This is a genomic window from Methylobacterium sp. CM6246 (assembly GCF_054818005.1).
Genome location: NZ_JBTXKY010000001.1, coordinates 4687891 through 4800200, shown reverse-complemented (window position 1 = coordinate 4800200; position 112310 = coordinate 4687891). Strand labels below are relative to the sequence as shown.

The 112310-nt window shown below is 69.8% G+C and carries 105 protein-coding genes, 1 other RNA gene, 1 pseudogene and 1 riboswitch (2 of these 108 only partly in view); of the genes and pseudogenes, 64 read left to right on the top strand and 43 right to left on the bottom strand.

What is annotated here, in order from left to right; all coding sequences use genetic code 11:
* The 3 genes in view from ACYQPG_RS23210 to ACYQPG_RS23200 are tightly spaced (at most 4 nt apart) and all read left to right on the top strand, a layout consistent with a single transcriptional unit that may run on beyond the window.
* A protein-coding gene (locus ACYQPG_RS23210) for a hypothetical protein (RefSeq protein ID WP_461231844.1) crosses the window boundary here: on the top strand, positions 1-400 show its 3' portion. The gene continues 1169 nt to the left of window position 1, outside the view; the window shows 400 of its 1569 coding nt (coding positions 1170-1569); its start codon lies beyond the left edge, outside the window; the stop codon is at positions 398-400.
* The gene (locus ACYQPG_RS23205) at positions 397-885 is read left to right on the top strand and encodes a hypothetical protein (RefSeq protein ID WP_419830325.1); all 489 of its coding nucleotides are present in this window, start codon (positions 397-399) and stop codon (positions 883-885) included. The genes ACYQPG_RS23210 and ACYQPG_RS23205 overlap by 4 nt, the downstream gene beginning before the upstream one ends.
* 4 nt (positions 886-889) lie before the next feature.
* The gene (locus tag ACYQPG_RS23200; RefSeq protein ID WP_461231843.1) at positions 890-4453 is read left to right on the top strand and encodes a tubulin-like doman-containing protein; all 3564 of its coding nucleotides are present in this window, start codon (positions 890-892) and stop codon (positions 4451-4453) included.
* Positions 4454-4608: 155 nt separating this feature from the next.
* Here the strand turns inward: ACYQPG_RS23200 and ACYQPG_RS23195 are convergent, their stop codons facing one another.
* Complete coding sequence (locus tag ACYQPG_RS23195) at positions 4609-5514, bottom strand: DUF6925 family protein (RefSeq protein ID WP_419830324.1); 906 nt, start codon at positions 5512-5514, stop codon at positions 4609-4611.
* A 267-nt stretch (positions 5515-5781) separates the two neighbouring features.
* Between ACYQPG_RS23195 and rfbC the strand changes: the two genes are divergently transcribed.
* The 4 genes from rfbC (at position 5782) to rfbA (ending at position 9284) form a co-directional block, all read left to right on the top strand.
* Positions 5782-6333 carry a dTDP-4-dehydrorhamnose 3,5-epimerase gene (gene rfbC / locus ACYQPG_RS23190; protein ID WP_419830323.1) on the top strand — a complete coding sequence of 184 codons (552 nt, stop codon included), beginning with the start codon at positions 5782-5784 and terminating at the stop codon, positions 6331-6333.
* A 109-nt stretch (positions 6334-6442) separates the two neighbouring features.
* Positions 6443-7492 (top strand): dTDP-glucose 4,6-dehydratase, encoded by a 1050-nt coding sequence (gene rfbB / locus ACYQPG_RS23185; protein ID WP_147939373.1) that lies wholly within the window; start codon positions 6443-6445, stop codon positions 7490-7492.
* Positions 7492-8397 carry a dTDP-4-dehydrorhamnose reductase gene (gene rfbD / locus ACYQPG_RS23180; protein ID WP_419830322.1) on the top strand — a complete coding sequence of 302 codons (906 nt, stop codon included), beginning with the start codon at positions 7492-7494 and terminating at the stop codon, positions 8395-8397. The genes rfbB and rfbD overlap by 1 nt, the downstream gene beginning before the upstream one ends.
* A complete protein-coding gene (gene rfbA, locus ACYQPG_RS23175) occupies positions 8394-9284 on the top strand; it encodes a glucose-1-phosphate thymidylyltransferase RfbA (RefSeq protein WP_419830321.1) in 891 nt (296 codons plus the stop codon). Before rfbD ends, rfbA begins: the two co-directional genes overlap by 4 nt.
* A gap of 59 nt (positions 9285-9343) precedes the next feature.
* On the opposite strand, the gene ACYQPG_RS23170 is transcribed toward rfbA, so the two are convergent.
* The gene (locus ACYQPG_RS23170; RefSeq protein WP_147907458.1) at positions 9344-9610 is read right to left on the bottom strand and encodes a hypothetical protein; all 267 of its coding nucleotides are present in this window, start codon (positions 9608-9610) and stop codon (positions 9344-9346) included.
* Positions 9611-9770: 160 nt separating this feature from the next.
* On the opposite strand from ACYQPG_RS23170, the gene ACYQPG_RS23165 reads away from it, so the two are divergent.
* The 4 genes from ACYQPG_RS23165 (at position 9771) to ACYQPG_RS23150 (ending at position 14401) form a co-directional block, all read left to right on the top strand.
* A complete protein-coding gene (locus ACYQPG_RS23165) occupies positions 9771-10868 on the top strand; it encodes an OpgC family protein (RefSeq protein WP_419830320.1) in 1098 nt (365 codons plus the stop codon).
* The gene (locus ACYQPG_RS23160) at positions 10829-11713 is read left to right on the top strand and encodes an SGNH/GDSL hydrolase family protein (RefSeq protein WP_419830319.1); all 885 of its coding nucleotides are present in this window, start codon (positions 10829-10831) and stop codon (positions 11711-11713) included. The genes ACYQPG_RS23165 and ACYQPG_RS23160 overlap by 40 nt, the downstream gene beginning before the upstream one ends.
* Positions 11714-11903: 190 nt before the next feature.
* Entirely contained in the window at positions 11904-13259 is a 1356-nt protein-coding gene (locus ACYQPG_RS23155; protein ID WP_419830318.1) for a lipopolysaccharide biosynthesis protein, read from the top strand.
* Complete coding sequence (locus ACYQPG_RS23150; protein ID WP_461231842.1) at positions 13256-14401, top strand: GNAT family N-acetyltransferase; 1146 nt, start codon at positions 13256-13258, stop codon at positions 14399-14401. Before ACYQPG_RS23155 ends, ACYQPG_RS23150 begins: the two co-directional genes overlap by 4 nt.
* A gap of 56 nt (positions 14402-14457) precedes the next feature.
* On the opposite strand, the gene ACYQPG_RS23145 is transcribed toward ACYQPG_RS23150, so the two are convergent.
* The gene (locus ACYQPG_RS23145; protein ID WP_147939368.1) at positions 14458-14742 is read right to left on the bottom strand and encodes a hypothetical protein; all 285 of its coding nucleotides are present in this window, start codon (positions 14740-14742) and stop codon (positions 14458-14460) included.
* A gap of 173 nt (positions 14743-14915) precedes the next feature.
* Here ACYQPG_RS23145 and ACYQPG_RS23140 point away from each other — a divergent pair, with 173 nt between their 5' ends.
* Positions 14916-15170, top strand: coding sequence for a hypothetical protein (locus ACYQPG_RS23140; RefSeq protein WP_419830316.1), 255 nt, complete (start codon positions 14916-14918; stop codon positions 15168-15170).
* A gap of 13 nt (positions 15171-15183) precedes the next feature.
* Here the strand turns inward: ACYQPG_RS23140 and ACYQPG_RS23135 are convergent, their stop codons facing one another.
* The 6 genes from ACYQPG_RS23135 to ACYQPG_RS23110 form a co-directional block, all read right to left on the bottom strand.
* Entirely contained in the window at positions 15184-17514 is a 2331-nt protein-coding gene (locus ACYQPG_RS23135) for a PAS domain-containing sensor histidine kinase (protein WP_461231841.1), read from the bottom strand.
* Between the two features lie 179 nt (positions 17515-17693).
* Entirely contained in the window at positions 17694-20315 is a 2622-nt protein-coding gene (gene pepN / locus ACYQPG_RS23130; protein WP_461231840.1) for an aminopeptidase N, read from the bottom strand.
* Between the two features lie 93 nt (positions 20316-20408).
* Positions 20409-21614 carry an MFS transporter gene (locus ACYQPG_RS23125; RefSeq protein ID WP_461231839.1) on the bottom strand — a complete coding sequence of 402 codons (1206 nt, stop codon included), beginning with the start codon at positions 21612-21614 and terminating at the stop codon, positions 20409-20411.
* A 4-nt stretch (positions 21615-21618) separates the two neighbouring features.
* Positions 21619-22914, bottom strand: coding sequence for an arsenic transporter (locus tag ACYQPG_RS23120; RefSeq protein ID WP_461231838.1), 1296 nt, complete (start codon positions 22912-22914; stop codon positions 21619-21621).
* A 27-nt stretch (positions 22915-22941) separates the two neighbouring features.
* Positions 22942-23382 carry an arsenate reductase (glutaredoxin) gene (gene arsC / locus ACYQPG_RS23115; protein WP_147907449.1) on the bottom strand — a complete coding sequence of 147 codons (441 nt, stop codon included), beginning with the start codon at positions 23380-23382 and terminating at the stop codon, positions 22942-22944.
* The gene (locus tag ACYQPG_RS23110; protein WP_419830312.1) at positions 23375-23725 is read right to left on the bottom strand and encodes an ArsR/SmtB family transcription factor; all 351 of its coding nucleotides are present in this window, start codon (positions 23723-23725) and stop codon (positions 23375-23377) included. Before ACYQPG_RS23110 ends, arsC begins: the two co-directional genes overlap by 8 nt.
* Before the next feature lie 50 nt (positions 23726-23775).
* Here ACYQPG_RS23110 and arsH point away from each other — a divergent pair, with 50 nt between their 5' ends.
* From arsH to murD, 10 genes are all read left to right on the top strand, one after another.
* A complete protein-coding gene (arsH, locus tag ACYQPG_RS23105) occupies positions 23776-24522 on the top strand; it encodes an arsenical resistance protein ArsH (RefSeq protein WP_461231837.1) in 747 nt (248 codons plus the stop codon).
* A gap of 129 nt (positions 24523-24651) precedes the next feature.
* Complete coding sequence (locus ACYQPG_RS23100) at positions 24652-25092, top strand: VOC family protein (protein WP_147907446.1); 441 nt, start codon at positions 24652-24654, stop codon at positions 25090-25092.
* A gap of 52 nt (positions 25093-25144) precedes the next feature.
* An RNA gene (gene rnpB / locus ACYQPG_RS23095) (RNase P RNA component class A) lies at positions 25145-25543 on the top strand.
* Between the two features lie 404 nt (positions 25544-25947).
* Positions 25948-27015, top strand: a complete 1068-nt coding sequence (gene rsmH, locus ACYQPG_RS23090) for a 16S rRNA (cytosine(1402)-N(4))-methyltransferase RsmH (RefSeq protein ID WP_419830311.1) — start codon at positions 25948-25950, stop codon at positions 27013-27015.
* Positions 27012-27425, top strand: coding sequence for a cell division protein FtsL (gene ftsL / locus ACYQPG_RS23085; RefSeq protein ID WP_147856841.1), 414 nt, complete (start codon positions 27012-27014; stop codon positions 27423-27425). Before rsmH ends, ftsL begins: the two co-directional genes overlap by 4 nt.
* 6 nt (positions 27426-27431) lie before the next feature.
* On the top strand, positions 27432-29342 hold the full coding sequence (locus ACYQPG_RS23080) for a peptidoglycan D,D-transpeptidase FtsI family protein (RefSeq protein WP_147938130.1): 1911 nt from the start codon (positions 27432-27434) through the stop codon (positions 29340-29342).
* 10 nt (positions 29343-29352) lie between these two features.
* Positions 29353-30813 (top strand): UDP-N-acetylmuramoyl-L-alanyl-D-glutamate--2,6-diaminopimelate ligase, encoded by a 1461-nt coding sequence (locus tag ACYQPG_RS23075; RefSeq protein WP_461231836.1) that lies wholly within the window; start codon positions 29353-29355, stop codon positions 30811-30813.
* A 31-nt stretch (positions 30814-30844) separates the two neighbouring features.
* The gene (locus ACYQPG_RS23070; RefSeq protein ID WP_461231835.1) at positions 30845-32296 is read left to right on the top strand and encodes a UDP-N-acetylmuramoylalanyl-D-glutamyl-2,6-diaminopimelate--D-alanyl-D-alanine ligase; all 1452 of its coding nucleotides are present in this window, start codon (positions 30845-30847) and stop codon (positions 32294-32296) included.
* 100 nt (positions 32297-32396) lie between these two features.
* Positions 32397-33482, top strand: a complete 1086-nt coding sequence (gene mraY, locus ACYQPG_RS23065; protein ID WP_147938133.1) for a phospho-N-acetylmuramoyl-pentapeptide-transferase — start codon at positions 32397-32399, stop codon at positions 33480-33482.
* A 207-nt stretch (positions 33483-33689) separates the two neighbouring features.
* Positions 33690-35054, top strand: coding sequence for a UDP-N-acetylmuramoyl-L-alanine--D-glutamate ligase (gene murD / locus ACYQPG_RS23060; protein WP_419830308.1), 1365 nt, complete (start codon positions 33690-33692; stop codon positions 35052-35054).
* 97 nt (positions 35055-35151) lie between these two features.
* Here murD and ACYQPG_RS23055 read toward each other — a convergent pair whose 3' ends face one another.
* A complete protein-coding gene (locus tag ACYQPG_RS23055; RefSeq protein ID WP_461231834.1) occupies positions 35152-36627 on the bottom strand; it encodes a methyl-accepting chemotaxis protein in 1476 nt (491 codons plus the stop codon).
* Positions 36628-36911: 284 nt separating this feature from the next.
* On the opposite strand from ACYQPG_RS23055, the gene ACYQPG_RS23050 reads away from it, so the two are divergent.
* The 3 genes from ACYQPG_RS23050 to murC all read left to right on the top strand — a co-directional run bounded on the left by ACYQPG_RS23050 (position 36912) and on the right by murC (position 40722).
* A complete protein-coding gene (locus ACYQPG_RS23050; RefSeq protein WP_461231833.1) occupies positions 36912-38078 on the top strand; it encodes an FtsW/RodA/SpoVE family cell cycle protein in 1167 nt (388 codons plus the stop codon).
* Positions 38075-39184 carry an undecaprenyldiphospho-muramoylpentapeptide beta-N-acetylglucosaminyltransferase gene (murG, locus tag ACYQPG_RS23045; RefSeq protein WP_461231832.1) on the top strand — a complete coding sequence of 370 codons (1110 nt, stop codon included), beginning with the start codon at positions 38075-38077 and terminating at the stop codon, positions 39182-39184. Before ACYQPG_RS23050 ends, murG begins: the two co-directional genes overlap by 4 nt.
* Before the next feature lie 131 nt (positions 39185-39315).
* Complete coding sequence (gene murC / locus ACYQPG_RS23040) at positions 39316-40722, top strand: UDP-N-acetylmuramate--L-alanine ligase (protein ID WP_147854203.1); 1407 nt, start codon at positions 39316-39318, stop codon at positions 40720-40722.
* A gap of 15 nt (positions 40723-40737) precedes the next feature.
* Here the strand turns inward: murC and ACYQPG_RS23035 are convergent, their stop codons facing one another.
* Entirely contained in the window at positions 40738-41121 is a 384-nt protein-coding gene (locus ACYQPG_RS23035) for a transcriptional regulator (RefSeq protein ID WP_419830307.1), read from the bottom strand.
* A gap of 10 nt (positions 41122-41131) precedes the next feature.
* On the bottom strand, positions 41132-41401 hold the full coding sequence (locus ACYQPG_RS23030) for a type II toxin-antitoxin system RelE family toxin (RefSeq protein ID WP_419830306.1): 270 nt from the start codon (positions 41399-41401) through the stop codon (positions 41132-41134).
* Positions 41402-41451: 50 nt separating this feature from the next.
* Between ACYQPG_RS23030 and murB the strand changes: the two genes are divergently transcribed.
* From murB to ACYQPG_RS22975, 11 genes are all read left to right on the top strand, one after another.
* Entirely contained in the window at positions 41452-42399 is a 948-nt protein-coding gene (murB, locus tag ACYQPG_RS23025) for a UDP-N-acetylmuramate dehydrogenase (protein ID WP_419830305.1), read from the top strand.
* A gap of 29 nt (positions 42400-42428) precedes the next feature.
* Entirely contained in the window at positions 42429-42662 is a 234-nt protein-coding gene (locus ACYQPG_RS23020) for an AbrB/MazE/SpoVT family DNA-binding domain-containing protein (protein ID WP_461231831.1), read from the top strand.
* Entirely contained in the window at positions 42649-43005 is a 357-nt protein-coding gene (locus ACYQPG_RS23015; RefSeq protein ID WP_419830303.1) for a type II toxin-antitoxin system PemK/MazF family toxin, read from the top strand. Before ACYQPG_RS23020 ends, ACYQPG_RS23015 begins: the two co-directional genes overlap by 14 nt.
* Positions 43006-43040: 35 nt before the next feature.
* Positions 43041-43964 (top strand): D-alanine--D-alanine ligase, encoded by a 924-nt coding sequence (locus tag ACYQPG_RS23010; protein ID WP_147938142.1) that lies wholly within the window; start codon positions 43041-43043, stop codon positions 43962-43964.
* Positions 43931-44887 carry a cell division protein FtsQ/DivIB gene (locus tag ACYQPG_RS23005; protein ID WP_147907432.1) on the top strand — a complete coding sequence of 319 codons (957 nt, stop codon included), beginning with the start codon at positions 43931-43933 and terminating at the stop codon, positions 44885-44887. Before ACYQPG_RS23010 ends, ACYQPG_RS23005 begins: the two co-directional genes overlap by 34 nt.
* 52 nt (positions 44888-44939) lie before the next feature.
* Positions 44940-46262, top strand: coding sequence for a cell division protein FtsA (ftsA, locus tag ACYQPG_RS23000; protein WP_147897292.1), 1323 nt, complete (start codon positions 44940-44942; stop codon positions 46260-46262).
* A gap of 92 nt (positions 46263-46354) precedes the next feature.
* Positions 46355-48163, top strand: coding sequence for a cell division protein FtsZ (gene ftsZ, locus ACYQPG_RS22995; RefSeq protein WP_461231830.1), 1809 nt, complete (start codon positions 46355-46357; stop codon positions 48161-48163).
* Positions 48164-48602: 439 nt separating this feature from the next.
* Entirely contained in the window at positions 48603-49550 is a 948-nt protein-coding gene (gene lpxC / locus ACYQPG_RS22990) for a UDP-3-O-acyl-N-acetylglucosamine deacetylase (RefSeq protein ID WP_147854463.1), read from the top strand.
* Between the two features lie 192 nt (positions 49551-49742).
* Positions 49743-50624 (top strand): outer membrane protein assembly factor BamD, encoded by an 882-nt coding sequence (locus tag ACYQPG_RS22985; RefSeq protein ID WP_147910065.1) that lies wholly within the window; start codon positions 49743-49745, stop codon positions 50622-50624.
* 201 nt (positions 50625-50825) lie between these two features.
* On the top strand, positions 50826-52499 hold the full coding sequence (recN, locus tag ACYQPG_RS22980; protein WP_461231829.1) for a DNA repair protein RecN: 1674 nt from the start codon (positions 50826-50828) through the stop codon (positions 52497-52499).
* Between the two features lie 118 nt (positions 52500-52617).
* On the top strand, positions 52618-52818 hold the full coding sequence (locus tag ACYQPG_RS22975; RefSeq protein WP_147910067.1) for a hypothetical protein: 201 nt from the start codon (positions 52618-52620) through the stop codon (positions 52816-52818).
* A 56-nt stretch (positions 52819-52874) separates the two neighbouring features.
* On the opposite strand, the gene ACYQPG_RS22970 is transcribed toward ACYQPG_RS22975, so the two are convergent.
* Entirely contained in the window at positions 52875-53120 is a 246-nt protein-coding gene (locus ACYQPG_RS22970) for a hypothetical protein (RefSeq protein WP_147910068.1), read from the bottom strand.
* Between the two features lie 255 nt (positions 53121-53375).
* Between ACYQPG_RS22970 and pstS the strand changes: the two genes are divergently transcribed.
* The 6 genes from pstS to phoB all read left to right on the top strand — a co-directional run bounded on the left by pstS (position 53376) and on the right by phoB (position 59134).
* On the top strand, positions 53376-54416 hold the full coding sequence (gene pstS / locus ACYQPG_RS22965; RefSeq protein WP_147910069.1) for a phosphate ABC transporter substrate-binding protein PstS: 1041 nt from the start codon (positions 53376-53378) through the stop codon (positions 54414-54416).
* Positions 54417-54501: 85 nt separating this feature from the next.
* Positions 54502-55479, top strand: a complete 978-nt coding sequence (gene pstC / locus ACYQPG_RS22960) for a phosphate ABC transporter permease subunit PstC (RefSeq protein WP_147910070.1) — start codon at positions 54502-54504, stop codon at positions 55477-55479.
* A gap of 12 nt (positions 55480-55491) precedes the next feature.
* Positions 55492-56388 carry a phosphate ABC transporter permease PstA gene (gene pstA, locus ACYQPG_RS22955; RefSeq protein WP_147910071.1) on the top strand — a complete coding sequence of 299 codons (897 nt, stop codon included), beginning with the start codon at positions 55492-55494 and terminating at the stop codon, positions 56386-56388.
* A gap of 22 nt (positions 56389-56410) precedes the next feature.
* The gene (gene pstB / locus ACYQPG_RS22950) at positions 56411-57226 is read left to right on the top strand and encodes a phosphate ABC transporter ATP-binding protein PstB (protein WP_147910072.1); all 816 of its coding nucleotides are present in this window, start codon (positions 56411-56413) and stop codon (positions 57224-57226) included.
* A gap of 315 nt (positions 57227-57541) precedes the next feature.
* Positions 57542-58264 (top strand): phosphate signaling complex protein PhoU, encoded by a 723-nt coding sequence (gene phoU / locus ACYQPG_RS22945; protein ID WP_147910073.1) that lies wholly within the window; start codon positions 57542-57544, stop codon positions 58262-58264.
* Between the two features lie 174 nt (positions 58265-58438).
* Entirely contained in the window at positions 58439-59134 is a 696-nt protein-coding gene (phoB, locus tag ACYQPG_RS22940; RefSeq protein ID WP_147854464.1) for a phosphate regulon transcriptional regulator PhoB, read from the top strand.
* Between the two features lie 45 nt (positions 59135-59179).
* Here phoB and ACYQPG_RS22935 read toward each other — a convergent pair whose 3' ends face one another.
* The 3 genes from ACYQPG_RS22935 to ACYQPG_RS22925 all read right to left on the bottom strand — a co-directional run bounded on the left by ACYQPG_RS22935 (position 59180) and on the right by ACYQPG_RS22925 (position 63598).
* Positions 59180-61333 (bottom strand): protein-disulfide reductase DsbD family protein, encoded by a 2154-nt coding sequence (locus tag ACYQPG_RS22935; RefSeq protein ID WP_461231828.1) that lies wholly within the window; start codon positions 61331-61333, stop codon positions 59180-59182.
* Positions 61334-61593: 260 nt separating this feature from the next.
* Complete coding sequence (locus ACYQPG_RS22930; RefSeq protein ID WP_187193655.1) at positions 61594-61740, bottom strand: hypothetical protein; 147 nt, start codon at positions 61738-61740, stop codon at positions 61594-61596.
* A 25-nt stretch (positions 61741-61765) separates the two neighbouring features.
* Positions 61766-63598, bottom strand: a complete 1833-nt coding sequence (locus ACYQPG_RS22925) for an aminopeptidase P family protein (RefSeq protein WP_461231827.1) — start codon at positions 63596-63598, stop codon at positions 61766-61768.
* A 181-nt stretch (positions 63599-63779) separates the two neighbouring features.
* Between ACYQPG_RS22925 and ACYQPG_RS22920 the strand changes: the two genes are divergently transcribed.
* Positions 63780-64040, top strand: coding sequence for a hypothetical protein (locus tag ACYQPG_RS22920; RefSeq protein ID WP_461231826.1), 261 nt, complete (start codon positions 63780-63782; stop codon positions 64038-64040).
* Between the two features lie 38 nt (positions 64041-64078).
* Here ACYQPG_RS22920 and ACYQPG_RS22915 read toward each other — a convergent pair whose 3' ends face one another.
* The gene (locus ACYQPG_RS22915) at positions 64079-64267 is read right to left on the bottom strand and encodes a ribosome modulation factor (RefSeq protein WP_147910076.1); all 189 of its coding nucleotides are present in this window, start codon (positions 64265-64267) and stop codon (positions 64079-64081) included.
* A 30-nt stretch (positions 64268-64297) separates the two neighbouring features.
* Entirely contained in the window at positions 64298-65218 is a 921-nt protein-coding gene (locus ACYQPG_RS22910; RefSeq protein ID WP_461231825.1) for a 50S ribosomal protein L11 methyltransferase, read from the bottom strand.
* A gap of 278 nt (positions 65219-65496) precedes the next feature.
* Here ACYQPG_RS22910 and ACYQPG_RS22905 point away from each other — a divergent pair, with 278 nt between their 5' ends.
* The 3 genes from ACYQPG_RS22905 to modB all read left to right on the top strand — a co-directional run bounded on the left by ACYQPG_RS22905 (position 65497) and on the right by modB (position 67608).
* Positions 65497-65640, top strand: a complete 144-nt coding sequence (locus ACYQPG_RS22905) for a hypothetical protein (protein ID WP_187193654.1) — start codon at positions 65497-65499, stop codon at positions 65638-65640.
* Positions 65641-66087: 447 nt separating this feature from the next.
* On the top strand, positions 66088-66897 hold the full coding sequence (gene modA / locus ACYQPG_RS22900; protein WP_419830298.1) for a molybdate ABC transporter substrate-binding protein: 810 nt from the start codon (positions 66088-66090) through the stop codon (positions 66895-66897).
* An 18-nt stretch (positions 66898-66915) separates the two neighbouring features.
* Positions 66916-67608 (top strand): molybdate ABC transporter permease subunit, encoded by a 693-nt coding sequence (gene modB / locus ACYQPG_RS22895; protein WP_461231824.1) that lies wholly within the window; start codon positions 66916-66918, stop codon positions 67606-67608.
* Positions 67609-67646: 38 nt separating this feature from the next.
* On the opposite strand, the gene ACYQPG_RS22890 is transcribed toward modB, so the two are convergent.
* On the bottom strand, positions 67647-68303 hold the full coding sequence (locus tag ACYQPG_RS22890) for a glutathione S-transferase (RefSeq protein WP_419830297.1): 657 nt from the start codon (positions 68301-68303) through the stop codon (positions 67647-67649).
* Positions 68304-68368: 65 nt separating this feature from the next.
* On the opposite strand from ACYQPG_RS22890, the gene modC reads away from it, so the two are divergent.
* From modC to ACYQPG_RS22875, 3 genes are all read left to right on the top strand, one after another.
* A complete protein-coding gene (gene modC, locus ACYQPG_RS22885; protein WP_461231823.1) occupies positions 68369-69475 on the top strand; it encodes a molybdenum ABC transporter ATP-binding protein in 1107 nt (368 codons plus the stop codon).
* A 73-nt stretch (positions 69476-69548) separates the two neighbouring features.
* Entirely contained in the window at positions 69549-70043 is a 495-nt protein-coding gene (locus ACYQPG_RS22880; protein WP_246692381.1) for a TadE family protein, read from the top strand.
* Entirely contained in the window at positions 70040-71689 is a 1650-nt protein-coding gene (locus ACYQPG_RS22875; RefSeq protein ID WP_419830295.1) for a TadG family pilus assembly protein, read from the top strand. Before ACYQPG_RS22880 ends, ACYQPG_RS22875 begins: the two co-directional genes overlap by 4 nt.
* Before the next feature lie 3 nt (positions 71690-71692).
* On the opposite strand, the gene ACYQPG_RS22870 is transcribed toward ACYQPG_RS22875, so the two are convergent.
* The 4 genes from ACYQPG_RS22870 to ACYQPG_RS22855 form a co-directional block, all read right to left on the bottom strand.
* A complete protein-coding gene (locus ACYQPG_RS22870; RefSeq protein ID WP_147910085.1) occupies positions 71693-71950 on the bottom strand; it encodes a hypothetical protein in 258 nt (85 codons plus the stop codon).
* Between the two features lie 151 nt (positions 71951-72101).
* Complete coding sequence (locus ACYQPG_RS22865; RefSeq protein ID WP_187278331.1) at positions 72102-72245, bottom strand: hypothetical protein; 144 nt, start codon at positions 72243-72245, stop codon at positions 72102-72104.
* Positions 72246-72307: 62 nt separating this feature from the next.
* Entirely contained in the window at positions 72308-73588 is a 1281-nt protein-coding gene (locus tag ACYQPG_RS22860; RefSeq protein ID WP_147938153.1) for an App1 family protein, read from the bottom strand.
* 23 nt (positions 73589-73611) lie between these two features.
* Positions 73612-74010, bottom strand: a complete 399-nt coding sequence (locus ACYQPG_RS22855) for a DUF3775 domain-containing protein (RefSeq protein WP_147910087.1) — start codon at positions 74008-74010, stop codon at positions 73612-73614.
* A gap of 248 nt (positions 74011-74258) precedes the next feature.
* On the opposite strand from ACYQPG_RS22855, the gene ACYQPG_RS22850 reads away from it, so the two are divergent.
* Positions 74259-75776 (top strand): hypothetical protein, encoded by a 1518-nt coding sequence (locus ACYQPG_RS22850; RefSeq protein ID WP_419830294.1) that lies wholly within the window; start codon positions 74259-74261, stop codon positions 75774-75776.
* 60 nt (positions 75777-75836) lie between these two features.
* The gene (locus ACYQPG_RS22845; protein WP_147910089.1) at positions 75837-77159 is read left to right on the top strand and encodes an HlyC/CorC family transporter; all 1323 of its coding nucleotides are present in this window, start codon (positions 75837-75839) and stop codon (positions 77157-77159) included.
* Positions 77160-77369: 210 nt separating this feature from the next.
* On the opposite strand, the gene ACYQPG_RS22840 is transcribed toward ACYQPG_RS22845, so the two are convergent.
* A complete protein-coding gene (locus ACYQPG_RS22840; protein ID WP_419831069.1) occupies positions 77370-78755 on the bottom strand; it encodes an aminotransferase in 1386 nt (461 codons plus the stop codon).
* 133 nt (positions 78756-78888) lie between these two features.
* Between ACYQPG_RS22840 and ACYQPG_RS22835 the strand changes: the two genes are divergently transcribed.
* Both ACYQPG_RS22835 and ACYQPG_RS22830 read left to right on the top strand, forming a co-directional pair.
* Complete coding sequence (locus ACYQPG_RS22835) at positions 78889-79449, top strand: hypothetical protein (RefSeq protein WP_147910090.1); 561 nt, start codon at positions 78889-78891, stop codon at positions 79447-79449.
* Positions 79450-79489: 40 nt separating this feature from the next.
* On the top strand, positions 79490-79984 hold the full coding sequence (locus ACYQPG_RS22830) for a glutathione peroxidase (protein ID WP_147910091.1): 495 nt from the start codon (positions 79490-79492) through the stop codon (positions 79982-79984).
* A gap of 224 nt (positions 79985-80208) precedes the next feature.
* Here the strand turns inward: ACYQPG_RS22830 and ACYQPG_RS22825 are convergent, their stop codons facing one another.
* The 4 genes from ACYQPG_RS22825 to ACYQPG_RS22810 all read right to left on the bottom strand — a co-directional run bounded on the left by ACYQPG_RS22825 (position 80209) and on the right by ACYQPG_RS22810 (position 82667).
* The gene (locus ACYQPG_RS22825; protein WP_419830293.1) at positions 80209-80562 is read right to left on the bottom strand and encodes a hypothetical protein; all 354 of its coding nucleotides are present in this window, start codon (positions 80560-80562) and stop codon (positions 80209-80211) included.
* Positions 80563-80694: 132 nt separating this feature from the next.
* Positions 80695-81483 carry an ATP12 family chaperone protein gene (locus tag ACYQPG_RS22820; RefSeq protein ID WP_461231822.1) on the bottom strand — a complete coding sequence of 263 codons (789 nt, stop codon included), beginning with the start codon at positions 81481-81483 and terminating at the stop codon, positions 80695-80697.
* Between the two features lie 49 nt (positions 81484-81532).
* Positions 81533-82189 carry an HAD-IA family hydrolase gene (locus ACYQPG_RS22815; protein WP_147910094.1) on the bottom strand — a complete coding sequence of 219 codons (657 nt, stop codon included), beginning with the start codon at positions 82187-82189 and terminating at the stop codon, positions 81533-81535.
* 31 nt (positions 82190-82220) lie between these two features.
* Complete coding sequence (locus ACYQPG_RS22810; protein WP_147910095.1) at positions 82221-82667, bottom strand: hypothetical protein; 447 nt, start codon at positions 82665-82667, stop codon at positions 82221-82223.
* A 218-nt stretch (positions 82668-82885) separates the two neighbouring features.
* Here ACYQPG_RS22810 and ACYQPG_RS22805 point away from each other — a divergent pair, with 218 nt between their 5' ends.
* A complete protein-coding gene (locus ACYQPG_RS22805; RefSeq protein WP_461232500.1) occupies positions 82886-83599 on the top strand; it encodes an alpha/beta fold hydrolase in 714 nt (237 codons plus the stop codon).
* Here ACYQPG_RS22805 and ACYQPG_RS22800 read toward each other — a convergent pair.
* The 5 genes from ACYQPG_RS22800 to ACYQPG_RS22780 all read right to left on the bottom strand — a co-directional run bounded on the left by ACYQPG_RS22800 (position 83566) and on the right by ACYQPG_RS22780 (position 88498).
* The gene (locus ACYQPG_RS22800) at positions 83566-85005 is read right to left on the bottom strand and encodes an RluA family pseudouridine synthase (protein ID WP_461231821.1); all 1440 of its coding nucleotides are present in this window, start codon (positions 85003-85005) and stop codon (positions 83566-83568) included. The genes ACYQPG_RS22805 and ACYQPG_RS22800 overlap by 34 nt on opposite strands.
* A 147-nt stretch (positions 85006-85152) precedes the next feature.
* Positions 85153-86088 (bottom strand): PLP-dependent cysteine synthase family protein, encoded by a 936-nt coding sequence (locus tag ACYQPG_RS22795; protein WP_461231820.1) that lies wholly within the window; start codon positions 86086-86088, stop codon positions 85153-85155.
* Positions 86089-86184: 96 nt separating this feature from the next.
* Complete coding sequence (locus ACYQPG_RS22790) at positions 86185-86613, bottom strand: NUDIX hydrolase (RefSeq protein ID WP_461231818.1); 429 nt, start codon at positions 86611-86613, stop codon at positions 86185-86187.
* A 487-nt stretch (positions 86614-87100) separates the two neighbouring features.
* Complete coding sequence (locus ACYQPG_RS22785) at positions 87101-87595, bottom strand: HigA family addiction module antitoxin (RefSeq protein WP_246692603.1); 495 nt, start codon at positions 87593-87595, stop codon at positions 87101-87103.
* A 543-nt stretch (positions 87596-88138) separates the two neighbouring features.
* Positions 88139-88498 (bottom strand): HigA family addiction module antitoxin, encoded by a 360-nt coding sequence (locus tag ACYQPG_RS22780; protein ID WP_461231817.1) that lies wholly within the window; start codon positions 88496-88498, stop codon positions 88139-88141.
* A 261-nt stretch (positions 88499-88759) separates the two neighbouring features.
* A riboswitch (cobalamin riboswitch) is annotated at positions 88760-88955 on the top strand.
* Positions 88956-89247: 292 nt separating this feature from the next.
* Between ACYQPG_RS22780 and ACYQPG_RS22775 the strand changes: the two genes are divergently transcribed.
* Positions 89248-91431, top strand: a complete 2184-nt coding sequence (locus ACYQPG_RS22775) for a TonB-dependent receptor (protein ID WP_461231815.1) — start codon at positions 89248-89250, stop codon at positions 91429-91431.
* Positions 91428-92888 (top strand): PepSY domain-containing protein, encoded by a 1461-nt coding sequence (locus ACYQPG_RS22770; protein ID WP_461231814.1) that lies wholly within the window; start codon positions 91428-91430, stop codon positions 92886-92888. The genes ACYQPG_RS22775 and ACYQPG_RS22770 overlap by 4 nt, the downstream gene beginning before the upstream one ends.
* A gap of 166 nt (positions 92889-93054) precedes the next feature.
* Here ACYQPG_RS22770 and ACYQPG_RS22765 read toward each other — a convergent pair whose 3' ends face one another.
* Complete coding sequence (locus ACYQPG_RS22765) at positions 93055-94158, bottom strand: oxidoreductase (RefSeq protein WP_419830284.1); 1104 nt, start codon at positions 94156-94158, stop codon at positions 93055-93057.
* Between the two features lie 282 nt (positions 94159-94440).
* Positions 94441-96582 carry a TonB-dependent receptor gene (locus ACYQPG_RS22760; RefSeq protein ID WP_461231813.1) on the bottom strand — a complete coding sequence of 714 codons (2142 nt, stop codon included), beginning with the start codon at positions 96580-96582 and terminating at the stop codon, positions 94441-94443.
* Positions 96583-96766: 184 nt separating this feature from the next.
* Between ACYQPG_RS22760 and zigA the strand changes: the two are divergent.
* A pseudogene (zigA, locus tag ACYQPG_RS22755) lies at positions 96767-97984 on the top strand (zinc metallochaperone GTPase ZigA).
* Between the two features lie 12 nt (positions 97985-97996).
* On the opposite strand, the gene ACYQPG_RS22750 reads toward zigA, so the two are convergent.
* The 3 genes from ACYQPG_RS22750 to ACYQPG_RS22740 form a co-directional block, all read right to left on the bottom strand.
* Positions 97997-98629 carry a MarR family winged helix-turn-helix transcriptional regulator gene (locus tag ACYQPG_RS22750; RefSeq protein WP_419830282.1) on the bottom strand — a complete coding sequence of 211 codons (633 nt, stop codon included), beginning with the start codon at positions 98627-98629 and terminating at the stop codon, positions 97997-97999.
* Positions 98630-98714: 85 nt separating this feature from the next.
* Positions 98715-99104 (bottom strand): response regulator, encoded by a 390-nt coding sequence (locus ACYQPG_RS22745; RefSeq protein ID WP_147853788.1) that lies wholly within the window; start codon positions 99102-99104, stop codon positions 98715-98717.
* 132 nt (positions 99105-99236) lie between these two features.
* The gene (locus ACYQPG_RS22740) at positions 99237-100505 is read right to left on the bottom strand and encodes an adenosylmethionine--8-amino-7-oxononanoate transaminase (protein WP_461231812.1); all 1269 of its coding nucleotides are present in this window, start codon (positions 100503-100505) and stop codon (positions 99237-99239) included.
* A gap of 241 nt (positions 100506-100746) precedes the next feature.
* Between ACYQPG_RS22740 and ACYQPG_RS22735 the strand changes: the two genes are divergently transcribed.
* The 3 genes from ACYQPG_RS22735 (at position 100747) to ACYQPG_RS22725 (ending at position 103405) form a co-directional block, all read left to right on the top strand.
* Positions 100747-101880, top strand: a complete 1134-nt coding sequence (locus ACYQPG_RS22735; protein WP_461231811.1) for an aminotransferase class I/II-fold pyridoxal phosphate-dependent enzyme — start codon at positions 100747-100749, stop codon at positions 101878-101880.
* 79 nt (positions 101881-101959) lie between these two features.
* Positions 101960-102469: an OsmC family protein gene (locus tag ACYQPG_RS22730; RefSeq protein ID WP_147938165.1), complete on the top strand. Its 510-nt coding sequence runs from the start codon at positions 101960-101962 to the stop codon at positions 102467-102469.
* A 12-nt stretch (positions 102470-102481) separates the two neighbouring features.
* A complete protein-coding gene (locus ACYQPG_RS22725; RefSeq protein WP_461231810.1) occupies positions 102482-103405 on the top strand; it encodes a class I SAM-dependent methyltransferase in 924 nt (307 codons plus the stop codon).
* A 165-nt stretch (positions 103406-103570) separates the two neighbouring features.
* Here the strand turns inward: ACYQPG_RS22725 and ACYQPG_RS22720 are convergent, their stop codons facing one another.
* A complete protein-coding gene (locus tag ACYQPG_RS22720; RefSeq protein ID WP_419830278.1) occupies positions 103571-105166 on the bottom strand; it encodes a gamma-glutamyltransferase family protein in 1596 nt (531 codons plus the stop codon).
* 121 nt (positions 105167-105287) lie between these two features.
* Between ACYQPG_RS22720 and ACYQPG_RS22715 the strand changes: the two genes are divergently transcribed.
* Positions 105288-106739: a carbohydrate porin gene (locus ACYQPG_RS22715; protein ID WP_461232499.1), complete on the top strand. Its 1452-nt coding sequence runs from the start codon at positions 105288-105290 to the stop codon at positions 106737-106739.
* Positions 106740-106784: 45 nt separating this feature from the next.
* The gene (locus ACYQPG_RS22710) at positions 106785-108320 is read left to right on the top strand and encodes a cation:proton antiporter (protein ID WP_147907294.1); all 1536 of its coding nucleotides are present in this window, start codon (positions 106785-106787) and stop codon (positions 108318-108320) included.
* 25 nt (positions 108321-108345) lie between these two features.
* Here ACYQPG_RS22710 and gshB read toward each other — a convergent pair whose 3' ends face one another.
* Positions 108346-109302: a glutathione synthase gene (gene gshB, locus ACYQPG_RS22705; RefSeq protein WP_461231809.1), complete on the bottom strand. Its 957-nt coding sequence runs from the start codon at positions 109300-109302 to the stop codon at positions 108346-108348.
* A 46-nt stretch (positions 109303-109348) separates the two neighbouring features.
* On the bottom strand, positions 109349-109642 hold the full coding sequence (locus ACYQPG_RS22700) for a hypothetical protein (protein ID WP_147907296.1): 294 nt from the start codon (positions 109640-109642) through the stop codon (positions 109349-109351).
* 424 nt (positions 109643-110066) lie between these two features.
* Here ACYQPG_RS22700 and ACYQPG_RS22695 point away from each other — a divergent pair, with 424 nt between their 5' ends.
* Positions 110067-110279, top strand: coding sequence for a hypothetical protein (locus ACYQPG_RS22695; protein WP_147907297.1), 213 nt, complete (start codon positions 110067-110069; stop codon positions 110277-110279).
* Positions 110280-110334: 55 nt separating this feature from the next.
* Positions 110335-111180 carry a hypothetical protein gene (locus ACYQPG_RS22690; RefSeq protein WP_419830277.1) on the top strand — a complete coding sequence of 282 codons (846 nt, stop codon included), beginning with the start codon at positions 110335-110337 and terminating at the stop codon, positions 111178-111180.
* Positions 111181-111192: 12 nt separating this feature from the next.
* Here the strand turns inward: ACYQPG_RS22690 and ACYQPG_RS22685 are convergent, their stop codons facing one another.
* Together ACYQPG_RS22685 and ACYQPG_RS22680 are read right to left on the bottom strand one after the other, a co-directional pair.
* Positions 111193-111834 carry a DUF1254 domain-containing protein gene (locus ACYQPG_RS22685; protein WP_147907298.1) on the bottom strand — a complete coding sequence of 214 codons (642 nt, stop codon included), beginning with the start codon at positions 111832-111834 and terminating at the stop codon, positions 111193-111195.
* Positions 111822-112310, bottom strand: partial view of a DUF1214 domain-containing protein gene (locus ACYQPG_RS22680; protein ID WP_147907299.1) — the 3' portion only. The gene runs 216 nt beyond the window's last position; only the last 489 of its 705 coding nucleotides appear in the window; its start codon lies off the right edge, out of view; it ends in the stop codon at positions 111822-111824. Before ACYQPG_RS22680 ends, ACYQPG_RS22685 begins: the two co-directional genes overlap by 13 nt.

The following is a 112310-nucleotide window of genomic DNA, read 5'->3' as shown; positions in this document are numbered from 1 at the left end:
CGGCAGCGGATTGTTGTCCGGAGACCAGATGGGCGGGCCGGTAGGGGATGCGAGCGCCGTGGAGGGCCGGCTGCCCGGCCTGTTCCGCGATTATCGCGGAGTCTCGGAAGCCTCGGTGAGTCTGCCGGTGCGGATCGAGGCGGCGTTCTCGCCCTGGCCGCTCATCGCTGCCGCCGCGGCTGCCCTGGGCCTCGCTGCCGCCGCCGGCCTCGGGGCGGTGGCCGCTACCCGGGCAAGGCAGCACACCGTGACGCTCGGCACCGTCCAGAAGCGGGTGAGCCTCAGGCCGTACCGGGCCCAGACCGTCCGTGCCCCGGACGGCAGCCGCTGGCAGGTGCGGGCGGGCCTGTGGGGGCCGGCCCGAGCAACCCGTCTCCAGGAGCCCGGAACCGGCGCATGATGTTTTTGTATCGCGATGGCGTTGGGCCATCCGGGATCGTCCGCGTCCAGGCCCGGACGGGCCAGGATTTCACCATTCCCGCCCCGCAGAACCCGGCCCCGCAAGCCGATCCGCTCCAGACCGTGCCGCCGCCGGCCCAATCCAGCACCGCGGCGAACCCGTTCAGCGGGCTCGAACGGGGGCCGACCACCACAGAACTCGCGGTCGGCGCCGCCGCGCTGGTGGTGCTGGCGCTGCTGTTCCTGTTCGTCCGCCAGGGCGTGCGCGCCCACCTGATCAACCGCCGCGCGACGCTGGACGCCGCCAACGGCGCGAGCTGGATGCTGTTCTCGGCGCTGATGCTCACCGCGTCGATCCTGGTGAGCGCCACGGTCGGCCGGCTGTGGCAGGCCTGGGCGGGGCTGGCGGCCGGCTTCGCGCTCTGCATCGTGCTGTTCGGCGCCGCCCTGGTGCTGTTCCTGCGCGCACCCGACCGGAGGCGCTGAGACCATGGCTGATGCCCGGCCCGCCGCCGAGACCGAAACGCTTCTGAAGGTCCGCCCGACCGTGTTCGTGGCGCTTGGCGGCACCGGCATGGAGGTGCTGCTGCGCCTGCGTCGCCGGATCCTCCAGGCCGACTGGAACGGGACGCGGATCAGCGCCCTCGACCAGTTTCCGGCGGCGTCCTTCCTGTATTTCGACACCGACACCCTGGAGGCCCGCGAGGCCGGCCGGGCGGCGGCCACCGACGCGCTCTCGGCCAAGGTCGCGTTCCGCGAGGGCGAGACCCTGCAGAAGGCCGTCAACCTCGCTCGCTACCAGGCCGAGCGGCGCAGCTATCCGCACATCGATTCCTGGCTTCCCGCTCGGGACCTGTCGCGCATCGACGCCTCGAAGGGTGCGGGCCAGATCCGCGCCATCGCGCGGCTGCTGTTCTTCGACGAGGTCCGCAATTTCACCGGCCGGCTCACCGCCAAGGCCGGCGCGGTGCTCGCCAACGTCTCGAACGAGGCGCAGTTGCGTGCGCTGGGCCTCGACACATCAACCGACCTGCGCGTCGTCGTGGTGGCGTCGGTTGCCGGCGGCACCGGCTCGGGGGCGGTGATCGATGCCGGCTACGCGATCTCCTCGCTGGAGACGCCCAAGCGCCCGGACGCGGTCGACCTCTTCCTGGTCCTGCCCTCGGGCTATGTCGGGGCCAACAAGGACCGGGTCTTCGCCAACGGCGTGGCCACCCTGTCCGAACTCGAATACGCCATGCGGGGCAATCCGGAGCCGCCCTATGTCGAGAGCTGGGGCGACCACGCTCGGGTCTCCCGGGGGGTCGAGCGGCCGTTCAGCGACGTCTACCTGTTCGACACCCAGAATCTCGCCGATCAGCGCACAGGCGCGATCAGCGACCTCTACGACATGATGGCGGACGTGCTGTTCGAGGATTTCGGCAATTCCGAATTCTCCGGCCGCAAGCGCTCCACCGGGGTCAACCAGACCCAGCACAAGATGCGCAAATGGGCGCCGCCGAGCCCGGACCGCGCCGGCCGTGCCGCCCTGTTCTCGCTGAACTACTCGGCCCTGGGCCAGGCGGTTCTCGCCACCCGCGGCAGCCTCGAGTTCGAGGAGCACGCCGCCAGGGCGGGCCTCGGCATGGTGGAGGCGTTCTTCGGCGTCGCCCGCGGGCAAGGGGAGCGTCTGGCGGAGCGCAACATCCCCACCGTGGAGGAGCGCGACCGCTTCGCCGCCGACCGGCTCGCCCTGCGCTTCTCCGCCTTCGAAGCGTTTCCGAGGGTGCTCCAGCCGGCGCCGCCCGGCATCCCCGAATACGACCTCGTCGGCACGCTGCTGCAGCGGGCGGACGGCTCGTCGATCCAGGAATCGGTGGCGCTCGGCGTCGAGGAGGCGGTGGACGCGATCAAGGCCGAGATCGCCAGCCCCAGGGACTGGGCGCCGAACCTGCGCAAGGCAGCCGAGCGCCTGCGCGACGACATCCTAGGTCGTACCGGTTCGGGCGCCGCCTACGGTCCCCGCGGCGCCGAGGTGCTGGACGTGCGCGCCAAGCTCGAGGCGGCCTGGCTCTCCGACCGGGACGGCGCTCTGCCGGCCGCGTTCTATCGCCTCCTCGACGACCAGGAACGTGGCGGCCTCGACTACGCGCGGGCGTTGATCGAGGGCGTGAAGGACCTGATCGAGGCCGATGGCGGCGCGCTCGCCCGGCTCACCGGCGCCGCAGACACCTACGCCCGCCTCGCCGACGAGATGCTGGCGGAGCACTTCTCCGCCTCGCTGAGCCGGCTCGACCAGGTCCGCCCCGGCCTGATCTTCTCGCACCGGCGTGACGCCGAGCGCTACCTGGAACAGGCCCGGGAGGATCTGCGGGGCTCCTGCGTCCTGCGCATCCGCGCCGTGGCCGCCCGGGAGGGGGCCGAGCTGCTGCGCCGGGTCTCGGCCAGCCTCGGCGCCCGGACCGGGCGCGACCCGGAGACCGGCGCCGCCCGCTACGACGGCCTGCTCGGCGCCCTGAACCAGGGCCACGAGGATGTGGGTCGACTGATGCGCGAGCTGCGCCTCGACATCGCCGAGATCCGCAACGCCATCGAGCGCCCCTCGGGCGGTACCTTCCTGGTCCTGCCCTCCGGCGACCTACCGGACAAGATCGCGGTCGCCCCGGCCGAGCAGCTCGCCTGGGCCCGCGAGGCATTCCGCGCCTATGGCGGGTCACGCGCGATCTTCGCGCTGCTGCGCGAGGAGGAGCCCCGGGCCGACCTGCTCAACGCCGTGCGCGAGATGGCCCGGCGCCGACTCGGGCCGCACCGCGCCCGCATCCCGTCGGCGCTCGACGCCCTGCGCGAATTGCCGCCCGCAAAGCAGCGCGAGACGCTGGAGCTGATGCTGCTGCGCTGCATGCCGTGGATCTACGCGCGGTTCGACGCCTTCAGCCCGGGCGGCGACCAGTTCAAGACGATCCTGGCGGTGGAAGGCTCGCGTGCCTTCCAGGCGGAATTCGGCCCGATCCTGCGGGCGAGCCTGCCGCCGGTGCTGGGCGCCGGAGAGATCGGCTTTCTCGAATCGAGCCAGCGGGGCCGCATCGTCTGCTACTGCGAGCTGTCGGGCGTACCGCTCGACGTGCTCGGTCCCCTACGCCGCGACTGGCGGACCGCCTACGCGCAGGAGCTGGACCGCCTCGACGCGATTCCGCTCCACAATCACAAGGACTATCTTCGCTTCCCGGACCCGGTCGCCCCCTCGGCCGAAGAATCGGATGCCCTGCGCGAGACCCTGTCGCTGTTCCTGCGCGCCGTCTGCCTCGGCCTGCTCCATCGGGCGCCGGAGACGGGGCTGTGGCGCTTCGCGTTCGAGCCCGGCGACTGGCGCAGCGTCGGGTCCGAGCGGACCCTCAGGCGCAAGCTGTTCGACAGGGTCCAGCGCGCAGCGATCGAGGCCCAGCTCGCCGAGGCCGAGGCGGCCCTGTCTCCGGTCCAGAACCTCGCGATGGCGGCCCTGTTCGCCTGGACCGCCAAACGGGCCTACGCACCGCGGCGGGAGACGGTGAACTTCGACGCTGAGGCCAGGGTCGGCGGCGTCGGCAACGCCGTCGCGGCGTCGCTGGCCCTACGCTGGCGACAGGCCGCCGTTAAGGCCGGCGGCCTGCCGGTGGATCCGGACCGGTTGTTCGACACGCTGCTCGCCCGGGTCGAGGACTGGGCCAAACCGATCTCGGGGAGCCTCTCCGACGTGTCGGCCGAAGAGGCCAACCGCGACCCGTCCGATCCGCCGGCCCTGCGGGCCGTGGACAAGCGGGTGATCGAGCCCTCCGCCTTCACGACCGAGGCGCTGCTGCGCCTCGCGAGCCCGGCCGCGCCCGCCCCGCCGCCACCGCCGATCAATCTCTTCTACGTCTACCGGGACACGGTCGAAGGCCCGTTCCCGCTGGCCGAACTCGTCGCGCAGGCGCGCGCAGGCATCCTGAGCGCTACCACCCAGATCCACCCGCAGGGAGGCGCCTGGATCGCCGCCGGCGACCACCCGGCGCTCGCAACCCTCCTGGCTCCACCCCCACCTCCGCCTCCGGTTCGCTGAAAGGGCTTTCGATTTGTGCGGGTGGCTGGCCGAAGGAGTCACATCGGCCACACGGACCTTGCGCGCGCAGCCAAGCAACTCAGTGATGCGCCACGTCTTAAAATCGCGCGCGGCCTTAAGTAGCTTTCCTGCACCCGCAATGAGGGCCGTGGCGCTCAGCTACGCATCGCTAAAACCTGCGCCTGCGCCGCCCGGATCGCCGATCGGGCGAAACGGCTATTCGCCGAAACGGGATCGGGTTCGCCGCCGGCCAGCACCGTCCGCCGAAGCGCGGTGAGCGCCGGGTCGCCCCAGGCGTCGAGCAGGCTTCCGAACGCGGCATGGCGGGCGGCGTCAAAGCCGGCCCGGCGGCCCGTCGCGTCCTTGGCCGGGTGCGCCGGATGCAGCGCCGCGCAGGGCACGAGACCGGACGGGATCGGTGCGGTGGCCGCGTGCGTCCGGCCGAGCCGCAGGAGCTGGGGCAGGATATGCGTGTGCGGCCCCGATGCGCTTGCGCCGCCGGCCGGCGGGATCGGCGTATAGACCTCGACCCGGCCGAAGCGGGCCGAGAAAACCCGATGCGGGCTCGCCTCCATCAGGAGGGCCCCGATCGCAGTGCCGGGCGCGAGGATCGGTCGTCCGCACGCGGCTCTCAGACGGTCGACCAGGCCGGGATCGGCCACCCGCACGCAGGCATCGACCGCCCGGAGCCCGAGGCCGAGATCGAACAGGATCGCCCCGCGATCCTGCGCCCGCGACGCGGCCTCATCCGGTCCGAGCTCCGTCAGCACGACGCGGCGGCCCATGGCACAGGCTTGAGCGGGCAGGCACAGGGCGACCGCTTGGCTCCACCCGCCGGTGAAGCCGGTCTCGTAGGCGAACGGCACCAGATCCGGACTCGCGGTGAGGGCGATCGCCCCCCGCGGCGTCGCGAGCCCGATCCGGCCACCCTCGCAGAACGCGGCGGACTCGGCCGGATCCCGCGCGAAGGCCGCCACCGCCCCGTAGGCACCGAGGCTCCAGGTGCAGGCCGGGTCGGCAAGGTGATCGCGCAGCAGTAACTCGACCGAGACGGGGGGCATCGGCTCTCCTTGAACCGGCTTTTTCTTGCCAGGTCTGTTTTGGCCAAACCCGTTACGGGCAAGACTGACCCTGGAAAACAACGGCGAAGACCGCCGGTCGGCCGGCGGCCCGCAACCGACACGCCTTGACACGGCCGGCGAATGACCGGAAGTCGCGCTTCGATCATCGAGGTTGATCTCGGCGCAGCCGGCGCGATGCCCGGGACGTCCGAAACGGAGAGGTCCGCGGGGCTGCCCGGCAGCATCGGCGGTGAGGGGCGCGCTGGCATGGACGTGGTCGAGACCGAAATCCCGGACGTGAAGCGCATCAAGCCGAAGCGCTTCGGCGATGCGCGCGGCTGGTTCTCCGAGACGTTCCGTGCCGACGCGATGGCCCGGGCCGGGATCACCGCCCCGTTCCTGCAGGACAACCAATCGTTCTCGGCCCCGCAGGGCACGATCCGCGGCCTGCACTTCCAGATCGCCCCGCAGGCCCAGGCCAAGCTGATCCGGGTGCTCCAGGGCGCGATCCTCGACGTCGCGGTGGATATCCGCAGCGAATCGCCAACCTTCGGCAAGTACGTGGCCGTGACGCTGGACGCCGAGAGCGGCGAGCAGCTCTACATCCCGCACGGTTTCGCCCACGGCTTCTGCACCCTCACCCCGGACGTCATGGTCGCCTACAAGGTCGATGCCTATTACAGCCCGGAGCACGACCGGGCGCTGGCCTGGGACGATCCCGAGATCGGGATCCCGTGGCCGGTCGCGGGCGAGGCCGCGATCTTGTCCGACAAGGACCGCCGCGCACCCCGGCTCGCCGATCTCGGCCGGGTTTTCTGAACCCGCGTTTCCGGCCGCCGCGCGGCCGGGCCGTATTTCCGTCACGCCGGGCGGTCTTTAGCTTCCGGCAGTTCATTTCCGCACGCGAACGATTTGAAGGGGACCCACCATGCGCATTCTCGTGACCGGAGGCTGCGGCTTCATCGGCTCGGCGCTGGTGCTGCACCTCGTCAACGATCTCGGCCACGAGGTCTGCACCCTCGACGCGATGACCTACGCGGCCAATCCGATCTCCCTCGCGCCGCTCGCCGACAACCCGCGCCACCGGCTGGTCGAGGCCGACATCTGCGACCGCGCCGCCGTGCAGGCCGCCATGACCGAGTTCAAGCCACAGGGGGTGATGCATCTGGCCGCCGAGAGCCATGTCGACCGCTCGATCACCGATCCGGGCGCGTTCGTGCGTACCAACGTCATCGGCACCCAGACCATGCTGGACGCCGCCCGGGGCTATTACGAAGCCCTGCCGGACGCCGAAAAGAAGACCTTCCGGTTCCTCCACGTCTCCACCGACGAGGTCTACGGCTCACTGCCCCCGGGCGCGTTCTTCACCGAGGACAGCCGCTACGACCCACGCTCGCCCTACTCGGCCTCGAAGGCAGCGTCCGATCACCTGGCCCGCGCCTGGCACGAGACCTACGGGCTGCCGGTGCTGGTGACCAACTGCTCGAACAATTACGGGCCACGGCACTTCCCGGAGAAGCTGATCCCGCTGATGATCCTCAACGCCCTCGAGGGCAAGAAGCTGCCGGTCTACGGCGACGGCCTGAACGAGCGCGACTGGATCCATGTCGAGGACCACGCCAAGGGTCTGGTCGCGGTGCTGGAGCGTGGCCGGATCGGCAACACCTACCTGCTCGGCGGCCGGGCAGTGCGCAACAACCTCGCGGTGGTGAAGGCGCTCTGCGCGGCGTTCGACCGGCTGCGGCCGGAGCAGGGCCCCCATGAGCAGCTGATCAGCTTCGTCGCCGACCGGCCGGGCCATGACCGGCGCTACGCCATCGACTGCACCAAGGCCGAGACCGAACTCGGCTGGAAGCCGCAGAAGACCTTCGAGCAGGCGTTGGAAGAGACCGTGGCCTGGTATCTCGACAACGAGAGCTGGTGGCGCCCGATCCGCGAGGGCCGCTACACGGGCGAGCGCCTCGGGCTGACCGGCTGATGGATATCCTGGTCCTCGGCGGCGCCGGCCAGGTCGGCACCGGGTTGCAGGCCCTGGCTTGGCCGGCCGGCGTTTCGGTGCACGCGCCGACCCGGGCGGAGCTCGACATCACCGATTCGGGCGCAATCGCCGGCGCTCTGGCCGCGCGCGATTACCGGGCGGTGATCAACACCGCCGCCTACACCGCCGTCGACAAGGCCGAGTCCGACGTGGTCGAGGCCTGGCGCCTCAACGCGCTCGCCCCGGCGATCCTGGCGGCCGCGACGGCCGCCAAGACGATCCCGCTCGTACACGTCTCGACCGACTACGTCTTCGCCGGGACGAAACCCGACGGCGCCTACGCGCCGGACGCGCCGATCGACCCGCAGAGCGTCTACGGCGCCAGCAAGGCCGCGGGCGAACTCGCCGTACGCAGTGCCAACCCGCGCCACGCGGTCGTGCGCACCGCCTGGGTGGTGAGTCCGCACCGTGGCAACTTCGTCAAGACGATGCTGCGGCTCGCCGGCGAGCGCGACGCCCTGACGGTGGTCAACGACCAGCACGGCTGCCCCACCTCCGCGGCCGACCTCGCCGCCGCCCTGGCGACGATCGCCCGGCGCCTGGCCGAGGATTCGGACGCGCCCACCGGGACGTTCCATTATGTGAATGCCGGCGCCACCACGTGGCACGGCTTCGCCGAGGCTATCGTGGCAGGATCCGCCCGGCGCGGCGGCCGGTCGATTCCGGTCACCGGCATCCCGACCTCCGCCTATCCGACACCGGCCCGGCGGCCGGCCAATTCGCGCTTGTCCACCGACAGCCTGACGAACGCCTACGCCATCGCGCCGCGGCCCTGGCAGGCGGCGCTCGACGACATCCTGGACCGACTCGTGGGGCCGGTTCGAGAGGGAGCTTCCAAGCCATGAAGGGCATCGTCCTGGCCGGCGGATCCGGCACGCGCCTGCATCCGGCCACGCTGTCGATCAACAAGCAGCTGCTGCCGGTCTACGACAAGCCGATGATCTACTACCCGATCTCGGTTCTGATGCTGGCCGGCATCCGCGAGATCCTGATCATCTCGTCGCCGGAGCACCTCGACAACTACAAGCGCCTGTTCGGCACCGGCGAGCAGTTCGGCCTGCAATTCACCTACGCGGTGCAGCCGCGGCCAGAGGGCCTGGCCCAGGCCTTCGTGATCGGACGCGACTTCGTCGGCACCGACGACGTGGCGCTGATCCTTGGCGACAACCTGTTCTTCGGCGCCGGCATGAGGGAGCTGCTGCACCAAGCGCGGTCACGCAAGGACGGCGCGACGGTGTTCGCCTACCACGTCGACAATCCGCAGGCCTACGGCGTGGTCAATCTCGACAAGACCGGGCGCCCGACCAAGATCGTCGAGAAGCCGCAGAATCCGGAATCCACCTGGGCAGTGACCGGCCTGTACTTCTACGACAACCAAGTGCTCGACATCGCCGCCGCCGTGAAGCCGTCGGCCCGGGGCGAGCTGGAGATCACCAGCGTCAACGAGGCCTATCTCGAGCGCGGTCAGCTCTACGTCGAGCGGATGTCGCGCGGCTATGCCTGGCTCGACACCGGAACGCACGACAGCCTGCTGGAAGCCAGCGAGTTCGTCCGCACCCTGCAGAACCGCCAGGGCCTCCAGGTGGCTTGCCTGGAGGAAATTGCCTTCCTCCAGAAATTTATCACCCGCGAACAGTTGATCGCCCGCGGCGAGATGTTCGCCAAGACCAATTACGGCCAGAACCTGCTCCGCCTCGCCCGCGAGAGCGAGGACGAGTTGGCTCTGCGGTAACGCGCGCCGTAAGATTCCGGGGCCGGATGGCCCCGGAGCGCCGTGAGGCGCGGAAAAACCTACTTCGGCGCACAGCCGATGCAGATGCCCTGCGAGATTTTGTCGTCCTCGATCTGCTGGCGGGTGCGGTCGCGGCGGTCGTTGACCGTTGCGGCGCCCGCGCCGGAGGCGGGCGGCATCGTCTGGCCGACCGACGAGGTGTGCGGCGCCGTGATCGTAGAGGTCGGTCCCCCGCCGGTTCCGGTCTGAGCCTGTGCCGAGGCGGCCGAGGCGGCCAGCACCGGCAGCAGGGCCGATAGGCCGAGGATCGTGATCGTGCGGGTCATCGTGACGGGTCTCCTTGCCCGGACCTAACGCGAGCGTGACCGCCCGGTTCGCATGCACCCGCGAACTCACCCTTTGTTCGCCTTTGCAGAGTCGGTCCGGCGCCGTATCAGGGGCCGCCGACCCCCGATCCCGTGCCGAAACCCCGGAGCCGCCGCGACGATGCGCGACCCCAACGCGATCGACTTCTGGCGCGGCTTCGCCCTGGTGACGATTTTCATCAACCACGTCCCGGGCAATACCTTCGAGCGCTACACCTTCTCGCAATACGGCATCTCGGACGCCGCCGAGCTGTTCGTGTTCCTGGCGGGCTGGTCGATCGGCATCGCCACGCGCGGACGCGACGGCAAGCCGGAGGCCGCGGGCAAGAGCGTGGTGCGGCTGCTCGCCCGCACCGTGGAGGTCTACCGGGCGCAGCTCACCGTCATGCTGCTCGCGCTGGCGCTCATCGCCGGCGCGGCGCTGCTGCTCGACAACCCCCTGATCCTCGAATGGCACAATGCCGGCGGGTTCTTCGCGGACCCGATCCAGTCGGTCTGCGGCATGGCGCTGATGACCTACCAGCTCGGGTTCTTCAACATCCTGCCGCTCTACGTGGTGCTCATCGGCATCGCGCCGATCTTCGTGCTGGTCGGCCGACTCAGCCTGCTGGCGACGCTGGCGCTGTCCGGGGGCGTCTACCTCGCGAGCCTCGTGTTCGAGTGGAACGTGCCGTCCTGGCCCGGGGAGGGCGATTGGTTCTTCGATCCGTTCTGCTGGCAGGTGCTGCTGGTGCTGGGGTTCGTGCTTCAGGGCTGGAGCCTGCGCTCAGACACCCTCCGCCGGTGGTCGCGGCGCCTGATCCCGGCCGGCTTTGCCATCGTCCTCGTGGGCGTCGTGCTCGCCGTGACCGGTCTCCGGCCGGATCCGCTGATGGTGCCCGAGCCGCGGCTGCTGTTCACGTTCGAGAAAACCTACCTGACACCGGCGCGGCTTCTTCATTTCCTGGGGGTATTGCTCGCCTTCGCGCCGCTTTACGCAGTTCTAGCTCCCCGAATCGGGGTCGTCGGGCGCTATCTGAGTCAGCTGGGCCGGAACTCCCTGGCGGTCTTCTCGATGGGGTCGATCCTGAGCCTGTTCGGGCAGCTCGTGCGTTTCCAGACCGGCGGAGGCGTGCTGGTCGATATGATGGTCGCCGGAAGCGGCCTGGTGGGTCTGGGGTTCACCGCATGGTTCGTCGAATGGCGCACCCGCAGCAAGTCGTCCCGGCCCCGGCCGTGAGGCGCACGCGCGTCTCCGGGATTCGCCGGGTGCTGACCGGCCTGATCCTTGGTCTCGCGGCGCCGATGGCGGCAGCGGCGGAGCAACCGGCCGATCCGGGTCCGGGCGATCAGCCCAGCCTGTCGCAGGAATGCCGGGTGCCGGGCGCGCAACTCTACACCATGGCCAAGCTCAGCGCGGTCCGGACCGCGCTGAGCGAGAATCGCGCCCTCAAGATCCTGGCGATCGGCGGCAGCTCAGCACCGGGCGCCTCGGCCTCGTATCCGGCCAAGCTCGAAGCCGCCCTGGAACGGGCCCTGCCCAAGATCGACGTGACCATCGACCACCGCGGCCTACCGGGGGAGATCGCGTCAGGCGCCTCCGAGCGCCTGCGTACCATGGTGGCGGAGGCGGAGCCCGACCTCGTCGTCTGGCAGGTCGGCACCCACGACGCCATCGCCCGGGTCGATGCCGACGCGTTCGCCAGTTCGCTGAGCGAGGCCGTCACCTGGATCCGCTCGCATGGGATCGACGTGGTTCTGGTCGATCCGATCTACACGGCCAGCATGGCGGCGGATGTCGACTACAACCGGATTGTCGACGCGGTCCGTACGGTGGCGAACCAGCAGCAGGTGCCGTTAGTCCGGCGCTACGAGGCCCTGCACTACCTCTCGAGCCGCACCGACAAGGGCGAGAGCCACATGCTCGGCCGGCAGTTCCGGCTGAACGATCTCGGCCTGCGCTGCATGGCCGAGCACGTGGCGTTGACCATCGCCACCTCGCTTGCCCGGACCGAAGCCGCCCCGGAACCGGCAACCGCACCCGGCCCCGCGCCCTTAACCGGGCCGCAACGCGCACCGGGCTAGACACCTCATCCCGAGACCGTTCTTCGGCGGTTACTGGAACAACGTTCTGGATACAGGATCCGAAGATCCCGCATCCGAGGATATCAGGTTCCTGGCGCCGCCTTCACGGGATCGATGGGCATCATCCGGCTTTGAAGGCCGACCCCGCTTTCGGGATGATGCGCGAGAATAGCCCGGTGCGGAGCGCGTAGTGTCAGCCACGGCCGTCCCAGCCCGCCCCCTGCTCGCCGCCGCCGCTCGGCGCCTCGACGCCCTGCGGGCCGGGCCAGGGCGGGCGGCGCTCACGGTCTTCGCAATCCGGGTCGGCGCCGCCGGTTTCGCCTACGCGGCACAGGTGCTCGCCGCCCGGTTGATGGGCTGGGACGCCTACGGGGTCTTCGCGTCGGTGTGGGTCTGGACCGCGATGCTGGGCCACACGCTCACCCTCGGTCTGTCGCAGGGCGCCTGCCGGTTCGTTCCGGGCGACCAGGCTCGGGGCAATCTCGACCTGGCCCGCGGCTATATCCGGGTCGGTGCCCTGGTGACCGGCGGGGCAGCCGTCAGCGTGGCCGGTCTCGGCGCGGCCCTGCTGTGGCTGGAGCCGAGCTTGTTCGCATCGGCATACCGCGCGCCGATCGCGGTGGCTTTGTGCGTGATGCCGCTCTTCGCCCTCCAGGATTACCTCGAAGGGGTGGCGCGAAGCCAGAACTGGGTCGGGCTCGCGATCGCGCCGCCCTACCTGCTGCGCCAGAGCCTGATGATGGCCTGCATGGTCGGCGCCGTCCTGCTCGGAGCCCCGCCCCGGGCCGAAGTCGCGATGGCCTGCATGCTGGTCGCGGCCGCGATCGCCACCGCGCTCCAGGCCGCCCTGCTCGTGGCGCGCCTGCGGGCGGACCTGCCGGCCGGGCCGCATCGCTATCATTGGCGGACCTGGCTCGGTACGAGCCTGCCGATCGCCGGGATCGACCTGGCCAATGCCGGCTTCACCTTCGTCGACGTGATCGTGCTCGGCGCCCTGGTGAGCCCGGCCGAGCTCGGCCTTTACTTCGCGGCGACCCGGATCCAGCAATTCGTAGTGTTCGTGCACTTCGCCGCCAGCGCGGCGACGCTTCAGCGCTACAGTGCCGCCAATGCCCAGGCCGACCGCCCGCTGCTCGCCGACCTCGTCCGCCGCCAGGGCCGGCTGACCGCCGCCGCCACCCTGCTGGTCGGGGCCGGGATCGTGGTCGCAAGCCCCCTCCTGCTAGCGATGTTTGGCCCCGGGCTCGGCTCCAGCGTCCCGATCCTGGCCGTGCTGGTGGCCGGGAGCGTCGCCGCCAGCTTGTTCGGCCCCGGCGAGGACCTGCTGACCATGCTGGGCGGGGAGCGCCTCTGTGCCGGCATCACCGCCGCCATGCTGGTTGCCGCCGCGCTCCTGTGCTTGGCCCTGATTCCGCCCTTTGGAACCCTGGGCGCCGCGCTCGCAGTGGCGCTGGCGACGATCGCCCGCGCCATGCTGCTGGCCGCCGCCGCGGGACGCCTGCACGGGCTGCCGACCCCGATCTGGTCCACAGGAGCGACGCGATGATCGTCCACGCGGCCGCCGCGCGCGTGAGAGCGTCCGACCTGTCGGTCTCGGTCGGCGCGGCACCGGAGCCAGAGGCGTGGGACGCGCTGTTCGCCGCGAGCGCCACGCCCCACCCGCATTACGCACGCCAAACGATCGCCGCGCACCAAGCCGCCGGGATGCTGCCGGCGGCTGTGAGCTTCGTCACGGTTCACCGCGGGGATCGCCTGTCCGCGCTCCTGCCGTTCGCGTTCCGGCGCGACCTCACCGGCCTCGGTGGCCGGGTCGCACGGCCGTTCCTGTCACCGCTGGTGACGGCCACGACGCCCCTGGTCATCGACGGACCCGAGCGCGCCGCGACCGTCGCGGCCCTGGTCACCGGCCTGGAGCAGGCGTCCGGCGGCCGGGCTTGGCGCTGGCCGCTCCTGCCGGTGCAGGACGGAGTGATCCCGGAGATGCTCGCGGCCATGCGCGCGCGCGGTTGGGCCATCGGCACGGTGGCGGCGTTCGAGCGCCCGGTGATGGAGCGCCGGAAGGACCACACCGCCTTCCTGGCCGGGCACCCGAACCGCTCTCGGTTCAAGGATCTGCGTCGCCGCGCTCGTCGGCTCGGCGAGATTAGTAGCCTCGCGCATGTGAGCGCCACGCATGGCCCGGATCTCGCCGCGTTGGTCGCGGCGTTCCTCGCCCTCGAACGCCGGGGCTGGAAGGGCGAGGCCGGGACCGCCATGGCCTGCCGGCCCGAGACCGAAACGCTCGCCCGCGCCCTGTTCACCGATGTGTCCGGCCCGGTCGCGGTCCGGGCGGATGCGTTGACGCTGGATGGTCGGCCGATCGCGGTCAGCCTCGCCCTGATCGCCGGTGGCACCGCGACGCTGCTCAAGACAGCCTACGACGAGGATCTGCGCAACCATGCCCCCGGCCTGCTGCTGGAGGCAGACATCGTGCGCGTCTGCCACGAGACCGGTTTCGCCGACAGGCTCGACTCGGCGACGCTCGATGGCTCGGCCCTGGAAGACCTCTACCGCGAGCGCACGCAGGTGGCCGAACTCATCGCCCTGCCGCCGGGGGATCGGACCCTATCCCTCGAGCGGCGCCTGCGGCTGGCCCGGTTCGAGCACGAGGCGCACGCCGCAGCCAAGAGAGCGTTGCGGCGGCGCTGACGTTCACGCCATATGCGGCGTCATCTATCGGACGCCGGGCGCTTCGGGACGATGCCCTACCGGCTGCGGTATGGACCCTCACCCTGGACCTGGTCGTAGACGCCGTGCCCGGTTCGGGCTCGATAGGCCCGTCCCGCGATCTGGCCGGGCGTCGGCGGCGTGCCGGGCTGGGCGAAGCTGGTCTCGGGCCGGTAGGCCGGCCCCCAACCGATCTCCTCGTCGCCGGCCGGGTCCTTACCCGGAAAGCCGGTGGCGTAGCCGACGCTCTGGGCCAGAGCCGGGGCAGTCGCCAGACCGAGCAGGGCGGAGAGGGTGAGGCGAAGCGTAGTCCTTGAACGCATCGTTGATGTCTCCCGAAGTTCGATCCGGAAAGCGGATCCTTTGCGAGGGAAACGCCGGATCGCGACACGCGTTCTGTGGGGGCGATTCCGTGTCGCGGGCGAGCCCCGGGCCCACCGGCCGGCGACCAACGACGGTTCGCCGCATAGGTTCGGGTCGGCACGGGGAAGTCGCCATGGAGGATTGGAAGGCGGAGTTCCGGGCCGAGCTGCGCGCCATCGAGATCGCCACCGCCGACGCGGCCTCGGCGCTGCTGCCGGACCTGCTGCGGCGCCTGCGCCGTCACGAGGCCGGACTCGGCGGATGGGGATACCTCTCGCCCTATCGCCGCTGGCGGATCCGACGCCTCACACGCGCCGTGGCCGATGCCCGCTGGCAGGTCGAGCAGGGTCGGCTGGCGCGGATGGGCGGCCTCGACACGAGCCGGTGACGCGCCGGCCGGCTCAGGCAGCGGCCGACTTGCGACCGTCATTCCGGGGTGCGGCGACAGCGCGGCCGAGGCGGTCTGTCTGCTCGGGGGCCGGGGCTGGCAGGCGCACCAGGACGACAGTGCCGACCGTCTCCTCGGAGCGGATCCGCAGGGAGCCGCCGTGCAGCTCGACCATGGAGCGGGTGATCGCCAGCCCCAGCCCCGAGCCCTTGTGGCTGCGGGTCATCTGCGCCTCGACCTGGGTGAATGGCCGGCCGAGGCGGGCGAGGTCGGCGCGCGGGATCCCGATGCCGCTATCCTCGACGAACAGGTGAGTGCTGGCCCCCGCGCGGCGGACGCGCACCGCAATGCGGCCCCCGGCCGGTGTGAACTTCACGGCGTTCTGCACGAGGTTGGCCAGGATCTGCTGCATCGCACTCGGATCGGCCAGCAGCTCGATCCCGGGCTGCACGTCGATGCCGACCGCGATCCCCTTTTCCCGGGCGGCCGCCTCGACGAGGCCGAGAACCGATGCGACGGCGGCATCGGCGGGAATCGTCCGCGGGTTCAGCCGCACCCGCCGCGCCTCGAGCCGGGCCATGTTGAGGATGTCGTCGATCATCGAAAGCAGGTGCGAGCCGCTCTCGCGGATGTCGCGGCAATACTCGGTGTAGCGAGGGGTGCCGAGAGGTCCGAGAACCGCGTTCTCCATAACGTCGGCGAAGCCGATGATCGCGTTGAGCGGGGTGCGCAGCTCGTGGCTCATGTTGGCCAGGAACTCGGACTTGGCTTGGCTGGCGGCCTCGGCCGCGGCCTTCTGGTCGAGGTAGCGCTCGGCCAGATCGGCGAGCTGCTGGGTCTGGAGTTCGAGGGTACGGCGGGAGCGTTTGAGGTCCTTGACGGTCTCGATCAGTTCGCGCTCCGAGGCCTGAAGCTGCTCCTGATGGCGCTTCAGGCTGGTGATGTCGGTGCCGACCGAGACATAGCCGCCGTCCTTGGTCCGGCGTTCGCTGATCTGCAGCCAGCGGCCGTCGGTCAGCTCGGCCTCGAAGGTCCGGGCCGCTAGCCCGGTAAGCGCCAGGTTGGCCTCGGGGGATTCGCGTCGGACCTGGGGCAGCACGCCCCGGCCCATCACATCGATGTAGCTCCGGCCCGATTGCGCGTCCTCGGGGCTGAGGGCGTGGAGGTGGCGGAACTTCGAATTGCACAGGACGAGGCGGTTGCCGGTATCCCAGAGCACGAAGGCTTCCGAGATAGCCTCGACGGCGTCACGCAGGCGCATGTCGGAGGCCGCGTTGGTCTCCTCCAACGCCCGCTGCTCGGTGATGTCGGTGGCGATGCCGACGAGGTGGCGGCCACCATCAGTGGCATCCGGCATCACTTCGGCCCGGGCGCGCAGCCAGACATAGGCGCCGTCGGCCCCGCGCATCCGGAAGGCATGATCGACGCAGGTCTGGTTGGCGGCGAGGCCACGGGCCAGGCTGTAGAGGTCGCCGTCGTCGGGATGGACGAGGGCGTTCACGGCCCCGAAGGAGAGATATTCGTGCTGCCGCTGGTAGCCGAGCAGGGCGTACATGGAATCCGACCAGTAGATCCGGCCCCGGGCGATGTCCCAGTCCCACAGCCCGCAGGCGCCGCGGCGCAGGGCGGTCTCCAGGCGGCCGCGGATCTGTTCGCGGGCACGGTCGGCGCGGGTCGCCTGCCGGCTCTGCAACCCATAGGCGAGGCCCACGCCGACGATCACCAGGATCGCGGCGGCGACCAGGACGATCTGGTCCCGGGCCCGCGCGCTCCAGCCGCGCATCAGCGGCTCGATCGGCTGAAGTACGGCGACCTGACCGGCCCCGTCGGGCAGGCTGTGGATGGCCGCCAGCACGCTCTCGCCGCCGGGCAGGTCGAGGGCCATGGCACCGGCGCGCTCGCCCAGGCCCGAGAGCGGCTCGCTCTCACCGAGCACCTCGGCCAGGGTCGTCGAGCTGGCGGGCAGCGGCGGGTGGGCGGCGGCGATGCGGGCATCGGGCCGAAGCAGCAGCAGGCGGCGCCCCGGGTGCCGCTCGCTCTCCGGCAACAGCGCACGCAGATCGCCCGCCCGGCCACCGGCCGACGTGATCGCCCGGGCGGCCAGCCGAGCGAAACCCTCGACCTCGGCCTTGGCGCCGGCCAGGATCTCGGCCTTCTGGCCCTGGATGTGGAGTGCCGCAAGGCCGATCAGGCAAGCGAGGAACACCGCCAGGATGCCCGGCACGGCGTAGCGCAGCCACCGCTCGACCAGACCGAGCCGCGGATCCTGGACGCGCATCGGCCAGGAAACGGCAAGACTCGATTCCGCACGCGCGGAGAAGGAAGCGGAAGCCGCCTCCGGCATGGCCGAACCTCACCCTTGGGAACTGCGATCCGTCCGCGGCGTCTCGCGCGCCCCGAATCTGATTGAATACAACCATCTTCGAGGGGCGCTTGTCCACGGATTTTTTACCATTCGGCCTTGACGCACCCCCTGGGTTCGGACTCGGCCAGAGAATCGTTTTCTACCGCAAGTTCAGTATCTTAGCCGCCTCCGAGGGTGCGCGCGACGATGTCCGCGGAGTCCCGCGAGAGGCCCGGGATGGCCTTGATCCGATTAAGCATTTCGCCGGCTTTGGCAGCCCGCGATTTTTCCAGCCGACGCCAGGATCCGAAGGCCGTCAGGAGCCGCGCAGCAACCTGTGGGTTGGCCGAATCGAGGGCCGCGACCGTATCGGCGACGAGCGAAAAACCGGCGCCATCGGCCCGAGCGAACTGAGTCGGGTTGCCGAAGGCGAAGCTTCCCACCACGGCACGCACCCGATTCGGGTTGGTCATGGTGAAGGCCGGATGGGACTTCAGCCGGGCGATTCGTTCCAAGGTCCCGGATTCGGGGATCTGAGCCTGGATGGCGAACCACTTATCGAGGACGAGCAGCTCGTCGGCGAAGCGCTCCGCGAAGCCCGCCAGCGCGCCCTCCCGGGCCTGACCGGGGATCAGCGCCAGGATCCCGAGCGCTGCCAACCGGTCGGTCATGTTGGTGGCGCGCGCCAGACGGTCCGCGGCGCGCGATGCCCCGGTCTCGGGGTCGCCCGCCGCGATCAGGTCGAGGGCGGCGTTGCGCAGGGACCGGCGCCCGGCCGACGCTGCGTCCGGGCTGTACGCCGCGTCGTCGGCTGCCGCGAGGGCGGCGTCGAGCCGCTCCAGGCGCGGCCGCAGAACTTGGCCAAGATGCGCCCGCAGCGAGAACCGGGCCCCGTGGATCGCATCGGGATCGACGTCCGACAGCAGCGCGTCCGCGGCCTCGCCCTCGCTCGGCAGGGCCAGAACCAGGGCTGCGAAAGCAGGGTCGGACAGCGCCTCGCCGTCCAGGAAGCGCCCGAGCGCCTCCGCGAACGCGTCGGCCCGGGCAGGATCGGGGTTGAGGATGAGTCGGAGGGCGACGTCCTGCGCCGCCTGCCAGCGGTTGAACGGATCGTTGTCCTGCGCGAGCAGGCGCAAGCGCTGAGCGTCGGTCAGCGCGAAATCCAGGCGCACCGGGGCCGAGAAGTCGCGCATCAGCGACGGCACGGGCTCCTCGGTGACCCCGTCGAACACGATCTCGGCCTCTGTCTCGTCGAGGACGAAGATGCCGTCTCGCACATCTGGGCAGGTCGCGCCCGAGAGCGGTCCCGCGGCACCGACCAGCCCGAGCGCCACCGGGATCACCAGCGGCGGCGTGTCCCGGCCGCCCTCGCCGGGCAGGCTCTGGGTGAACCGCAGGGTGCAGCGGGACGCAGCCGGATCGTACGCCATCGTCGCCGTCAGGCGCGGCGTTCCGGGCCGCTCGTACCAGCGGGCGAAGGCCGAGAGGTCGCGGCCCGTCACGGCCGCGAAGGCGGCCAAGAAGTCCTCGACGGTGGCGGCGCGGCCGTCATTGTCGGCGAAGTAGCGGTCCATGCCGGCCCGGAACGCGTCCGGGCCGATCAGCGTGCGCAGCATCCGGACAATCTCGGCGCCCTTGTCGTAGACGGTGGCCGTGTAAAAGTTGTTGATCTCGGCATAGGCCCGCGGCCGCACGGGGTGGCGGAGGGGGCCGGCATCCTCGGGGAACTGCCGCGCCCGCAGGGACCGGACCTCGGCGATCCGGTGGACCGGCCGGGAGCGCATGTCGGAGGAGAATTCCTGGTCGCGGAAGACCGTCAGCCCCTCCTTGAGGCAGAGCTGGAACCAGTCCCGGCACGTGACCCGGTTGCCCGACCAATTGTGGAAATACTCGTGGGCGATGATCGCCTCGATCGCCGCGTAATCCCCGTCGGTGGCGGTCTCCGGACTCGCTAGAACGTACTTGTCGTTGAAGATGTTGAGGCCCTTGTTCTCCATGGCGCCCATGTTGAAGTCGGACACCGCGACGACGTTGAACACGTCGAGGTCGTAGGGACGGCCGAAGGCGGTCTCGTCCCAGCGCATCGAGCGGACCACCGCGTCGAGGGCGTAGCCGGCGCGGTCCTCCTTGCCGGGCTCGACGTAGACCGCGCAGGTGACGGCGCGCCCCTCCATCGTGGTGAAGCGCGTCTCGACCTGGCCGAGCCGGCCGCCGACCAGGGCGAACAGGTAGGCGGGCTTCGGGTGCGGGTCGTGCCAGATCGCAAAATGCCGATCGGTCCCGGCGGAACCGGATTCGACGAGGTTGCCGTTGCCGAGCAGAACCGGAGCCTCGGCCCGGTCCGCCTCGATCCGAGTGGTGTAGACCGCCATGACGTCGGGGCGGTCGAGGAAGTATATGATCCGCCGGAAGCCGTCGGCCTCGCACTGGGTGCAGTAGACCCCGTTCGACCGGTAGAGGCCCATCAGCTTGGTGTTGGCGGTCGGGTCGATCTCGGTGACGAGGCGTAAGGTAAATGGCTGCCCGGGCGGTGCGTGCAGGCCGAAGCCCGATGGCGTGGCCGTGTAGGCATCCGCGGCGAGCGCCGTACCGTCGAGGGTGACCGAGACCAGCCGGAGGTCGTCACCGTCGAGATGAAGCGGCGCGCCCGCGCGGCCGCCGGGGTTCGGACGCAGGGCCAGGGTCGCGTCGATCCGCGTGGCGTGCGGATCGAGACGGATATCGAGGTCGACGCGGTCGATTAGATAGTCGCTCGGCCGGTATTCCTCCAGGCGGATCAGCGGCGGCGTCTCGGTGCGCATTCGGCTCTCTCCGGATCGGGGGCTGGCCCGTTCTGGTCCCTCGCGCGGCCCGGCGCAACGCGGTCGGGGCGTGAGGGCCCATGATCGGAAACCTCAGCGCGTCGTGCCGCACCCGGGACGATTCTGAGCCGCGCCCTTCAGCCGCCACAGCCCGCCGATCAGGCCGAGGTTGATGGCGGCGAGCAGCGCCAGCAGGCCCCACAGGGCGTCGGGCCCGATCCGCTCCAGCAGGAAGGCGCCGAGCGGCGGCGCAATAGCTTGAGCCACCAGCGCGGGCCGGGCCAGCCGGCCGACGAGCCCGGCATACTGGTCGGGCCCGAACAGCACGAGGGGTACGGTACCGCGCGCGATCGAGTAGACGCCGTTGCCGGCCCCATAGATCATCAGGGCGAGGCCGATCACCGACTCGTGCGACGCCAGCAGCAGCAGCCCGCAGGCGACCAGCGCGAAGGCGGCGGTCAGCGTCCAGAGCGGGTGATGCCGGCCCCGGTTGGCGATCTCGATCAGCCGCGCGGCGACCTGCGACGGCCCGATCAGGCCGCCATACGCGACGGCGGTGGCGAGGGTGACGCCCCGGGCCTGCAGCAGGGTCAGCAGGTGCACCGAGACCAGCGCCATGATGGTGCCGCCGAGCACCAGCACGCCGGCCATCAGCAGGAAGGCCCGGACCTGCCAGTCCGTCAGCGGTACGACGGGCGCCCCTTGCCCGGTCGTCACCACCACCGGGGGAGGGGCCGGCGGGATCAGCGCGAGGACCAGCGGCAGCGTCACCGTCATGTGCAGGCCGGCATAGGCGAAGCAGGTCCCCCGCCAGCCGACCTGCGCGACCAGGAACGCCGTGAGCGGCCAGCACACGGTGCTGGCGAAGCCGCCCACCAGCGTCAGAGCCGTGATCGCGGACCGCGCCTCGGCGCGGTACAGGCGTCCCAAGGTGGCGTAGGCAGGATCGTACAGGCCACAGCCCATGCCGACGCCGAGGATCAGCCAACCGGCCAGGAAGACCGGCAGGGTCGGGGACAGGCCCAGCACCGTGAGGCCCGCCGCCAGCAGCAGGGCCGCCAGAGCCAGGACCGGCCGCCCCCCGCGCGCCTGGATGACGCTCCCGACGCGCGGCGACACCACCGCCGCAACCAGCAGGCCGAGGGACAGGCCGCCGACGATCCAGGCCAGCGGCCATCCGGTATCCCGGGCGATCGGCTCGGCCATCACGGCCGGGAGGTAGTAGGTCGAGCCCCAGGCGAGGATCTGCACGACGCCCAGCGCGGAGATCACCGGCCAGCGGCGGGTCCGATCTGCCACCGGATCATCCCGTCCCGAGCAGGGGCAGCCACAGGGCCAGGGCCAGCAGGGCGACGAGCAGCACCGGCACGGTGATGACGAGGCCAATCCGCATGTACTGGCCCCAGCCGATCCGCTGTCCCTTGCTCGCCAGAACGTGCAGCCACAGCAGCGTGGCGAGGCTGCCGATCGGGGTGATTTTCGGGCCGAGGTCGCAGCCGATCACGTTGGCGTAAATCATCAGTTCGCGCATCAGCGGCGACAGGTCGGGCGCCTGCTGGATCGCCAGCGCACCGATGAGCACGCTCGGCATGTTGTTCATGACCGAGGACAGGATCGCGGCACCGAAGCCCGCCCCGAGCGTCGCCGCAAGCGGCCCGTAACCGGCGAGCCAAACCAGGCCGCCGGCCAGCGCATCGGTCAGCCCGGCATTCCGGAGCCCGTAGACCACCAGGTACATGCCGAGGCTGAACAGCACGATCTGCCACGGCGCGCCGGCCAGCACCTTGCGGATCGGGATGCGGCCGCCCGTCCGGGCGAGGAGCAGGAGCATGGCCGCGCCCGCGCAGGTGACCACCGAGACCGGCACCCCGAACGGCGCCGTGACGAAGTAGGCCCCGAGCAGCAGGCCGAGCAGCGGGAACGCCGCCCGGAACAGCAGCGGGTCGCGGATCGCGTCGCGGGGCGATTCCAGCTCGTCGACCGGGTAGGTGACCGGCAGCGCGGACCGAAAATACAGCCCCAAAACCAGCAGCGTGGCGGCGAGCGACACCAGATCGACCGGCACCATCACGGCGGCGTAACGCCCGAAGGTGATGGCGAAGAAGTTCGCCGAGACGATGTTGACCAGGTTGGAGATCACCAGCGGCAGGCTGGTGGAATCCGCCACGAATCCGCAGGCGACGATGAAGGCCAGGGCGGCCTGCGGCTTGAACGCGAGCTTCAACAGGATCGCCAGCACGATCGGCGTCAGCAGCAGCGCCGCCCCGTCATTGGCGAACACGGCCGCGATGGCGGCGCCCAGCACCACCACCAGGGGAAACAGACACCGGCCCCGCCCGCCGCCCCATCGGGCGACGTGCAACGCCGCCCAGTGGAAGAAGCCGGCCTCGTCCAGCAGCAGCGAGATGATGATCAGGGCCACGAAGGTGAAGGTCGCGTCCCAGACGATGTGCCAGACCACCGGCACGTCGGCCGGCTGGATCACCCCCGTGGCGAGGGCCACGCCCGCACCGATCAGGGCACTCCAGCCGATCCCGAATCCCCCCGGCTGCCAGATGACGAAAATCAGGGTGACGACGAAGATGACGAGCGCGAGCATGCGGACGGGGATCTTTCCGGCGCCGGGTCAGGCGAGACCGACGCGGCGGCCGACTTCGTCCACCACCGGCTCGCCGCTTTCCTTGACGACCGCGCCCTGCTGCTGCGGCAGCAGCTCGAGCACCCGCTCGGACGGCCGGCACAGCCGGACACCCTTCGGGCTGACCACGAGCGGCCGGTTGAGCAGGATCGGGTGCGCCTGGATGGCATCCAGCAGCTGCGCGTCGGTCAGGGCCGGGTCGGCGAGGCCGAGTTCGGCATAGGGCGTGCCCTTCTCGCGCAGCGCATCCCGAACCGAGAGGCCGGCGCGGGCAAGGAGTTGCTCGAGCAGTGCCCTGGCTGGCGGTGTCTTGAGGTACTCGACGACGTGCGGCTCGATGCCGGCGTTGCGGATCATCGCCAGGGTGTTGCGCGCGGTGCCGCAATCCGGGTTGTGGTAGATCACCACGTCGAAGGCGCAATCAGGCATGGTCCACCTCGTTGGTTCCGGGGCCGCAGGCGGCGAGCGCGGGCGCGCAGATCTCCGGGTGTCCCTGGCAGCAATCCGTCATGAGGAATGCGACCAAACTGGCGAGAACCGGATAGGCGACACTATAGATGATGGAGCGCCCGGCACGGCGCGATCCGATCAGTCCAGCCTGCTGCAACTCCTTCAGGTGGAAGGAGATAGTCGAGGCGGACACGCCGATGGCGCCGGCCAGCGCCCCGGAGGCCATGCCGTCCGGGCCGGCCTTCACCAGCGCCCGCAGCGCCCGCAACCGGTGCTCCTGACCAAGCGCCATGAAGGCCGCGAGGGCTTGCAGTTCGTCCATTTTCGTTTCTACAATCAAACGATCGTACGAACATACGAGAATGCCTGACCGTGGACAAGCCCGCCCAGCCCTTCGACGACAGCCTCCCGAATCTCAGCCGCCCCCATTTCGCGGTGCCGAGCGCGGCGCAGCTTGCAATCGCGCTTCCCTATGCGCACGCGCCGCGCTTCCTGATCCTGTACGGCTCGCTGCGCGAGCGCTCGTTCAGCCGGTTCCTGGCCCAGGAAGCGGCGCGCCTGCTCGAAGCCATGGGAGGCGAGGTCCGGATCTACGATGCGCACGGCCTGCCGCTGCCCGACGATGCCACGGCCGACCACCCGAAGGTGCAGGAACTGCGCGCGCTGTCGCTGTGGTCGGAGGGGCAGGTCTGGGTCTCGCCGGAGCGCCACGGCAATCTCACCGGCGTGATGAAGAGCCAGATCGACTGGCTACCGCTCAGCGAAGGCTCGGTGCGGCCGACGCAGGGGCGCACCTTGGCGGTGATGCAGGTCTCGGGCGGCTCGCAGAGCTTCAACGCGGTGAACAGCCTGCGCCTGCTCGGGCGGTGGATGCGGATGATCACCATCCCCAACCAATCCTCCGTGCCCATGGCCTACCGGGAGTTCGACGAGGCCGGCCGGATGAAGGCGGGGCCGCTGTACGAGCGCGTGGTCGATGTCTGCGAGGAGTTGATGAAGTTCACGCTGCTGACCCGCGAGCGGGCCGACTATCTCGTCGACCGCTACAGCGAGCGTAAGGAGCGGGAGCCGGAGCGGCTGCGGGCGGTGGCAGACGATATCGGCATCGGCAAGCCATGACCGGCCCGGGTGGCCTACTCGGCCGGGGACGCGCGCTCTAGCTAGGACGGAGGCCGGCCCCGCCGGTCATGTTCGTTTCCGCTGAGGGCGTCGTGACGGCCCTCGCTCCGAAAGAGGGATAGCCGCCAGATGGAATACCTGCACACCATGGTCCGGGTGGCCGATCTCGACCGGGCGCTCGCCTTCTACGTCGGCGCGTTCGGGCTTAAGGAAGTCCGCCGCGTCGAGAACGAGAAGGGCCGCTTCACCCTGGTCTTCCTGGCCGCCCCAGGCGATGTCGAGCGGGCACAGGCGACCAAGTCGCCGCTGGTCGAGCTGACCTACAACTGGGACCCGGAGACCTATTCGGGCGGCCGCAACTTCGGGCACCTCGCCTACCAGGTCGACGACATCTACGCCTTCTGCACCCAGCTCCAGGACAAGGGCGTGACCATCAATCGCCCGCCCCGCGACGGCTACATGGCCTTCGTGAAGTCGCCGGACGGCATCTCGATCGAGATCCTGCAGAAGGGCGCCGCCAAGGAGCCGCAGGAGCCCTGGACGTCGATGGAGAACACCGGCAGCTGGTAATCCATCTGCGACTCTTGACCCGGACGGCGGCGCGGGCGCATCTGCCCGCGGATCAGCCGGCCGGGCGGCCGCTCCGGGTGCATCAGCGTCCGGGGAGGAAAGTCCGGGCTCCATGGAGAGACGGTGCCGGATAACGTCCGGCGGGGGCGACCCCAGGGACAGTGCCACAGAGAGCAGACCGCCCCGGACGCGTCCGGGGTCAGGGTGAAAGGGTGCGGTAAGAGCGCACCGCGGACGCGGCAACGCGGACGGCACGGCAAACCCCACCGGGAGCAAGACCGAATAGGGGCGGCGCGCCCTTCGCGAGAAGAGCAGGCCCGCTCTCCAGGCCAGTCGCCCGGGTTGGTTGCTCGAGGCGGTCGGCAACGACCGTCCCAGAGGAATGGCCGCCACGTCGGCGCGCGCGAGCGTTCCGGCCTTACAGAACCCGGCTTATAGGCCGGCTGATCCAACCACCCCCGGACCCCTCCGGCGCGGCGATCGCGGACGAGCTCTACAAGCTCCGCGAGGTGCCAGATTCGCGCCCGGCAAAAACCTTCGGTTAACCGTACCGGGGTCAGATCGGTCGGCTCGCCAGCGCCAGGCTCGCGCGTTGACGATCCTCCGAGGCCCATGATACCCGGCATCCTCCCGTCAACGGCGTGTATCGGATCGCCGGACGTAACCTGCACAGGTGCAGGTCCCGTCCGTGCGCGGCGTTTCGCGCGCTCCGCATCCGGTGCCGTTCCCGTCACGCGCGCCGCGCCCGCGCGGCCCGGCACAGGGCACCATGAGACGCACGAGCCGCATCCGCGCCGGAATCCCCGGATCGCGCCGAACCCCCGATTGTCCCCGCACCGGCCCGGCGAGGCGCGCATGATTCGGCGCCGCCCCCCGGCCGAGACGGCGTCCGCGCACCGCGACGGACCTGCCGCATCCGCCCAGCCTCACGTGCCGGTACTGCTCGGCGAAGTCGTCGAGTCGCTCAAGCTCGAGGGCGGCCTCGCCGTCGACGGCACCTTCGGAGCCGGCGGCTACACCCGCGCGCTGCTGGCGGCCGATCCGACGCTCAAGGTGATCGGCATCGACCGCGACCCGCTGGCGATCGCCGGCGGGCAGGCCCTGGCCTGCGAGGCCGGCGGGCGCCTGCGCCTCGTGCGGGGCCGGTTCGGGGATCTCGACGCGCTGCTCACCGAGGCCGGCGAAAGCCACGTCGACCAAGTCGTACTCGATATCGGCGTCTCGTCGATGCAGCTCGACGTCCCGGAGCGGGGCTTCTCGTTCCGCAACGACGGCCCCCTCGACATGCGGATGGGCAATGACGGCCCCAGCGCCGCGGACCTCGTGAACGAGGCCGACGAGACCGTGCTGGCCGACATCATCTATCATTACGGTGAGGAGCGGCGCTCGCGGGCCGTGGCCCGGACCATCCACGAGGCCCGCCGCCGCGGCCGGATCGAGACCACCGCCCAGCTCGCCGAGCTGGTCGCCAGCGTGGTGTGGGTCGAGCCCGGCAGCCACATCCATCCCGCGACCCGGACCTTCCAGGGCCTCCGGATCGCCGTGAACGACGAACTCGGCGAGTTGGTGCGGGCGCTCCACGCCGCCGAGCGGGTCCTGGCCCCGGGCGGACGGCTCGCGGTGGTGACGTTCCATTCCCTCGAGGATCGGATCGTCAAGCAGTTCTTCGCCGCCCGCAGCGGCCGGGCCGCCCAGGGCTCGCGGCACCTGCCGGTCGGCCAAGCGGAGACGATCCGCAGCTTCCGCCTCGTCACCAAGGGTCCGGTCCTGCCGGGCGAGGCCGAGATCGCCCGCAACCCGCGCGCCCGCTCGGCCAAGCTCCGGGCCGCGGAGCGCACCGAATCCGATCTGCCCGAACCGCTCGCGGCGCTCCACGCGCTCGCGAGCTTGCCAGACGCCGCCCGCGGGGGCCATCGCCGATGATCCGCCTGCTGAACCTCCTGGCGGTCGCCGGCCTCGTGGCCTCGGCGATCTACGCCTACTCGATCAAGTACGACACGCTCTACCAGGGCGGTCAGGTCTCGAAGCTGCAGACCGCGCTGCACAAGGAGCGGCAGGCGATCGCGGTGCTGCGCGCCGAGTGGCAGCTCCTGACCCGGCCGGACCGGCTGCAGGCCGCGGTGGACAAGCACCTCGCGCTGGAGCCGATCGGGACCAGCCACCTGGCCCGCCTGTCGGACCTGCCCGCCCGCCCGGAGCGCGGCGACGAGATCGGCCGGCTGCTCGCCGCGACCGCGACACCCAAGGACAAGGGCGGGATCGAGCCGCGCACCACCGGCTCGATCACCCGCACCGTCACCACGACCCGCACCCCGAATACCGCTTCGAGGTAATCACCCGTGTCCGAAGACGCCGACCAGATCAGAGACGCGGCTGCCGAGGCGCAGATCTCGGAGCACGCTGTGCGGGAGACCGACGCACCGGCCCACGAGGCGGCGCACTACGCCGTGTCGGAGCAGGATGCGTCGGCGCTCGAGGCCGCCGCCCGGGCGCTGCACCCGGACATGCGTGCCGTCCGCGCCAAGGCGTTCGTGCGGAGCATGTTCCGGCTCGCCATCGAGCGCTCGCACATGCGCGTCGCTTTAGTCGGGCTGGTGTTCGTCGGGGTGTTCGGGACGATTTCGGCCAAGCTGCTGATGATGGCCGTGTTCGGCGATCCGCCGAGCCAGGAGCACCGGGTCGCGGCCGCGTCCTCGACGGCGTTCCGGCCCGACATCGTCGACCGCAACGGCGAGATCCTGGCCACCGACATCCGCACCGTCTCGGTCTTCGCCGAGCCCGGAAACATCTACGACAAGGACGAGGCGGTGGAGCTGCTGACCGCGGTCCTGCCGGAACTCAACGCCTCCGAGCTGCGCGCCAAGCTGTCCTCGCGCAAGGACAAGAAGGGCGCGGGCTTCGTCTGGGTGAAGCGCGAGCTCACTCCGAAACAACAAGCCGAGGTCCACCGCCTGGGCATCCCCGGCATCGGCTTTCTGCCGGACCACAAGCGGGTCTACCCGAACGGTGTCGCCGCCGCCCACATCCTGGGCGCGACCAATCTCGACGGCGTCGGCATCGCCGGCATGGAGAAGTACATCGACTCGACCGGCCTCCAGGCGCTCAACAGCTTCGGGCTGGTCAGCAAGCAGGCCGACCTGAAGCCGGTGCAGCTGTCCATCGATCTGCGCGCCCAGTTCGCCGTGCGCGACGAGCTGGCCTGGGGCATCGACCACTTCAAGGCCAAGGCCGGCGCCTCGATGATCCTCGACGTCAAGACCGGCGAGGTCATCGCGTTGGTCTCGATGCCGGACTTTGACCCGAACGACCCGAAGGACGCGCTCTCGCCCGACCGCATCAACCGCATGAATGTCGGCGTCTACGAGATGGGCTCGACCTTCAAGGCGATGACGCTGGCCATGGCCCTCGATTCCGGTAAGTACAACGTCAACTCGACCTTCGACACCCGCGGTGGCGTGCTGAACTGGGGCCGGCAGAAGATCCACGAGTATCACGGCACCAACCGCGTCATCACAATGCCGGAGGTGTTCACGCACTCGTCGAACATCGGCTCGGCCAAGATGGCGCTCGGCGTCGGCGTACCCGGCCACAAGGCCTTCCTGAAGAAGATGGGCCTGCTCGACCGGCTCCGCACCGAGCTGCCCGAGAGCGCCGCCCCGATCGTCCCATCCCGCTGGACCGAGATCAACACGATCACGATCGCATTCGGCCACGGCATCGCGGTGGCACCGATCCAGGCCGCGGCCGCCGTCGCCGCCATCGCCAACGGTGGCGACCTGATCACCCCGACCTTCCTGAAGGCGGCGCCCGAAGACAAGGCCCGCGCCACGCACGTCCTCTCCGGCCAGACCTCCGAGGCGATGCGCTACATCATGCGCCTCAACGCGGCCGAGGGCTCTGCCAAGAAGGCGGCGGTCCCGTACTACTTCGTCGGCGGCAAGACCGGCACGGCCGAGAAGGTGATCGGCGGGCGGTACATCCACAACCGCCTCTTCACCACCTTCATGGCGGCGGCGCCGATGAACGACCCGAAATACCTCTTCATCACCATCATGGACGAGCCGCAGGGCCTGCCGGAATCGGGCGGCTACGCCACCGCGGCGTGGAACTCGGGCGTCGTCACCGGCAAGGTGATCGAGCGGGTCGCCCCGATCCTGGGGTTGCCGCCGCAATTCGAGCCGCCGGTGCGACCGTTCCCCCAAATGGTCAAGCTCAATGCCTACCACATCAACCAGTTGGGCGGCCCATGATGGTGCGGCTATGATCGCCCGGCTTGCGGACCTTTTCCCGGAGATCGACGGCCCATACGCCGACCAGACCGTGTCGGCGTTGACCGCAGATAGCCGGCAGGTCGCGCCGGGCGTCGTGTTCGTCGCGGTGCCCGGCACGAAGGCCGACGGCCGTCTGTTCGCCGCGCAGGCCGCCGCACGCGGCGCCGTCGCGGTGGCCGGGGAGGGGGACCGCCCCGCGGACCTGCCCGAGGCGGTCGCCTGGATCGCCGTCGCGGATGCCCGCCGGGCGCTGGCGCTCGCCGCCGCGCGACTTGCGGGTGCACAGCCCGCCACCGTGCTGGCGGTCACCGGCACCGCGGGGAAAAGTTCGGTTGCCGACTTCGTCCGTCAGATCCTGTCCCGGCTCGGCCGCGACGCCGCGAGCCTCGGCACCGTCGGGATCGTCACCGATCGCGGTGCGGAATACGGCTCGCTGACGACCCCTGACCCGGTGACGCTGCACCAGACCCTGGCCAGGCTCACCCGCGAGGGCGTCACGGACCTCGCCATGGAAGCGTCCTCCCATGGGATCGAGCAACGCCGCCTCGACGGCGTGCGTCTCGCGGCAGCCGGCTTCACCAATCTCGGCCGCGACCACCTCGATTATCACGCCAGCATCGAGGAGTACCTGGCGGCCAAGCTGCACCTGTTCACCGACTTGCTGCCGCAAGGCTGCCCGGCGATCGTCAACGCCGACGGCGCCTATGCCGAGCGGGTGATCGCGGCGGCTGAGGGCGCAGGGCGGTCGGTCCGCACGGTCGGACGGGCGGGAACGGATATCCGCCTCGTCTCAACGGGGACCGACGGCTTCACCCAGGCGATCACGCTTCTGTATGAGGGTGTGACCCGCACGGTGCGCCTTCCTCTCGTCGGCGACTTCCAGGTCGAGAACGCCCTGGTGGCGGCCGGCCTGGCACTCGCGACCCCGGCCGGCGCCGCCGACCCGGACGGCGTGTTCGCGGCCCTCAGCCACCTCACCGGCGTACCCGGCCGGATGGAGCGGATCGGCGAGGCGGGGGGCGGCCTGTGCCTGGTCGACTATGCCCACAAGCCCGAGGCACTAGAGAGCGTGCTGACCGCGTTGCGGCCGTTCGCGTCCGGCCGGCTCATGGTGGTGTTCGGCTGCGGCGGCGACCGCGACCGGGGCAAGCGCCCGCTGATGGGGGCGATCGCAGAGCGCCTGGCGGATGTCGTGATCGTCACCGACGACAATCCCCGCACGGAGGAACCCCACGCGATCCGGCGGGCGATCCTGGCGGCGGCGCCCAATGCGGACGAAATCGGCGACCGGGCCGAGGCGATTGGCTCGGCCGTGCGGCGGCTCGGACCCGGCGACGTGCTGGTCGTCGCCGGCAAAGGCCATGAAACCGGCCAGATCGTGGGAGATCGGACGCTGCCGTTCTCGGACCACGAGGTCCTGCGCGCCGCCATCGCCGAGGCCGCACGCTGATGGCGCGGCCAGATGGTGACCGGGGGCTGACATGACTGCACTCTGGACCCGCGACGAACTCGAAACCGCCACAGGCGGGCGCTTGCTCGGCGAAGGGCGCCCGATCGGCGGCGCGTCGATCGACACCCGCACGCTGCAGCCGGGCGACCTGTTCTTCGCCATCAGAGGCGAAGCGCGCGACGGCCACGACTTCGTCGCGAGCGCCCTCGGGCGCGGCGCCGGCGCCGCCGTGGTCAGCGAGGCCCGCGCCACGGATCTGGCCGCCCACGGCCCAGTGCTGGCGGTCCCGGAATCGGGGGCGGACCCGGTCCTGACCGCCATGACCCGTCTGGGCGAAGCCGCCCGGGCGCGCACAGACGCAAAGGTCGTGGCGGTGACCGGCTCAGTCGGCAAGACCGGGACCAAGGAGGCCCTTCGCCACGTGCTGGCGGGGCAGGGCGAGACCCACGCCTCGGCAGCCTCCTACAACAACCATTGGGGCGTGCCCCTTACGCTCGCCCGGATGCCGCGTGCCACCCGCTACGGCGTGTTCGAGATCGGCATGAACCACCCGGCCGAGATCGTGCCGCTGACCGCCCAGGTCCGGCCCGACATCGCGCTGATCACCACGGTCGAGCCGGTGCATATCGAGCATTTCGCCTCGGTCGCAGCCATCGCGGACGCCAAGGGCGAGATCTTCTCCGGCATCGAACCCGGCGGCGTGGCGATCATCAATCGCGACGGCGAGCATTACGACCGCTTGATCGCCCATGCGCGGGCGTCGCGCGCGGGCCGGGTCGTCAGCTTCGGCGAGCATCCGGACGCGGACGTGCGCGCCCAGACCATCGTGCTGCGCCCCGACCTGTCGGTGGTCGACGCCGTCGTGATGGGGCAGCCCGTCACCTACAAGCTCGGAACCGCCGGGCGGCATGCGGCGCTGAACTCGCTGGGCGTGATGGCGGTGGTCCACGCGCTCGGCGCCGATCTCGCAGAGGCGGCCCTGGCGCTAGCCGGGTTGAGTCCGCCAGTTGGGCGCGGCGAGCGCACCGCCCTCGAGATCGACGGCGGCACCGCCTACCTGGTCGATGAGAGCTACAACGCCAACCCGGCTTCGGTCCGAGCCGCGATCGCGACGCTCGCCGGCCTCGAGACCGGCCCGCGCGGCCGCCGCATCGCGGTGCTGGGCGACATGCTGGAACTCGGCGCGACCTCCCACGACCTGCATCGCGGCCTCGCCGAGGCGATCGAGGCCGCCCGGATCGACCTGGTCTTCGCCTCCGGGCCGCTGATGCGCCACCTGTTCGAAGCGCTGCCGGTGAGCCGCCGCGGCGGCGTCGCCGACACCGCAGCCGACTTGATCGAGCCGCTGACCCGCAACCTCCGGTCCGGCGATGCCGTGATGGTCAAGGGATCGAACGGCAGCCGCATGGGGCGGATTGTCGATGTGCTGAAAGCCCGCTACGCGGTCGACCCGGCGCGGCGCGGAATGGCCGCCGCCCCGTGATCCGTCCGTGATCCGCCCCATGATCGACACGCCCGAGCGTTCGCGACGATCGGTGCCGCTCCCCGAAACCCGCGCCTGAACAAAGGGGCCGAGCGCCCGGATGCTGTACCTTCTCTCGGAACTGAGCGGCACGTTCTCGCCGCTCAACGTCTTCCGCTACATCACTTTCCGCACCGGCGGCGCGCTGTTCACGGCGGGCCTGTTCGTGTTCTGGTTCGGGCCGTGGATCATCTCCCTTCTGCGCCTGCGCCAGGGCAAGGGCCAGCCGATCCGGGAGGACGGGCCGCAGACGCACCTGCTGACCAAGCGCGGCACGCCGACCATGGGCGGGCTGATGATCCTGGCTGGCGCCGTCGTGGCGATCCTGCTCTGGGCCAACCCGCGCAATCACTACGTGTGGGTGACCCTGACCGTCACCCTCGGCTTCGGGGCGATCGGCTTCTATGACGACTACCTCAAGGTGACGAAGCAGTCGCACAAGGGCTTTTCCGGCAAGTTCCGGCTGTCGCTGGAAGCGATGATCGCCATCGCGGCGTGCACGATCGTCTCCGTCTATTCGCCGGCCGCCCTGCAGAACCAGCTCGCCTTTCCCGTGTTCAAGGACGCGCTGCTGAATCTCGGCTGGTTCTACGCCCTGTTCGGCGCCTTCGTGATCGTCGGCGCCGGCAACGCCGTGAACATGACCGATGGCCTCGACGGCCTAGCGATCGTGCCGGTGATGATTGCGTGCGGCACCTTCGGAATCATCGCGTATCTCGTCGGCAACTCGTTCACCGCGAGCTATCTCCAGGTGAACTATGTCCGCGACAGCGGCGAACTCGCAGTCGTCTGCGGCGCGGTGATCGGCGCCGGCCTCGGCTTCCTCTGGTTCAACGCGCCGCCCGCCCAGATCTTCATGGGCGACACCGGCTCGTTGGCGCTGGGCGGCCTCCTCGGCACCATCGCGGTGGCGACTAAGCACGAGATCGTCCTGGCCATCGTCGGCGGCCTGTTCGTCCTGGAAATGATGTCGGTGATCATCCAGGTCGCGTCGTTCAAGCTCACCGGCAAGCGCGTCTTCCGGATGGCGCCGATCCACCACCATTTCGAGCAGAAGGGCTGGAAAGAGCCGCAGGTCGTGATCCGGTTCTGGATCATCGCGGTCATCCTGGCGCTCGCGGGCCTCGCGACCCTGAAGCTGCGCTGAGAAACTGTGCTAGACTATGTACCACTACGGCCGATCCTAATCGGGCCCTCATCCTGAGGTGCGGCCGCGAAGCGGGCGCCTCGAAGGAGCCCTCCAGCCGGCCGCGTGACCCCTGGAGGGCTCCTTCGAGGCCCGCTGGCGCAGGCACCTCAGGATGAGGGGGGTTGGGTGGGATCGGCGATGTTTCCACGTTGAATTGAGTTTCCCATGACACCCGTCACCGTCTTCGCGGGCCAGAAGGTCGCTCTGTTCGGGCTCGGCGGCTCGGGGCTGGCCACGGCCAACGCGCTGAAGGCCGGCGGCGCCGAGGTGATCGCCTGGGACGACAACGCCGACAGCGTGGCGCGCGCGCAGGATGCGGGCCTGGGCACACAGGATCTGCGCGAGGCCGACTGGTCCGGCTTCATGGCCCTGGTGCTCAGCCCCGGCGTGCCGCTGACCCATCCGGAGCCACACTGGACCGTCCGGCTCGCCCGCGAGGCCGGGGTCGAGATCATCGGTGATATCGAGCTGTTCTGCCGGGAGCGCCGGGCGCAGTCGCCCGAGGCGCCGTTGGTGGCGATTACCGGCACCAACGGCAAGTCGACCACCACGGCGCTGATCGCCCACGTGCTCGCGCAAGCCGGGCGCGACGTGCAGATGGGCGGCAACATCGGCACCGCGATCCTGTCGCTGGCGCCGCCGGATGCCGGCCGCGTCCACGTGATCGAGATGTCGTCGTTCCAGATCGACCTGACCCCGGGTCTCGACCCCACGGTCGGGGTGCTGATGAACATCACGCCGGACCATCTCGACCGCCACGGTACCATGGAGCAGTACGCCGCCATCAAGGAGCGCCTGATCGCCGGCGCCGGGCTGGCGGTGGTCGGGATCGACGACGGCCCGAGCCGGGCGATCGCCGAGCGGCGCGCCGGTGACCTCGTGCGCGTCCACGTACCCGCTGGCGACGCGCTCTGCGCCGACGCCGTGACGGTGCGCGACGGCATCGTCCGCGATCCGGACGGGACGGCTTTGGCCGACATCAACGGCATCGGGTCGCTGCGCGGCGCCCACAACTGGCAGAACGCGGCGGTGGCGGTGGCGGTGGCCCGGGCGCTCGGGCTGACGCCCGAGGCGATCCAGGCCGGCCTGTCCTCGTTCCCGGGGCTGCCGCACCGGATGGAGGAGGTCGGGCGGCGCGGCGCCGTGCTGTTCGTCAACGATTCCAAGGCGACCAACGCGGATTCCACCGAGAAGGCGCTGACCGCTTTCCGGGACATCCACTGGATCCTCGGCGGCAAGGCCAAGGAGGGCGGCATCTTCCCGCTGGTGCCGTATTTCCAGCGGGTCGCCCATGCCTACCTGATCGGCGCGGCCTCGGACGCCTTCGCGGCCACCCTGGAAGGGGTCGTGCCCTACACGCGCTGCGAGACCCTCGACGTCGCGGTCCCCAGGGCCGCCGAGAACGCCGCCGCTTCGGGCGCCCCGGAGCCGGTGGTGCTGCTCTCGCCAGCCTGCGCCTCCTACGACCAGTTCCGCAACTTCGAGATCCGCGGTGACAGGTTCCGGGCGTTGGTGCAGGCGCTGCCCTAAGGGCATCGATCGGCAGGGTTTCGAAAGGTCGGGTACCGTTTGCAAGTGCGGAGCCCCACCGAAGGGATGAGCCCTTTGGAAACCCGGTCCGGGTCGGTCAGCGCGCCAGCACCCTGGCGGCGTCCCGCGTGGTCGCCACCGCCTCGGAGACCTCGGCCACGGCTTGCGCGATCGCCCCGATATTGCCGGTTATCGCCGTGACCGCGCCGGCGGCACTCTGCATGCTCTCGGCGAGGTCGCGGGTTACCGCGCTCTGCTCTTCAATGGCCGCTGCGGTGGACACCACGGTCTCGCGCATCACCGAGACCGAGGCCCCGATCGAGCCGAGCGCGACGACGACCTCCTGCGAGACCTGCTGGACGCTGGCGATCTCACTGTTGATCTGCCCGGTGGCGCGGGCCGCCTGGTCGGCGAGCGCCTTCACCTCGCTTGCCACCACTGCGAAGCCGCGGCCGGCCTCGCCGGCCCGCGCTGCCTCGATGGTGGCGTTGAGCGCCAGCAGGTTGATCTGGCCGGCGATGCTCTGGATCAGGCCGACGATGCTGGACATCGCAGTCGCGCTGTCGGCGAGCCTCTTGGTGTGGCCGTCCGCCTCGCGCACGCAGGTATAGGCGGTATCGGTGGCGCCCTGAGAGCGCACGATGCTCTGGGACATTTCGGCGACGGAGGCGGCGAGTTCCTCGGCCGCCGCCGCCACGGTCTGGACATTGCCGGAGGTCGAGTCCGCCGCCGAGGAGGCCAGGCGGGCGGCATCCGTGGAATGCAGGACCGCGTGCTCGATTGCGCCGAAATTGGTGTCGATCAGCCTGCGGAGGTCGGCCAGCAGGCGGACCTGATCGGTGATGTCGGTGGCGAACTTCACCACCTTGTAGGGTCGGCCCCCGGCGTCGAGGATCGGGTTGTAGGACGCCTGAATCCAGATCTCCCGACCGTCCTTGCCGAGACGGCGGAACTGCGCGGCCTGATAGGTACCGTTGCGCAAAGCCGCCCAGAACGCCCGGTAGGCCTCGCTGTCCCGGTAGCCCGCCTCGACGAACAGGCTGTGGTGCTGCCCGACCACCTCGTCGCGGCCGTAGCCCATCGCGGTAAGGAAGTTGTCGTTGGCTTCGAGGACCATGCCATCGAGGTCGAAGGCGATCACCGCCTGGACCTTGTGGATCGCGGCGATCTGACCGGCGCGGTCGGCCTCCTCGGTGCGCTGCCGGGTGATGTCGGTGGCGAACTTCACCACCTTGTAGGGCCGGCCACGGGCGTCGAGCATCGGGTTGTAGGACGCCTGGATCCAGATCGGCCGCCCGCCGCGGCCGACCCGACGGAACTGGCCGGATTCGAACCCGCCGCCGCGCAGGCGCTCCCAGAACGCCCGGTAATCCGCCGAATCACGATATTCCAGGTCCACGAACAGGCTGTGATGCTGCCCGACCACCTCCGGCAGGGTGTATCCGACCGCGTCGAGGAAATTGCCGTTCGCCGACAGGATGCGGCCGTCGAGATCGAATTCGATCAGCCCCTGGACGCGGTCGAGGGCCGCCAGCTTGGCCTGCGCTTCACGGACCTTCAGAGCAGCGAACATCTCGAACCGACTTCTGCTGTGCGGATCGGGCCTGGCAAAGCGGCGCATGCAACACGCCGGTCTCCGATCCTGGTGGGGATACACCTCCAAGTTGCACAACGAGAATTAACATTCGATGACATCGTCCACAGTATACCTCGGACGAATACGGTACTTCTTCCGCGCTGGGGAATCCCGGGCCGCACCAAGCTCAGCCGGCCATAAGGCTCCGTTTACCATTCCCCCACAGGATCGACTCGACCGACGCGGACCGGCCTCCGCGCGGCCTGGAGTCGTTGCCCGGCATGATCTCACGCGCGGAACGCACACCCCTCACCGACTGGTGGTGGACGGTGGACCGCGGGCTGCTCGCGGCGCTGTTCGCGCTGATGGTGGCCGGCCTAGTCTTCCTGATGGGCGGCGGCCCACCGGTCGCCGAGCGCATCGGCCTGCCGACCTTCTACTTCCTCAACCGGCAGGCGCTATACCTTGCGCCAACCATCCTGCTGATCTGCGCCGTGTCATTCCTGTCCCTGCGCGGGGTCCGGCGGTTGGCGCTGGTCACCTGGATCTGCGGCGTCGCGCTCTGCCTGCTCGCCGGCAAGTTCGGCCCGGAGATCAAGGGCGCGCATCGCTGGATCCAGTTCGGACCGATCGGCCTGCAGCCGTCGGAATTCGTCAAGCCGGCCTTCGTGGTCGTGGCGGCCTGGGCCTTCTCGGAGGGCGCGCAACGCCGCGACATGCCGGGCGGCTTCCTGGCGATGCTGCTCCTGCCGATCACCATCGTGCCGCTGCTGCTGCAGCCCGATTTCGGCCAGACCATGCTGATCACCATGGTGTGGTGCGCGCTGTTCTTCGTCGCCGGCCTGCACCTGATCTGGGTCGCGCTGCTCGGCGTGCTCGGGCTCGGCGGCGTGTTCGCGGCCTACCTGTTCTTCCATCACGTCCGCGAGCGCTTCAACAAGTTCCTCGACCGCGATTCCGGCGGCGGCTTCCAGGATTTCTGGTCGCGGGAATCGTTCCGCTCGGGCGGCTGGTTCGGCACCGGCCCGGGGGAGGGGGTGGCCAAGCGGCACCTACCGGACGCACATACCGACTTCATCTTCTCCGTAACGGGCGAGGAATTCGGCGTGATCGTCTGCCTGTGCCTCGTCGGCCTGTTCGCTTTCATCGTGCTGCGCGGCCTCAAGCTCGCCCGGCGCACAGACGACACCTTCTCGCGCCTTGCGATCACCGGGCTGACCACCCTGTTCGGGCTCCAGGCCTGCATCAACATGGCGGTGAACACCCAGCTGATGCCGGCCAAGGGCATGACCCTGCCGTTCGTCTCCTTCGGCGGCTCGTCGATGATCTCCCTGGCGCTCGGCACGGGCTTTCTGGTTGCGCTGACCCGCAAACGCCCACGCACCGTCCTGCTCAGCCAGAAGCCGCCCGGCACCGCCTCGGTCACCGTCGCCGGAGTGATGCGATGACGGTCTTCACACCCACGATCCTGCTCTGCGCGGGCGGCACCGGCGGCCACCTGTTCCCGGCCGAGAGCCTCGCCCACGCCCTGCGCGCCCGCGGCATCCGAGTGGCGCTCGCCACAGACGCCCGGGTCGACGCGATCTCGGGCGAGTTCCCGGCCTCGGAGGTGATCACGATCGCCTCGGCGACACCCTCGGGCCGCTCGCCCCTGAAGCGGGCCGGTGCCGTGCTGACGCTCGGCCGCGGCTTCGGCGTCGCCGCCCGGGAGATCCGGCGGATCAACCCGGCCGCAATCGTCGGCTTCGGCGGCTACCCGACCGTACCGCCGGTCCTCGCCGGCCAGATCCTGCGGGTGCCGACGGTGCTGCACGAGCAGAACGCCGTGATGGGCCGGGCCAACGCCTTCCTGGCGCGGGGCGCGCGGACCATCGCCACCGGCTTCAAGGATGTCCGCGGCGTGCCCGACAAGGCGCGCGCCCCCCGCATCCACACCGGCAACCCGCTCCGCCCGGCGGTGATCGAGGCGGCCAAGGTTCCATACCCGCCGCTCGGCGACCGCGATGCCCTCCGGCTCCTGGTGTTCGGCGGCAGCCAGGGCGCCCGGGTCATGGGCGAGGTCGTGCCCGAGGCGATCGAGCGCCTGCCCGCCGACCTGCGCGGCCGCCTGCACCTCGTCCAGCAGGTCCGGCCAGAGGACCTGACCGCGGTGCAGAACCGCTACCTCGCCCTCGGACTCGCCGGGCTCGAGGCCGCTCCGTTCTTCAAGGATCTGCCGGCCCGGATGGCGGCGAGCCACCTCGTGGTCTCGCGATCGGGCGCCTCCACCGTGTCGGAGCTCGCGGCGATCGGCCGGCCCTCGATCCTGGTGCCGCTGCCCGGCTCCCTCGATCAGGACCAGGCCGCCAACGCCGCGACCCTCGACGCGATCGGCGCGGCGCTCGCCCTGAAGCAGACCGCGTTCACCCCGGATCGCCTCGCGGCCGGTCTGGTCGCCTGCTTCGAGACGCCGGCAAAATTGACCGCGGCGGCCGATGCGGCCAGAAGCGCCGGCATTCACGATGCCGCCGAGCGGTTGGCCGAGGTCGTCATCGAGACGGCCAACCGTGGGTAGCAATGGGGTTTCCGAAGGGCTCAGCCCTCTGGCGGGGTATCGGGGCGAAGCCCGACGGCAGGGCTCCACCCTGCACCCGCAAAAGGTCCCAGACCTTTTGAAACCATGACGTTACGGAAGGCACGAAACAGATGAAGCTGCCCGACAAGCTCGGCCCCATCCACTTCATCGGCATCGGCGGCATCGGCATGTCCGGCATCGCCGAGGTGATGAGCAACCTCGGCTACACGGTCCAGGGCTCCGACGCCTCGGACAACGCCAACGTCCGCCGGCTGGCCGAGAAGGGAATCCGCACCTTCGTCGGCCACCAGGCCGAGAACGTGGACGCGGCCGCCCTGGTGGTGGTCTCGACCGCGATCCGCCGGGACAACCCGGAGCTGCAGGCCGCCCGCGAGCGCCGGCTGCCCGTGGTCCGGCGCGCCGAGATGCTGGCCGAGCTGATGCGCTTCAAGTCCTGCGTCGCCATCGCGGGCACCCACGGCAAGACCACCACGACCTCGCTGGTCGCGACTCTGCTCGACGCCGGCAGCCTGGACCCGACCGTGATCAACGGCGGCATCATCAACGCCTACGGGACCAACGCCCGCATGGGCGAGGGCGACTGGATGGTGGTGGAGGCCGACGAGTCCGACGGGACCTTCCTCAAGCTGCCCGCCGATGTCGCCATCGTCACCAACATCGACCCTGAGCATCTCGACCATTTCGGTTCGTTCGAGGCGGTGAAGGACGCGTTCCGGCGCTTCATCGACAACATCCCGTTCTACGGCTTCGCGGTGATGTGCACCGATCATCCGGTGGTGCAGGACATGGTCGGCCATATCGAGGACCGGCGCATCATCACGTACGGCGAGAATCCCCAGGCCGACGTGCGCCTGCTGGATGTGGATCTGAAGGGCGGCCAGAGCCGCTTCCGCGTGATGATCCGAGACCGGCGTCCGGGCTTCCGCATGGAGATGGAAGATCTCGTCCTGCCGATGCCGGGCAAGCACAACGCGCTGAACGCCACCGCGGCGCTCGCCGTCGCCAACGAGCTCGGCGTCTCGCACGACGCCATCCGTCGGGCGCTGGCGGGCTTCGGCGGGGTCAAGCGTCGCTTCACCCGCACCGGCGAGTGGAACGGCGCCACGATCTTCGACGATTACGGGCACCATCCGGTGGAGATCAAGGCGGTGCTCAAGGCGGCCCGTGCCTCGACCGACGGCAACGTCATCGCGGTGGTGCAGCCGCACCGCTACACCCGCCTCGCCTCGCTGTTCGACGATTTCTGCACCTGCTTCAACGACGCCGACACCGTGATCGTCGCCCCGGTCTACACGGCCGGCGAGTCGCCGATCGAAGGCGCCGACCGGGACGCGCTCGTCGCGGGCCTGCGCTCCCGCGGCCACCGCGACGCCCGCCCCCTGGAGCGGCCCGAGGAGCTGGCCGGCATCGTGGCCGAACTCGCCAAGCCCACCGACTACGTCGTGTGCCTCGGCGCCGGCACCATCACGCAATGGGCCTACGCGCTGCCGGGCGAACTCGCCGCGCGGGGGAAGTGAGCGGGTGGGCGTCGATCAGGCTGAGTCCGGCATGAGGTCTTCGACATCGATGTCGAGCGCCCGTGCCAGCCGTTCGTAGACGGCAGGATCGGCCGTGCCCGCGCCAGTTTCGAGATCGATGAGTTTCACCTCGGGCACCGACCCGTTGCGCGACAGCACCGCAATCGTCATGCCCCGCCGGGCACGCCAGAACGCCAGGGGACTCGGTGGCGCGCGCAGGGCTTCAAGATCGGCCTCGTCCAGAAGCTCGTTCTCGCCGCCGTCCAGGCGCCGCTGCGACTCGTCGATGACGCGTGCGTCGAGGGTGTCTTCCGCCAGCTCGCGCAACCGCTCGAGTTCCACCTCCGGCAGGATCACGATGGCTTCTCCGGAGGGCGTCCGGGTTCTGACGATGGTCACGGGCAGCATCCTAGCCCTCGATCGAGCCGCGCGGGCCGACGGCGTGGACAATGATCCGATCCGCCTCGGTCGTGAAGACCGCACGCCAATCCCCGACTCGCAATCGGTACCGCTCTCCTGCGCCTTTCAGTGCCTCCACGTTGGTGGCGCGGCTGTCGGGATCCTGCGCATAGAGGTGAAGCTTCTGCCGGATCAGGTCTTCGGTCGGCTTCGGCATCCGATTGAGGCTACGGGCGGCCGCACGGGTGAAGCTCAGGCTTCTGCCGGTATCGTTCGCCATCCCGCCCCGATTCCCTCAAGCGAGCCGGTTGATCCGGTCCAAAGCTTAGCATGACCGCATCGCTCCACGATCGAATCCGCGCCGCCGCGCCGGCCCTGCGCGGGCGCCTGCTGGCCGACCAGCCGCTGGCCGACCTCACCTGGTTCCGCGTCGGTGGCCCGGCGGAGGTGCTGTTCACCCCGGCGGACGAGGAGGATCTCGCGCACCTCCTCACAGCCCTGGAGCCCGACGTGCCGGTCACGGTGATCGGCCTCGGCTCCAACCTGATCGTCCGCGACGGCGGGGTGCCGGGCGTGGTCATCCGGCTCGGCGGCAAGGCGTTCGGCGGGATCGCGATCGACGGCGACACCCTGCAGGTCGGTACCGCCGTTCCGGACATGCGCCTCGCGAAGGCGGCCGCCGAGGCCGGGCTCGACGGGCTCGCGTTCTACCGGGGCATTCCGGGCTCGATCGGGGGCGCCCTGCGGATGAATGCGGGTGCCCATGGCGGCGAGACCACGGACGTCCTGGTCGAGGCGCACGGCGTCGACAGGAGCGGAGCGCTGCGCCGCTTCAGCCACGCCGAGATGGGTTTTTCCTACCGGCATTCCGACGCGCCCGAGGACGTCGTTTTTACTCGTGCGTTGTTGCGCGGAACACCCGGGGACCGCACCGCGATCGAGGCCGAGATGGAGCGGGTCACCGCGGCCCGCGAGGCCGCGCAACCGATCCGCGAGCGCACCGGCGGCTCGACCTTCGCCAATCCGGAGGGCGGCAAGGATCCGACGATGAAGGCCTGGCAACTCGTCGATGCCGCCGGCTGCCGCGGCCTGACGCGGGGCGGTGCCCAGGTCTCGCCGATGCATTGCAACTTCCTGATCAACACCGGTGGCGCCACCGCTGCCGATATCGAGGGGCTGGGCGAGGAGGTCCGGCGTCGGGTGCGGGAGACCAGCGGTGTCGCTCTGCGCTGGGAGATCCGGCGGATCGGCGTGGCCTCTGAGCCGGTAAGCCAGTAAGCTGTAAGTCGCGGCGAGGAACCGATGCGATGCCGGACACGAGCGCCCGCACCGCCTACTCGAAGATGTCGGTGACGAGTCAGACCGTGCTGCCCGCAGAGGTGCGCGAGCGCCTCGCCCTCGAGCTCGGTGATTGGGTGCGCTACCGGATCACGCCGGAGGGTATCCAGATCGACAAGGCTCCCCCGGCGGGCGAGGATCCGTTCGTGGCGTTCACACAATGGGGCAGCGCCATCGACGACGAAGATTATGCCGACCGCTAACGCCTTAGATTTCCCCGCCGGTTCGGTCGTGGTTGTCCCGTTCCCCTCTTCGGACCGGCTGGCCGAGAAGCGGCACCCTGCCGTCGTCGTCTCTGGAGCCGCGGTGGCGCGGGCCGGTTATGTTTGGATCACGATGATCACGAGCGCCCGAAACGCCGGCATGGCCGGCGACATCCCGATCGCGGATCTCGGTGCGGCCGGGCTCGGCGTCGCCTCCACCGTCCGCCCCTTCAAGATCGCCTGCATCGAACCCGGCCGCGTCCTTCGCGGCATCGGCGCTCTGCCACCGGTCACCGCGGAGGCGGTCTTTGCCGCGATCCATGACTGGGTCGGCCCAGCGTGACCCGATCCTCGACCCAGATTTCCCTGGAGCCCACCATGTCCAAGCACGTCGCCGTCCTCCTGGGCGGCACCTCCGCCGAGCGCGAGGTCTCGCTCAGCTCCGGCGCGGCCTGCGCCACAGCGCTCGAAGGGGAGGGGTACCGGGTCACCCGGGTCGATGTCGGGCCGGACATCGCTTCGGTGCTCACCGAGTTGCGGCCGGACGTGGCCTTCAACGCCCTGCACGGCCCAGACGGGGAGGACGGCACGATCCAGGGCCTGCTGGAGATCCTGAAGATTCCGTACACCCATTCGGGCGTGCTCGCCTCGGCGCTCGCCATGAACAAGGAGCGGGCGAAAACGGTGCTGCACGCCGCCGGCGTGGACGTGCCGGCGGGTCGGATCGTTAACCGCTTCGAGGCCGCGAAAAACCATCCCCTTCCGCCGCCCTACGTGGTCAAGCCGATCGCGGAGGGCTCGTCCGTGGGGGTCATCATCGTCCGCGACGGCCGGTCGCACCCGCCTCAGATCCTCGCCTCCGAGGACTGGACCTTCGGCGAGCAAGTCCTTGCAGAACCTTACATAGCGGGTCGCGAACTCACCTGCGGGGTGATGGGCGACAAGGCACTCGGGGTGATCGAGGTGAAGGCCGCCACGGGGGACTGGTACGACTACGACGCGAAGTACGCTCCGGGGGGCTCGGTGCACGTGCTGCCGGCCGAACTTAAACCAAATGTTTACCAGCGTGTCCAAGAGTTGTCGTTAACGGCGCATCAAGCACTGGGCTGCCGGGGCGTCAGCCGTGCCGACCTTCGCTACGACGACACACCGGGTGGAACCGGTTTGCTCGTCGTGCTGGAGGTCAACACGCAACCCGGCATGACCCAGACGAGCCTTGTGCCGGAGATGGCGGCCCATGCGGGTCTTGGTTTCGGTGAGCTCGTCCGATGGATGGTGGAGGACGCTTCTCTGAATCGCTGAGCGGCGGTGACGCGGCCGGTCGAAGCCTTCCCGCGCGCCTCGTCGGCGCCGCGTTGGACCGGCTCACCGGACGCGCTCCCAACCGCTCTCTCTCGGTGCGCCGGTCCCGCAAGGGCCAGCTCCTGAGTGAGCGCTTGCCCCGCGGCGTCGGTACCGTGGGCGTCTCCGTGTCCCTCGCTGCCGTGGCCTTCGCCGGCTTCGTGGCGAGCGGGCGCTACGAGTCCTTCGTTGCCGAGCAGGGCCGCCCCCTGGACATCGCCGCACGGGTCCTCGGCTTCGGCGTCGAGCGCGTGACCATCTCGGGCATCTCCCGGATGTACGAGCGCGAGGTGCTATCGGCGGCCGGCATCGACTGGCGCTCCTCGGTCCCGTTCCTGGACGTCGTGGCGGTGCGCGAGAAGCTGCTCGCCGTGCCGCTGATCGCCCAGGCTTCGGTCCGCAAGATCTATCCGAACGAGATCGCGATCACCCAGGTCGAGCGCGAGCCCGCTGCCCTCTGGCAGAAGAACGGCGAGATCAACGTGATCGCCGCCGACGGGACCGTGATCGACGCGATGCGGGACGACCGCTACGCCAGCCTGCCGCTCGTGGTCGGCGACGACGCCAACAACAAGCTGCCCGAATATCTCGCCCTCATCGCCGCCGCCGGTCCGCTCTCCGAGCGGATCAAGGCCGGGACCTACGTCTCGGGCCGGCGCTGGACTCTCAAGCTCGACGGCGTGGACGTGCGCCTGCCCGAGATCGATCCGGCCGCGGCGCTCGCCCGCCTCGTCCGGTTCGAGCGCGAGGCCGGCCTGCTCGAAAAGGACATCATCGCGGTGGATCTGCGCATGCCCGACCGCCTGGTGGTGCGCCTGACCGAGGAGGCCGCCGCCGCCCGTGCGGAAGCCCAGAAGGCGAAGAAGAAGGGCGCAGCCAGCTGATGCCCTCAACCGCGATCTCCGCCCGTCCCGCCTTCTGCGTCCGGTAGTGTCAATGCACAGCCAACACGGCCTCACGCCGCGCCTGAAGCCGCTCTCCGCCCGGCGCTCGACCACCCTGTCGGTGCTCGATATCGGCACCAGCAAGGTCGTCTGCCTCATCGCCGAGCTGCAGCCGGCCGAGGCGCTCTCGACCCTGCGCGGCCGGACGCACCTCGCCCGCATCATCGGCATCGGCCACCAGCGCTCGCTGGGGCTGAAGGGTGGGGCGATCGTCGATCTCGCCGCCGCCGAGGGTGCGATCCGCCAGGCGGTCCACGCCGCCGAGCGGATGGCCAAAGTCGAGGTCCAGTCGGTCATCGTCAACATGTCGGGCGGCCGGCTCGCCTCGCAGCATTTCCAGGCCCGGGTGAACACCCGCTCCGGCACCGTCACCGGCAGCGATGTCGAGCGGGTGCTGGAGACGGCGAGCGCCCACGGCGTCAGCCCCGGCCGGGCCGTGCTTCATGCGCTGCCCACCGGCTACGCACTGGACGGGCAGGGCGCAGTGATCGATCCGTCGGGCATGATCGGGGAGGCCCTCGGGGTCGACCTGCATGTCGTGACGAGCGAGCTCGCCGCCGCCCGCAACGTCATGCTGGCGGTCGAGCATTGCCATCTCGGGGTCGAGGCGGTGATCGCGACGCCCTACGCCGCCGGGCTCTCGGCCCTGGTGGACGACGAGGCGGAGATGGGCGTGTGCGTCGTCGACATGGGCGGCGGCACGACCAGCGTCGGAGTGTTCTCGGGCGGCCACCTCGTCCACGTGGACGCGGTGGCGGTCGGCGGGCACCACGTCACCATGGATATCGCCCGGGGGCTCTCCACCCGCATGGCCGCGGCCGAGCGGCTGAAGACCCTCTACGGCTCGGCCCTCTCCACCCCGTCCGACGATCGCGACATGATCGCCGTGCACGGGGTCGGCGAGGACGAGGGCGAGGCCCCGGCCCACATCCCGCGCTCGCAGCTGGTGCGGATCATCAAGCCGCGGGTCGAGGAGGTGGTCGAACTGGTCCGCGACCGCCTGCGGGATGCCGGCTTTGCGGCCCAGGCCGGACGCCGGGTGGTGCTGACGGGGGGCGCCAGCCAGCTCGTCGGCCTGCCGGAGGTCGCCCGGCGCGTCCTCCAGGGTCAGGTCCGCATCGGCCGGCCGCTGGGGATCCGCGGCCTGCCCGAGGCGGCCAAGGGACCGGCCTTCTCGGCCGCCGTCGGCCTGCTGGTCTACCCGCAGGTGGCGCACGCCGAGCACTTCGAGCCGCGGGGGCACGGCGCCTTCGCGGCCACGGGATCGGACCGGTACATCAGCCGGGTCGGGCGCTGGCTCCGAGAGAGCTTCTAGAGTTTCACCGCCGCCTTCACGGGCGGGGGATCGAAAAAATATCGGCGCCGCAGCGCCGCACGGAAAGCAGAGTAAGCGAGAGGCTCGACACCATGGCCATTACCCTCCAGGCGCCGGACATCCGGGAACTCAAGCCCCGCATCACCGTCTTCGGTGTCGGCGGCGCAGGCGGCAACGCAGTCAACAACATGATCGAGTCGGGGCTGCTCGGCTGCGAGTTCGTGGTCGCCAACACCGACGCGCAGGCGCTCACCTCCTCGAAGGCGGAGCGGGTGATCCAGATGGGCCTGGGCGTGACCCAGGGCCTCGGCGCCGGCTCACACCCGGAGGTCGGCTCGGCCGCCGCCGACGAGGTGATCGACGAGATCCGGGACCAGCTCTCGGGCGCCCACATGTGCTTCATCACCGCCGGCATGGGCGGCGGCACCGGAACCGGCGCCGCGCCGGTCATCGCGCGGACTGCCCGCGACATGGGCATCCTCACGGTCGGCGTCGTGACCAAGCCGTTCCAGTTCGAGGGGGTGCGCCGCATGCGCACCGCGGAGAGCGGCATCCAGGAGTTGCAGGCCGCGGTCGACACCCTGATCGTGATCCCGAACCAGAACCTGTTCCGGGTCGCCAACGAGAAGACCACCTTCGCCGACGCCTTCGCGATGGCCGACCAGGTGCTCTACTCGGGCGTCGCCTGCATCACCGACCTGATGGTCAAGGAAGGCCTGATCAACCTCGACTTCGCCGACGTCCGGGCGATCATGCGCGGCATGGGCAAGGCCATGATGGGCACCGGCGAGGCGTCGGGCGAGAAGCGCGCCAACCGCGCCGCCGAGGCGGCCATCGCCAACCCGCTCCTCGACGACGTCTCCATGAAGGGCGCCCGCGGCCTGCTGATCTCGATCACCGGCGGCTCCGACCTGACCCTGTACGAGCTCGACGAGGCCGCCACCCGCATCCGCGAGGAGGTCGATCAGGACGCCAACATCATCCTGGGCGCCACCTTCGACGAGAGCCTCGACGGCATTATCCGGGTGTCTGTCGTCGCCACCGGCATCGAGCCGCTGCTGATCTCGGCCAACTCGCCGAACAACCCGGCGATCGCCGAGACCGAGCAGCGTATCGCCGAAGTCGCCGAGCGCCTGCGGGCCGAGGCCCGGGCCCGCGCGACCTCGCCGATTCCGAGCATCCGCACGGACTCGATCGCCCAGGCCCCCGTACAGCATCAGGCGCCGGCCGCCCCGCAGCCGGCTCCCGAGATGCGCGCCGAGACCCGCTTCGAGGCTCCCGCTCCGGTCGCCCGCGACGAGGTCGTCCTCGCCCCGTCCCAGCCGCGGGCCGCCGCGCCGTTCGTCCCGGCCCCCGCCCAGCAGCAGGCCGAGCCGGCTCCGCAGTTCCAGGCCGGCCCGTTCGTCCCGCCGCGTCCGGCCGCCCCCGCGGCCGCGCCGCTCGCCCGCGCCCCGCGCATGCCGCAGATCCACGAGCTGCCGCCGATCGCCCAGAACCAGATCCTGGCGAACCGGGCCGCCGAGGAAGCCGCACCGGAATCCAAGCGGACCTCGCTGCTGCGCCGCCTCGCCACCGTCGGCTTCGGCGGACGGCGCGAAGACATGGACGGCGTGCCTGCTCCCCGGGCCGCCGGCCCGGTGGCGCCGCAGCCCCACCAGGGTCAGCAGCATATGGCCCAGCCCCAGCTGGCGCAGCCCCAGCTGGCGCAGCCCCAGCTGAACCAGCCCCAGCTGAACCAGCCCCACGTGCCGGCGGCCCCGCGCGCTCCGCTTCCGGCGGCGCCGCAATACCGGCCGGCGCAGGGCGGCCTCGATGCCCAGGGACGCGTTGCGCCCCAGTCCCGGATGATGGACGACGATCAGCTCGAGATTCCGGCCTTCCTCCGCCGTCAGGCGAACTGAACGCGCGAAGCACGCGATGACGAAAGAGGGGCCGGCGGGAAACCGCTGGCCCTTCGCGCTGCAGCGAAGCAACCCTTGGTTGCGAAGAACGAGGACTGGGGTCTCAGCGGGGTTAACGATTGAGTCGCTATCCCCAGGCGCGTGATGCATACACGCCACAGAACGGCCACTGGTTAGTCACGCATTAACCAAGCTTTAAGCCTTTGTGCCGTCAGGTTTTTAGCCGCTCCCAACAGCAAGCGTGTCTGTAACAGAGCGTAAGAATCCGTGATTTGGCTGCCCTGTGCGGTGCAGCTATAGACACTTCCAGACCAATGAGACGCGCTCCGGGACACAACCTGATAGCGCGGGTAGGGGCTTCAAGCAGCGGACGGATCGGACAGTTTCCTCACCATCCCTGGTCGGGATGGCGGACCTGATCGCGGCCGGGGGCTAATGAATGCGAACGCATAAACAGACGACCCTGAAGGGGCCGGTAACGCTCTCGGGAGTCGGGGTCCATTCCGGGAACCCGGCCGAGATCACCATCCGCCCAGCTCCGGCCAATCACGGCATCGCGTTTCTTCGGACCAGCACCACCCACGGCAACGACCGCCTGATCAAGGCCCATCACGCCCTGGTCTCCGCCACCGAACTCTGCACCGTCATCGGTGACGTCGAGACCGGTGCCGTCGCCACCATCGAGCATCTGATGTCGGCCCTCTACGGACTGGGTGTCGACAACGCCCTGGTCGAGATCGACGGGCCGGAGATGCCGATCCTCGACGGTTCAGCCCTCCAATTCGTACAGGCCATCGACACGGCTGGGATCGCCTCCTGCGGCACCCCGCGCCGCTGGCTGAAGATCCTGCGCCACGTCCGCATCGAGACCGGCCGTGCCTTCGCCGAGCTGCGCCCGATCGACCGGGGCTTCCGCCTCGATGTGGAGATCGATTTCGACAGCCCGGTGATCGGCCGCTCGCGCAAGGCGATGGACCTGTCTCCCGCCACCTACCGCCGGGAGATCGCCGGCGCCCGCACCTTCGGGATGATGAAGGATGTGGAGCGCTACTGGAAGGCCGGGTTCGCGCTGGGCGCGTCGCTGGAGAACACCGTCGCGGTCGGCGAGACGGCGGTTGTCAATCCCGAGGGTCTGCGCTTTCCGGACGAGTTCGTCCGCCACAAGATCCTCGATGCGGTCGGCGACCTCGCGCTGGCCGGCCTGCCGATCCAGGGCGCCTACCGCTCCTATTGCGGCGGGCACCGGATGAATGTCGGCGTGCTCTCCGCCCTCTTCGCCGACCGGTCCAACTACGCCATCATCGAGGCGCAGGGCTCGCGCCGCGAAGCCGTCCTGTCGGAACTCGGCGTCGGCCTCGGCATCGCCGCCTTCGCGGGCGATCTCTGACCCCAAGTCTGTGACCTGCGGGACACAGCTGGCAACCGATACGGTCTGCCGCGGCCTTGCCGCTTTCGTGCCCGAATCAAGCGTCAGGGTTTAACGGTCCGTGAACGACGGGCACGGCCCGGTCGGGCCGGATCCATTCACGCGATGGCACGACGGCGCGGGACGTGCGCCGGTCCCGGGAAAGAGCGCCAGATGCCTGTCACCATTCGTCATCGCCGGGCGGCTGCCTTCATGGCGCCCTTCGTGGCCGTTCTCGGCCTGGGCCTCGGCGGCTGCGACTTCGACCCGACCAACCTCTTCGCCGAAAAGTACAAGCCCGAAGTCGTGCCGGATGTCCCCGCGGACAAGCTCTACAGCGAAGGCTTGGCCAAGCTGGAGGACAGCGACTACGAGGGCGCGGTCAAGAAATTCGACAGTCTCGACAAGCAGTACCAGTATTCCGAGTGGTCCCGGAAGGCGCTGCTCATGACGGCCTACGCCAATTACGAGGGCCAGAAGTACGACGACGCGATCAGCGCGGCGAAGCGGTACCTGCAGCGCCACCCGGCCAGTAAGGATGCTGCCTACGCGCAGTATCTGATGGCGATGTCGAACTACAAGCAGATCCCGGACGTGACCCGCGACCAGGACCGCTCCGAGAAGGCGCTGGTCGCCCTGCAGGAGCTGGTCCAGAAGTACCCGACGTCCGAGTACTCGACCGATGCGCGCTCGAAGATCCAGATCACCCGCGACCAGCTCGCCGGCAAGGAGATGGAGGTCGGCCGTTATTACCTGGAGCGGCGCAACTTCCCGGCCGCGATCAACCGGTTCCGCGACGTCGTTGCCAAGTACCAGACCACCCGCCATGCGGAAGAGGCGCTGGAGCGCCTGACCGAGGCGTACTGGGCGCTCGGGATTACCCAGGAGGCGCAGAACTCCGCGGCGGTGCTGGGGCACAACTTCCCGGACAGCCCCTGGTACAAGGATGCGCACGCGCTCCTGGCCAAGGGCGGCCTCGAGCCCCGCGAGGAGAAGACCTCGTTCCTGTCCAAGATCTACCGGACCGTGACGGGCAAGACCGCCTCGGCCGAGTGACCGATCCGGCAGGCTTCGGCCTGCCGCCGGCGGGCTTCGGCTTGCCTCAAGACGCCCCAGGGCCCGGAGCCGCCGCTCCGGGCCTTTCTCGTCGGCGCGGCCCCGCGGCATCGCAATTGGGGCGCGACGCATTTTTGGGGTGAATCCGCGCCGCGGCGGCCTTATGTCTGCGGTCCCGCCCTCAGGAATCCCCGCCGCCGCATGCTGGCGCAGCTCGCGATCCGCGACATCGTTCTGATCGACAGGCTCGAACTGAATTTCCGGACAGGCCTCAGCGTCCTGACCGGGGAGACGGGTGCGGGCAAATCGATCCTGCTCGATGCCTTCGCCCTGGCCCTCGGCGGCCGCGGCGACGGTCGACTCGTGCGCCATGGGGAGCCGCAGGGCGGCGTCACCGCGGTGTTCGATCTCCCCCTTGATCATCCGGCCCGCCGGATCGCGGCCGAGGCCGAGATCGACACCGAGGGCGACCTGATCCTGCGCCGGACCCAGATGGCCGACGGCCGTACCCGTGCCTTCGTCAACGACCAGCCGGTGGGCGTGCAGGTTCTACGGGCGATCGGCGCTGCGCTCGTGGAAATCCACGGCCAGCACGACGACCGCGCGCTGGCCGACCCGGCCTCCCACCGGGCGATCCTCGATGCCTTCGGGGGCCTCCACTCCCAGCTTGGCAAGGTTGCGACGGCCGCCAAGGCCGTGCGCACGGCGCGCTCGGAACTTGCCGAGCACCGGGCTCGCATCGAGGCGGCCCGCAAGGAGGCCGACTTCCTGCGCCACGCCGTGGAGGAACTCGCCACGTTGGCGCCCCAGCACGGCGAGGAGGCCCAGCTCGCCGAACGCCGCAGCGTCATGCAGCAATCGGAGAAGGTCGCCCGCGAGCTGAACGAGGCGCTCGACGCCGTCGGCGGACCGCATTCCGGCGTGCCGCACATATCGGCCGCCCTGCGCAAGCTGGAGCGCCGGGCCGGACAGCTCCCGGCCCTGATCGATCCCTGCGTCAACGCCCTGGACGCCGCCATGGTCGCCCTCGACGAGGCACGCGCGGTCATGGACGCCGCCGTCGCGGAAACCGAGTTCGACCCGCGCGACCTGGAGCGAGCGGAGGAGCGGCTCTTTGCGCTGCGTGCCGCCTCTCGGAAATACGACGTTCCAGCCGACGACCTCGCCGCCCTGGCGGAGCGCTACGCCGGCGAGGTTGCGAGCCTCGATGCCGGTGAGGCGGCCCTGGAGGGCCTGGAGCAAGCAAGGGCGAAGGCTGAATCGCAATACGCGGAGGCGGCCGAGAAGCTCAGTGCCGGGCGCCGCAAGGCGGCCAAGCACTTGGATGCGGCCGTGAAGGCCGAGTTGCCGCCGCTGAAGCTGGAACGCGCCCGGTTCATCACCGAGATCGTCACCGACCCTGAGGCACGCGATCCCGCCGGCATCGACCGGGTCGAGTTCTGGGCGCAGACCAACCCCGGCACGAAACCCGGCCCGATGATGAAGGTCGCCTCCGGCGGCGAGTTGTCGCGTTTTATGCTCGCCCTGAAAGTCGTGCTCGCCGACAAGGGCTCCGCCCCGACCCTGATCTTCGACGAGATCGACACCGGGGTCGGGGGCGCGGTGGCCGACGCGATCGGGCTGCGCCTCGCCCGGCTCGCTGCCACCGTCCAGGTGGTGGCCGTGACCCACGCCCCCCAGGTCGCGGCCCGCGCGAGCACACATTTCCTGATCGCCAAGGCCCCCGTGAAGGGCGCCGGCCGGGTCGCGACCCGGGTGGCGAGCCTACCGGTGGCGGAGCGCCGCGAGGAGATCGCGCGGATGCTGGCCGGCGCCACGGTGACCGACGAGGCCCGTGCTGCGGCGGCCAAGCTTCTGCAAGGCGCGGATGCATGAACGCGCAACAACCTTAACCGTTAGTTGCGCGTAACGTTTTGTTAACCATTCCTGGCGAGACTGATCCCATTGCGGGACCGTGGTTCAGGAGCACGCGGTTGAAGGGCGGGAGGAAAACATGAAGCCGTCCATCGTCGCGTCCGAGGGGCGCGGGCATTCGGGTCGGGCCCTCAAGCAGGCGATCGACACGCACCAGCTCGGGCTGACGCTCCGCACGGTCTATGAAGGCAGCGTCGACACGCAGCCGATCACCGACACGCACGTGGAACTGCTCCTGCGCTTGCGTCAGAAGGAGCGGGAGCTGCGCCGGGTCGGCTGAAGCCGCGCCCCGACCGGACCCGTATTAGCCCGAACCAAGATTGCTTTCGCCCGGCGCTACCAGCGCCGCGAGCCGGGCCGCCGACGGTACTCCGCCGCCCGGATCTGCGTCAGAATCCTGTCGAGATCCACCAGAAGTTCGACCTCCTCGTGGCGCGCCTGAGCGATCGCCTCGGCGTCGGTGCCGTAGCGCTGACGGGCCTGAGCCAGGGTCAGCGCGCGCTCCACGGCCTCGCGGTCGGCGTGCAGGGCAAGCCATGCCGCATCGGGACCTTCCTGTGCGTCGGTCCCCTGATCATCCACGATCCGACTGCCTTCCTGGTCTCACGGGCAGCACCGCCGAGATGCCGCCACCGGGCTTGAACGCGCCAGCGCGCCAAACCGTGCCTTCGTCTCTGCGGCGCGATGTCATGCCGATGTCATCTCCCTGTCGTAACGCCCGGCCCATCGGGCGGCCGGCGCCGGGTCTCTTGGAAGACCGGCCGCACAGCTCTGCCGCGGGCATGGGCTTGCCGGCGGAGAGGCGCAGGCTCTCGCCCGACGGCAATGGAGATACCCTTGAGACCCTTTGCTTACGCGCTCGCCGTCGGCCTCGCCACGGTCCAGCTGGCGTCCGCGGCACTCGCTGCCGACATCACGGGAGCCGGTGCCACCTTCCCGTTCCCGGTCTACTCGAAGTGGGCCGAAGCCTACCGCAAGGAGACCGGCTCCGGACTGAATTACCAGTCCATCGGCTCCGGCGGCGGCATCAAGCAGATTCAGGCCAAGACCGTTGATTTCGGCGCCACCGACGCGCCACTCAAGGGCGAGCAGCTGGCCAAGGATGGCCTCGTCCAGTTCCCCACCGTGATGGGCGGTGTCGTGCCGGTGGTGAACATCGCCGGCCTCGAGCCCGGGAAGCTGAAGCTCACCGGCGACATCCTGGCGGACATCTACGCCGGCAAGATCTCCAAGTGGAGCGACCCGCGGATCGCGAAGCTCAACGACGGCGTGAAGCTCCCGGACGCCACCATCACCCCGGTCTACCGGTCGGACGCCTCGGGCACGACCAACATCTTCACCACCTACCTGTCCCAGGCGTCCGAGACCTGGAAGAAGGAATACGGCGCGGCCACGACGATCTCCTGGCCGGTCGGGCAGGGCGGCAAGGGCAACGAGGGCGTGACCGCCACCGTCAAGCAGGTGCCGAACGCCATCGGCTACGTCGAATCCGCCTACGCCAAGCAGAACAAGCTCGCTTACGCCCTGCTGCAGAACAAGGCCGGCAAGTATCCGCAGCCGGACGACAAGGCGTTCCAGGCCGCCGCCGCCAGCGCCGATTGGAAGTCGGCCCCGGGCTTCGGTATCTCTCTGACCAACCAGCCGGGCGACGATGCGTGGCCGATCACGGCGGCGACCTTCATCCTGGTCCACAAGGAATCGGCCGATGCGGCCAAGGCCGCGGATACGCTGAAGTTCTTCGATTGGGCCTATAAGAACGGCGATAAGCTCGCCTCAGACCTCGATTACGTGCCGCTGCCGGATAACGTCGTCGCTCTGATCCACGAAGAGTGGAAAACCGTGAAGGGCAAGGACGGTAAGCCCGTCTTCAACATGTGAGTGAGATGGGGAGGGGGTCGCGGCCCCCTCCCTCGCATCGCGGCCCGCACCGCGCTACCACGCCTCCCTTCGCAGAGAATCGCGGATGTCCGCTTTGACCGAGACGATTGCCCTCGCCCGACCTCGCGCCGCCGCCGCGCGCAAGGGACCGAGCCGGAACCTCGACACCCTGTTCCGGGTCTGCTCCTACGGCGCGGCCCTGTTCGTGCTCGTGGTGCTCGCCGGAATCCTGGGCTCGATCCTCTACGGCGGCTGGCCCGCCTTCCGGGAATTCGGGTTCGCCTTCCTGACCTCCAGCGCCTGGAACGTCGGGACGGAGCAGTACGGCTCCCTGGTCGCCGTCATCGGGACCGTGGCCTCCGCCACGCTGGCACTCCTGATCGGCGTCCCGGTCTCCCTGGGGATCGCCGTCTACCTTACGCAGCTCTGCCCAGGCTGGGCCCGCAAGCCAGTGGCGATGACCATCGAGCTGCTCGCCGCGGTGCCGAGCATCATCTACGGCATGTGGGGCCTGTTCGTGTTCGCGCCGCTCTTCGCGCGCTTCGTCCAGATCCCGGTATCGAACATCGTCGAGGGCCTGCCGATCGTCGGCACGCTGTTCTACGCCCGGGTCCCGTCCGGGGTCGGCGTGTTCACCGCCGGCATCATCCTGGCGATCATGATCGTGCCGTTCATCGCCTCGATCGCCCGCGACATGCTCGACCAGATCCCGACCGTTCTGCGCGAGAGCGCCTACGGCATCGGCTGCACGACCTGGGAGGTGGTCCGCCACGTGCTGGTGCCGCAGGCTTCCGTCTCGATCATCGGCGCGATCATGCTCGGCCTCGGCCGCGCCCTCGGCGAGACCATGGCGGTGACTTTCGTGATCGGCAACGCCAACCGCCTCTCAGCCTCGATCTTCGACCCGAGCTCGACCATCGCATCGCGCATCGCCAACGAGTTCAACGAGGCCGACGGTCTCCAGCTCAACGCCCTGATGGCCCTGGGCTGCATCCTCTTCATCATCACCTTCGTGGTGCTCATCATCGCCCGGCTGCTGACGCGCCGCGTCAAAGCTGCCTGAGGAGGGCTCTCGATGGACGCGTCCAACCCCATGGCCTTCAACACCGCCGCGCCGCGCCGCTCCGGACGGGTCCGCCCCAGCCGGCGGATCGCCGACCGCGTGCTGCGCACCGCCTGCCTGGTCGCCACGATCGTGGGCGCCGTGGTGCTCGGCTCGATCCTGCTGATGCTGATCATCCAGGGCGTGCAGGGCTTTACGCCCGCCATGTTCATGCACCCGACCCCGGGCCCCGGCTCCGAGGGCGGCGGCATCGCCAACGCGATCCTGGGTAGCCTGGTGCTCACCGGGATCGGGATCACGATCGCGACGCCGGTCGGCGTCATGGCCGGGACCTACCTGGCCGAGTACGGCCGGTTCTCGAAGATCGCCGGGCTGATCCGCTTCCTCAACGACATCCTGCTCTCGGCGCCGTCGATCCTGATCGGCCTGTTCGTCTACACCCTGATGGTGCGGCCGATGGGGACCTATTCGGGCTGGGCCGGCGGCGTGGCGCTCGCCATCATCGCCGTGCCGGTGATCGTACGCACCACCGAGGACATGATGCGCCTGGTGCCCGGCACCCTGCGCGAGGCCGGGGCCGCTCTCGGGGCCCCACCCTCGACGGTGATCATCAGCGTCACCTGGCGGGCGGCCTCGGCCGGCATCGTCACGGGGATCATCCTGGCGCTGGCCCGCATCGCCGGCGAGACCGCGCCGCTCCTGTTCACCGCGCTCAACAACAATTCGTGGTTCTCGCCCGACCTCATGGGCGGCGTCGCGAACCTTCCGGTCATGATCTACCAGTTCGCCCTCTCACCCTATCCGAACTGGCAGAGCCTCGCCTGGGCCGGGGCGCTCCTCATCACCGCGACGATCCTGGTGCTGTCGATCATCGCCCGTCTCGTCATCAAGCCGCAGATGTCGCGCTAAGACCCTTCTCGAGGACACGACGATGAACGCCGCTTCCGCGATCCCCACGGTCGATCTCACCCGCAACCACGCCAACGAGGGCGGTGCGGTCCGGATCGCCGTGAAGGGTCTGAACTTCTACTACGGCAGCTTCCACGGGCTGAAGAACGTGGACATCAACTTCCACGACCGCCAGGTCACGGCCCTGATCGGGCCGTCCGGCTGCGGCAAGTCCACGCTGCTGCGCTGCTTCAACCGGATCTACAGCCTCTACCCGGAGCAGCGGGCCGAAGGTCAGATCATGCTCGACGGCGAGAACATCCTCGACCCGTCCGTCGACCTGAACGACCTGCGCTCGCGGATCGGCATGGTCTTCCAGAAGCCCACGCCGTTCCCGATGTCGATCTACGACAACGTGGCCTTCGGGCTGCGCCTCTACGAGAAGCTGCCGAAATCCGAACTCGACGGACGGGTGGAGCAGTCCCTGCGCAAGGCCGCCCTCTGGGACGAGGTGAAGGACAAGCTGCGCCAGGCGGGCACCGGGCTCTCCGGCGGCCAGCAGCAGCGCCTGTGCATCGCCCGCACCGTGGCCCAGAGCCCGGAGGTGATCCTGTTCGACGAGCCGACCTCGGCGCTCGACCCGATCTCCACGGGCCGCATCGAGGAACTGATCGAGCAGCTGCGCGACGAGTTCACCATCGTGATCGTCACGCACAACATGCAGCAGGCTGCCCGCATCTCGCAGTTCACCGCCTTCATGTACCTGGGTGAATTGATCGAGTTCGGCCCCACCAACCGCATGTTCATGAACCCTGTGGAGCAGCGGACCCAGGATTACATCACCGGGCGGTTCGGTTAAGCCAATCGCGGAAGTTTCGCGGAAGAGTTGATGACCGGATCGGCACATGTTTGCGCGTCGATCTCAAGACGCGGAGCCGCGCCCGATCGGAATTCGACCGGGCGCTACTCCGAGGCATGTTGCGTTGACCTGGGAACATCGGCCTATTCCGGTTGTTTTTGTCGCGTGCCGAAATCTGCTCCGCTCCGCATCATGACGTGAACTATCCAAGGGACTGGGTACCGGGAAACGTACAACGGTATCCGTGATCGCAGCGGCGGGTTTCCGCCAGACCTCGCGGATCAAGGTTTGCGGGACGCCATCGAAGGATCCACCATGCCCGGCCATATCGTCAGTTCCTACGACACCGACCTGGATGACCTGCGTCGCTCGATTTCCGAGATGGGCGGCGTCGCCGAGAAGATGGCCGCCGAGGCGACCGATGCCCTCGTCCGCCGGGACGATACGCTCGCCCAGGCGGTGATCCTCGCCGACAAGCGCCTCGATGCGCTCCAGCGTGACATCGAAGAGCGGGCAGTGCTGCTCATCGCCCGGCGTCAGCCGCTGGCGATCGACCTGCGCGAGACCATCTCGGCAATCCGCGTGTCCGGCGATCTGGAGCGGATCGGCGATCTCGCCAAGAACGTCGCCAAGCGGGTCGTCGCGATCTCCGATCAGGCGCCTGCGCAGAAGATCGTGCTCGGCGTGCGCCACATGAGCGACCTCGCGGAAGCTCAGCTCAAGGATATCCTCGACGCCTATGCCAGCCGCGACATCAAGGCGGCCTACGATGTCTGGGAGCGGGATGGCGAGATCGATGCCCTGTACAATTCGCTGTTCCGCGAACTCCTCACCTACATGATGGAGGATCCGCGCAACATCTCGTTCTGCACGCATCTGCTCTTCTGCGCGAAGAACGTCGAACGCATCGGCGACCACACCACCAATATCGCCGAGACGATCCATTACCTCGCCACCGGTGAGACGCTGGCGGGCGAGCGGCCGAAGAACGACGCGTCGAACTACGCGACGGTCGGGCCTGCCGCCACGGCCCCGTGACATGCGGTTCGCGGTTCCTCCGCAGCGCGCACTCCCACCTGCGGGACAAAGCCCCGGTGGGAGTGCGCGTGGGTTGAGGAATCACGGCCCCTGCCGCACCATCGGCGCGTCCGGGCCCTCCGGCGCGGTTGATTCGATGCGTGCCGAATTCGGAACGGGTTATCGAACGTGAGCATGCAAGTCCTGATCGTCGAGGACGAGGAGGCGCTGACTACCCTGCTGCGCTACAACCTGGAGGCCGAAGGATTCCTGGTGGATTCGGCCAGTCGCGGTGACGACGCCGAACTGCTCCTGGCCGAGCGCACGCCCGATCTGGTCCTGCTCGACTGGATGCTGCCCGGCCTCTCGGGCATCGAGTTGTGCCGCCGCATCCGGGCCCGGCGCGAGACCGAGCGTCTGCCGGTGATCATGCTCACCGCGCGCGGCGAGGAAGGCGACCGGGTCCGCGGGCTCGGAACCGGCGCCGACGACTACATCGTCAAGCCGTTTTCGGTGCCGGAACTGCTGGCCCGCGTTCGGGCGCTGCTGCGTCGGGCCAAGCCGGCCCACGTCGCCGACCGTCTGGCGGCGGGCGACATCGAGCTCGACCGCTCCGGCCACCGGGTCCGGCGCGCCGGCGAGGAACTCCATCTCGGACCAACCGAATTCAGGCTGCTGGAATTCCTGATGCTGGCGCCAGGCCGGGTTTTTTCCCGTGAACAGCTCCTCGACGGGGTCTGGGGCCACGACGTCTACATCGACGAGCGCACCGTGGACGTACATGTCGGGCGGCTGCGTAAGGCGCTCAACGCCCCCCGGCAGGCCGACCCGATCCGCACCGTGCGGGGCTCGGGATACGCCTTCGACGAGACGTTTTCCCTCGAAGCCTGAAGACCTCCAGCCCGTCGGGGCGGAACGGCGCGCCTGCCTCCTCGGTCAGCGTGCCAGCGCTGCGCTCTTACCGGAGGCGGCCGGTACCACCTTCAAGGCCGCCAGCACCGTTCCCTCGGTGAGGATCTGCGGCAGCACCTGTGCCTCCCCAGTGCCCGTGTAGAGCAGGTACAGCGGGACGCCGCTGCGCCCATGCGCCTCCAGCAGGCGGGTGATCTCGGGGTTCTGGTTGGTCCAGTCGCCCTTCAGGTAGGTCACACCCCGATCCTTCATGGCGGCCCGCACGGCCTTCGTGGACAACGAGGTCGTCTCGTTGACCGCGCATGTGATGCACCAGGCGGCGGTCATGTTCACGAAGACCGGCCGCCGCGCGTTCACCAAGGCGTCGAGACGCGCCTGCGTGAAGGGCTCGACGCCCTCTGCGGCGGCCTGGGCGACGGGCACGGCCCGGTCGCGATCGAGGGTCAGGGTCAGTGCCCCGACGGCGACGACCGTCAGCAGCGCGACGCCCTGGACGACGGGTCCGACCCGCGAAGCGGCGACGCGCCCGTGCTCCCAGGCCCAGGCCGCGAAGCCCACCAGCACGAGGCCGATCAGCCCCACCAGAAGCCCCTGCGGGCCGACCTGCTGGGCCAGGACCCAGATCAGCCACGCCACCGTTGCGTAGACCGGGAAAGCCAGAACCTGCTTCAGGGTTTCCATCCAGGCGCCCGGCCGCGGCAGCGCCCGCAGCGCCGGCGGCCACAGGGTCAGCGCCAGGAAGGGCAGGGCGAGGCCCAAGCCCAGGCTGGCGAACACCGCGAGCGCGACGCCGGCGCTCTGGGTCAGCGCGAAGCCCACGGCCGAGCCCATGAACGGTGCCGTGCAGGGGGTCGCCACCAGGGTCGCGAGAACGCCCGTGAAGAATGAGCCGCTGAGACCCGAGCGCCGGGCGAGCCCGTCTCCGATGGCGGTGAGCCGACCGCCGACATGGACAACCCCCGACAGGCTCAGGCCCATGGCGAGCAGCAGATAGGCGAGCCCGGCCACCACGGCCGGCGATTGCAGCTGGAAGCCCCAGCCGATCGCGGCCCCGCCGCCCTTGAGGGCGAGCAGCAAGCCTGCAAGGCCTAGGAAGCTCGCCATCACCCCAGCCGTGTAGGCGAGGCCGTGCAGGCGCACGCGCGCCGCGCTCTCGCCGGCATGCCGGACGAGGCCGAGCACTTTGATCGACAGGACGGGAAAGACGCAGGGCATCAGGTTGAGGATCAGCCCGCCCAGGAAGGCCAGGCCCGCCGCGGTCGCCAGGGTCAGCGCGTCGAAGGCCGGGGCGACCGGTTGGGCTGCGGCGGAGGCCTCGGGTGCAGCCACTGGGACCGGTGCAACCGGCTCGTCCCCGTACGCGAAGGCCAGGCGATGCGTTTCGGCACCGGTCGTCTCCTCCACGGTGAGCACGCCCGGCAGGGCGGCCGGTGCCGGGTCCGTCGGGGTGCTCCGCGCGAGGGTGAGGTGCAGGCCGGATGCGTCGACGCGCATCACCTGGACGGCGGCGTTGTCGATGGCGGTCTCGGAATAGGGGAAGAACGATGCGGCCTTGATAGACTCGGGCTTTAGGCCGGCCGCGGCGAAGTCGAGTTGCAGCGTGTCGCCCTGACTCGAGAGTTGCAGCGGCCAGAGCGCAGGGGCGGGCAATGCGGTGCGAGCCCGCTCGAACATGGCAGCCTGCCCGGCATCTGGCCGGGGCTCGCCCACCGGCAGGGTCAAGGCGAGGTCGGCGGAGCCCGGGACGCATTCGGTCTCGCAGACCAGGTAGGTCAGCTTGGCCTGGATCCGCACCGGATCGGCCGGGTCGAGGCTCGGCGGCGGCGTGACCGGCACGAGCAGGGTGACCTCGCCCTCGTAGCCGTAGTTCATCAGCGTCGCGATCGCGATGCGCTCGGGGGCGGGCCACCGGATCGCGCCGGCGTTGAAGCCCGCCGGCAAGGTCCAGGTCACTTCGGGGGGCAGACCGGAATCGCCCGGGTTGCGCCAGTAGACGTGCCAGCCCGGCTTCACCTGCATCCGCACCGCCAGGGTGAACGGCTGCGCCCCGGCCACCGCGATCGGCTCGGCCACGAGGCTCGACCGCACCAAGTCGGGTGGCGTGCGGAAGCCTTGCGCCGACGCGGCCGATAGGCTTGCGGTAAGGGCCAGGACAAGGAATGCGAGGCGGCGGATCATGCTGTCCCTTCGCGCGCGGGTCGGCCGCGGTTTCACCCGCGTCATCTCCGAGACGCAGGCGGGTCGTCTCGTGACGGGCCTTATAGCGCGCCGGTTCGGGCCCTGTCCTGCGCTCCAGCCCATGAGCCATCGGCCACGACGCCGCTGAGGCGCTCAGCGGGGCTCGAACAGGATGAGGGAGAGGGCGACCCTTCACTGAGTTCGTGGAGCTCGCGCTGTTCGGCGTGCTCGGCGATGACGCGCAGCGTTTCGCCGGCCGTCTAAAGAGCTTTGCGTATCGCCAAGCCGACGTCGCACAGCTTGTCACCGTCGAGCGGGTCGGTGGCGTCGTCGCAGACGATCAGCTGGACCCGCCGGACATCGTCACCATCCGATCCTTGCGTGTGGCCGAGGCGCACGTTCTGCACCGGGGCGCACTCGAAGGCGCCCGGATCAGAGCGCCAGAGGCGCAGTGGCGCGGTCCAACCAGCCGCGGGTTCCGGCATCGACGAGCGGCGCCAGTGTGTCGCGCACCCGGGTGTGGTAGGCGTCGATCCAGGCCCGCTCTTCCGGCTCGAGCAGGTCCGGGCGGATCAGCCGCCGATCGTAGGGTGCGAGCGTCAGGGTCTCGAAGCCGAGCATCGGGCGTTCGCCTTCAGGGATCTCACGGGGCTCGACGAGGACGAGGTTTTCGATCCGGATGCCGTAGGTGCCCGGGGCGTAGTAGCCCGGCTCGTTCGACAGGATCATGCCGGGCTCCAGCGCCGCGGTCCCGGTCTTAGCGATGCGCTGCGGACCCTCATGCACCGACAGGAAGGCGCCGACGCCATGACCGGTGCCGTGGTCGAAATCGAGCCCGGCCTGCCACAGCGGAGCGCGGGCGAACGCGTCGATCTGGGCGCCGGTCGTGCCCTTTGGGAACACCGCCCGGGCGATGGCGATATGCCCCCTCAGCACCCGGGTGAAGCGGTCGCGCATCGCATCCGTCGGCGCGCCGACCGCAACCGTCCGGGTGATGTCGGTGGTGCCGTCCGGGTATTGAGCCCCGGAATCGATCAGGAACAGCTCGCCGGCCCGCACGGTCCGGTCACTGGTGCGCGTAACCCGGTAATGCACGATCGCCCCGTTCGGGCCGGAGCCCGAGATTGTTGGGAACGACACGTCGCGCAGGTCGCCGCCGGCCGCGCGGAAATCCTCCAGGGCCTCCACGGCGGCAATCTCGCTCAAGCCCCCCGTGGCGGCGGCGCCGTCGAGCCAAGCCAGGAAGCGCACGACGCTGGCGCCGTCGCGGGTGTGAGCGGCGCGCGCGCCGGCGATCTCGGCGGTGTTCTTGACCGCCTTCATGCCGGTGATCGGGTCCTTGCCGATATCGGCGGTCCCGCCCGCGGTCTCGATCTTCTCCTTCAGGGCCACGGCGCCCGTCGCGGCATCGACCCGCACGCGCACACCGCTGAGCGAGCCGAGCCCGTCATCGAGGTCGGCTCGCGACAGGATCTCGGCGACCGGCGCCAGCGCCGTGCGCAGGGCCGGATCGACCTTGGGCGAGACCAGGAACAGCCGCGCCCGCCCTTCGCGTGGCAGGATCGCGTAGCCCAGCGCCAGCGGTGTATGGCCGACATCGGAGCCGCGCAGGTTGAACGCCCAGGCGAGATTGTGCGGGTCGGAGATCACCAGGGCATCGCAGCCGCCCTCAGCCAGGGCCGTGCGCACACGGGTGAGCTTGTCGGCGACCGACTCACCCGCGAACGCCTCGGGATGGGGAACCACCGGCCCGGCCGGCGGCTTCGGACGGCCGGCCCAGACGGCGTCGACGAGGTTCGGCACGGGCCGTAGCGATCCGCCGGCCTTGACCGCGGCCCATTCCAGGCGGGCGACGCCGTCCGGCGTGTGCAGCCAAGGATCATAGCCGAGAACCTGATCGCGCTTGAGGTTGTCGGCGATCCAGGTCTCCGCGGTCGATTCGGCCAGCGGCACCACGGTGACGATCCCGGTATCGACCTGCTCCGGCGCCTGTAGGGTGTAGCGCCCATCGACGACCAGGGCCGCCGACTCGATCAGGATCAGGGCGGTTCCGGCCGAGCCCGTGAAGCCGGTGAGCCACGCCAGCCGTTCCGCGTCGGCCGGCACGTATTCCGACTGATGCTCGTCGGCCCGGGGCACCACGAACCCGTCGACGGCGGTCTCGCGCAGGGCCGCGCGCAAGGCCTCGATCCGCTCCACGCCCTTGCGATGGCTCGGATCGTCGAAGGTCTGGAACCGGTGGCGGGGCGGACTTGGCTCTGTCATGCGCGGACCCTATCGCCGGGCGGTCCCTCGTCGCAACCGGGCGGAATCGACGCGTGGATCGTGCGCAGCGCGGTTTTTCGAGCCGTCCACCCACCTTTCGGATGATGCTCGCGGGCGTAACCTATGGTTTAGAGTCGTGCGCAATCTTATCACACCAGATCTTTGCCCTATCTCCCAGGTCATGCCACGCCGCGTCTTCTACCGAATCAGCGACAGAGCCGACGGTCTCTTCGACGCCATCACCACGATCGAGCCGGATACGGTGATCCGGCGCGACGGCTTCGCTTCGCTTGCGGAGGCGGAGGAGTGGGTCGAGGGTCTGCGCGTCCTGATGGCTGCGCTCGGCGCCCCGGTCGCACACGCGGACGATGCGGGAAGCCCGGTCGTCGAGGCGTTGTCGGAAGGATCGACGGGGCCTGGACGGCTCCGGACCGCGCGTTAGTGCACGGACGGTTTGGGATTCCCGACGGTACGACGGAATCAGGCGTCGGCGATCGGCAGATCCGGGGCTTTGCCGGATGGCACGCCATCATAACCTTCGAGCCAGGCGATGCGGTCGGGTGAGTCGGCCGGATAGGGACAGGAATCCTTGGGACGGCCCCGGGCCCGGGCCTGCGCGCCCTCGGTGATGGGATCGGACGGCGGATTGGGGCGCGGCGTCTGGCTCATGCCCGGGCAATGCGCGGCCCGGGTCCCGGTTCAGTGCCGGGGCCGCTTCGCCGCACCGCCGCGGGCCAGCACCAAGGCGACCCAGCCCTCTATCAGGCCGCTTCTCACGAGATGGAAGCCCTGGTGGCGGTAGGCTGAGAGCACACCCGCCACGTCACGCTCGATCAGGCCTGACAGGACCAGCACGCCCGCAGGCGCGACCACGCGCGACAGGGTCGGAGCGAGGCGGCGCAGGGGCCGCGCGAGGATGTTGGCGAAGACGAGGTCGAAGTGCCGCGTCCGGTCCGCGAGCCGGTGGCGTACGCCGGGACCCTCGTAGAGTTTGAGATAGGGCCCAAGGCCGTTGAGGCGGGCGTTCTCCCGGGCGGTCCGGACCGCCTCGCCGTCGAGGTCGCCCGCCACAACCGGCTGCCGCAAAACCTTGGCGGCCGCGAAGGCCAGGATTCCGGTTCCGGTGCCCACATCCAGCACATGCGCCGGACGCCGTCGCTTCAACTCCGAGACCAGCGCCCGCAGGCAGCCGAGGGTCGTACCGTGATGGCCCGTGCCGAACGCCAGGGCCGCCTCGATCTCGATCGGCAGATCGTTGCCGCGCACCGCGTCGCGGTCATGTGCGCCGTGCACGAGGAAGCGGCCGGCCCGGACCGGCTTCAGCCCCTCCAGGGAGGTGCGGACCCAATCCTGCTGCTCGATGGTGCGGAACTCGGCGACGTCGGCCTCGTCTCCGATCACCGGGCGGATCAGGTCGCGGACGTACGCCTCGTCCGGCGCGTCGGCGAAGTAGGCCTCGAGCCGCCAGGTGAAGCCATCCGCATCCTCGAACGCCGCCACGGCGGTCTCGGTGGGATCGAACATCTCGCCCAGCAGATCCGTCATGGCCCGGGCCGACCGCTCATCGGTCGTCAGGCGCAGGATGTGAGTCGGGCGGTGGGGCGGCAGACCTTCGAGCATGGTGCCGGGCTGTAGCCCCGGAGCGCGCCGCATTACAGGGGCAGATGCGAAAAAACCGTATCCGACGCCACGATCTCATCGCGTCGGAGACCAGGATTGCCGATTTGTTGCTGCTTCGACACATCTGACAATCACCGGACAGAAATCGATTTAAATCAGTTTCCGCGCAGGATTTCGCTGATTACAACAGTCTCGGCTTTCCCAAGGCCAGACCCTCAACTCTGGCGCGCCGCGCTTCGTGAGCCGGCGCGCCCGTTTTGACAGATGACAGCGTCGCCATGAACTCACCCCTGCTCGTCAGCGTCGCCGTCACACTCGCGACGACCCTTGTGGCCACGCTGTGGGCCATCCTGGTCGCGGCCGGGATGGGTCCGGTGCCCGAGGGCGAGCAGCACGAGCGGCGCGACATTCGGACCTGGTGAGACGGAGTGCGCAGCTGGATTCGCAGCGGATCGCGCCCAGGAATGCGGCACGGTGTCTAAGCGTTAACCACAGAATCCATGGATCGCCCGCGGAACTGGCGACGTGTGCCGACGTTTTTGCCAGCTTTCGCCAGACGCGTGACCAAGCAGGGTGCGTACAGCGTGACCAAGTCCAGGCGTTCCGGACCGCGCGGCCCCGCCATCGTCAACGATGGGGCTGTCCCTCCCTCACCCCGTGAACGGATCTTCGGCGGGCCGGCGCCGGACGGCCCGCTTCCAGGTCATCTCCTGGTCCTGCTGAGCCGGCTGCACCGGGCCGAGGCGGCGCCACGGGAGCGCCGGGACACACCGCGCGGCTGAACGGCGCTTGGCCCGCCGGGGCACCGCACTTAAGGTCCCGGGCGCAGGCGGCCGGTTCACGGGGCTCGCCACGGGATTCCCGAGCCGATGCGACCCACAAGACGGATCTTGACGCTCATCGCCGTGCTGGCCGTCGTCCCGGTTGCCGGGACGGCGAGGGCCGCCGATCCGGTGGTCGTCTTCGCCGCGGCGAGCCTGAAGAACGCGCTGGACGACGCGGCGGCAGGCTGGACGAAAGAAACCGGCACGATCACCCGGATCTCGTATGCCGGCTCGAATGCCCTGGCCAAGCAGATCGAGGCGGGGGCGCCGGCCGACCTGTTCATTTCAGCCGACCAGGCCTGGATGGACTACGCCGAGAAGGCCGGCAGCTTGAAGCCCGACACGCGCGTCGATCTCCTGCGCAACGCCCTGGTGCTGATCGCGTCCGGGCCGAGAGAGGGCGGGTCCGACCCGGAGGTCGCCCTGGCGCCGGATCTCGGTTCTACGCTCACCCGGATCCTCAACGGTGGCAAGCTGGCGATGGCGACCATCGACGCCGTCCCGGCCGGCAAGTACGGCAAGGCCGCCCTCGAGAAGCTCGGGGCCTGGGACGCCGTGAAGGGGCAGGTTGCCCAGGCCGAGAACGTGCGCGCGGCGCTGCTGCTAGTGGCCCGCGGCGAGGCGCCGCTGGGCATCGTCTACGCCACGGACGCGGCCGCCGAGCCGGGCGTCCACGTGGTCGCGACCTTCCCGTCCGACAGCCATCCGCCGATCGTCTATCCGGCCGCACTGATCAAGGATTCGCGCAACCCCGATGCCGCCACCCTGCTGGCGTATCTGCGCGGCCCGGCGGCAAGGGCCTCCTTCGAGCGCCAGGGCTTCAGGGTGGTGGGCAAGCCTGGCGCGAGCCGGTAGCCGTCCGCGCCCGCGGCCGTGTTCGGCCTCCCCCCCGACGCCTGGAACGCCGTCACGTTGAGCCTGCGGGTGGCCAGCGCGGCGACCCTCGCGAGCCTGCTGCCGGGGCTCGCGGTGGCGTGGCTGCTGGCGCGACGCCGGTTCCCCGGGCGTGCGCTGCTCGACGGTCTGGTCCACCTTCCGCTGATCCTGCCGCCGGTGGTGACCGGATACCTGCTGCTGCTGGCGCTCGGCCGGCGCGGCTTCCTCGGCAGCGCCCTTGCGGAGATCGGCATCGTCTTCGCCTTCCGCTGGACCGGGGCGGCGCTCGCCTGCGCGGTGATGGGGTTCCCCCTGATGGTGCGGGCGATGCGGCTGTCGATCGAGGCGGTCGATCCCAGGCTCGAGCAGGCGGCCGGCACCCTCGGGGCGAGCCCGCTCGCGGTATTCCTCACCGTCACGCTGCCCCTCAGCCTGCCGGGCTGCATCGCGGGTGCCGTGCTGGCTTTCGCCAAGGCGATGGGCGAGTTCGGGGCGACGATTACCTTCGTGTCGAACATCCCCGGGGAGACCCAGACCCTGCCCTCGGCGATCTACACGCTGACCCAGGTCCCGGGCGGGGAGGGGCCGGCGCTGCGCCTCACCCTGATCTCGGTCGCCCTGTCGGTGGCGGCCCTGCTGGTTTCGGAGTTCCTGGCGTCCCGCGCCGCGCGCCGGTTGCAGGCGGGCTGATGGCGGGACGCCCCACCGTCGCCCGATGCGACCGCCGCTCAGGCGTACGCGTAGGGACCGCCCCGCTCCAACGCCGCGGCGTAGGCCGGGCGGGCATGGATGCGCGCGAGCCAGGCCGTGACCCGCGGCCCGGTCCCGGTTCCGCGGGCCGCGAAGGCCTCCAGCGGGAAGCTCATCATGATGTCGGCCGCGGTGAACTCCGCGCCGCAGAAGAACGGCCTGTCGGCAAGCTCCCCCTCCCAGAACGCCGCGTGCCGCCGCAGATCCGGATCGACGAAACTCTTGAGCACCGTGTCGGCGATCCCGCGGACCAGGGGCCGCAAGGCCCAGGGACTCTGCGGAGCCAAGCGACCGAAGACCAACTTCAGCAGCAGCGGCGGCATGGCCGAGCCCTCGGCGTAGTGCAGCCAATAGGTGTAGCGCGCGCGCTCGGGCGTTCCCGGAGCGGGCACCAGGGCGCCGCCGGCCCGGTCGGTCAGGTAGGTGACGATGGCGCCGGTCTCGGCCACCACCGTTTCGTCCTCCGTGATGATCGGCGCCTTGCCCAGGGGATGGATAGCGATGAGGTCCGGGGGCGCCCGCATGGTTTGCGGATCCCGATCGTACCGCTTCACCGTATAGGGGAGGGCAAGTTCCTCCAGCAGCCACAGCACGCGCTGCGAACGGCTGTTCTCGAGGTGGTGGACCGTGATCATCGTGGAGGCTCCGTGGCGGGTGCCAACGCGCCGCGCCGCCGCCCGTGCCACGGCGGGTATGCGCCATGAGCATCGCCGTCGACGTCCAGCTCCGGCGGGGCGCCTTCGCGCTCGATGCGGCGTTCACGGCGGGCCCGGGACTGACCGCTTTGTTCGGGCGCTCGGGATCGGGGAAGACGACGCTGATCGACCTGATCGCCGGGCTGGCCCGGCCGGATCGCGGCCGGATCGACGCCGGCGGGGCGACGCTGGTCGATACCGCGGCGGGCATCTTCCTGCCGCCCCACCGGCGGCGGGTCGGTGTGGTGTTCCAGGACGCGCGGCTGTTCCCGCATCTCAGCGTGCGGAGCAATCTCGGCTACGGTCGCGTGTTCGGGCGCCGGCCCGCCGACCCGGCCGGCTTCGCGGCGGTGACCGAGATGCTGGGGATCGGCCACCTCCTCGACCGCCGCCCCGCCGGCCTGTCGGGGGGCGAGCGCCAGCGGGTGGCGATCGGGCGGGCGCTGCTCGCCAAGCCGCGCTTGCTGCTGATGGACGAACCACTGGCGGCCCTCGATGAGGCCCGGAAGGCCGAGATCCTCCCGTATATCGAGCGCCTGCGTGACGAGGCCGGCGTGCCGGTCGTCTACGTCAGCCACGCGGTGGCCGAGGTGGCACGGCTCGCGACCACGGTGATCGTGCTGGAGGAGGGGAGCGTGGCCGCGTCCGGTCCCGCCGAGGCGATTCTGCGCCGGGCCGATCTAGTGCCTGTCCACGAGGCGGAAGCCGGCGCGCTCCTCGACATGGTCGTAGAGGGGACTGATCCGGAGACCGGGCTGACCCGCCTGACCGGCACGGCCGGTCAGCTGCTGGTACCCGGCCTGGCGGCGCGCCCGCCCGGAACGCGGCTGCGCGTGCGGATCCCGGCCCGTGACGTGCTGGTGGCGACCGAGCGGCCCCGGGGCCTGAGCGCCCGCAATATCCTCCCCGGCCAGGTCGCGACCGTGACCATGAGCGGCGCCGAGGTCGCGGTGGAGATCGATTGCAACGGCGCACTGGTGGCCGCGCGGGTCACCGCGGCGGCATACCGCGAACTGGGGTTAACCCCCGGACGCCCCGTTCACGTCGTGATCAAGAGTGCAGCGTTCGACCCGTCGGGAATTGGAACGCTGCGACCGACGGTAGAAATCTAATCGACCGTATTCGCCTGGAAACACTGGAATTCGGATGGTGATCACAACCTTTGATTAGAGGATCGATGCCACCATGGGTTGTGCAGCCGCCGCGGCGGCTCGGCACCCGGAGGGCGTTTCGATGGGCTGGGTCCAGAGGCTTCGGTGTGGCGGTCGGCCCGGTCTGGCCTGCCGGAGCGGCAGTTCGGCGGTGGAGTTCGCGCTCGTCGCGCCGCTGCTGCTGATGCTGTTTGCCGGCATTACCGCCTTCGGCATTTGTCTGGGCGCCATCCACAACCTGCGCCAGATTGCGGCCGAGGCGGCCCGCGCCTCCATCGCGGGCGTCACAGACGTCGAGCGCGCGACCCTGGCGCAGACCATGGTGAACCGCAGCCTCAGCGGCGGCGCGATGTTCCGACCTGAGACCATCAAGGTCCTGGTCGGCCCCGATCCGAGCGATGCCACGCTCTACACGGTCACCGTCACGCTGGACGCCAACGCACTGGGGATCAACGTCTTCTCCAAGCTGATCCCGATGCTGCCCAGCGTCCTGCGCAGCAGCATCAGCGTCCGGAAGGGCGGCCTGTGAGCCGATGGCCGGTGGCCAACCAGGCGCGGCGCTTCGGCCGGGCCCGGGGTGGCAATGTGGTGATCCTTGTGGCGCTCGGCAGTTCCCTGCTGATGGGCGCCGGCGCCGTCGGGATCGATCTCGGCCAGGTGTTCCAGGCCCGCCGCAAGGCGCAGGGCGCGGCCGACATCGCCGCGATGCTCGCCGCCGTGGACCCGGCCAAGGCGGACACCGTGGCGCGCCGTTCGCTGGGTGACAACGGCTACGGCACCGCGCAGGCGACGGTGGCGACCGGCGGTTACGACGCCAGCGCGCCCAACGTCGCTCCCGGCAGCCGGTTCAACCCCGGCGTGAGCCCGGCCAACGCCGTGCGGGTCGGGCTCGCGACCACGGTCCCGGTGACCTTCGGCCGGGCGATCGGGCTGCCCGGCAGCGTGCCGATCCGGGTCACCGGCACGGCGGCCAGCGCGCAATTCGCGGCCTTCACGATTGGCTCGGGCACCTTGGGCCTCAGCGGCGGGATCGCCAACGCCGTCCTCGGAGCCCTGCTCGGGGCCAAGCTGACGCTGGGCGTGAGCGATTACAACGCGTTGGCCAGCGCCAAGGTCGACGGCCTGCGCGTCCTCGACGCACTGGCGGCAAGCCTCAACCTGCAGGCGGCCAACTACACCGATATCGTGAAGGCCAACGCCAGCGTCGGGCAGATCCTGATGGCGATCCGGGTTGCCGCGCAGGGCAGTTCTGCCACCGTTGCGGCCCTCTCGAGCATCCTCAACGCGCTGCCGAACGCCGGCAACCTCGTGCCGCTCGGCCAAGTCGATGCGCTGGGCGACGTGGCGGCCCTCGCCCCCGGACGCGGCTTGGCCGGCCCGTCCTTGCAGGTGATGGACATCCTGGCCGCCACCGCGTCCCTGGCCAACGGCCAGAACCAGGTGGCGATCGATCTCGGCGCCACCGTGCCGGGGCTGCTCTCGACCCGGCTGACCCTGGCGATCGGCGAACGCCGCCGCAGCTCCGGCTGGGTCCGGCCGGGAAGCCCGAACGCCACGGTAAAGACGGCCCAGACCCGGCTGCTGATCGAGGCCACGGTCTCGGCCCCGCTCGGTCTCGGAACCGTCTATCTGCCGGTCTATGCCGAGGTTGCGTCCGCCCAGGGGACGCTGCGCACGCTCACCTGCTCGGGAGCCAACGGCGGACGCCAGGCCACCATCGAGGTGCAGACCGGCGTCGCGACCCTGGCGATCGCGGCGGTGAACCGGGCTTCGATCAACGGGGGCACCACAAGCCCGGACCTGTCGCAGCCGGCCGTGCTGATTGGGCTGCCGCTGATCAATATCGGCGGCCGGACAGTCACCAATATCGGCGCGACGACTCAGACGCTGACCTTCACGGAGGCCGATATCGCTAACAACACCGTACGCACCGTGTCGTCCGGCAATATCGCGCAATCGCTGACCGGCAGCCTGCTGAGCAATCTCAGCCTGAACCTGAACGGCTTCGGCCTGACCCCGCTGCTCCAGACCTCGCTGGCCACGACGCTCAGCCTCGCCGCTGCGCCCCTCGATCTGGTGCTCGATCAGGTCCTGCGCAGCCTCGGCGTGCGGATCGGCTACGCGGATGTCGAGATGGACGGTACCCTCTGCAGCCAGGCCGTACTGGTGCAGTGACGATCAGGAGTGACGGCGAACCGCGTAGCGGTAGCGGCGCCCCTGCTCATCGAGCAGTTCGCTGTCCGAGCCTTCCTGCCAGACGACCTCGTCCTCCGGCGCCTTGGCGTTCGTGAGCGTCGCGCCGCGGACGATGTCGAGGTTCAGGCCGAAGCCGTAATTGGTCGCCGCGGCCTCGGTGATCGCGGCCGAGATGTCGGCCTCGTCGGGCAGGCAGGCGAACAGCACGCCGTCGGCAATCGCGAGGGTATAGGTTTGCACGGAGGGGCTCCGGGGATCGACACGAGTGGGGGCCGGCACGCGAGCGCTCCAACCTAGGAGGCCCGCTCGGAACGAGAAGCGCGTTCTCTGAAATGCTGCATTGCAACATGGGGAGAGCGTTGCTCACCACAAGGTGCCGAGCCCCGGGCTCTCAGCGGGCCAGATGCGCGTCCGGGAGCCGGGCCATCGCGTCGATCATCGTCTTGGCTTCCGGAGCACCCGGGGCCGTGAGGTGCTGGGCTTGCAACGTGCCGTCGATCCGCTGAAGACCGGCCTCGATCCCGGCTGCACGCATTCCGCGGTGACGGCCTAGGCTTCCGCAAGCCCGGAAAAATCCCCTCATCTTCCCCTAAATCATCACACCGTCGCCCGGGGCAGGGAGGCCGGGCATTCCGGCTCCACGACGACGGTGGCCGGCACGGTTCCGTCGCCGACCAGGGCATCCGCCACGGCGTCGGGCGAGATCGCGGCCTCGGTGGTGGTTCCGCCGGGCTCGGCGGTGATCCTTGCGGTCTCGCGGCGCGGTGGGGTGTCGGCGCCGGCATGCTCGTCGGCGACCCGGGCGACCGCGTCCGCGGTGATCAGCCCAATCCCGGCCGCGTGCTCCGCCATGGCGACGCTGTCGGCGGCGAGCACGAGGCTGGAGCCCGCCCGGGCCACGGCGCCGGCCAGCCGGACGATCTCCTCGACCCGGGTGGCACCGTTGGAGACGTTGCGGATGTAGACCGCCAGCACCCGCCCGGGATGCTCCTCGACGATCTGCGCATAGACCTCCGGATCGTGCTGGCCGCTGTCGCCGATCAGCACGAAAGGTAGGTCGCGGTAGAGCGACAGCATGTGCCGGATCAGCGCCTGTTTGTGATCGGTGGCCCGGCGCGGCAGCGGGTGCGTCCAGGACAGGCCCCATTCCCGCAGGAACAGCACCGGGCCAACCGGGATGCCGTGCCGCTGGAAGAACTCCGACAGCATCTCGTAGAGGCCCCAGGGCGCACGGGAGACGTAGAGCATCGGGTTGCCCTCGGCTCCGCCGGCACCCGCGTGCAGGGCCCGATACAGGGCGGCGACACCCGGGAACGCAACCCGGCTGTCGGCATCCTCCACAAACAGCCGCCAGAGCATCTTCAGTTTGTTGGCGACGCCGGTGTGCATCACCGTGTCGTCGATGTCGCTGATCACCACGCAGCGGCAGCCGTCTGGCGGGATGAACACCGCGCCCTCGGCGGGGATCGGTGTCGTATCTTCGAGGACGAGGTCCACCGGATGCCATGCGCCAGGCTGCCCCGGCAGGTCGCGCGGTTGGAGACGCAGGCGGAAATAGCCATCGCGGTCGGTCTCGACCCGGGTCGCGTCCCCGCCGAACCGGGCCGTGATCGCAGCGCCCGCCACCGTGCGCCGGGCGATGCGGCGGCGCAGGTCGCGCCACTGGGCCCTGAAGGAATCCGGGTCCTCTCCGGGGATGCCGGGCGATTGCCGGAACACCCGGCCGATCATGAAGATCTCATCGCGCGAGCCGTAGCCGCGATAAGGCTCGACCACGAGCCCGCCGAGGCCGGCGCCGCCGTGCCCCTGGGCGCGACGGACCGGGCGGGTGAGGACCCGCAGCGCCTTGGTGGCGCCGCGGCGAACCCGTGAAGCCATGGGGCCGGTCTCCGTCGAGCGGCTCAGGCTTGCGGCAATTCGGGGGTCAGCCCCATCGCGTCGAGGCCCTCCTCCAGGAGGTCGCCGGCATCGGGCGCTCCCAGCAATTCCTTCACGGCGCCTTCGCCCGCGGCCTCGCGCTCGCGGGCGAAGCGGACCGCCTCGCCCCACTCCTCCGGCTCCATGTCGCCGCGGCCGACATACAGGAGGGCGAGCAGTTCGGCACGGGCGTCGTCGTCGAGGCCCGCGATGGCGCCGCGGACCTCGGATTCCGTTGCGTCGTCGGTGCCCGAGATGAGTACGTCGGTGGAGCCGTCGTCGATCGGGTTCGAGCCCGAATCCGGATCGGTGTTGCCCTCCTTCACCTCGATGGCGCGCAGCCGCAGAACGATGTCGGTGACGGTCTCGACGGCGATATCCATGCGCTGGTCTCCGGACGCTGACTGGGTCGGACGTTTCCGCCCTCAAGCCGCGACAACGGGCGAGTGGCCGCCGGGTTCGCCTCGCCGAACGCGACAGGTGCCACGCCGGCCCCGGCATGCGTGGTCCACGCCGCTTTCCGCTTGCCGGACCATAGGCTAGAGGCTGCCGATCCTTTCCAACAACCCGAACGACAGCGGCGATAGACGTGACATCTTTGAACGCCGCCGCGACGACGCCTGCCGATACCGTGGATTGTCAGTCTAACAACCACGACAAGCCCTGGTGTTTGCCGTCGCGGACCGCGGCGCTGCTCGGTGCCCTGGTGCTCGGCTTCGTCGCAGCACCGCCTCCGGCCGAGGCTCGGGCCGCCGAGGCCAGCGCGCCGAGCTGCTACGTAACCGGGGGCGGCGGCCTGGAGATCTGCCGCGACGGGACCGAGGCAGAGGGCGTGCTGATCGCGCCGGCGCCCTGCGCATTCGTGCGCGGCGTCCAGATCCTGCGGCTGCCGCGCGCGGAGACGCCGGGGCCGCTGCAGATGATCTTTCAGGGCCAGAGCCCGCTGGCGTCGCGCCGGCGGGACGAGCCCTGCCCGGAGCGGCGCGCCACCGACAGCCGCGACGGTGGGTCCCTTCGCACCGGGCGCAGCCCGGAGGCGCTGGCCACGACGCTGCCGCCCTCGGCCGACCGGTTCTGGGTCGATCTCCCCGAGGAGCGTGCGCGGGGCCGCGGCTGGTCCGAGCCACTTCCGACCGCCGAGGGTATCGGCCCCCGCGACCCGATCGCGGTCTCGGGCCGCGATTGGGCCGGGGAGGCCTACAGCTACGTCTTCCTGCTCGGGCAGGAGCGGGTGAATGTCGGCGGCGACCCGGAACCCGAGTCGGCGGGCCGGCGGCGCGGGCGCCGCAAATCCGCGCGGGACGAGGCCGCCGACCAGCCGGCCGACATCAGGCGACGGGTGCAGATCGCGGCCCGCACCCTCGACTTCCAGACCTTCGAGATCCGCACGCGCAGCCCGGACGGCTACGGGCTGGCCTGGACGCCGTTCACCCCCGGCGGTCGCGGCACGCCGCCGACCCCCGCCCCGGTGGCCGACGAGGCCGGCAAGCCGATCGCCTCGTCCTGCCCGGCGCCGGCCTTCGAGACCCACGGGCTCGCGGGCTCGATTAGCGTGGTCGACCGCACCTACCACTACGTCTACACGGACGTACTGCCCGAGGATTGCGGGCTCGCCCCCGAGAAGCGCCGCACCGCGCTCTACCTGCGCACCTCGAAGGACCTCTCGGCCGCGAAGGTTTGGTCGGCGGCGAAAAGTCTCGCCGGGCCGCTGCCGCCCGGGAGCATCGTCCGGGTAGCGCGCGCCAAGGGCATGCAGCGCTGGGCGGTGTCCTACACCTGCCAACGCCCGGCCAACGCCCCGGGGGGGCCCGTGGCCGACATCTGCCTGCAATACACGCCCGACATGAACCTCGACGGGATCGGGGCACTCACCCTCTACGCTGACCCGGTGGCGGCCGGCCGCTCGCCGGCTTATCTCGGGCTCCGCTCAGGGGGCGACGGCACCGGCCGCTACGACCGCAGCGCGCATTTCTGGATGACGGATGCGCAGGGCAATCTCGACACCCCGGCGATCTATCCGGGCAAGGCCGGGTTCCTGACTTGGCTCGACCGGCTGGCACCGACGGCCTCAGGGCGCGATGCCTCGACCCTGTACGGGCGGCCGGTCTACTGGGCGACGTGGACGGTGCGCCGGATCGGCGCGCAATAACTCGAACGAGACGCTATATGGGCGGCCTTCCTGCCGCCCGAGTCGTGCCTCTTGGAACCGATGGACACCCATATCGACCTGTGGTTCGCCGCGAGCATCGTGGTGATCTCACTGCTGCTCTCGGCCTTCTTCGCGGGCGCCGAGACCGCTTTCACGGCCGCCTCCCGGGCGCGGATGCACGCCCTCGAACAGTCGGGCGACCCGCGGGCGGCGATCGTCAACCGCATTCTGGCGATCCGGGAGCGCTTCATCGGCGCGATGCTGATCGGCTACAACATCGTGGCGATCGGCGCCTCGGCCTTCACCACCAGCGTGCTCACCGCCCTGTTCGGCAAGAACGGCGTGATCTACGCGACCGTCGGCATGTCGGTGCTGGTCATCGTCTTCGCCGAGGTACTGCCGAAGACGCTGGCCATCTCCAAGCCCGACAAGGCGGCCCTGCTGATGGCCCGGCCGGTAGCCTTCGCGGTCGCCATCATGGGCCCGGCGGCGATCTCCATCGAGCACTTGGTTCGGCTGATGCTGAAGCCGTTCGGCATCACCATCGGCGAGCACCAGTCGATCCTCACCGCCTCCGAGGAGCTGCGTGGGCAGGTGGCGCTGATGCACCGGGAGGGTGGCGTCGCCAAGGCCGAGCGCGACATGCTCGGCGGCCTGCTCGACCTATCGAACCTGTCGGTCTCGGACGTGATGGTCCACCGCACCAAGATGCGGGCGATCGACGCCGACCAGCCCTCCGAGGACATCGTCCGGGCGGTGCTGGCCTCGCCCTATACCCGCATGCCCCTCTGGCGCGGCACGCTCGAAAACATCGTGGGCGTGCTCCACGCCAAGGATCTGCTGCGGGCCCTCGATGCGGCGGGCGGCGACGCCTCGGGGCTGAAGGTCGAGGCCCTGGCGCTGGAGACCTGGTTCGTGCCGGGAACGACGTCGCTGCGCGCCCAGCTCAAGGCGTTCCTGACCAAGAAGACCCACTTCGCCCTGGTGGTCGACGAGTACGGCGAGGTCATGGGCCTCGTGACCCTGGAGGACATCCTGGAGGAGATCGTCGGAGAGATCGCCGACGAGCACGATGTCACCGTCTCGGGCGTGCGCCCGCAGGGCGACGGATCGGTCAATGTCGATGGCGGCGTCCCGATCCGCGACCTAAACCGGGCGATGGACTGGAACCTGCCCGACGACGAGGCCACCACCATCGCGGGCCTGGTCATCCACGAAGCCCGGACCATCCCCGACCAGGGCACCGCCTTCAACTTTCACGGATTCCGCTTCCAAGTGATCCGAAAGGCCAAGAACCGGATCACCACCCTGCGGATCACGCCGTTGACCGCCACGGGCATCCAGACCACCGCGCAGGCGGAGGCTCAGCGCGACCCGGTGTGAGGGGTCGTCGGGGGCATCCGATGAACACGCCTCCGCCGACAGCGGGGGAATCGAACGAACGACCAAGCCGCCGCCGCGTCATCCCGGGCCCGCCTGCGGCGCCCCGGGATGACGCGGCGGGTCCCGGAAGCGCCGCTGCGAGGATCCCGGCGTCGCACGACAAGAGGGACAGGTCGCGCCAAACACCTCGATAAGGCTCGGTTCAGACCCTTAGCCTACCGCCTCCAGCCCCTCGGAGCGGATCCAGTCGCGGGTGCGGTCGAGCGCCCGGCCGAGCCGGTCGAACAGCGCGTCGATCTCGTCGGGGCTGATGATCAGCGGCGGGCAGACGGCGACCCGGTCGCCGGTGAGCGCCCGCACGATCAGGCCCTCGGCCTGCGCGAAGGCGACGCAGCGGGCGGCCACACCGGCCTTAGGCTCGTACTGGCGCTTGCTGGCCTTGTCGGCGACGATCTCCAGCCCGCCGATCAGCCCGATGCCGCCGGCCTCGCCGACGATGTCGTGCTCGGCCAGCGCAGAGAGCCGGCGCTGGAAGTGCGGCGCCTTCTCGGCCGCGCCCTCGATCACCCGGTCGCGCCGGTAGATCTCGATCGCCTTCAGCGCCACCGCGGCCGCGACGGGATGTCCGGAATAGGTGGTGCCGTGCCCGAAGGTGCCGAGCTTCTCGCTCTGGCCGATCATCGCCTCGTAGAGCGGCTCGTCGATGCTGACGCCGCCGAGCGGCATGTAGGCGGAGGTCAGTGCCTTGGCGAAGGAGATCGAATCGGGCCGGATCCCCAGCGCCTCGCTGCCGAACCATGTGCCGAGCCGGCCGAAGCCGCAGATCACCTCGTCGGCGATGAGCCGGACCTCGTATTTCGCCAGCACCGCCTGGATCGCCGCAAAGTAGCCGCGCGGCGGCACGATCGCCCCGCCGGCGCCCATCACCGGCTCGGCTATGAAGGCCGCGACCGTCTCGGGGCCCTCGCGCAGGATCGTCTGCTCCAACTCGTCGGCGAGGCGGGCCGAGTAAGCGTCCTCGGTCTCGCCCGGCAGGGCGCCCCGGTAGAAATGCGGGCAAGCGACGTGCAGGAAACCGGGCAGCGGCAGGTCCCAGTCGGCGTGGTTCGCCGTGAGGCCAGTCATCGAGGCGCTGGCGACGGTGACGCCGTGATAGCCCTTCTGCCGCGCGATGATCTTCTTCTTCTGCGGCCGGCCCAGCGCGTTGTTGTAGTACCAGGTCAGCTTCACCTGTGTGTCGTTCGCTTCCGACCCGGACGATGTGAAAAAGATCTTCGAGGTCGGGACCGGCATCAGCTCCTTGAGGGTCTCGGCCAACTCGATCCCCGGATCGTGGCTGCGACCGGAGAACAGGTGGGTGAAAGGCAGCCGGCCCATCTGGACCCGGGCCGCCTCCACCAGCTCCGCATTCGAGTAGCCCAGCGCGGTGCACCACAGCCCCGACATGCCCTCGATGTAGGACCGGCCCTCCGTGTCGTAGACGTGGACGCCGTCGCCGCGCTCCAGGACCAGCGGGCCGGTATGTCGGTGAGCCGACAGGTTGGTGTAGGGGTGGAGCAGGGTTTCGACGTCGCGGGTCGCGAGATTCGAGAGCATCGTTTGCACCGTCCTCATGCCCAGGGGATCCGCCACACTACCGACCCGATGCCCGTGCAGGTAGTCCCGCGGTCCTGCGCCCGGCCTTTGCCGGATGCATGCCCCCGTGTTTGACCCGCGCGACGCACGATTCATGCTCACTTCCGGTCCTTCACCCGTCCTCGCGCCCGAAACCTTCGTGGCGCAGCCGGCCCCAGGCCGCGCCTGCGGCGCCTGCACCCTGTGCTGCAAGGTTTACGACGTGCCGGCGGTGGAGAGCGTCGCGGGCCAGTGGTGCCGCCATACCAAGGCCGGCCAGGGCTGCGCGATCCACGCGACGCGCCCCGACCATTGCCGGGCGTTCCACTGCCTCTGGATGACCGAGAGCTGGCTGGGCCCGGAATGGAAGCCCGACCGCGCCAAGATGGTGCTTACCCTGGACCCCCTGTCCCGCAACATGAACGTGCAGGTCGATCCCGGCCAAGCGAACGTCTGGCGGCGGGAGCCCTATTACGGCCAGCTCAAGCGCTGGGCAGCGGCCTCGGTGCCCCTCCGGCGCCACGTGCTGGTGCACGTCAACAAGACCACCACGGTCGTCCTGCCCGACCGCGACGTCAGCCTCGGGGTGGTGGGGCCGGACGAGCGGATCGTCTCGCACGATCGGATGACCCCGCAAGGTCCGAGCTTCGACGTGCAGAAGGTGAAGGCCGCGTAACACCCTTGCGGCATCCGGCCATTTGCCCGACTGATCGGGCATGACGACGATCCACGATTTCACCGTGCCGGCGGCGGACGGCAGCCCTTATCCCCTCGCGCAACATCGCGGCGAGGTCCTGCTCATCGTCAACACCGCGTCGCGCTGCGGCTTCACCCCGCAATATGCCGGGCTGGAGGCCCTGTGGCGGGCCCATCGCGCCGAGGGTCTGACGGTATTGGGCTTCCCCTGCAACCAGTTCGGCGCCCAGGAGCCGGGAGACGCGGCCGAGATCGCGAGCTTCTGCGCGCTGACCTATGACGTCAGCTTCCCGGTGCTCGGCAAGGTCGCGGTGAACGGGACTGACGCCGACCCGCTGTTCGACCACCTGAAGCGGGCACGCTCGGGGCTGTTCGGCACCAGGGCGATCAAGTGGAACTTTACGAAATTCCTGATCGCGCGGAACGGCGAGGTGGTCGCCCGGTTCGCGCCGTCGGCCAAGCCCGCCTCGCTTGAGGGGAAGGTCCGGGCAGCGCTGGCGCAGCCGGCGGGGTGAGGATTTTCGAGACCGTTGCCGCTTTTCCGGGGTCTCGTCTCAAACCCGTATCCCGACGATATCTGCGTCCCTCACTCTGTCATCCCGAGTCGCTTCAGGCAGCCCGAGATCCAAAGCCGCCTGTATAACAAAGGCTTGAGCCGTCAGCGGCTATCAATTTCGAGCTCCGTTTCGCGGCCCCGGGATGACAAGGGGGTATCGTACACCTGGGACACTCTAAGATCTCAAGGCGCCTTGCATGTCTCCGGGATGGCGCAGCGGCCGGATTTGAACCCGGCCTCAGGCGGGTCGGCCTCCGCGAGTGGTCGGGTCTCCCCCGCCAGCCGCAGCAGGCTCCGCAGGGGCGCGATCCGCGACGGGCGCATCGCATTGCGCAGGATACCGACCAGGAATCGGGCCTCGGCGATCTTGTGCAGAGTGGTATCCGCGGCGCCGGCGATCAGGGCCTGCCGCTCCAGCCGTGACAGGGCCGCGAACAGCGCCTCGCGCACCGACGCGTCGTCGGAAGACTGCTTGTCGGAAAGCAGTGCCGTCAGTTCGCCTTCGAAACGACTGTCTTGGCAAGGATCGACGCGCATGGATGGTCCGAAGGCTGGAATATCCGGACTCTAAGTCACTCTTCGCAGCCTGTCAGCCGGTTCTGCGCCCTGGTGGCAGCGAGTCCGGGCATGTTGCGCAAGCGCATCTGCGCAATCCACCCGGGCCCTCCCTCAGACGCTGGCGATCAGTTCGGCTGCGGCCTCGAACTCCGCCAGGCGGATCGCCAGCCGCGCCTCGGCCTCAGTATCCCGGCCCCAGACGGCGGCTTGATAGGTCTCGTCCACGTGGGCAGCATCCCAGGCCTCGGCCGGGCTGAGGCGGCCGCGCAGGACCGCGAGCGCGATCAGCAGCGAGCCGGTCAGCGTGGTCAGCGTGTGCAGGCCGGCCAGCCGGAACGGGCTCTCCACCGCGGCGACCGCCTCAGATAGCGACCGGACCGTGTCGGGCGGCTGCTCGACATGCATCACGCCCTCGCTGAGGATCACGCGGGCGCCGAAGGTGTCCCGAGCCCAGTCGAGCACAGGGTCCCACGCGGCGGCCTGCGCCGAAACCAGACGCTCCGGATCTCCGGTGCGATACGCGATCAGGTCGGTGCCCGCATAGGCGCAGAGATCCTCCACCACGGCCGCGTGCCGCGGGGCGACACCGTCGATGCTGGTATTGGCGATCCGAGTCAGCGGCATCTTGGCCGGATCGATCACCGTGTCCTGCGCCGCCCATTCGGCCGCGACCTTCTCAGCCAGCGCCCGCGTGGGCAGGCTCAGCGGATTGCGGGCGGGCGTGTTGGCCGGACGGCCGTCGAGGGTCAACCGGAACCCGTCCGGCCCTTCGGCGAAGCCGGCCTCCTTGTAGAACCGGCGGGGGAGGGCGGGCTTGGCATGGCCGCGGGCCGCACGCACCGGGTCGGGACGTTCCCCATCGCCCGGTTCGCCGAGCCACTCGTTCGTCACATCGCTCATGGATGCCAGATAGGATCTTTCCGGTGCGTCTGCGAGCCTCGTTGCAAGGCTAGGTCTCACCCCTGGAGAACAACCCCTCCAGCGCGCCCGCGCTCGACACGACCGTGACCGCCCCGGCCCCGTAAAGGGCGCCGGCCGGGTGGTAGCCCCAGCCGACCCCGATCGCCACGGCACCGGCCGCGACGCCCATGCCGATGTCGAAGGTCGTATCGCCGACCATGATGGTGGCGTCCGGGGTGCAGCCGGCCTCCGCCATCGCCTGCTGCAGCATGGTCGGGTCGGGCTTGGAGGGGGCGTCGTCCGCGCTCTGCGTGGTGGCGAACCAATCGGCCCAACCGTGATGGGCGATCAGGCGATCGACCCCGCGCCGGGACTTGCCGGTTGCGAGGCCGATCAGCACGTCGTCGCGGGCATGAAGCCGCGCCAGCAGATCGCCCATCCCGGGAAACAGCGGCTCCTCGTAGGCGGGGTCGATCCGAAGGCGGTTATAGGCCTGCTTGTAGCTCTCGGAGAGGTCCGCGATCGGCCCGTCCTCACCGACGAGGCGCCGGAACGCCTGCGGCAGCGACAGCCCGACCACCGAGAGCGCCTCGCGCCGTCCCGGGGCAGGCAGGCCGTTCTCCGCAAAGGCGAGCCCCTGGGCGGCGACGATCAGGTGCTGGCTGTCGACCAAGGTGCCGTCGACGTCGAACACGATGAGCTTCATCGCCGTGTCACGTCCGGCACGAGACGACCGGTCACGGCTTCCGGCCCGGCTGTACCGGTTGGCCGGGATTCTGCTGCGCCGGCTGGCCGTGCGTGCGCTCGTAGCCGAGCCGGCAGCGGATCAGGAACCGTCGGCGCTTGCCGCCGCGTAGGCCGCGCTGGTGGGAGGCGCGGTTGCAGGCCGCATAGGACCGCCGGCGGCGCTCGGCCCGGGCGCTCGAGGCCGGGCGCTGGGCGGCCTGCGGCGTGGTTGCGGATGGGGCGGCCGAAGGGGACATCGAAGGGGACAATGGAGGAGCGGCCGGAGGCGCCGGCTGTGGGGCCTCGCCCACCGGCGCGGGCTGCGCCGACTTCGGCACGCTGGCCGCTGGGGCTGGGCTCGCCGGGACGGCCGGCTTGGGCGGATCGCCCGGCGCGGCGTAGGCGGCCGGCCCGACCAGGCAGAGGACAGCGAGGCAGGCCAGCGTCGCGAGCTTCATGCGTCAGGGTCTCGAACCGCGGGAAATCGGCCCCGCGGCGGAACGGCGGGTCGCGGATCAGCATATGAGGCGAGGCGGCCAATTGCCAAGGCGTGCCGGTCGGGAGACTTTCAGGCTGCGGTCCGCGCTGCACCAGGGATACGCGCGCCGCATCTCGAAAGAGGGGCGCCGCTCGGACACCGACGATGCGCCGGGCCACCGAGGATCACGACCGCGCCATGCCCCTCGTTCTGCTTCCCGGCTTCATGACCGATCCGGACCTGTGGGCCGACATGGCCCCGAGCCTCGCGCCGTTCGGGCGGATCCTGCACGGCGATCTGGGCCGGGACGACAGCATCGCGGCGATGGCGCGGCGGGTCGTCGAGGAGGCGCCGGACCGTTTCGCCCTCATCGGCTTCTCGATGGGCGGCTACGTGGCGCGCGAGATGGCCCGCATCACACCGGAGCGGGTCGGAGCGCTCGTATTGATCGCCACCTCGGCGCGGGCGGACACACCCGCCCAGGCGCGCCGGAAGGATGCGGCCGTCGGGCACGTGCGCCGCCATAGTTTCACCGGGCTCAGCCGGTCCGCAATCCGTGGATCGGTGCATCCGGACCGGGCCGGTGACGACGCCCTGATCGCCCGCATCTGCCGCATGGGCGACCGGCTCGGGGGCGACGTGTTCCTGCGCCAGGCCGGACAGACGCGGGCGAGCGACCGGGACAGGCTCGGCGCGATCGCCTGCCCGACCCTTGTGGTGGCAGCAGCCCAGGACGGCCTGCGCAGCCTCGACGAGGCGCGGGAGCTGCGAGACGGCATCCCCGGCGCCGCCCTGATAGTGATCGACGGCTCCGGCCACATGCTTCCGATGGAGGCCCCCGAGGCGCTGGCAGAGGCCATCGTACCGTGGCTGCGCGATCAGCTCTCCGGCGCCTCGACGATCGGATCGTAGCGGGAGGCGTCGAAGCCCAGCAGGTTCCAGCTCTGGGCCATGTGCTGCGGCAGCGGCGCGCTGACATCCACGGGCCGGCCGGTGCGCGGATGCGGGATCACGATCCGCCGGGCGAGCAGGTGGAGCCGGTTCTGGATCCCGCCCGGAAGCTCCCAGTTCTCCACGGAAAAGTATTTCGGATCGCCGACGATGGGGTGGCCGATATGGGCCGCGTGGGCGCGCAGCTGATGGGTCCGCCCGGTGACGGGCTTGAACGACAGCCACGACAGCTTCTGGGCGGCCTGATCGACCATCGCGTAATAGGTCAGCGCGTGGCTGGCGCCCTCGTCGCCATGCTTGGCCACCCGCATCCGCGCATCGGCGTCGGTGGGCTCGTCCTTGGCCAGGTAGGTCGAGACCCGCCCCTGCCGCACCCGCGGCACGCCCGCGGTGAGCGCCCAGTAGATCTTGCGCGCCGCCCGCGAGCGGAAGCTCTTCGCCAGCGTCGCGGCCGCCAACCGGGTCTTGGCGATGATCAGGCAGCCGGCCGTGTCCTTGTCGAGACGGTGGACGAGGCGCGGCTTCTGGCCGTCCGGGCCGGTCAGCGCGGCGAGCAGCCCGTCGACGTGGCGGACGGTGCCCGACCCGCCCTGGACCGCGAGGCCGAACGGCTTGTTGAGCACCATCATGTCGGCATCCTCGTAGAGGATCAGCGAGCGCAGGAACTCGGCATCGTCCTGCTCCCGCGCGGCGCTGCGCGGGCGCTCGGTCGGCTGGTCGAGGCGCAGCGGCGGTACGCGCACGCTCATGCCCGGCTCCAGCCGGTCATTCGGCTTGGCGCGCTTGCCGTCGACCCGTAGCTCGCCCTTACGGACGATGCTCTGCACCCGTGTGAAGGGCAGGAGTGGAAAGCGCGCGGTGAGGAAGCGGTCGATGCGCATGCCGGCCTCGTCCGCCTCGACCGTCAGGGTCTGCACCCCGGAGGCGAGGGTCGCGGAGGCGGCAGCGCGCTGCTCGCGCCTTGTCGGGCCGGCCGGCGGGGCGGGGGGCGAAGGCTGGGCAGCCGGCCGCGTCTCGACGGGTTTGGCATACGCCTTCGCGGCCGGCCTGGCGCTCGGCCGGGGCGGGGCCTTGCGCGGGGGCGCGGCATCGTCGCGCTCGACCCGGGCAGGCCGCGGCCTCGGTTTCGCGGTGGCAGCGGCGGCGGCCGCAGCCGCAGCCGCAGCCGCCACAGCGTGGGGCGTGCCCGGTGCGGTCCAGGGATCGCGCGCGCCGGCATCGTCGCCGCGGTTGCGGGCCGCGCGCTCGGCCGCGTCGCGGGCGCTGGTGCGCGGGCCTGTGCGGGCGCGATCGCCATACGGCTGAAACTTACCGGACGGGGGCTTGCGTCCCTTCGGGCCGCCGCGGGGAGGTGGTCGTGTCGTCATGATTCCGCCAGCACCCGTCTCCGCTTCGGACGGAACGTCCGGGCGCATCGGCCGCGGCGTCGCGGAGGACCCGGACCGATGGGGTCACCCGGCTCTAGCATCGCGGGGGCGCAGCGGCAAAGGCGGCGATGGCCGACGCCACAACCATCAGTATTTGAGGCCGCTGTCGCACAGCACCGTCACGGCGACCGCGTCTGCCGGCAGGCGACCGGAAATGAGCAGGGCGGCGGCGACGCAGACATTGGCGGCGGCCGAGTAGCCGACATGCAGACTCTCCCGCGTCGCCAGCAACCGGCGCCATCGCACGACCTCGTCGTCGGTCACCGCGACGGCCAGATCCATGAGCCCGGGATCCCAATGCGGCGGCACGCTGCCGTACCCCGTCCCCTGCAGGACATGACGCGGCTTGGTGACAAGCTCGCCCGCCAGCGGCCGGCAGCCGTCGGGCTCCACAGCCACACAGACGACGCGCGGATCGCGCGCCCGGAGCGCTGCGGCGACACCCAAAAACGTCGCGCCCGTCCCGACAGAGGCGACCCAGGCATCGACCCGCCCCTCGGATTGCGCCCAGATCTCCGGCCCGGTCGTATCCCGGTGGATCGCGACGCCCTCCGGGGCATGGAACTGATCGACATAGAAGCCGCCGCGTTTACCCGCCAGGCGTTGCGCCGACTCGACGGCAGCCGCGACATCGGCCCCGGTCACCTGCCCCGGCACCCCATCGACCTGCGGCACCAGCACGACCTCCGCGCCAAGCGCCTCCAGCATCCGTGCCCGCTGCGGGCTGTTCCCCGCCGACAGGGTGACGAGCAGCGGATGACCGAGCGCCGCGCAGGCCACGGCGAGGCCGGCCCCCATATTGCCGCTGGACATCTCGACGACCGGAGCTGCCGGTGCCAAACGGCCGTCCGCCCGCGCGGCGAGCAGGATGGCGCGGGCGGCACGATCCTTCACACTCCCGCCGGGCTGCATGAATTCGGCCTTGGCCAGGATGCGGCCCGGCCCGGGATGGACGCGATCGAGGGCGATCAACGGCGTGCCGCCGATCAGATCGAGGGCGGACGCGGCGATGGGGTAGGGCACGGACGCGGGCTCGGCGTGGGTGATTCCACCGCCGTCGTTTAGCAGCCGCACCGTGCGCCCGGCAGGGAAAGCGCCCTTCGGCACAGGTACGCGCGCCTACGATCGCCGCTCGGCCAATAGCCGCGCCTTCAGTCCGACCGGGTACAACGCGGGACCGCCGTCGCGATCGAGGACGTCCAGATCGTACCAGCGGGCGACGCACGGCGTGCCGCAATCCTCGTGGAAGACGACGCATTCCCGCGTATCGAGCGGGCCCGGCGGCAGGCCAACCGGGAACAGAAACAGCACCTCGTGGCCCGGGCTGCCCTCGTGGGTGTAGAGGTTCTCCGTCACGAACGGGACGCCGAGGATCCGCACCGTGGGACCAAGCTCGTCCCGGAATTCCCGAACGAGCGCCGCCTCGGCCGGCTCAACGAATTCGACGCTGCCCCCGAGCTGCCGCACGCCCTTGAGGCGCCCGTCGTCGGTATAGACCTCGGCGACGAACAGCTGGCGCCCGCGCCAGGGCAAGCCCAGCGCCTTCACGCGAATCTCTGGTGGGGGGCGCCAAACATTCATGCGGCCTGGTATGCTGCGGCTCGTAAACCGACAACGGCCCGGGGTGCAGGGTCCGTGGCTCCCGGCGGCGGCGCGCAACGCCTCGTTGTCGGCCGTACACTCTACCAGATGGGTCCAACGTGCCGAAAGCTTCGTCGAGCGGGTGTTCTATTTCACCGCTGCTTCATCGAACGCCGACGCAGCGGGCGTCGCGAGCCCTTGGACCCCCTCCGGGCCTACCCGGGCCTATCGGCTGCTCGGACTATTCTGTCGAACAAGTGGAGGCTTTGCAGGGCGAGCATACAGTCCCGCCCTCGGCTGCGACAGCTTCGGTCTCCATGATCCCTAGATCTGCTCCCGAACACGTTGCCATCGGGAGCAGTTCTAAAGCCTTGATTTAACGCGCTCACGTATGCCGAACCCGCCTCCGACTTCGGCGGCGATCGCTCGAGCCGAGATCCGATAGGTGCGAACGTTACGCGAAGGCGTGCTTCCGTTCGGACGTATGAGCCCGTGTCTGCGCAACCTGGAGCCGTGTCGCGGCGACCTGGGACCAGGCCTTGGACATTGACTCGTTTCGAACATTCCGCTCGCGCCTGCGCACGGCGGCGATGTCGAACTGCTTCTGCATCTCCATCATCATTTCCATGCTGTACCCGAACGCCTGCTCGATCTGGAAAGCCAGGTCGGCAGTCAAAGGGGTCTTCTCGGTGAGAAAGTCGGTGAGCGCGTGACGCGTGACGCCCAGAAGACCGGCAGCCTCCATGATGGTCAGGTTGCGCGGCTCGAAGACCTTGCGGCGAACAAACAGACCGGGATGACACGGATTTGCCGGTTGATGGACAGCGTTCACCTGGGACTCCTTCGTCGATTGACACAATCGTTTTCGGATGAGCGTTTTGATCGACTGATCGGAACTGCGGCAGACCTCACGGGCACATGGGCGCAAGCAGCGCTCCATCAGCAACATCAGAATCGCCGACTACCTCAGCCACCCACAGTCTTACTTTATTTTGCCGGTTATATATTTTATTGTCTTGCAGATCCGATCAAATCGCCGATATCAACCGGATTGCAGCATGTCAATCTCATCCAGATTTACAAATTTATTTCGAATAAATCGAGAATTTGACTGTATTAATCTGCAAAACTTCAGAAATATGCATGATAATTTTGATCGCGATACAGCCTGAGCAAATGTCTCCGATGAAACACGATCAGGGTCGCGTGCGCGGTACTGTCCGATCTGGAGAATGCCGATCGCCTTGGCCCGTGACGACGAACGATATCAAGGCATGGGGACTGGTCCCCCTGCGATCGTCACCCGGTCCCGCGCGGAAACGCGCCGAGGTGTTTTCAGGAGCCGTCCATCATGCGTCGCAAAGCGGTGCGTCCCGGCCAAGAAGCGACGACAAGGCGTGGAAGCCCGACCAATGCGCGTTCACCCCGCGTCGCTCAGGGGAGATCCGGTAACGTTCCGGCATCCCGGAGAACCGGTCGCCACGAATTGAGCTCACCCAAACGCGAAGACGCGCTTGACGATTACCTGAGGCCTTTCGGTCGGGGTCTGGACGCCGGTCCGGCCCGCGAGTTCCCTCTCGACCTTCTGTTCGAGTTTCCGCGCGCGCGAGATATCGTAGTGGGTCTGCATCTCCATCAGCATCTCCATGCGGGCCCCGAACACCTTCTCGACCCGCAGAGCCAGTTCGGCCGTAAGAGCGATCTTCTCGTTCAAGAAGTCGGACAGCGTTTGGCGCGTCACGTTGAGCAGGCTGGCCGCAGCCATGACAGTTAGGTTACGCGGCTCAAGGATATTGCGGCGAACAAACCCGCCAGGATGACAGGGATTCCCTAATACATAGGATGAATTCATAATGATTCTCCTACCAGGTTTTGCAAATTTGGCGAATAAGCGATAGAACGAAAACCACTATTTTAGCCGATGCTCCGTCTTAAAACACCTCCGATTTCGGCTCGCAAATCTTACGTGACAGCTCAAAAAAAGTTCCTGAGTTGTCTAAAAGTAAAATAAGTAGATTTTAATTTGCATCGCGCGAGGCGATCGTGCGCCTGATCGCAGGCCGCCCACGCAGGGGGCCGGATATCCACACGCTTGACGTTCCACCGGCATACAGCCACGCTAGTCGGCGACGGTTCCCCTCGGGGATCAAAAGGGAACGCGGTGAGGGGCCTGCCCTGAAACCGCGGCTGTCCCCGCAACTGTGAGCGGCGAGTCCTTCACCACCACGTCACTGGGTCTCAAGCCCGGGAAGACGGTGCGAGGGCGGCGACCCGCGAGCCAGGAGACCTGCCGTCAGCCGTGGTCACACGCGAAACGCGTCAGGCGGGGTGTCCTGGCGGGTGTCGAGACGGCCGTGCGCGAGCGCGGTCGGCGAGGCCTCGTTCGCGGTGACGTGCCACAGCAAGCGCGCCCGCGTCCCGGTTCCCGATGCTTTCCCTTGTCGTGCCGATCCCGGCCGCGTTTGCACGCGGCCCGATCCTTCACCCGGGCCGCCGCGCGTGGACCGGACCGGATCAGACACGCATCCGCAATTGTAATGTTATTACATTGCTATTAGGGCATCTGAACCGGCGGCCGCCGCGCTCGGACCTATCCTCACCATGTCGCGATCCAAACTTCCTCGTCGCAGCCGGCGTAGACCGCTCTGCGGTGCCATGCTCACGCTCCTGGCAAGCCCGGCCGCAGCCCAGGAAACCGTGACCCTCGATCAGCTCTCCGTCGAGGGGGAGGGCGGCGTCAGCCTGACCCGCGCTGCACCGACCGGGCTGAACCTGCGCACGCCCGACCGGACCGCGAGCCGGCTCGGGCTGACGCCGCTGGAGACGCCGGCGAGCGTCGATATCGTGTCGGGCGAGAGCGCACGGCTGCGCGGCCAGGACACGATCGCCGAAGCCGTGACCCAGGACGCCACCGGCATCACCACGATCGCGGCGCCGGGCAACGGCAACGGCGCCTTCACGTCGCGCGGTTTCGCGGGCCCGAACTCGATCCAGCAGCTCTACGACGGCACACGCTTCTATGTCGGGGCCAACACGGTCACGTTCCCGTTCGACACCTGGAACGTCGAGCGTATCGAGGTGCTGCGCGGCCCGTCCTCGGTGCTCTACGGCGACGGCGCCATCGGCGGCGTGATCAACGTGGTGCCGAAGAAGCCGGTCTTCGTGCCGATCAACACCGCGCGCGCGGTGATCGGCACCGACGGCGTCGCGCGGCTGGCGCTGGATTCGGGCGGGGCGCTCGGGCGCGAGGAATTCGGCGACACCTTCGCGTACCGCCTCAACGTCAGCGGCAACCGCGCGGATGGCTGGATCCGGCCGGAGGGCGATTTCCGCAACCTCGCCGTCTCGGCCGCCCTGCTGTTCCAGCCGAGCCCGGACCTCGCCGTCACGGTGAGCCACGACCTCGGCTACCAGGAGCCGGCGCGCTACTGGGGCACGCCCCTGGTCGAGGGTAGGATCCCGGACCTGATCCGGTTCAACAACTACAACGTCCGCGACGCGAAGATTACCTGGTCGGATAACTGGACCCAGTTCAAGACCGAGTGGACGCCCTCGGACGACATCATCGTGCGCAATACGGCCTATCGGCTCACCAGCCGGCGGCATTGGCTCGATACCGAGCAATACACCTACAACCGCGGCACCGGGCTGGTCGACCGGGGCAGCTACACCGAGATCTACCACAGCCAGGAACAGGTCGGGAATCGCCTGGACGCGAGCGTCAAGGGCAACCTGTTCGGCCTGCCGAACGCGTTCGCGGTCGGGTTCGACGTGAACCACATCGACTTCCGCCACACGAACAATTTCACCTTCGACCAGACCACCAGCGTGCCGCTGATAGGCTATGATCCAGGATACTTCCCGCAGAACGGGCGGGCGCAGCCGGCCTACGCGACACAGACCAGCCAGGCCTCGGTCTTCGCCGAGGACCGGGTGATCCTGTCGGACAAGCTCTCGTTCCTCACCGGCGTGCGCCTGGACGTGCCGACGCTCCGTCGCGAGGATTTGCAGAGCGGATCGCAGTTCGAGAAAACCTATCAGGCGCTCGGCTACCGGTTCGGGCTGGTCTACAACCCGACGCCGGACAGCGCGCTCTACGCCCAGTACAGCTTCGCGACCGACCCGGTGAACAGCCTCATCACCCTGACGCAGTCGCTCTCAGGGTTCCAGCTCGCCACCGGCACGCAGGTTGAAATCGGCGCCAAGGGCCTCGCATTCGACGGCGCACTGGAATGGACGGTTGCCGGATACCGGATCGTCAAGGACAACCTGATCTCGACCGTGCCGGGTCAGCCGACCGTGTCGACCCAGGTCGGCCAGCAATCCTCGCAGGGCTTCGAGCTGGCGCTTGGCTGGCACCTCGCCCCGGGCTGGCGGCTGGACGGCAACCTCGCGCTCCTGCACGCGCAATACGATACGTTCAATCAGAGCGTGAACGGCGCGACCGTCTCGTATGCCGGCAACCAGCCGATCGACGTGCCCGAGCGGGTCGCCAATCTCTGGCTGACCTGGGACTTTGCCCGCGCCTGGACGGCACGCGTGGGGCTCCAGAACGTCGGCCAGGTCTACAGCGACTTCTCCAACACGGCCCGGCGCCCGGCCTACCACCTCGTCAACCTCGTGCTCGACCATCAGGTGACGGCGGATTCGCGCCTGAGCCTGCGGGTCTACAACCTGTTCGACAAGGTCTACGCGATCAGCGGCAACGCCGTGAACGGGGTCGGCACCAACTGGCTGCTCGGCCGGCCGCGCTCGATGGAAGTCGCCTACACGGTGACTTGGTGAGGCAGCGGGTCGGCAAAGCCGCGCGTCGCTGGCTGCTGCTGGTCCACCGCTGGGCCGGGATCGCCACGGCCCTGTTCTTCGCCCTGTGGATCGGCTCCGGACTGGTGATGCTCTACGTGCCGTTCCCGGCACTCACAGCGGCCGAGCGCCTCGCGCGCCTCGCCCCGATCGACTGGGAGACCGTCGCGGCCTCACCGGACACGGCCCTCGCCGCCGGCGGCCTCGCGAGCGTGCCGGCGGCGTTCGCCCTGGAGATGCGCGGCGATGAGCCGGTCTACCGGATCACAGGCCGCGACGGAGCGCGGGTGACCGTCTCGGGCCGTACCGGTGCGCGGCTCGGCCCGGTCGATGCGGAGGCGGCCTTGCGGCTCACCGCCGGGGATCGGCCGGATGCCCGCGTCGATCCGGTCGAGCGGGACCAGTGGACCGTGACCGCTCGCTACGACCCGCTCCGGCCGTTCCACAAGGTCGTCTTCGAAGACCCGGAGGCGACCGAGCTCTACGTCTCCGCGGTAACCGGGGAGATCGCCCTCGACACGACCCGGTTCGAGCGGGCCTGGAACAGGCTCGGTTCGGTGCCGCACTGGATCTACCTGACGCCGCTGCGCGCCCGGGCGGAGCTGTGGCGTGCGGTGCTGCTCTGGCTCTCCGGATTCGCCGCCCTCGGGGCGGTCAGCGGCTTGGTCGTCGGGATCTGGCGCCTGCGCCTGCGCCGCCGCTATGCGCACGGCGCCGTCACGCCCTATCGCGGGCTGGCGCGCTGGCACCACCTGTTCGGCTTGGCGGGCGGGCTGGGGCTCGGGGCGTTCATCCTGAGCGGCTGGATCTCCATGAACCCGAACCGCTGGTTCGCATCGAGCGCGCCGCCGACCGCGCTGCGCAGCGCCTACGCTGGAACGCCGGGACCGCTCGGGCTCGATGTCGGGCGGCTGCGCGATCTCGCCGGCCCGGACACCCGGTCGCTGCGCTTCACCACGGTCGGCGGTCGCTGGTGGGTGGTCGCCGAGGCTGTGGACGGCCCCCGCGCTGTCGCACCGGACGGCGGCCCCGGTCCGGACGCGGCGGCCCTGGCCGCCGCCGCCGCGGACGCGATCCCCATGGGACATCTACGGGCAGCGGGCCTGCTCGGGGCGTACGATGCCTACTGGTATCCGCATGGGGTGGACCCGCGTCCCCTGCCGGTTCTGCGCCTGCGCTTCGACGATCCGGACGCAACCTGGCTCCATATCGACCCGCGCGACGGCACCATCCTGCAGCGCCTCGACCGCTCGGGTCGCATCAACCGTTGGCTGTTCGATGCGCCCCACCGCCTCGACTTCCCGTTTCTGAGCGGACGGGCCGCCCTGCGCGACGCGGCGCAGTGGCTCCTGAACCTGCTCGCCGCCGGGATCGCGGTCACCGGGATCGTCGCGGGCTGGCGGCGCCTCGGCCGGACTGTTTCGACGCGGGCTCGCTGAGCGGAATGGGGCAGCTCTTGGCAACCGCCCCGGCAGTCCAGGGCCGCGGAGCGGAGCCTGGATGACGGGGCGGTTGCTCGGTGGACGGCTGCCTAACGCTCTGCCGCCTCGAAGAACCGCGTCCAGGTGAACCGCCGCGACTTGCGTTCGCCTGCGCCCTTCGACCTCAGACGTGTGGCGATGCCAGGTCATCCTCCGCGAACTGGGACGCGGATCGCTCCTCCGGCACGAGCGGCAGCGCCACCGTCGTCCCGGTCCGCGCCGAGGTCAAAGCCGCGTCGATGCAGGCCATCACCTGGAGGGCCTCCAGCGCCGGCGTATGGTCGGCGGCGCCCCGGGAGATCCCGTGAGCCACGTCTTGGTAGAACCGGCGCTGGTCCCCGGCCAATGCGGGCAGGCGCCTCACGCTGCCGCGCCCGTCATGGACCGCGATCCCGTCCGGATCCTGGCCCCAACCCGGGGCGCCCGGAGCCATGCCGGCGAGAAGCTGCTGCTCCTGTCCGTCGAGGTGTTGCTTGACGAGGCTGCCGCCCTCGCCGTGGACGACGAAACGGGGCGATCCACCGGCGACCACCATGCTGGCGTGCAGGACCACGCGCACGTCCGGATAGTCCAGCACCACGTGGGCCCAATCGTCGGACAGCGCACCTTTGCGCAGCCGAGCCAGGTTCGCGGTCACCCGGTCCGGCAGACCGAAGAGCTGGAGCGCCTGGTCGACGAGGTGCGGGCCGAGATCGTACCAGATCCCGCTTCCCGGTCCGGCCCCCTCCCGCCACCGGTCACGGACGCCGGGGCGGAACCGGTCGAAATGCGATTCGAAATGCCGGACCTTGCCGATGACCCCGTCCGCGATGGCGGTTCGGACGCTGAGGAAGTCGCTGTCCCAGCGCCGGTTGTGGAACACCGACAGCCTCCGGCCATGGCGGCGCGCCAGCGCGACCAGGCTGCGCGCCTCGGCGAGGTCGAGGGTGAAGGGCTTGTCGATGACGACGTGCTTGCCGGCCGCCAGGGCGATCCGAGCCAGGGGCGCGTGCGTGTCATTGGGGGATGCGATGACCACGAGATCGACGCTGTCCGAGGCGGCGACCGCACCGGGATCGGCGATGACGCGCATACCGGAAAGGTCGGCCTGGACCTTGGCCTTATCCCGCGAAGCGACCAATCGGAGGTCGAGCGCCGGAACTGCACGGATCAGCGGCGCGTGGAAGGTCTTGCCGGCATAGCCGTAGCCGATCAGGCCGACTCGGATCGGTGCAGTCGCGCTCGCCATGCAGGTGTCGTCCGGTCGGAATCATCGGGGCCACGCGCTTATAGCCCCGCGGCCGACACCGGTTCACCACTTCCGGAGCGCGAAACCTCCGATGCTGTCCAGACGGAGGCCACCGTGAGCTTCCTTCATCGTCATCACGCGCGCAACGAAGCGACCCAGGGCGGCGCGGCACGTCCGAGGATGGCGCCTTACTGGGTCGCGTCGCTGCACTCGCGCAGACGGAGGCGCTCGCAGGCCATCGCGTGAAACCATATCCGGTGCGGCCGGCGTCTCAGCCCGCCCTCAGAACCGCGCGGTCAGGAACAATCGCACGTTCCGCCCCGGCAGCAGGATCTCGTCCTTCTTGAACGAGGTCGAGTTGCGGATGTCGGCGTCGAGCAGGTTCCGGCCCTGGACCCCGAGGGTGATCGCGCTCGCCCCGTAGACCGCCGGATCGACCGCCTTGGTGTAGCTCAGCTCGGCGCGCAGATCGTCGTAGCCGGGGGTGGGGGTCTCGAAAAGGGCGGTCGCCTGGTGGTCGAAGGCATGGAGCAGGTTCACCCGGGCGAACCAGCCATCGGCCCGCAGGTAGACGCCGCCGCCGAGCCGGTAGGGCGGGATGCGCGGCACGTTGGTACCGTTGTCGAACTGCGCGCGCACGAAGTCGAATTGGGCCTCGATGCCGGCGAAGCCGTTGCCGACTGGCAGGATGTCGTACTGGCCGATGATCTCGGCACCGTAGAAGGTGGCGTTCTGCTGCTGGTAGACGATCTGCCGATTCTCGGTGCCGGTGCCGCAGGACGCGAAGTCGTCGTCGCAGGCGAGCCCGGTGAAGTTGCGGTAGATGAAGCCCGTGTAGCGCGTGTAGTAGCCGGTGGCGTCGAGGCGCAGCGGACCCTCGGCCCGGCGGATGCTGGCCTCCACGGTTCGGGCGCGTTCCTTCTTGAGGTCCGGGTTGCCGATCTCGAAGGTCGCGGTGGCGTCGTGCGGCCCCTGCGAGAACAGCTCGTAGCCGGTGGGTCCGCGCTCGACATAGGAGCCGTTGAGGCTCGCCACGAAGCCGAGGGGCAGGTCCTGCAGGGCGCCGATGCTGGCGCTCTTCGGGGCGAAGCGCCGGGTCCGGGCGTACTGGAACGGATCCTGCCCGTCGACCGGGGCGTAGTCCGCGGGGAACTGCGCCGCGATGCTTGACAATCGGTCCACCTCGTAGCGGCCGGCCGCCTGCAGCCGCGTGCCGGGGCGCAGCTCCAGCTCCTCGAACAGGTAGACCGCGTTGGCCCGGGATTCGGTCTTGGGCAGGAACGATTCGAGCTGGGTGTTGATCACCCGCCGGTCCGACTGGAAGCCGAGCGCCCCGGTCAGCACGCCGAACGGAGTCTCGACCGGGACGTGCTGGAGTTCCAGCCGCCCCTCGGCCTCGCGGTTCTTGAAGATCGCCTGGACACCCTCGATCCCATCCTCGCCGATGCCGACCTCGTTGTGGCGGTAGACCGAGTATCCCGCCCAGTAGCGGATCACTTCGAACGGGCCGTCGAGCGGCCGGTACTCGCCCCGCGACAGGACCCGGTCCTGGTTCGGGGTCAGGCGGGTGCGGTTCTGCTCGGCGACGCCGCCCGGGATCGCGTAGATCGCGTCGTAGTGGCTGAACGAGATGCCGACGAAGCCGCGGTCGCCGATCGCCGAGATGCCGACCGCGCCGCCCTGCGACTCGTTGTAGGAGTTGCGCTGGATCCCGCCCGGGATCGCGTAGCTGTCGTTGGCGGTCCTGAAGCCGTCGGCGTGAACCGCAATCCCGTCGCCGCCCGCATCCACGGTGGCGGCGCCGAGCCGGCCGTTGTCGACGCTGGAGAAGCCCGTGGTGACCTGACCCTGCACGCCGTTCGCCGGGATGAAGGTCGGCACCCGGTTGTTGTCGGCCGAGACCACGCCGCCGATGGCACCGGAGCCGTAGCGCAGGGTCGCGGGTCCGCGGATCACCTCGATCCGGTCGGAGACCAGAGGGTTCACCGGGACCGCGTGGTCCTCGCCGAGATCCGAGACGCCGCCGTTGACGATGCCGTTCTCCTGGATGCGCACGCGGGCATTGTCGAGGCCGCGGATGATCGGCCGCGAGGCTGCGCCCGGCGCGTAGGTGGTGGACGAGATACCCGGCCGGTCGAACAGGGCGTCCCCCAGGGTCCGGGGCTGGTCGCGGGCGATCTGGTCCTGGGTGACCACGGTGACCGGCGAGAACGTGTTGGTGGCCACCGGAAGAATGCCGGTCTGGAGCGGCGCCGCGGGTCCGGCCGCAGGCTGGCCGGTCTGGAGCGGGCTCGGGCTGGTGACGCTGATCTCGTCGAGGGCCACGGCCTTCTGCGCCTGCGCCGGCACGGCGAACAGGACGGCGTAGACGGGCGCCGACAGAATCGTGCCGGCCAGGAAAGCAAGGCGTCGCGTCGAGGTCATCGAGACTCACACAGTGTTATATCGTTTCATTCTGGCTTCGGAGCGGATCGATGCAAGGGCCGATCGTGCGGCTTCTCGTGATCGATCGGAAACGTTACATCGTTACAACACCCGGAACGGCGGGCTTCGACGGGACGGTGTGCCGAAGGTTGAAAATGCAATGTTATAACGTTTGTATCATGGCATGACCAAACTCCATCGACGCCTTCCCGTCACCGTTCTCTCCGGCTTTCTGGGAGCCGGCAAAACGACGCTGCTCAATTACGTGCTCAACAATCGCGACGGCCGGCGGGTCGCCGTCATCGTCAACGACATGAGCGAGGTGAACATCGACGCTAACCTCGTGCGGGCCGGTGGCGCCGGCCTGTCTCGAACCGACGAGACCCTGGTCGAGATGACCAACGGCTGCATCTGCTGCACCCTGCGCGACGACCTGCTGGACGAAGTCCGGCGCCTGTCCGAGGCGGGACGATTCGACTAGCTGCTGATCGAAGGCACCGGGATTGCCGAGCCGCTGCCGATCGCTTCGACCTTCGCGTTCCGGGACGAGGCCGGGCGCGCGCTCTCGGACGTCGCCCGCCTCGACACGATGGTGACGGTGGTCGATGCCGTGAACCTGCTGAAGGATTACCGCTCGGCCGCGTTCCTGCGCGAGCGCGGCGAAACGGCGGGGGCGGAGGATACCCGCACGCTCGTGGACCTGCTGGTGGAGCAGATCGAATTCGCCGACGTGGTGGTGATCAACAAGGCGCACGACGTCTCGGACGCGCACCTGGCCCTGGTCCGCTCGGTGGTGCGCGGGCTGAACGCGGATGCGCGCATCCTTGAAATCGATTACGGGCGCGCACCCCTCGACGCGATCCTCGATACCGGGCTGTTCGAGGAGGAGAAGGCGCAACAGCATCCGCTCTGGTTCAAGGCGCTGTACGGCGCGCACGAGCACGTGCCAGAAACCGAGGAATACGGGATCACGTCCTTCGTCTACCGAGCGCGGCGGCCGTTCGATCCGCAGCGCTTCAACGCTTTTGTCAACGAAACCTGGCCGGGGCTGATCCGGGCCAAGGGCCATTTCTGGCTGGCGACGCGGCCGGACTGGGTCGGGGATTTCTCGCTAGCCGGCGCCGTGGCGCGGGTCTCGGCCATGGGCTTCTGGTGGTCGGCAGTGCCGCGCCGACGCTGGCCGGAAGCGCCCGAGTTCCGGGAGCGCCTCGACGCGGTCTGGAGCGAGGTCTGGGGCGACCGGCGCCAGGAATTGGTGTTCATCGGCACCGGGATGGACCGGGACGCACTCACCGAAGCCCTGGATGCGTGCCTCGTGGCGACCGACGACGCGGAGACGTTCGACCCCAAAGCCTATCGCGACTTGCCGGACCCGTTCCCGGCCTGGCGCCAGGCGGCCTGAGCCGGCAGCCCGTCAGACCGGGATCGCCTCGACCTCGTCTTCGGCCTCTGCATCGATCTCCGCGTCGACATCGGTGAGCTGGCCGGAGGCGCCGGCCGCCTCGGCGAGGCCGCGGGCGGCCTTGCGGAGGAGCTTGCGGAGGCGGCGCCGGTCGGTCTTGTCGAGATGGTCGAGCAGCTCGGCCTCGACATCCTCCTGGATCCGCTCGATGGCCTCGGCCTTCGCCAGGCCGGCCTCGGTGAGCTGCACCCGCACGACGCGGCCGTCACCCGATTCGGCCCGGCGCTCCACGATGCCGAGAGCCGCGAGCCGGGTGACCGTCTTGGACGCGGTCGGCGGGCGGACCCGCAGGAGGGCGGCGAGGTCGCCCATCGTCATGGTGCCGGCGGCGGCGAGCGCCTGGACCACCTGTTCCTGCCCGGCGAACAGGCCGAGCTTGGCCAGCCGGTCACCAGTACGGGCGCGGTGCAGGCGCGCAGCCTGCACCAGGGCCCAGCCGACGCTGCGCACGCCAGGTGGCCGCATCTTCTTGGACGAACCTTCGGACGCACCCGCGTCCTTGGCCTCGCGCTCACGTTTCTGCTTGTCGCCCACCGGAGCGCCCGCATCTATGCCGGCGGCCGCCGGACCATCCTGAACCTGCACCGTCCACTCCCGTCCCAAGGCCGCCCGGTTTCCTGTGGCGCGCGCGGGTGACGGTGCGATGACGGGGGCCGAAAACGCCCTGCACTCAACAGGGCATCAAGCGCTTCAGCCGGTCAAGGATGTCCTCGCCCGTGCACGGACGGGCGATGAAGTCGGCATGGGCGGGCATCCGGGCCGGATCGGGCGCGGCCCGCCCGGACACGATGAGAATCGGCAGTTGCGGGCGGGCCTCGGCCACCGCGCTCGCCAGGTCGAAGCCGTCGGTCTTTCCCGAGAGCTGGACGTCCGTCACCAGGCCACAGATGTCAGGCCGCGCCTGCAGGATGCTGAGCGCCCGCTCGGCGGAGGCACATTGCACCGTGTCGTAACCGCCATCCTCCAGCACGTCCCCGAGGTCCATGATCGTCAGCGCCTCGTCCTCGACGAGGAGGATCACCGGCCGATCGCCGCCCGAAACCGTCTGCTCGCTCGCCACTGTGTACTCCCTCCGGCAGCGTCCGACCGCGAGGGCCGCCGCACGCGTTGTCAGCGGTGAGCCAACGGCAGAAACGGTTCCAGGTTGCAGGGCGGCGTGGCGACGGCTCGCGGGATCGTGTCGCGGATGCGCTCAGGCGAGCGCAGCGGCCTGCTCGGATACGACGTCGACGACCGCTTCGATCAGTCGGTCGAGATCGGCGTCCGGAATGGTCAAGGCCGGGGTGAGATAGACAATGTCGCCGAACGGCCGCACCCAGACGTCCCGGTCGAGGAAGCCCGCCTTGAGGGCGGCGAGGTCGGGCGGCGCGGTGAACTGTACCGCCCCGAGGGCACCCAGGACCCGGACATCCGCCACGCCGGGCAGTCCCTTCAGGCCGGACAGCCCATCCGCGAGCCGGCGGGCGATGGCACCGGCCTGTTCGAGGCGCGGCTCGGTCGCGAACAGGTCGAGGCTGGCATTGGCCGCCGCGCAGGCCAGCGGATTGGCCATGAAGGTCGGGCCGTGCATCAACGCTGCCGCCGGATCCTCGGACCAGAACGCCTCGAACACCTCCGTCCGGGCGACCGTGGCCGCCAGCGCCATGGTGCCGCCGGTGAGCGCCTTCGACAGGCACAGGATGTCCGGCACGATCCCGGCCTGCTCGCAGGCGAACAGGCTGCCGGTGCGCCCGAATCCGGTGAAGATCTCGTCGGCGATCAACGGCAGGCCGTGCCGGCGAGCGAGGCGGGCGACGGTCGCCAGCACCTCCGGCGGGTGCAGGACCATCCCACCCGCACCCTGGACGAGGGGTTCGACGATCACGGCTACCAGCGTCTCGCGGTGGGCGGCCAGAGCCGCATCCAGCGCCTCCGTCTCGACCAGGCTCCGCGGCAGGTCACAGAACACCTGGCTGGGCAGGTAGGCGCCGAAGCGGCGATGCATGCCCTCCTCGGGGTCGCAGACCGACATCGCGCCCATCGTGTCGCCGTGATAGCCGCCCCGGAAGGCCAGCACTTTCGTCCGGCCGCTCACCCCGCGATTGAGCCACATTTGGGCGGACATCTTCAACGCGACCTCGACGGCGACCGAGCCCGAATCGCTCAGGAACACGTGGTCGAGATCCCCTGGCAACAGCGCGGAGAGCCGTGACGCCAGCCGCTCCGCCGGGGCATGGGTCAGGCCGCCGAACATCACGTGCGGCATCCGCGCCAGCTGGTCGGCCACGGACCAGGCGATGTGGGGATGGTTGTAGCCGTGCACGGCCGTCCACCAGGACGCGATCCCATCCACCAGCTCGCGGCCATCGGCCAGCACGATGCGGCTGCCATGCGTCGCCACCGCCTCCAGGGGCGGAGCGGCCACGCCCATCTGCGTGTAGGGGCGCCAGAGAGTCTGTTTCAACGGTCGATCGGACGTCATGGCGGAGGGATGGGCGGCAAGGCCGGAGTGGTCAAGCAGACGCGCGATCCGGCGTGTGAACGGACTGAAGCCGCTATGTCCGCCGGCGGCGGTAAGACAGGCGAATCGCGAGCAGTATTTGTTCTGTGCTGACGAGGGACGCCACGCCGGGGCGCTCCGAGTACCCCACGCACAACTTCCGCAGCTCCGCGCCGGTCGCTACCTTGACATCCACCGCCCCCGCGGCCCCATCACGCACCTGATGGACAGCCTCGACGCCTTCGCCCGCACCAAACTCGACGCGCTGGAAGCCGGCAGCCTGCGGCGGCGGCTCACGCCAACCGAGCGCGGCACCGGAGCCGCGGCGTCGCGCCGGGGCAGGGCGCTCGTCTCGTTCTCATGCAACAACTATCTCGGACTGTCGCATCACCCGCGGGTGATCGCCGCCGCGCAAGAGGCGGCCGGCCGCTATGGGGCCGGGGCGGGCGGCTCGCGCCTCGTCACCGGCGACCACCCCTATCTGGGCGCCCTGGAAGAGGGACTCGCCCGCCACAAGGGCGCCGAAGCCGCCCTGGTGTTCGGCAGCGGCTATCTCGCCAATCTCGGCATCACCCCGGCGCTGGCTGGGCGCGGCGACGTCGTGGTGCTTGATGAACTCTCCCATGCCTGCATGTGGGCGGGGGCGCGGCTGTCGGGCGCCGCAGTGCTGACCTTTCGACACAACGATCCGGCCGACCTCGCGGACAAGCTCGCGGCGCACCGCCCGCACCACGCCCGCGCCCTCGTCTTGACCGAGCGGGTGTTCAGCATGGATGGCGACCGGGCGCCGCTCGGCGATCTGCTGGGTGTCGCGGAAGCCTTCGACGCCTGGACGCTGGTCGACGACGCCCACGGGATCGGGGTGGTCGAGGACGGGCCGCGGGCACCGCTGGAAATGGGCACGCTGTCGAAGGCGCTCGGCTCTTACGGCGGCTATCTCTGCGCCTCGCGGCCGGTGATCGACCTGATGACGAGCCGCGCCCGGAGCTTCGTCTACACCACCGGCCTACCCCCGGCCTCGGCCGCTGCAGCCCTGGAAGCGCTGGCGATCCTGGAGGAGGAACCGGCCCGGCGCGCCCGGCCGCTGGCGCTGGCCCAACGCTTCACCGCCCGCCTCGGCTTGCCCGAAGCCGAGAGCGCCGTGGTGCCGGTCCTGGTCGGCGACGCGCAGGCGGCGCTCGAAATCTCTACGGCCCTGGAGGCTGCCGGCTTCCTGGTCGTGGCCATCCGCCCCCCGACCGTACCGGCCGGGACCGCGCGGCTGCGGGTCGCGTTCTCGGCGGCCCACACGGATGCGCAGGTCGACGCCCTGGCCGACGCGGTAGCGGCGCTGACCGGCCGCGCTTCCCGTCCCTGAGCGCCGACCCTATACCTCGTCGCCGACGCTCCCGCACAAGAGGAGCCGGCCGGCACAGATCAACCCTGAGGACGACGCCATGGACGCCACCGCTCTGCGAGCCCTCCAGGCTCCGATCAAGGACCAGTACCGCACGGCGCCGGATTCGGCGGTGATCACCCTGAAGGCGCGGGGTACCCTCGACGACACCAAGATCGCCTGCAAGGTCGAGACCGGCCGCGCCATCGCGGAAGCCGGGCTCCACCCGGCGACCGGCGGCTCCGGCCTCGAACTGTGCTCCGGGGACATGCTGCTCGAAGCGCTGGTCGCGTGCGCGGGCGTGACCCTCAAGGCAGTGGCGACGGCGCTCGCGATTCCGCTGCGCTCCGGCACCGTTCATGCGGAGGGCGACCTCGATTTTCGCGGAACGCTCGGCGTCGATAAGGATGCGCCTGTGGGCTTCCGTAGCATTCGGCTGTTCTTCATTCTGGATACCGACGCCTCGGAGGACAAACTCGCAGACCTGCTCAAGCTGACCGAGCGCTACTGCGTCGTGTTCCAGACCCTGAACCACAAACCCGCGTTGTCGGTCGCCGTCACGTCGGCCTGAGGGAACACGACGATGGCCGGCGACATCACCCAGACGGAATACTGGAACGGCGAGGTCGGCACCCGCTGGGCCCGCAATCAGGCGGTGCTCGACGCGGTGTTCGCACCGCTCACCGAGGCGCTGTTCGCGCGCCTGACGCTCCAGCCCGGGCAATCCGTGCTCGATATCGGCTGCGGCTCGGGCACCACGACGCTGGAGGCCGCCCGCCGGGTCGGTCCGCAAGGGAGCGTGACCGGCGCGGACATCTCGGCGCCGCTGCTCGCGGTCGCCCAGGACCGGGCCGAGGCGGAACCACCCGGTGCCGCGCCGATCCGGTTCGTCGAGGCGGACGTGGAGAACGCCGCTCTCGGAACCTATCAGCAGGCCTTGTCACGGTTCGGCGTGATGTTCTTTCCGGAGTCGGCCCACGCCTTCGCCAACATCCGCCGGATGCTCCAGCCCGAGGGACGGCTGACCTTCCTGTGCTGGCGGGCGCTGCCGGAGAACCTTTGGGTGACGGTGCCGCGCGATGCGGTGCTGCCGCTCCTGCCCGAGATCCCGCCGCCGCCGCAACCGGATACGCCCGGCCCGTTCCGCTTCGCCGACCAAGAGCAGCTGGTCGCGCTGCTGCGCGGCGCAGGTTTCGGGACCGTGACCTGTGACGCGATCGACCGGGACGTGGTGCTCGGCCGCGGCGCCAGCGAGACAGAGGCGGCGGAGGCCGCCGCCCATGTCGCGCTCAATCTCGGGCCGACCGCGCGTCTCCTCCGCGAGGCCGAGCCAGATCTGCGTGCCCGGGCCGAGGCCGCCGTCACCGCGGCCCTGCACCCGCACGCGGAGGGCGGTATCGTCAGTCTGCGCGCCTCCTGCTGGCTGGTCCAGGCAAGCTTACGACCTGCACGATCACACGGGCTTCCTGTCGGAGTGCCTGCGGCGGCCTGCACCGTCCCCGGATGAAACGCGCCCCTTTTCCGGGCCGCCCGGAATGTCAGCGGACGGTGATCCGGGAGCCAGAGCCGCGGAGCGGTCCAATCGCGAAACGACGCGCTAACCCTCGGCCGCTTCGCGTCACCGCGTGCTGGATCCCGGGTCGCAGTTCGCTGCCGCAGGATCGGTTTTGATTCAGAACCCCAACGCCCCGCCGTCGGAACGCGGGTCGTGCATCGCCTCGATCCGCCCATCGCGGGCCCGGCGGACGAGCATGCCGGCATGGCCCAGCGTGTCGCTGTAGGGTACGCCGACCGGCTCGATCTGGTGGCCCATGCGCTCCAGAGCCGACAGGATCGCCGGATCGAACCGATCCTCCACCTTCACGCTGAGCGAGGGCGCGCCCCAGGTCCGGCCGTAGAGCAGCCGGGGGGCATCGACCGCATCGGCGACGGAAAACCCGTAATCGGCGTAGCGGCAGAAGATCTGCGCCTGAAATTGCGGTTGGCCGTCGCCGCCCATCGCGCCGTAGGCCATGACCCGGCCGTCATCGAAACAGGCCAGCGCCGGGATCAGGGTGTGGAACGGGCGCCGCCCGGGCTCCAGCGGGTTCACGGCGTCCGGGTCGAGGGAGAACGAGACGCCCCGGTTGAGCCAGTCGATGCCGGTGCGCGGCAGAACCACCCCGGAACCGTATTCCCAGTAGACCGACTGGATGTACGAGACCGCCAGCCCGTCGCGGTCGATCGCCCCCATCCAGACGGTGTCGCCGGGGGAATCGCGCAAGGGAACCGTTGCGGCGCGCTTCATGTCGATACGCGCGGCTTCCGTGGCGAGGAAAGCCGGCACCAGGAACTCCTCCATGTCGTGCCGCAGGCGGCCGAAATCGGTCACCACCCGGTCGCGGATCGCGAAGGCGCGCTTCGTCGCCTCGATCAGCCCGTGATAATGCGCCGTGCTCTCCGGGGTGGCGACATTCAGGCGGTCGAACAGGCCGAGGATGATCAAGGCCGCGAGCCCCTGGGTCGGGGGCGGGAAGTTGAACAGCGTGGCGTCGCGCCGACGCATCGCCAAGGGCCTGCGCTCGACCGCCTGGTAGGCCTTGAGGTCGGCCCGGGTCACCGGCGCGTCGAGGCGTTCCAGGTCGGCGCCGATCTCGTGGGCGACATCGCCTCGATAAAAGTCGTCCAGCCCGGCATGTGCGAGCTGCTCGAGGGTCGCCCCGAGGGCCGAGAGCTTGCGGATCTCGCCCGCCCGGTAGGGCTTGCCGTCGTTGAGAAAGGTCGCGGCGAAGTTCGGGGCCTCATGCAGGGTGTCGCCCGGTTGCGGCTTGTAGCGCTCCTCGCTGGGTGAGACCGGGACACCGTCGCGGGCCTGGGTGATCGCGTCGGCGAGCAACACGTCCAGGGGCAGGCGGCCGCCGAGCGCCTTGGACAGCGCCAGAGCGAGGTCCCAGCCGCCGACCGCGCCGGCCACCGTCACCATGGCGTCGGGGCCGCGCGACGGGATCGTATCGTAGCCCTTTTCACGGTAGCGCTGGATCGTCGCGAGGCGCCCGGCCGGCCCGCATGCCTCGATGCCGCGCACCCGGCCGCCGCGCTCGCGAACCAGCCAGAATCCATCGCCGCCGATGCTGTTCATGTGCGGGTAGACCACGGCGATCGAGGCCGCCATCGCCACCATCGCCTCGATGGCGTTGCCGCCCTGTGCCAGCACGGTCCGGCCGGCCGAGGCCGCGAGATGGTGAGGGGCCGCGACAGCGCTGTCGGAGAAGACGGGGGTCTCGAGCATCGAAGATCCTGTGGTGTTCCAGCCGCAGCGTTAGGCAAGTCTGCGGCCGCTGCAAGGGACCACGGTTCGCCACGCCCGTCCCATGCTAGGAACGCCGATGCCCATCGCGCAGAAGCGGCCGATGTCGTTCAAGATTTTGCCTCCGTTGGCCCTCGGCCTCACCTTGGCCGCCCTGCCGGCCGCGGCGCAGCAGCGGGTGCGGACCGTCTACGAGGGTGCGGGCGCCGATCCGCGGATCTCGGTCTCGCAGCCGGAGAGCACCAGCCAGGCGTCCGGCGGCTATGTCCGGTCGATCGAGCCGTCGTTGGGCGCGCTTGGCGATCCCCTGGGGTTGCGCCCGGTGCTGAAAGCGCGTGGCATCGAGTACAGCGTCACCTACATCGCCGACCTATTGGGCAACCCGACCGGCGGTCTTCGTCAGGGGGCGATCGTCGAGGATCGCCTGAACCTGCGGCTCAACCTCGATCTCGACCGGCTGGCCGGCTGGGAGGGCGCGACGATCCACGCCAACGCCTACTTCATCCACGGCACCGGCTTGTCGCGCTACTATGTCGGCGACCTGCTCACCACGAGCGTGATCGAGGCGCTGCCGTCGAGCCGGCTGTACGTGCTGTGGTTCGATCAGAGCCTGATGGACGGGCAGCTCGGCCTCCGGATCGGCCAGCAGGCGGCCGACACCGAGTTCTTCGTCAGCCAGACCGCGACTTTGTTCGTGAACTCCACCTTCGGCTGGCCGGCGATCACCGGGCTCGACCTGCCGAGCGGCGGTCCGGCCTATCCGCTCTCGGCGCCCGCGATCCGCGCGAAGTACGCGCCGGGCAATGGTTTCTCCCTTCAGGTCGGGCTCTACGATGGCGATCCCGCGGGGGCGAACCGGCCAGGCCCGGATCCGGAGGCGCAGCGACTGAACCGTACCGGCACGAACTTCCGGACCAACGACCCGGCCCTGATCGTCGCCGAGGCGACCTACGCGTTCAATATCGAGCCGGGAGCCAAAGGCCTGCCCGGCGACATCACGTTCGGCGGCTGGCAGCATTTCGGCCGGTTCGACAGCCTGCGCTTTGACATCACCGGGGTGCCGCTGGCCGACCCGAACGCCACCGGCATCGGCCGCCCCCTGCGCGGCAATGCCGGCTTCTACGGCATCTACGACCAGACCCTGTACCGGGAATCCGGCAAGGACGACGAGGGCCTCGGCTTCTTCGTGCGCACCGCCTACTCGCCGACCCGCTCAAGCCTGATCGACGCCTACGTCGATGCCGGCCTCGCCTACAAGGGCCTGTTCGACGGCCGCGACGACGACACCGTCGGGCTCAGCCTCGCTCATGCCCGGATCAGCGACGACGCCCACCGGGCCGACCGGGACACGATCCTCTACACCGGCGTCCCGACGCCGCGGCGACGGGCTGAGACGGTGCTGGAGGCGACCTACCAAGCCGTGGTGGTTCCGGGCTTCACGGTGCAGCCCGACCTCCAATACGTCTTCCATCCGGGTGCCGGCATAGCCAGCCCGGATGGACGCCGCTTGCGCAACGCGGCGGTGCTCGGGGTGCGCGCCAGCGTGCAGTACTGAGCCGTCCGGCCTGGAACGGGCGCGGACCTGCCCTCTTTCAGAGCTATGGTAATCTTCGAGTGGGTTGTCGGCGTCCTGTTCGGCGCCGTCCTTTTGGCCGCGCTGGCGCGTCGGCTGGGTGCGCCTTACCCGGCGTTCCTGGCGCTCGGCGGCGTCGCGCTGGCCTTCGTGCCCGGGGTGCCGAACCTGCGGCTCGATCCCGAACTGGCGCTCGCCCTGTTCCTCGCCCCCGTCCTGCTTGATGCCGGCTTCGACGCGTCCCTGCGGGACATGCGCGAGAACTGGCGCGCGGTGTTCGGGTTGGCGGTGGGCGCGGTGGCGGTCACGACGCTCGCCGTCGCGCTCGTGGCCCATCTCATTGTGCCCGACATGCCGATCGCGGCCTGCATCGTGCTTGGCGCCGTGGTCGCGCCGCCCGACGCCGTGGCGGCCCTGGCGGTGCTGAAGCACGCGCCGATGCCACACCGGCTCGCCACGATCCTGCGCGGCGAGAGCCTTCTGAACGACGCCGCATCGCTGATCATCTACCGCCTGGCGGTGACGGCTGCGATGGCGGACGGCTTTCATCCGGCCGAGGTCGCCCCGGCCTTCATGCTCGGCGTGGTGGCCAGTTTAGCCGCCGGACCCTGCCTGGGCCTGGCCTTCGTCGCCCTGACGAAGCGCGTGACCGACCCGGCGAGCACCATCGTGATGCAGTTCGTCGCCGCGTTCGGGATCTGGCTCGCCGCGGAGCGTCTGGAGATGTCGGGGGTGCTGACCATCGTCACCTTCGCGGTCACGGTCGCCCGCCGGGCGCCCGGCATCACGGCCCCGCGCACCCGGGTGATCTCCTACGCGGTGTGGGACACGGCGGTATTCGTCCTCAACGTCCTAGCTTTCATCCTGATCGGCATTCAGATCGATCCGATCCAGGACCGCCTGACCGGTGCAGATTCCTGGCAGGCGATGTTCCTCGCCGCCGCGATCTTTGCCACCGTCGTGGTGACCCGTCTGGCCTGGGTCCTGCCCACGACCGGCCTCAAGGGCCTCGGCCTGCGTCAGGCCGGTGCCCGCGCGAAGTTCGGGCCGGGGCTCGCTCTGTCCTGGGCCGGGATGCGCGGCATCGTCACGGTCGCGGCCGCCCTGGCGCTGCCGATGGAGTTCCCGCACCGGGACCTCGTGGTGTTCACCGCCTTCTTCACGGTTTTGGGCACGCTGATCGTTCAGGGCCTGACCCTGCGTCCGCTGCTCGCGCACCTGAAGCTGGAGGACGACGATCCGGTTGGCCGGGAAGTGGGCTGGGCGCGCGCCGCCGCCTACAAGGCGGCCCTCGAGAGCCTGGCCGAATCCGGTGACGAGCCGGCGATCGATTCCCTGCGCGCCGAGTTCCGCTCGGCCCTCGAAGAGGCCGAGGCCCACGAGGAGGGCCTTGCTCCCGAGAGTCTCCCCTCGGATGCCGCCCGCCGCCGGTCGGTGGCGGCCGCGCGCAATGCGGTTCTCTCGCTGCGGCGGCAGGGCCGCATCGGCGACGATGCCTATTTCCTGCTGGAGGAGGAGTTCGACTGGGCCGAACTCAACGCCACGCCGAAGGCGGAGACCTGAGTCACAGCCTTCCTACGGCACCCGTTCATACATCCTTGCGCGCTGCGACCCGGGATTCGATCGCGTCCCAGACTGCCACCGAGAGGTCCGGGCCGCCGAGCCGCTGGATGGCCCGGATGCCGGTGGGGGAGGTGACGTTGATCTCGGTGAGATGTCCGTCGATCACGTCGATCCCGACCAGGATCAGGCCGCGCCGGGCTAGCTCCGGACCGATCGTCGCGCAGATCTCGCGCTCGCGCTCGGTCAGCTCCGAAGCCGAGGCGGCCCCGCCGCGCACCATGTTCGACCGGATGTCGTTGGCCGCCGGCACCCGGTTGACCGCGCCCATCGCCACCCCGTCCACCAGGATGATGCGCTTGTCGCCCTCGGTCACCCGGTCGAGGTAGCGCTGGATCACCCAGGCCTCCCGGAAGGTGGTGGCGAACAGGTCGAACATCGAGCCGAAGTTCGGGTCCGTCTCGGTGACCTTGAAGACGGCAGCGCCACCGTGCCCGTGCAACGGCTTCATCGCGACGGTGCCGTGCTCCAACCGGAAGGCCTCGATCTCGGCCTTGTCGCGGCTGATCAGGGTCGGGGGCATCAGCTCGGGAAAATCAAGCACGAACAGCTTCTCGGGCGCATTGCGCACCTCGAAGGGATCGTTGACCACCAGCGTCTCCGGATGGATCCGCTGCAGCATGTGGGTGGCCGTGATGTAGGCCATGTCGAACGGCGGATCCTGGCGCATCAGCACCACGTCCGCCTCGGCGAGGTCGATCCGCTCCGGCGGCGTCAGCGTGAAATGCGCGCCCTCGACGTCCTGGACCGTCAGACGCTCGACCCGAGCCGTGACCCGCCGGCCCTGCATCGAGAGCCGGTCGGGCGTGTAGTAGATCAGGTCATGACCCCGCCGCTGCGCCTCGAGCAGCAGAGCGAAGGTCGTGTCCCCGGCGATCCGGATGTTCTGGATCGGGTCCATCTGGACGGCGACAGTCAGGCCCATCGAAAATGCCCTTCGCCTGCGGCGCGTATCTGGACCGGTGAAATGCTCAATCGTCCGACAGCGACTTGCTGCCGGTGCGCTTGTCGTAGTCGCCGATCGCCGAGCGGCACTCGGGCGACAGGCGCTTGCGGTTGCGCGTCATGCACCGGTCGGCGTCCTGGCTGTTCGGATCGACGCCGGCGCAGAGACGGAAATAGTCGTTGGCGCAGCCGAGTTGCAGGCCCTGGTCCTCACGCTGGGCGTAGGCCGGGCCGGTGGCGAGCGCGAACAGCACGAGCGCACCCGTCGCCAGGCCGCAGCGGCGGTTGGAGCGCAGGAATCGTTCCGGAACGAGTCGCATTCAGCGGTGTCCTCAAATCTCGGTCGCGCGGAAAATCGGTGCGGCGGTCAGCTCGTCCGCTTGCGCCCGGCATATCGGTCGCGCTGGGCGGTAGGCAAGCGCCACGGCTCTGCATGGGTTCCCCGCGCGCAACGCCGCGCCCACGCTTCGCCGCTGTGTGGCGCCCGGGCCGCATCGTCGGCCAAGAAAAAGGGCCCCGTCCAAGAACGGACAGGGCCCCAGTCAAAGGGAGGAAACGCCCGCCATGGGCGAAACCCGCATCGCAATTCGCGCGCCAGACCAGCCAAAATGCCGCCCCGATCCGGGCCGGGATCCGGCAAGACTCCGTTAACCACGTCATGCTGAATGGGTTCTGTAGCCCTTGCCGACCCCCTCTGCAGGGCCCGGGCACTGCCGCTCGAGCCGCCGACAGGAGCCGGAGATTATGACCCCATTCAAGCCGCAGGTGACTGGCCAGACCCGCCTGCCGATGCCCGCCAACGATGCGGCACGCGACGCACGGCGGGATCCGCCCGCGGTCCTGCTGCCGTTCCCCGGGCCCGACGCGCGCCGGACCCGCCAATTGCCGCGCACCGACGAGCAGCGCGGCGAGATCCTGTTCTTCCTGGGCGTCCGTTACGAGCGCCTTGCCTCCTGAACGCAGCGATAGCCGCCGACCGGCCCGGCCAGGCGACGTTTCCGACGGTTTGATCATGCCTGTTCCGGACCGCCATCGGCCAAGCGTCGCACCCGTTGGAGACAGGCGCGCGAGCCGCGCGCACAGGGCCACCATCGTCCTGGCCGCCGGCACCGCGCTGGCGCTGCTCGCCGCCTGCACGCAGAGCGGCGATTTCGGCCGCCCCCGCACCGGCGTTTGGAATGGACTGATCGACACCACCGGCAGCTTCTCGTCGCGGGATCGCGGCCGGCTGATCCTCGATTCCGGCCTGACCGACGACGAGCAGGCGCTGCGCGACCGCGCCTGGCGCTTCGTCCAGCCGGCCAGCACCCTCACGGCATTCCAGGATGCCCTCTTCGGACTGGCCAGCGCGCACGCGACGCCGACTTGGCGGTTCGACGAGGTCGGCGCCTATTACGACACGCTGACCGCAGAGCCGTCGCGCTCCCCGGTCTCCCGCTACCGCCAGCTCGCCGACGACGCCACGGCCGATGCCCGCCTGATCCCGATCTTCACGGCGCTCGCCGCGCGGGTGATCGACGCGGATGCCGCGCGGCTGCGCAGCTTGCCCTTTGCCAAAACCCTCGACGACGCGGATATCCGCCTCGCAGCCCAGCATGTCGCCGAGAACCGCTGCCTGATCGCCTGGGTGCGGATCGAGGCCGGCCTGCGGCTGGCGCGCTACCGCTATGCCCTGGAGCATCTCTTCGCCCAGGCTCCGGCCAAGGAGTCGGTCGCGGCCGAGCGCTCGCTGGCCATGCTCGCCGCGCGCCGCAACCTGCTCGACCCGCTGCTGCCAGCGGACGCCGCGGCCCGATGCGGCCTCGAAGCCGCCATCGTGCCGGTCGCCGAGGCGCCGCCACTGGTCGTCAAATATTGAGTTGACCCGGCGTTACCGCCCAGCGGGCTTACCGCCGGCATCCTTGCCGCCGGCATCCTTGCCGCCGGACTCATCCGCAGGCATGTCGGTGGTGCACGAGACGGCTTGGACGGCGGCGTTAGCGCCGGGTCGCTGGCTCGGCAGGCCGGCGATCACCCGCACGACCACGACGCCCCGCGTGTCCGGCGCGACGATGCGCACGTCACGGCTCGGGTCATTCTCGTCGTCGTCGGCCAGAGCCTCGTCGTACTGTGCCCGGGTGAGGATCACGAGATCGAGGGCGCCGCGCACGGCGGCCTGATCGGTCACCGCGTAGAAGGCCCCCCGCCGGGCATGCGCGGCGAGCGACAACGACAGCGGCCCGGTCCGCGCAGAGACGCGCATCGGCCCGTCGGCGAGATCGTAAGCGCAGACGCCCACCGCCACGGCCGGATCCGGGATCGGCAGCCACGCCTCGGGCGGAGAGGGGTCGTCGCCGGTGGCGACCGTGTAGATCGGCTGCGGGTGGTCCAGGTTCTCGCTGGTCCGGGCGCGCGAGACGGCGTCCGTCTCGGACAGACGCGGGATCGCCAGCACCGCCGCGATGTGCACGATCCCGGCGAGCACCAAGCCGATCAGCGTGGCGAAGACGAAGCGCGGACTCACGAGGCGCATCCCAGGCGGGTGATGGCCGGCACCGAGGCTCGGTCGAGGGATCCGACGCTGGCGGCGACCGGCGTGTCGTAAAGGCGCAGGGCCAGGCGCACAGGCCCGCTGTCCCGGGGGCTCGGCAACCAGTTCCCGGGCTGGACGTCGGGGGCGAGGATCACCGAGAACCGCCCGTCGGCCGAGCGCAGGACCTCCGTGGAGGTGAAGCCCTCGCGCATGGCCGGACGCCCGGGATCGCGCGCACCGCGACCCGCGACCGTGAGGGTCCAGGCCCTGGCCGGCGGCGTCCCGCCGCCGATGCGATAGGCGCAGGTCGCGTCGAGCGCCTGGCCCTGGTCGTCGGCCGCCGCGGTCAGCAGCAGGCCCTCACCTACAGCCAGGGGGATCTCCCCCCGGCGGGCGTTGACGGCACGGGTATAGGGATCGGCATTCCCGGCCCCCGCCCGGGGCCAGGCCGTCCAGGCGCCGACCGGCACGCCGCC

Bases quoted from the DNA above. Each gene is read 5' to 3' on its own strand.
- murG (WP_461231832.1), top strand. From the start codon at position 38,075: ATGACGGTCTTCACACCCACGATCCTGCTCTGCGCGGGCGGCACCGGC.
- rfbB (WP_147939373.1), top strand. From the start codon at position 6,443: ATGCGCATTCTCGTGACCGGAGGCTGCGGCTTCATCGGCTCGGCGCTG.
- rsmH (WP_419830311.1), top strand. From the start codon at position 25,948: ATGATTCGGCGCCGCCCCCCGGCCGAGACGGCGTCCGCGCACCGCGAC.
- ACYQPG_RS23170 (WP_147907458.1), bottom strand. From the start codon at position 9,610: ATGACCCGCACGATCACGATCCTCGGCCTATCGGCCCTGCTGCCGGTG.
- ACYQPG_RS23200 (WP_461231843.1), top strand. From the start codon at position 890: ATGGCTGATGCCCGGCCCGCCGCCGAGACCGAAACGCTTCTGAAGGTC.
- ACYQPG_RS22985 (WP_147910065.1), top strand. From the start codon at position 49,743: ATGCCTGTCACCATTCGTCATCGCCGGGCGGCTGCCTTCATGGCGCCC.
- recN (WP_461231829.1), top strand. From the start codon at position 50,826: ATGCTGGCGCAGCTCGCGATCCGCGACATCGTTCTGATCGACAGGCTC.
- ftsL (WP_147856841.1), top strand. From the start codon at position 27,012: ATGATCCGCCTGCTGAACCTCCTGGCGGTCGCCGGCCTCGTGGCCTCG.
- ACYQPG_RS23075 (WP_461231836.1), top strand. From the start codon at position 29,353: ATGATCGCCCGGCTTGCGGACCTTTTCCCGGAGATCGACGGCCCATAC.
- ACYQPG_RS22830 (WP_147910091.1), top strand. From the start codon at position 79,490: ATGACGACGATCCACGATTTCACCGTGCCGGCGGCGGACGGCAGCCCT.
- rfbC (WP_419830323.1), top strand. From the start codon at position 5,782: ATGGACGTGGTCGAGACCGAAATCCCGGACGTGAAGCGCATCAAGCCG.
- ACYQPG_RS23050 (WP_461231833.1), top strand. From the start codon at position 36,912: ATGATCTCACGCGCGGAACGCACACCCCTCACCGACTGGTGGTGGACG.
- ACYQPG_RS23030 (WP_419830306.1), bottom strand. From the start codon at position 41,401: ATGGCGAACGATACCGGCAGAAGCCTGAGCTTCACCCGTGCGGCCGCC.
- ACYQPG_RS22825 (WP_419830293.1), bottom strand. From the start codon at position 80,562: ATGCGCGTCGATCCTTGCCAAGACAGTCGTTTCGAAGGCGAACTGACG.
- modC (WP_461231823.1), top strand. From the start codon at position 68,369: ATGAGCATCGCCGTCGACGTCCAGCTCCGGCGGGGCGCCTTCGCGCTC.
- ACYQPG_RS23100 (WP_147907446.1), top strand. From the start codon at position 24,652: ATGGAATACCTGCACACCATGGTCCGGGTGGCCGATCTCGACCGGGCG.
- pstB (WP_147910072.1), top strand. From the start codon at position 56,411: ATGAACGCCGCTTCCGCGATCCCCACGGTCGATCTCACCCGCAACCAC.
- ACYQPG_RS23020 (WP_461231831.1), top strand. From the start codon at position 42,429: ATGCCGGACACGAGCGCCCGCACCGCCTACTCGAAGATGTCGGTGACG.
- ACYQPG_RS22785 (WP_246692603.1), bottom strand. From the start codon at position 87,595: ATGTTGCTGATGGAGCGCTGCTTGCGCCCATGTGCCCGTGAGGTCTGC.
- ACYQPG_RS23160 (WP_419830319.1), top strand. From the start codon at position 10,829: ATGGCGCACCCGCAGCAAGTCGTCCCGGCCCCGGCCGTGAGGCGCACG.
- rfbA (WP_419830321.1), top strand. From the start codon at position 8,394: ATGAAGGGCATCGTCCTGGCCGGCGGATCCGGCACGCGCCTGCATCCG.
- ACYQPG_RS23055 (WP_461231834.1), bottom strand. From the start codon at position 36,627: ATGTTCGCTGCTCTGAAGGTCCGTGAAGCGCAGGCCAAGCTGGCGGCC.
- ACYQPG_RS22735 (WP_461231811.1), top strand. From the start codon at position 100,747: ATGGACAGCCTCGACGCCTTCGCCCGCACCAAACTCGACGCGCTGGAA.
- ACYQPG_RS23205 (WP_419830325.1), top strand. From the start codon at position 397: ATGATGTTTTTGTATCGCGATGGCGTTGGGCCATCCGGGATCGTCCGC.
- ACYQPG_RS22695 (WP_147907297.1), top strand. From the start codon at position 110,067: ATGACCCCATTCAAGCCGCAGGTGACTGGCCAGACCCGCCTGCCGATG.
- ACYQPG_RS23015 (WP_419830303.1), top strand. From the start codon at position 42,649: ATGCCGACCGCTAACGCCTTAGATTTCCCCGCCGGTTCGGTCGTGGTT.
- ACYQPG_RS22925 (WP_461231827.1), bottom strand. From the start codon at position 63,598: ATGACAGAGCCAAGTCCGCCCCGCCACCGGTTCCAGACCTTCGACGAT.
- ACYQPG_RS23005 (WP_147907432.1), top strand. From the start codon at position 43,931: ATGGATGGTGGAGGACGCTTCTCTGAATCGCTGAGCGGCGGTGACGCG.
- phoU (WP_147910073.1), top strand. From the start codon at position 57,542: ATGCCCGGCCATATCGTCAGTTCCTACGACACCGACCTGGATGACCTG.
- ACYQPG_RS22780 (WP_461231817.1), bottom strand. From the start codon at position 88,498: ATGAATTCATCCTATGTATTAGGGAATCCCTGTCATCCTGGCGGGTTT.
- ACYQPG_RS22715 (WP_461232499.1), top strand. From the start codon at position 105,288: ATGTCGTTCAAGATTTTGCCTCCGTTGGCCCTCGGCCTCACCTTGGCC.
- ftsZ (WP_461231830.1), top strand. From the start codon at position 46,355: ATGGCCATTACCCTCCAGGCGCCGGACATCCGGGAACTCAAGCCCCGC.
- ACYQPG_RS22760 (WP_461231813.1), bottom strand. From the start codon at position 96,582: ATGACCTCGACGCGACGCCTTGCTTTCCTGGCCGGCACGATTCTGTCG.
- lpxC (WP_147854463.1), top strand. From the start codon at position 48,603: ATGCGAACGCATAAACAGACGACCCTGAAGGGGCCGGTAACGCTCTCG.
- ACYQPG_RS22840 (WP_419831069.1), bottom strand. From the start codon at position 78,755: ATGCTCTCGAATCTCGCGACCCGCGACGTCGAAACCCTGCTCCACCCC.
- ACYQPG_RS22805 (WP_461232500.1), top strand. From the start codon at position 82,886: ATGCCCCTCGTTCTGCTTCCCGGCTTCATGACCGATCCGGACCTGTGG.
- ACYQPG_RS23070 (WP_461231835.1), top strand. From the start codon at position 30,845: ATGACTGCACTCTGGACCCGCGACGAACTCGAAACCGCCACAGGCGGG.
- ACYQPG_RS22860 (WP_147938153.1), bottom strand. From the start codon at position 73,588: ATGGCTTCACGGGTTCGCCGCGGCGCCACCAAGGCGCTGCGGGTCCTC.
- ACYQPG_RS22820 (WP_461231822.1), bottom strand. From the start codon at position 81,483: ATGAGCGATGTGACGAACGAGTGGCTCGGCGAACCGGGCGATGGGGAA.
- ACYQPG_RS22800 (WP_461231821.1), bottom strand. From the start codon at position 85,005: ATGACGACACGACCACCTCCCCGCGGCGGCCCGAAGGGACGCAAGCCC.
- ACYQPG_RS22710 (WP_147907294.1), top strand. From the start codon at position 106,785: ATGGTAATCTTCGAGTGGGTTGTCGGCGTCCTGTTCGGCGCCGTCCTT.
- ftsA (WP_147897292.1), top strand. From the start codon at position 44,940: ATGCACAGCCAACACGGCCTCACGCCGCGCCTGAAGCCGCTCTCCGCC.
- ACYQPG_RS22725 (WP_461231810.1), top strand. From the start codon at position 102,482: ATGGCCGGCGACATCACCCAGACGGAATACTGGAACGGCGAGGTCGGC.
- ACYQPG_RS23010 (WP_147938142.1), top strand. From the start codon at position 43,041: ATGTCCAAGCACGTCGCCGTCCTCCTGGGCGGCACCTCCGCCGAGCGC.
- ACYQPG_RS23150 (WP_461231842.1), top strand. From the start codon at position 13,256: ATGATCGTCCACGCGGCCGCCGCGCGCGTGAGAGCGTCCGACCTGTCG.
- ACYQPG_RS22690 (WP_419830277.1), top strand. From the start codon at position 110,335: ATGCCTGTTCCGGACCGCCATCGGCCAAGCGTCGCACCCGTTGGAGAC.
- arsC (WP_147907449.1), bottom strand. From the start codon at position 23,382: ATGCCTGATTGCGCCTTCGACGTGGTGATCTACCACAACCCGGATTGC.
- pstA (WP_147910071.1), top strand. From the start codon at position 55,492: ATGGACGCGTCCAACCCCATGGCCTTCAACACCGCCGCGCCGCGCCGC.
- ACYQPG_RS22720 (WP_419830278.1), bottom strand. From the start codon at position 105,166: ATGCTCGAGACCCCCGTCTTCTCCGACAGCGCTGTCGCGGCCCCTCAC.
- ACYQPG_RS23140 (WP_419830316.1), top strand. From the start codon at position 14,916: ATGGAGGATTGGAAGGCGGAGTTCCGGGCCGAGCTGCGCGCCATCGAG.
- ACYQPG_RS23110 (WP_419830312.1), bottom strand. From the start codon at position 23,725: ATGGACGAACTGCAAGCCCTCGCGGCCTTCATGGCGCTTGGTCAGGAG.
- phoB (WP_147854464.1), top strand. From the start codon at position 58,439: ATGCAAGTCCTGATCGTCGAGGACGAGGAGGCGCTGACTACCCTGCTG.
- murB (WP_419830305.1), top strand. From the start codon at position 41,452: ATGACCGCATCGCTCCACGATCGAATCCGCGCCGCCGCGCCGGCCCTG.
- ACYQPG_RS22845 (WP_147910089.1), top strand. From the start codon at position 75,837: ATGGACACCCATATCGACCTGTGGTTCGCCGCGAGCATCGTGGTGATC.
- murC (WP_147854203.1), top strand. From the start codon at position 39,316: ATGAAGCTGCCCGACAAGCTCGGCCCCATCCACTTCATCGGCATCGGC.
- ACYQPG_RS22865 (WP_187278331.1), bottom strand. From the start codon at position 72,245: ATGCGTGCAGCCGGGATCGAGGCCGGTCTTCAGCGGATCGACGGCACG.
- ACYQPG_RS22700 (WP_147907296.1), bottom strand. From the start codon at position 109,642: ATGCGACTCGTTCCGGAACGATTCCTGCGCTCCAACCGCCGCTGCGGC.
- ACYQPG_RS22920 (WP_461231826.1), top strand. From the start codon at position 63,780: ATGCCACGCCGCGTCTTCTACCGAATCAGCGACAGAGCCGACGGTCTC.
- ACYQPG_RS23120 (WP_461231838.1), bottom strand. From the start codon at position 22,914: ATGCTCGCGCTCGTCATCTTCGTCGTCACCCTGATTTTCGTCATCTGG.
- ACYQPG_RS22880 (WP_246692381.1), top strand. From the start codon at position 69,549: ATGGGTTGTGCAGCCGCCGCGGCGGCTCGGCACCCGGAGGGCGTTTCG.
- ACYQPG_RS22855 (WP_147910087.1), bottom strand. From the start codon at position 74,010: ATGGATATCGCCGTCGAGACCGTCACCGACATCGTTCTGCGGCTGCGC.
- ACYQPG_RS22730 (WP_147938165.1), top strand. From the start codon at position 101,960: ATGGACGCCACCGCTCTGCGAGCCCTCCAGGCTCCGATCAAGGACCAG.
- pepN (WP_461231840.1), bottom strand. From the start codon at position 20,315: ATGCGCACCGAGACGCCGCCGCTGATCCGCCTGGAGGAATACCGGCCG.
- murD (WP_419830308.1), top strand. From the start codon at position 33,690: ATGACACCCGTCACCGTCTTCGCGGGCCAGAAGGTCGCTCTGTTCGGG.
- ACYQPG_RS23145 (WP_147939368.1), bottom strand. From the start codon at position 14,742: ATGCGTTCAAGGACTACGCTTCGCCTCACCCTCTCCGCCCTGCTCGGT.
- ACYQPG_RS22775 (WP_461231815.1), top strand. From the start codon at position 89,248: ATGTCGCGATCCAAACTTCCTCGTCGCAGCCGGCGTAGACCGCTCTGC.
- ACYQPG_RS22740 (WP_461231812.1), bottom strand. From the start codon at position 100,505: ATGACGTCCGATCGACCGTTGAAACAGACTCTCTGGCGCCCCTACACG.
- modA (WP_419830298.1), top strand. From the start codon at position 66,088: ATGCGACCCACAAGACGGATCTTGACGCTCATCGCCGTGCTGGCCGTC.
- ACYQPG_RS22910 (WP_461231825.1), bottom strand. From the start codon at position 65,218: ATGCTCGAAGGTCTGCCGCCCCACCGCCCGACTCACATCCTGCGCCTG.
- rfbD (WP_419830322.1), top strand. From the start codon at position 7,492: ATGGATATCCTGGTCCTCGGCGGCGCCGGCCAGGTCGGCACCGGGTTG.
- ACYQPG_RS22935 (WP_461231828.1), bottom strand. From the start codon at position 61,333: ATGATCCGCCGCCTCGCATTCCTTGTCCTGGCCCTTACCGCAAGCCTA.
- ACYQPG_RS22765 (WP_419830284.1), bottom strand. From the start codon at position 94,158: ATGGCGAGCGCGACTGCACCGATCCGAGTCGGCCTGATCGGCTACGGC.
- ACYQPG_RS22685 (WP_147907298.1), bottom strand. From the start codon at position 111,834: ATGCGCCTCGTGAGTCCGCGCTTCGTCTTCGCCACGCTGATCGGCTTG.
- ACYQPG_RS22810 (WP_147910095.1), bottom strand. From the start codon at position 82,667: ATGAAGCTCGCGACGCTGGCCTGCCTCGCTGTCCTCTGCCTGGTCGGG.
- ACYQPG_RS22905 (WP_187193654.1), top strand. From the start codon at position 65,497: ATGAACTCACCCCTGCTCGTCAGCGTCGCCGTCACACTCGCGACGACC.
- ACYQPG_RS23165 (WP_419830320.1), top strand. From the start codon at position 9,771: ATGCGCGACCCCAACGCGATCGACTTCTGGCGCGGCTTCGCCCTGGTG.
- ACYQPG_RS22815 (WP_147910094.1), bottom strand. From the start codon at position 82,189: ATGAAGCTCATCGTGTTCGACGTCGACGGCACCTTGGTCGACAGCCAG.
- ACYQPG_RS22975 (WP_147910067.1), top strand. From the start codon at position 52,618: ATGAAGCCGTCCATCGTCGCGTCCGAGGGGCGCGGGCATTCGGGTCGG.
- ACYQPG_RS23135 (WP_461231841.1), bottom strand. From the start codon at position 17,514: ATGCCGGAGGCGGCTTCCGCTTCCTTCTCCGCGCGTGCGGAATCGAGT.
- ACYQPG_RS22890 (WP_419830297.1), bottom strand. From the start codon at position 68,303: ATGATCACGGTCCACCACCTCGAGAACAGCCGTTCGCAGCGCGTGCTG.
- ACYQPG_RS22915 (WP_147910076.1), bottom strand. From the start codon at position 64,267: ATGAGCCAGACGCCGCGCCCCAATCCGCCGTCCGATCCCATCACCGAG.
- pstC (WP_147910070.1), top strand. From the start codon at position 54,502: ATGTCCGCTTTGACCGAGACGATTGCCCTCGCCCGACCTCGCGCCGCC.
- mraY (WP_147938133.1), top strand. From the start codon at position 32,397: ATGCTGTACCTTCTCTCGGAACTGAGCGGCACGTTCTCGCCGCTCAAC.
- ACYQPG_RS22835 (WP_147910090.1), top strand. From the start codon at position 78,889: ATGCTCACTTCCGGTCCTTCACCCGTCCTCGCGCCCGAAACCTTCGTG.
- gshB (WP_461231809.1), bottom strand. From the start codon at position 109,302: ATGGGCCTGACTGTCGCCGTCCAGATGGACCCGATCCAGAACATCCGG.
- ACYQPG_RS23195 (WP_419830324.1), bottom strand. From the start codon at position 5,514: ATGCCCCCCGTCTCGGTCGAGTTACTGCTGCGCGATCACCTTGCCGAC.